Origin of the sequence: Glaciecola sp. 1036 (assembly GCF_050306235.1) — a bacterium.
GTDB lineage: Bacteria > Pseudomonadota > Gammaproteobacteria > Enterobacterales > Alteromonadaceae > Glaciecola.
Map to the genome: position 1 here is coordinate 1 of NZ_JBLWFH010000010.1, position 115,343 is coordinate 115,343.

The window sequence follows — 115,343 nt, forward strand, 5'->3', positions numbered from 1 at the left end:
GGTCAGCAGTCGCCCCATGAATTTGAAGAAATATACAAATTCGCTAGTTGAGTGTCTACAGATTTAGGGGAAGATCATGGAGCTAGATATTTTCATACCCTCTATAAAATTTGCAATCGAATATGATGGGGAAGCATGGCATAAAAAAAGTGTAATTAAACGAGAGCAACGTAAATATGAGATTTGCAAAAAAAATGGCATAAAACTGATTAGGCTGAGAGAAAAAATGCCAGAATTTCCTTCCAATATTGCCGATAAAATGTATGGTATGGACAAGCTATATGAGCCGAATAATCTTGAAAAAATGTTAGGTGAACTCCTTAGACATATAAACTTTTCTGGCACTTGGATGTTAGGCTGTCCAGTTGATATCAACATCAAAAGAGATAGACCTAAAATTTTAGAATACAAAACTAGTTTGAAGAAAAGGTCTTTTAAATATAAACATCCTAAGATTGCCGAAGAATGGCATTTCCCATTGAATGGAAAGCAACTACCCGAACATTTTCAACCGGGAACAGACTTTAAAGCATGGTGGAAATGTCCTCGTTGTTCAATCGTATATAAGGCGTCTATTTCAAAAAGAACTGGTGGTACAGGTTGCCCTAAATGTGGAATCGAAAAATCGACCCAAGCCAAAAGAAAGCCTGTAAATATGATAGATCCTAAGACTGGTAAAATTCTCAATACATTCATTTCCATCTCAGATGCTTCAAGAAAAATGAAAATAAATGACTCAAACATATGCATGGTGTGTAAGGGAATAAGACCGAAAGCTGGTGGGTATTCGTGGGTATATGCGCACGATTCTAAATTAAATGATTAATTCATTTTCCGAAACAATCCAATGTAGAAATCGTCCACGGTTGGGACGACGACATTATTCCCTATATAAACTCAGTAAGATACGCCGAACAAGCTAAGTGTTCGCTGCATTTGATTGATGGTGACCATAGGCTAAGCAGTTCGCTCGATTTGGTAAATAGTTTGTTTGAGCGCTATTTAAAACAGCTAATACACACATAATCAAAAACAGGCAAATCTCCCCAAATTTGATCTGTATAAATTTTGCGCGTAGTCTAAATTGCACTTATTCAAACAAATGTGATTAAGGCGCTTTAGATTGTTCATACTGCAATTCAAACGGATGCGAAAACTGCTGTTGGAAGAGGGGCGATTGGGGCGCTATTTTACCTATGCCTTGGGCGAGATTATCCTAGTGGTGATTGGTATTTTGATTGCTCTTCATGTGAATAATAAAAACCTTGAGTACAAGTTAAAACAAGAAGAAATTGCGATTCTTCAAAGCTTGTTAACCGATTTAAAGTCTGCCCAAAATCAGTCTCAGCGCGGCATCGACAATGAAGATTATGCCTTGTTTGTGCTCAATACCTTGTTAAAAGAAAAAACTGAGCGCGATGACTTGTTGCAGGAATACAATCTGGATGCGGTTTTGTATCAGGCGTTCTGGAACTTTGAAGTAGATGTGCCTGTTATCAATACCTACAGCTACATCAAAAGCACGGGCAAGCAAGATCATATTTCGAATATGGAAATTAGAAAGCGATTTAACGCCATTGATATGGGCATTAATAATTTATCCTTTTTAATTGAAGATAGAGCCGAAGTGCAGCAACGCAGAATTGACCCTGTGGTGATTGAACAGCTCAATTTCGTGCGGTTATTAAAAACCGATAATCCCTCCTTAGAAATGAACCTCGGCGACACCAACCAATTCGATCTTATTGTCGATAATCCTATCCACCGCAATATGGTGGCAGCCAAACTTGAGCTGACCCAAAGCGTGAAGAATTTTAGGGTTCAACTGGCTCGGGATATTGATATGTTGGTTGAGATGATAGAGCAAGAGCTGGGTGATGAGTCGTAATATGGTTAACTGATCCCCTCTCCAAAAAACCTCATATAAAACCCCATCGATTCAGCATAAGGGGAAGTACATGAAAGTACAGGCTTTTAAAGCGCAAGGTTTAGCTCAGTTATCTTATTTAGTTACAAGCGGAAATGAGGGGTTTATTGTTGACCCTCAACTTGATATTCAACCTTATTTAAAAGCCGCCCGAGCTGAAAATGTTAGGATTAAATTTGTGGTTGAAACCCATCGCAATGAAGATTTTGTGTCGGGTGCGGCTGCCCTTAAAAGCAAGTTGGATATTCCGGTGTATCATGGTCGTCACAGTGACGAATCCATTGATTACGCCGATGCAGTTAAACAAGGCGATGAGTTCGAAGTTGGAGAACTAAAAGTCACTGTATGGGAGACCCCAGGACACACCAAAGACAGTGTGTGTTATGTGGTTGCCGATACCGCTATTAGCGATGAGTCTGTAGTTATTTTCACCGGTGACACTTTATTTGTGAACGATGTAGGTCGAACTGACTTCTATCCTGACCAAGAAAAAGAAATTGCAGCCACCCTTTACGATAGTCTCCATGAATTGCTTAAACTGCCTGAAAGTACCATTGTGTATCCTGCCCACGGAGCTGGTAGCGTTTGCGGTGGTGGTATGGCAGACCGTGAATTCAGCACATTAGGTTATGAAAAGCGTCATAATCCAAAATTAAAAATCGGTGATAAAGACAAATTTGTCGAAGCCAAACTAGCTGAAACTCATTACTACGCGCCTTATTTTGAAAAGATGGAACATTACAATGCTAGAGGCAAAGCTGAAGCGATTGACGAGCGACATTTATCTCAACTCGACAACCAAGCGTGGGATGATGTTATCTCTGGCAAGTTTGCCTGCCAGCTGGTGGATTTGCGTGGACAACCAGCGTTTTGTCAGTCCCATATCCGCGGCAGTTTATTTTTGCATGGTGGGATGGTGTCTGCTTATGGTGGTTGGTTTCTAAATTACGATGACCCTATTGTATTTGTTGCCGATTCTGCCGAACAAGCACAATCGGCTGCAAAGCAGTTATGGCGTATGGGCTATGATAATCTTCATGGCTACGGCAGCAAAGTACCCGTTTTTACTGGAAATAGTAACGACAAAGTTCGCCGATTAAGCTTGTTAACGGTTGATCAATTCGCCGATGAAAATAGGTCAGACCAATCGCTAATGCTCGACGTTCGCAAACAAGATGAACGAGACCAATCAGCAATACCAGGCTCAAAACACATCTATTTAGGATTTGTGCCTGACAATATAGACGAGATTAAACAGGCGGAGCGCGTCACTTGTTTATGTGCATCTGGCGTAAGAGCAACTATAGCTGCCAGTTACCTGCTACAGCAAGGCGTCGAAAATGTAGAAGTTTTACAAGGCTCAATGCAAGCTTGGAAGGCAAGTAAGGGGTGATTTTCCTTAGAATTAATGGTGCTTTTTATCTTTTAACAAAACACAATCAAAGCGATTGGGTTTTTTCACATTTAAATATCTAATAAATTTAAAGTTTTAGATGAATTTTAAAACTATATGGGGGAGAATCCGAAACACCACTGGAAAACGCCCGCACTACACTCGGGTATACCTTACTCAATTAAGGTCTAAATTCGACCGATAAAAGTGGATCGGTTATGTGCTAGTGACGCAACACTTGAAGTAGATGTAATAAGGATTTTATTAGATGACCCTCCGCGAATTTTCGAACCTTCGGATCTCATATCCCCTTTTGCCTGCACAGCATGGATTACATTCAATATTCACTTTCTTCTAAGCTTGGCTAGCAGAAAGCTCTATGTATTCTCCGCAATAAGGAATTTTGAATGAAACCTAATAAGGGTAACGCTACGCCTCTAAATCTAACGGGCATCATCTTTTTAGCTTGTTTGGTCATACTGACTTTAGGCTTGGGCATTTTAGGATTTAGTTCAGTATACGTCGCCAATCCAGAAGTCGCTTATCCTGTTCTAACTCGCTGGTTTGATGTGATTTACAGCACCATTAAACTCTTTTCATTACTTTCTTCACCTGCTGATGATGAGTTAAAACATTGGGCGATTTCTGCTGCTCGATTAACCGCTGCTTGCTCTGTATTTTTCTCCATTGCGTTTGCGACTATTTACGCCGCTGGCAGTTGGTTTAAAGCCAACGTTGGCGTTAGGTTTTACAAGCGTCATTTTGTAATTTTTGGCTTGAATGAAGAAAGTAAATATTTAATCGATGACTTAATAAAGCAAAACAAAAAGGTTGTTGTGGTTGAAAGCGACCATGCCAATACCTTGTTACCTGAATACAAAAAGCAGCCTGTTACGATTTTGCTAGGGGATAGCAGTCAGCTCGCAATTCAGAAAAGAGCATCTATTCTAAATGCCCACTGCATGGTCGCGATGACAGGCTGTGATTTAGAAAATTTAGCCATTTTAAAAGCCTTGGTAGAAGCGCCATATAAACCTAAATTACATTGTCATATCGCTATTGAAAACGTGATGAGTTACAAGTTGTTTGAACCCAATGCGTTTTATGCCATTGAAAACATCAAAAAATTGTCTACCGGTTTGTTGGTCAATATTTTCAATAAAAATGAGCAAATAGCCATAAATTTAGTGGCAGCTATGAAGCTAGGGAGCAATGGCGATACAGCATCAGATACTGCCCAACCGGTAAGCATTCTTCTTGCTGGTTTTGGCGCTATTGGTGTAGCCATTTTACGAGAGTTATTGTTGATGGCGCATTTTTGCAATCATAAAAAAGCAAAAATTGTTATACTAAGCCCCGAGCCAAATGATTTTTTTGTCACCCATCACCAAGTGTTAGCAAATTGCAATGGAAACGGATTGGATTTATGGGACATTGAATTTGTAACCTCAGAACAAGAGTTACAAGCTCCATCTAGCTTTAATCATATTATTGCCTGTGACCAAAATGAAAACCTCGCCTTAAAATCCATTTTGCGTCTATACGATATGTGTACTATTTCACAGATGCGAGAAACCGATTCGTCCACTACTTTTCATTATTTAAGTATGCTTAAGCACGACATCAAGCATACTCAAATTCAGCCGTTTGGTTCGCTGGAATCAACGCTTAATGGCTCTGCATTGTTGAATAATAAAAACGAAACCTTGGCTGAAAAAAGCCATCATCTTTATGCCAGGGCAAAGCTAGGGTTGCGGGATTTATCTGATGAAGAAGTGAATCAACGTATAGAACTTCATGATGCTCAAAGTCAAGATTCTAGTGCTTGGTTGCACTGGGTCAATCAGCCATTGTTCAAGCGACGATCTAACTTTACTGAAAAGCGCCATATCCCTATCAAATTGTTAGCCTTGGGGGGCGAAACGCCAATTCAAACGCTAGCGGGTGCAAATTTTAACGCTAAACAAGACAGTATTGATTTACCCTATTTAGACGAATTTTCTGATCTAGACTTCAATGTTATTTATGCTTGGATGGATGAAATTAAAACCGAATTAGGTTTAGACAATAAAGAGATCACCCAGAGAATTCACGCTTTAGCGCGAGTAGAACACGACAGATGGAATGCCTTTCATGTGGTGAATAACTGGCGTTACGGTGCTTCCAAAAACGAAGTGCTGAAAACCCACGATTGCTTACTGAGTTGGCAACAACTTGAGCAAAAACGACCCGACACCATCAAGTATGATTATAAGGCCGTCTATCACATCCCAGAATCTTTAGCGCTATTAAACGATAAAGCCTAAGGTAAGCAATGCTAAAAGCAGAAGCGATCAATTGATCGCTTCTAAAGATTGTTTTACTTCTTAAAACGTCTAAATGCCAAACCTAACGCACCTAACAAAAAGATAGCCAATGTAGATGGGGCTGGAACAGAAACTGTTTTAATCAGGGTTAAATTGTTGCTTATTATGGCTTCACTTTCTTCTTCGGTGGCGCCGCTTACCGTTAACGAAGAGGTTAAGGTATGAGATGAGTCTAGAAAGCCACCGTTGAATGCCATAATTGAGCCCCTTCCGAATAAGTAAAATTCCATCCCGAAGGTAACATCAAATTCGAATGAAATTCTGCCGTCGTCTCCCCTTTCTTGACCACTATTAGGAGAAGATTGGCTATGGTAATAATCACCGCCTAATAATAAATTCTCATCGATGCTGATTGGGTAAACTTCACTTGGATCAGAACTTACATCTAAATCAGTGATGGCAGCAATTGCCGCTTCATACCACGCATACTGACTTACTTGAACATTATCATGAATAGTTTCGGAAATTAGGTAATCAAAATCTGCAGTAAATGTTAAGGTTTGATTTATTCCCCACCATTTATATTTTTGTGCTGCAAAAGTTCTACCTATAATAAGCTCATTTTCTTCAGCAACGGCTAGCATATGAATTTCAGGTAGCGCCAATTCAGTGTCATCTAGTAAAGACTCAACGTAAGCATTGCGTCTGATAGACGAGCGAGAATACTTACCGCCAATGGCTTTATCGTAGTCAGTATCATTTGAGCCGCTCATAATTGCCGCATATTCACATGCCATAACTAGCCCAACGGCATTTGTGTCATAACCAAAATGCTCTTCAATTTGTTGTCTGTTTTCATTTAAATAATCCAGATCGACCTCGGGACAATTCGATTTGGTTATGGTTGTCGCAGAATGATATGAAATCAGACCCGCTTGGGCGTTGTTACTAAGGGTGAATGCCAAAAGTACTGACAATGAGAACAGCTTAAATCTCATAGAATGTTTCCTTATTTGTTGTTTTCCATATTGTTGCGGATGAGTTTTTTATATTAACTTATTGTTATATCTGATTATTTTGCATAATTCGCTAAGCAAAAACCATGCTCAAAAGAAATGTTAATTAAATCAATTGGTTAAAACCTGCGCTTAAAAATGTGTAAAAAAATCAGTCACATAGACATAAGTATAAAAAAGGGGAGCGATTGATGTTCTGTCCTTAAACTGAGATAAAAGGTATATCCCCAGCCTGGGCTTTTAAATATTCTGTTTTCATAAGTATGTTCTCTCGTAGTGCATGAAAATAAGCGATATCCTCCTCGGTAATGTGTGGCTGGCATTTCATGTTGTCGATAAAATCGTTTCCATTAAGTTGGTGTATCACTTTTTCTGCTAAATTAACTAACAATCTGGATAACAGCTTTTTATCTATGTTGCAGGTTTCTGCAAAGTCGGCGAGTTGATAGGCATGAATGTTATCTGGCATGAATTCATCACCCATGGCCATTGCCAGTGTCTGTGTAAATTGAGGAAACATGGCGATATTGACTAAATCGTAAGAAGGGGTGAAGCGCGCGTTCGTCTTGTCAAAATACAAAGAGATATTTTTACCATGGCTGTCGTAGTTGCTAATCATTAAGTTAAATAGTTGCCAATGGATAAGCCAGTTTTTGCTTTCTACTGGTGACGACATAGCCTTACTAAATTCAAACAGTTTATTTAAGCTAGCGCCATCGCGAATATGCTGAACATCTCTTCCATCACCGAGGTTTCGCTCGTATTTATAATCTCTAGATAAATTTAGTGCTTGGCAAGCATCTATTACATGGCGTCTTAATACTTTATTATTCTCTTTGCTATACTTGCGATCGAATCGTTTAACAACGAGCGCAGGATGTGGCCCCAATCGTTTGTATGTCACCTCGGCAGTAGGTAGCCCAATAGCGCTGGAAAGCTGCATACAAAAAAATTCGTTTAATACTAGGTTGGGGCAGTTTTTCTTTTCAAATTTAAGGATATGGGTTGAACATAGAGGGCCGTCAGCAAACCCCATGTTTCCATTTTCGTCAATAAACACATTTAATTTGTCTTGCACACCGGCAACGCTGAGCCTAGGTTTGTCGTCCCATGTTAATAAACCAAACTCTTCTTTTTCGTCTAATCTTTTGATGAGTTCACTTTCCTTAACAATCCGCATGTTTGCGAGTGTGTACTCTTCTATGTTTTGTTCAGCAGGCATAAAAGTAAAAGCGCCAGCTAGGTCATTACCAATAGCGCGTACTTGTGAATACACATTTTTTTCGGAAACACCTAAGTTGTTAGCGAGTAATCTTCGCGCTTCTCCCTCAGGTAATGCATTATCGAGATAGTTGTATGCAACTTCTGGAGAATGTGGTTTTGCTAGAGGCAGATGAGGTGAAATAGCAAAGCCGTTTTGTTGCCATTGCTGAGAATAGTTAAGCTTTAATAAATTCGTTGTTTTATCAAGTGTTAGTGCAGCAACAAAACTATTGCCATAAGTTACATTTAGCTGGTATGCGTCGCCTTTTCTAATAGTATCCATGCCTAAATCCATCCCTCTTCATTAGAAGAGTCTGGTTGTTTTGGTGTTAATTCTTTCGATGTGAGTTTTATTCCTAGCCCGTGCAATACAGAAAACATCGCTGACAAAGTACAATTTGCATTGCCGTTTTCCAGTCTAGATAAGGTGTTGATACCAATCCCACAAAGCGCTGCACAATCAGCCAATTTCATGCCAAGCTGGGTACGTTTCGCTTTGATAAGCTGTCCTAGTATCTGTGCATTATCAATAGATACTGAGTCAGGCAGTTCAGACGCTATTACTTTTTTCGCCATTATATTCGGACCGATAGTTAATTATTCACTATGATTGGTGATTATAGGTGATATCTGACTAAATACAAATAAAATCACCAGTAATGGTTAATTTATGTTTGAACAATCTGACTTTTATGATAAATCACTATTACTGGTGATTTATTGTATAAGTAGCACAGTTGAAGGATTTATTTATACCCTCAAGGGTTTAAATGAATAAAAATACCTTAAAGGGTATAAATAGTTTAAGGCACTGATATGAAACTAATAAATTCTAGAGAGTTGGCTGATTACATAGGGCTACAAGGAAAAAAGCAGAATCGCACTCAGACCGATGTGACAAAGCATGTGGGGTTGAAGCAAAAGTACCAAATCACTTCCCTGAATATGTAGTCACAAGCATATTTGAAGGCTTGAGAAAACAGGCGACTAAAAAATTGGAGTAATGTCTAACTGCATAATGCCGCGCTTTTGTTGCATAGTTTTAACTGCGCCAAAAAACTAATTAAGAATCTATAACGCTAAGTTAAGATTTAAATTTTGCAGTTTTTTAAACGATAAATAATTGTTATATTGTTCAAGATAACAATGACTTATGTAAATAAAAGGGATTTTATGAAGTTTCTGATCGTACTCCTAGGTACTTTAATCTTTGTCGAGAATAGTTACGCTTCTAGCTTAAAAAGCTTTTATTATTGGGCTGATGATGCAGTATGCCCAACCTCATCAAGTGAGTGCAGTGCTAATAGAGCAGAAAAAATAGTAAAACTGCTATCAGCTAGTCAAGGTTATTATTCTCAAACAGTATTAGACACTATTTTTCATACTAAAACTTGTGAAGTAGAAATAATTGAATACCACGAGCGATATAAAGATAGATATAAAGAAAGTATCGGAACAAGAGGATTCATTAAATGTGCTAGTGAGTTCCATGCTACCTATAACAAAATAGGAAAATATAAGTACAAAATATTTTCTGAGGATTTCGTCAATAATTACGACTCAGAATTACAGGAGATTTTCGATAAAGCTAAAAGAGAAAGAGATATTGATACATTAGAACGTTTAGTTAGCGAATTCTCACACCATAGGGTTGCAAACCTCGCGAAGAATTCGATCATTAATTTTGATTCTGAAGAGAAAAAGCAGCGCCAAAGTGTGATGAATGAGTATAAAAACGCGAAAACCATTCAACAAAAAGCAGAAGTGTTAGCAAAAACGAATAATGGAAAAGCAGTAGCAGAAGGCTGGATTAAATACAGCGACGTTATTAACCAAGAAATGGCCAATAAATTCGTTACTGATATTTTTAAATCGGTAGAAGACGAAGATAATATTGCGGGATACAGCTGGTTCATTGCAAATAATCCAGATTCAAAGCTAGCTAAAAAAGCCCTAACCAATATGCACGAGTTAGCATTTGAACTCGCTGAAGACATAGACACCATCAACGCATATAACGATTTCATTATCGCTTACCCTACTGCTAAACAAGTGCGTGAAGCTAATGATCGTGCTTATGAATTAGAAAAAAGTGAATACGTTGGCATGTTGAGCTATTTCAGTGAAGAAAAAGATGCTCGCCGTTTGTTAGTACAATCCAAAATGCTAGAACAATCAGCAGAAGACTTATCAAGCGATGAGCAAATTGGCTACATGATAGTGGTTAACCGCATGAATGATTTGCTCAAGCAAGAGTTTGTTAGCACAGATGCAGCACTGCGCCATTTAGAGAGTAACGAATTCAAAAGCTTTGTTAGAACCTTTAAGCGTTCGATGGAAAACCTCGATCGTCAAGTTAGTCGAATTGCCGACAATACCGCTGATTTGTCGTCCATCATGAAGCAACAAAGTTCGATGATGAATAATCACTTTGATAAGGCGGCCCAAGACCGAGAAATGGCATCAGAACTCACAAAGCAACACAGACACTGGGAGCGATTTATTGGTGAGGTGGGGCTGTAAATTGCCAAATTATTAAAAATTTGCTTATACTGACCTAATCTAGGGAGACGTAGTTACTGTTTTTCGGATAGTAGCACGCACAAAACAAGGCAGTAAGTTAGTGTCGAAGATATTTATCAGCCATTCAAGTGCGAATAACTTTGAAGCTCTAGCGGTACAAGAATGGTTGTTAAAACAAGGTTGGGACGAATTGTTCCTTGACCTTGATCCGAAGCGAGGTATCGCAGCAGGAGAGCGTTGGGAGCGCTCGCTACATGAAGCAGCTAATCGTTGTGACGCCGTATTATTTTGTGTTACCCAGCAGTGGTTAGATTCAGATTGGTGTCGTAAAGAATATCGTTTAGCGCGACGCCTCAATAAACAATTGTTCGGTTTGCTAATAGAAGATCTCGACATCGCAAGCTTACCCGAAGAACTTACCAGCACTTGGCAACTTGTTGAATTAGCCACAGGTACTGATCATGAAATCCATCGTGTAGTTCATCCTTATACGAGTGAAGAGCGCCATGTTCACTTTTCCAAACAAGGGCTTATTAGACTGCACTCTGGTTTAGTTAAAGCCGGTTTAGATCCTAAATTCTTTGAGTGGCCACCTGCCACAGACCCATTTCGTCCTCCCTATCGAGGGCTCTTACCAATGGAGTCATGTGATGCGGGCATATTCTTTGGTCGCGAAGCACCCACAATCGAATTGCTCGCTCGACTCCGCGGTTTAAAAGAGCTACCACCGCCGCGATTTATGGTAATTCTAGGTGCGTCAGGCGCGGGTAAATCGTCGTTTTTGCGCGCAGGCATAATGCCACGTTTATCGCGAGACGAACGGCACTTTGTACCACTACCTATAATTCGTCCTGAAAGCGCTGCGATTACTGGTGAATCTGGGTTGGCAAATACCTTGCTAAAGTGCTTTACCGAGAGTCAGATTTCAACAAATCGTGCCGCTCTGCGCGATTTGGTATTGAAAGCAGGAGAATCTGAGAGTCATTTCGCTCTACTTATGAGCTTGTTGCAAGATTACTACAGCGAGAAAACCAAAGCGGTTGCTCTGTTTGATAGTGCACAAAAGCCTGCAATGATCTTGAGTATCGATCAAGCTGAAGAGCTCTTTATGGGTGAAGGTGAAGTAGAGGCCGAGCAATTATTAGTGTTATTAAAACGGTTGGCGGAACAAAATGAACTGCCCATTATCGTGTTATTCACTATCCGTTCGGATAGCTACGAAACCCTGCAAGCTTACAAGACCTTTACCGATGTTTCACAGCAAACCTTCAGCTTAGCGCCGATGCCAAAAGGTGCTTATCAAGAAGTAATTGAAGGGCCCGCCAAGCGGATGAATGAGTCAGGCAATCCTCTTGATATCGAGCCAGCGCTTACCGAAGCTTTACTACAAGATTTGGATCAAGGCAGCGGCAAAGATGCCTTGCCATTGCTTGCATTTACGTTAGAACGTTTGCACAAAGACTATGGTGCTGATGGGGATCTTACACTTGCAGAGTATCATGATTTAGGTGGAATCAATGGGGCGATTACTGCTGCTACCGAGGAAGTATTTCAGCGTGCGCTCTACGATCAGCGTTTACCTTCCGAGCGACAGGCGCTAGAAGCGCTGATGCGGCGAGCATTAGTGCCTTGGTTGGCTGGCATAGATCCCGAAACTCAGGCACCACGACGACGCATTGCTCGCATGTCGGAAATTCCTACCGAAGCACATCCGTTAGTTGAGCTATTGGTTGAACAACGCTTGCTATCGACGGATATTAACTCCGACAAAGAAATTACGGTTGAACCCGCCCATGAAGCCTTGTTACGTCAATGGGGATTACTCAAAGGTTGGTTAGAAGATGACTTCGCCGCGCTGATGGTCCTAGAATCACTACAGCGAGCTACCCGTGATTGGCTAGCTAATAATCAGGCTGATGATTGGCTAAATCACACCGCAGGTCGCCTTGAAGATGCCGAAGCACTGCGTGCACGTGCAGATATGGCGAATTTCTTTTCAAATAGTGATGATACCTATTTGCATGAATGTCGAAAGCGTGAGGATGCCATCAAAAACAAGGCGTTAAACGAAGCCAAACAACTGGCCGAAGCCAGAGAAAAAGAAGCTGTGGCGCAAAAACGTGCTGCCGCGCTTACCCGCAAAGGTCTAATTGTTGCCTCGATTCTGCTGGTCATTGCTATTTTTGCCGGATGGAAAGCGTTTGAGCAAAAAGATGAAGCTGAGCTTGCCCGAGAGGAAGCACAACATGCTCTTGCTGTATCACTCGCTGCGCAAGCAGATACATTTGCTGAGCGAGATGAAAAAGATAAGGCACTGCTCTACTACAAAGAATCTCTGCAACGTAATGCCACTGCCCAAGTTGAAACCAAAACCTGGCAGCTACTCAATCAAATGCCACTTGCTGTGGCCCAGGCATCAACAGGATTAGATCCCACATGGGCAATGCTATCTCTACCCGAACGAGGTATTGCCTTGGTTGGCACTAATCTAGGCGGATTGTATGTGGTTACTAAAACCGAAGAAGGCCTAACCTTTAGGCATTACAAAACCAGTGAATATGCGATTTCTGCATTAGCTGCGTCTGCTGACGGTCAGTGGGTGTACGCTGGTGATACTCGCGGTGACATTTGGCAGATCGATTTAGCACAAAACAATCAACTTCGCGCTACACGTATTCTCGCTGACTCTAACGATGACCAAATTCGCTCACTTGCAGTGCATGAGAGTGGACAATTGCTCGCACTAGGTTTCTATAACGGTAAGGTCACACTGTATTCGACCATAGATAATAGCAAATCAACGGTTTACACCGACCCCGTCGAAAGTGATATTTATGCATTACAGTTTGTGTCTGATACCCAAGAGCACCTTTTCATTGGTAACAGCGGTAACTATTTAGTTGAACTTAGTGGTGAAAATTACGCTGAAACCACTGTTCACGATGTGGGTATCAATGCTGGTCGTCAGTTCACAATCGATGACAATACTCTGTACTTTCTATCACAGAATGAATTGGCTGTTTGGAACACTGGCTCGCAGCAAGTAGAACAGACATTTACCATTGATGACCCCATGCATACGACCGCCATGGTGGCATTTGACGACGCTTTTTTCATCGGTGGTTATAGTGGCGAATTGGTAAAGGTTGATAAAGATAATTTAAAGATTTTGAAGCAAGCCCAATTAAAACCCAGTTGGTTACAGGCCCTGATGATAGTTGATGATGTTTTACTGGTTATTAATGACAAAGGACAAATTTTTGAAGTTGATCCGAACTCATTAGCCATGATTAGCACCACGCCTGGCCGAACTGAAAAAGATGCCATATTGGCGTCAAGCGAAGAGGCATTGTTTGTCGCCTCTAGCGAAATGCTGTACAGATACAATGTGGATTCATTACAGCCAGAAATATCAATGGATGCGCATAAGGAAATAATTATTGCCGTAGCTGTTAGTCCTTCCGGTGATTTGGTTGCAACTACCGCGCATGATGAAACCGTTAAAATTTGGCGCTCTAAAGACTTAACCCTAATAGCAGAATTTGACACATTTGAAGGGGCTCCCACGAGCGCATTTTTTGCCACGGACGATCTACTACTTGTCGGCGACGAACAGGGTAATATAGTAGCTATCGATACAGTAAATGACGAAGTGCTATATCAAATTAGCTCTCTTCAAAGCAGTGTAAATGCAATATCAATGGTGACAGATCCTCAACATGCATTTGCTATAAGTGCAGCGGGTACTGTAGTGATTTCAGTGAGTAATAATGGCAGTATTGCGTTTTCAGATTTAGCTACCGGCGCAATAGTGCGCAGGCTACAGCTGTCTGGCGCCAAGTATTCAATCAACGACTCTGCATTTGACCCAAAAAATGGGTTCATGGCGGTCGCATTAGATAACGGTAAGGTGTGTATTTGGCAGCACAGCTATACCGAAGAATATGTAGGTCAAAGTGCGACTTTCCGCGACGAAAATTTAAACTGCCTACAACTGCATTCGGCGAGTATTGAATCTGTGGTCTTCGCCGGAGACCGTTGGTTAGCAGGGGCGGCAAATGGTGAATTAATTGAGTTTAATGAAGATTCACAACAACGAACCTTTCCTATCCACAAAGACGAAATTACTCAGTTAAATTGGATAGCTAAATCTAAAACGCTTGTCACTGTATCGGATGATACGAGACTAAAAACATGGCGCTTACCTGCACAAAACCAAACCCCCATACCAGAGTCAATTGAAACGGTTAACGGAAATTTGTACGACACTCTGCTATTGGAAAATGAAATGCTGATTGCCGGTGGCTTTCAGCTCAAGCGTGTTTACAGTATGCCTATAGGCGGTTGGTATTCTGGTTCATTGTACAATTATTACGAAGCCAGTGCGGTTGGTGGCAATCAGTTTTATGCGCTGGCTGCAAATGACAATTATATAGCAATGGGCGGTGAAAATGGTTTCTTAGCGCTACAAGATAGAGATACCGGAAGAGATACGCTTATGCCGATAACGCGTTCTTATATTCAGCATTTAGCGTTCTCACAGACGTCAACTAAATTATTTGCCGCTTATGATGATGGTCGAGTGGAAATTTTCGATACCGACAACCCCCTGAATACCCCAATTCATTTTTATCAACATGCCAGTGCGGTTACGAGTTTAATTGCATTACCTAACAGTCAACAAGTGCTCACATCCGACGTTGACGGTAATATTTATATTTGGGATGAACTAACCGGCAAAGTGGCTCAGCAATACAAGCGCCAGTTTGGGGTGGGAGGTGTTGCAATTAGTTCTGACGGTTCTCTTATCGCCATTGGCGAAAGCGATGGCTCAGTAGCACTATACTCAGGTGGATTAGACGAGCAAAAGTTGGTTTGGCGAACCAAGTCAATCGATGCTATTTACGGAATTTTATTTTCCCAAGCGGATGACACTTTAGTGGTGTACAGTCGCAACCAGCTTAATTTTATCAATGTTAATAACGGCAACAGTTATTACCAGTCAGAGGCCAATACAAGCAAGTTTTACAACAATGGTAAAATGCACGGTTCACAACTGGTTATGACCGGTAATAAAGGGTTATACGAAATGTATAACTTAGTGAGCAGTAAACCTATTGAGGGAATCGACTTAATTCCAGCAATTACCGAAACCATTGATATGGAACTTAGCTCAAGCCAGCAGATTCGTGAGTTATCACATCGTATTGAATTGGTACCAGCAGGAGACAGAAATGACTAGGACATTGTTTTTGAAATGGTCGATTCTGAGCATCTTGCTAATGATTTCAGCACAAGTATGGGCGGATAATTCATGCGAATTTGCCTTTGATGGCGTTTGTGATGAACCAGGACTCTGTACGCAGGGAACGGACACAGCCGATTGCTCTGTCAACAGTGATATTTATCAATTGGCGCAACGCTTACAATATGAAGTTGATCTAAGTTCACTTAACGATCCTTATGAAGTGTTTAGTGACTTAAATAACAGTGAGTACAGCTTGCTTATTTGTGGTAACTACATTCCAAGCTTAGTGGAAGGTGTTTCCCCAGTCTCGCAAACCACAATGTTTCAGCGTTGCCAAGCAATGGGCGGATGTGAATGCGATATTCAGCAAAATAGCTATCAAGCTCTGGCAATGAAACGCAATGCGGACGCAAGCATTGAAACTTTAACTTGGTTTGAATACGGTGCGGTTTATGATATTTCACAAGCTACGAATATCGCTGTTATTGGACATTTGCGTAGTCATGATGGCTCTGCGGGGAATTGGCTCAATGCTCAAGCGTTGCGCGAAGGCATAAAGCTTTTACTAATGCATCAATACAAAATGGGTATTGTGCACGATGAACTTATCAGCCGTCCTGCCAGCCCATTTAGCCGTCAACAAACTACGCCACATGTGTGGGTAGAGAATTATTTGGTCGATGCCAAAAGCAATCAAGCTAAGCGCATTACCGGTCAACCGATTCAACTGGTCATTGACTTGGCTTTGCACGATAACAATCAACTGGTTATTACTACACACTCGGCGTACCTGACTCAGCCGGCAACGCTTACGTTATCACTTGACGAAATATCCGTTAGCCAGTGGCAACAAGTGCGAAACTATATTGCCACTACCGCCGGTCAAGCAGGTTTGATGAAACATAATCTATCTTCAAACACCGTAAATTCAGCAATTGAAGAATGGCAGCCTTCAGGTTTATTGTCGGTATACAACCGAATCGATGCGTTAAGCCAAGGGATTGGCCAATTCTCCCCTGCACATTTACAGGAAGCTGGCCGTGCTTGGACCTGGTTAAGTATTTTAACGAGCCGCGTGTCCCCCATTTTGGCGCAGCAACATGCAGCCACTGCAATCGCCAATGTATTGTTAGCAGCAGATGCGAAAACGTTAAACACTGATCAAGCGGCACTGATTAGCGTTGCAAAAGCATCAGCCTATAGCGACTTATTCACACTTAACCTATTACCAAACACAACTAGTTATCCTGAAATCAATATACTCCGCACATTTTCAACTATTGATTACCAAGCGCCAGATCAGAGTGAAAAAGTAGAAAATTATGCGCTATTTTTACATGCCCTGCAGTTAATGGAATTTACTCCTCATCGCGATCAAGCTATTCAGTCAATGTACAATACTCGTTTTGCAGCAGATGGCTTGCTTCTCGATAGTGTTTTGACCATTTCATCGTATAAAAAGACCAGTATTACCATGCAGCTCAATCGTGGTAATTCAGGTTCGGTTACTGCCGCTGCATTTTTGTTATTACTCGACAATGCGCAATTAGATGGGGATTTGTCTGATATCCGCCAGTATATAGACGCTGGTAGTGGATATAGTTACGCCGCGCAAATGATGAATTTGATGCAGCAACAAGCTTACGATGTCCCCATTTTATCAGCCGATAATAGGCAACAATACAGGCAATATCTGATTTTAAAGGAAATCATTCACCGTTTAATTTCAGCATCTAACGAAAAGCTGTCAATGTGGCGTGCCTGGGGAATGCGTGAAGAATTGGTACGCCGCTTAAATGAAGGTTTAACATCATTACTAGAAGCGCCATCTTTAATGCCAGAATATGCACATGCGCTTATTATGTTTAACCGATATGCATCGCGCATGACAGGTTGGCATTCGTCGTACGAGGACAAGATACAACGAGTAGCCATTGATTGGTCAGCTGCCTATCCTGGTGTGCGAATGTTGAATTATATAGATGATCCCTTTGACGAAATAGCCGCAAAATGGGCGGTAAGTAAATTAGAGGCAAATAGGGTAACTGCTCACATTGAGCGTTCAGAATTACTGTTTGGTTCGCCGCTTAAGACACCTGAATATTCTATCCCAGAGGATTATTTATTAAATTTCACATTGACACCTAAGTGGTGGCAGCCTGAATTTACCACAACTCCTATTCCGCAACGTTATACACAAAACTGGAATACGGGTCATGAACTTGCCAAAGAAGTAGCCAAGCGTGATCCACAGCGCGCAATTGTGCTTTATGAAGAGGTGCTTAATGCACATCAGTATCGACTTGAAATGCCTAGCATTGAGCTGGAAGAGCTATACGTAAAAACTGGTCAGCGTGACAAAGCGATTGAGGTTGTGAAGAAATTTATTGCCTCAAATCCACAAGGATTTTTAGATGTATCATCTGCACAGCAACGCCTTGCCGAACACTACATACATAGCGGTCGCGTAGACGAGGCGTTTGATATTTCGTACAAAGCGAGCAATGCCGGCTCAGCTCGTGCATATCAAACCTTAATTTTTAGCGCTGTTTTGGCAAGAGAGTTTGATGTCGCGCAAAGGACCATAGTTAAAATGCAAAGCCATTATAGTAGTGCTAGTCCTTATCTCAATCAGTTCCGTACTTTAGGGCAAGCACTAACAGAAAACGATAATTATGAAGACCAATGGCAACAGTTTATCAACTTTATTAATCAACAAGATCCTAGTGATGTAAGCGTGTCGGTTTGGTTACTCCCGTTTTTAGTTGAATATGGTATTGCCCCACGCTTCTTTCACCAAGACAGTAAGGTTGTGCGCGAGTTATTGGCGCGCACAATCATTAAAGACTGGCTACCTTTAGGGCAAATAGTTCCTCCCCAATATGAATGGTTGGAAGATTTGAAAAATATTCAAGCTCTCAAGCAAGACAATGAGGACCCGGTTGCCAGTACATCACAATTACTCGCTATTGATTACAGCAAGATTCCGGCTACAAGCGATGTAAAAGCAGCCTGGGAAGAGGCATTCAAACAACAATTCAGTGATGCATTGTTGCAGATAACGTCGGCACAGGATGATGCTGGTCTTCAGAACCTTTTAACTGAACTCAAATCTCATGAACACTGGCGCGCATGGTCGGACGAACAGCGCCCATTGACTTTAATTGCGTGGATGGTTGAAAAACAAGCGACTACTGAACAGGTGAATCGATTTATTGCACAATACTCAGCAATGAATAAAAACTGTTACAGTTGCCAAGTGCTACAAGCAATTCAAGCACTGCCGTCTTGGACAAACAAACTCTTAGTAACCGACATTTTTAAAACCGCAGGTCAAGGAATTTACCACGCTGTACAAGCAGGAGAAGAGGCTACAGCCGAAAACATCCTCTCGGTGTTATACCGTTATGCCGACTTAGATATTTCCTGTGGCTCAAGGACAGCTGTTTCAGCATCGATTATCGCTACTGGCTCAATCGCCAATGCAAAAAAATGGATCGACAGCCAAGAACTATCTGCTCGTTGTAAAGGCGACGCCGAGTTCGCTAAGTTCAGGCACTATGAACCCTTGGCTAAATATATTCGAGAGTATTCCAGTAAGAGCGGTGCTCAATAGATAGGCGGATCTTGTTAGCTGATGCACTATTCAAATTTCGGGTTACAACTTTATAAAAACCTAAGGAATTTTAAACGGTAGTAAAGTTCCGATTGATTGAAGTTTTTAGTTGCCAATCGGTAGTTTGTTACCTTTTATTTGCTCGATTTTATATTTAACCGGTAGATTTCTACCGAAAATCTGTTACTATCACTTCGAAAACGGAAATGAACTACTGGAGTGGTGATGCAAACAGTGACATTGCAATTATTTAATCAAGGTAAATGGTGGGACGCTGCCACATTGAGTTTTTCTGATGAAAAACTGAGTGCTAGTTGTTCACTGTGTTATGAACCTGATTACATTGCAGAAGTAGCTACCTATGATATTAAAGATTGCTGGGCATGCTCAGTTAATGCACCTATCAGTATTGTTCCAAAAGACTACAGCAATTGGCCTGCTTTATTAGATGATATTCTGCCAGTGGGAAAATCTCGCGAATGGTGGCTGAAGTACCTTAATGTCAGTCGAACTAACGAATTTCAGCAAAACTACGCGCTGCTGACGAATGCTTGTATGTCACCAGTGGGTAACTTACGAATAAAAGAATCAGTACCAATTCAGAGCAATATCGATCCTCATCGTTTTCCTATTAAAGACGTTGTTTCATTGCAATATGGCTTTTTAGAGTATGCTAATGAACAAGGTGCTGCGGTTGGAGGTGCAACAGGAGCAGTAGGTGTTGCGCCAAAGCTTTTGTTGATGCTTGAAGATAACCATGTTTTCATTGATGGTGACTTTGCGGGCAAACCATTGACAGCAACTCCATATTTAACAAAGTTCGCACGAAATAGGCGCACTGCTAGAGACAACAATATCTTAAAAGGCGAAGGCATTTTTTATCAGGCGCTGACAGAGGTTCTTGAGGGCACAAACGTTAAAACAATTGACGTAGATAAACTGAAAATATTAGAAGATGAACAAAGCGCTCAAGTCAGTTTATGGTTGCCGCGCTTTGATATTGGATTTGAGAATAACCTAGCCACAAGACTTGGTTTGGAGAGCATCTATTCAATTATTGATGCGGAGCCTGGTAGCTATCAAGATCATTTTTATGTCATGGAAACGGTTTGGCGAAGAATAGACTCAGCAACTCAAATGAGCAAAGGTGAATTTGCAAAACAATATGTTGTTAGAGATTTTTTAAATATTGTCTTTGGTAATTCAGATAACCACGGTCGCAATATTTCATTTGTAAAATTGGAAGGTGATATCTGTTTTGCGCCCATTTATGACTTTGCACCTATGAAAGCGGATGAAGAAGGCATAACCCGTTTATTTAAATGGGGACGAAGTTGTGAAGCTGGAGGAGTGATTAACTTTTCAAAAGTCGCCGAGCAACTTACTGACTTTTGTGAGCCAAAAGAATTGCTCTTATTTTTAAACCAACTGGCAGAAAAATTAATCGACTTGCCGGACATACTTGAAAGATTCAATTGCCCAGATGAGATATTAAATTTTCCCTCAATTGGTTTTGGCAATATAAAAAATAAATTAAAAGAGATGGGAGTTTATGATGGCTAGCTTGTCAGGTGAACAGCGAAAAGAAATTCTTGCGAAGCTAGAAACCGATCTTGCCAATAACATAATTACCATGGGTGAACTAGTTAAACAGGTTCGTACGCAATTGTATGGCATGACACAAACCCAATACGCTAAGTTTATACGAGTATCTGACAAAACTCTCAGGGATATTGAGAAAGGTAAAACAGATCCTCGAGTCTCCGTATTAAATAAGATTTTAGCACCAGGAGGCTTTCAATTATCTGCTCGCAGGGTTAAATGAATTAACCCTACTCAATATTCTGGATCTGCTTGTTGAACTGGGGACGCGCTACTAAAAAAAACTAATATTGTTACTATCTTTTGTCATTAACGTCATCAATCGCGGGTGCACAAATAGTTTTTCCTTTCCTGAATCGATTTCTTGTAGCACACCAATATCCGCTAGCTGCTTTAAATAGCTTGAAGCGGTTTGGCGTTTAGCGATATTACGCTCAACTAGATTACTAATACGGCAATAGGGTTGTTCAAATATAAGCTGAACAAGTTCATAACTATATATTTTAGGTAGCTTGGTTTTTACGTAATCGGTTGTACTTTCCATTAGCGCTCTAATCGCTGAGATTTTTTTACAAGTCCAAATTGCGGTTTGCTCGACACCTTTAAGCATAAACACTAGCCATTCTTCCCACTTCTGCTCTTTGGTTACTTGGTTTAATAAGCGATAATAGTCTTGTTTGTTATTAACGATGAAGCGACTTAAGTACAAGATAGGTAGCGTTAAAAGACCGCACTCAATAAGATACAGAACGTTTAAAATACGACCTGTTCGACCATTTCCGTCATAAAATGGGTGGATGGCTTCAAATTGATAATGGCTAATTGCCATCTTTATCAACGGGTCTAAATCATCGATATTATGAAGAAATTGTTCCCAGTTATTTAACAAGTCGCGGATAACTTTTTCTCCAGTGGGTGGAGTATAGATAATTTCCCCAGTCTTTTGGTTGCCTATAAATGTTCCCGGTACCTTCCGAATGTCCATTTCAGTGTGCTTTAACGTGCTGCATATCTCTATTGCCGTTGCTGTACAAAGCGGTTTTCTCTCAAGCTGTATATAGCCTTGATGTAACGCCGTCCTGTAACGCAGAGCTTCTTTTGTTGCATGATCGGCGCCTTTATCTTCTAGCGCATACTGAAATAGCTTATCGGTAGTGGTGACAATATTTTCGATTTCAGAACTATCTTTAGCTTCCAGTAATGGAAGTAGATTAATTAGCATACTTTGGTTAGGTATGAGCTCCCCAGCCTTTTTTAACTCTGCTAAAGCGGCGCGTGCAGATATACAAGCTTTCAATACAGCTTTGGTCTCTATGATATCTAGGTTTGGTGGCAGTATGGGTAATTTGTTGTATGGCTGCTCAGCTTGCCAGGTCATGTTTAAATTTCCAGTTTAAATCGACATTAATGAACTATTGGGTCAGTTTATGTCGATTAGATCGACATATCAATTTTATATGTCGATATTTTTCGATTTTATCGACATAAGATTTTTGTATGTCGATTGAATAGATATACCGATTTGGAAGGAAAAACCAAGAAAGCCCTGTTTTTAAGAGAAAATAATAGAGTTTTAAAGACATTCTTGAACGAATAAAAAATTATTCAATATTCTGAATTTGCTCACGCATCTGCTCAATCAAGACCTTCAACTCAACCGCCGATTGAGTGATGTCTGCATTGATTGATTTAGAGCCTAGGGTGTTGGCTTCGCGGTTGAACTCTTGCATCATAAAGTCTAGTCGTCGGCCTATGGCGCCGCCTTTCTTTAAGATCTTTTGAGTTTCGTTAACGTGGGATTGCAGTCTGTCGAGCTCTTCGGCAACATCTGATTTTTGCGCCAGTAGCACCATTTCCTGTTCTACACGGCCATCTTCAAGCTCAATTTTGGCTTCTTTGAATTTGTTGATTAAACGCTCTTTTTGCCAAGCGAGTACTTCTGGCATTTGCGCTTTAACTTTATCCACTTCTACCAAAATGCCATCCATGCGCTGTTGGATAAGGTTTGCCATATTTTGCCCTTCGCTGGCGCGGGCTTTGATGAAGTCTTCAAGGGCTCGATCAAAACTGCCTAGCATGGCGGTTTGAATCTCATCCATATCGGTTTCTTCAGCTGAAGTAACACCAGGCCAGCGTAGAATATCCACAGGATTAACTGCACCATCTGCACCGTTGGCTTTTACCCAGCGGGCGGCTTCAATAATTTGCGTAGCTAGGGCTTCATTTACAGTAACACCACTAGCGCTAGCTTCGTTAAACGAGAAACGTAAAGTACATTCCACTTTACCGCGCTGAAGTTTTTGGCGAAAACGTTCACGCAAAGTAGGTTCAAGACCACGAAACTGTTCAGGCAGGCGAAACAGGGTTTCCAAATAGCGCTGATTTACTGACCTGATTTCCCAAACAACAGTCCCCCACTCTTTGGTTAACTCATTGCGGGCAAACCCAGTCATGCTACAAATCATATTCAGTCCTATTGGCGTTAATCGTTGATCTACAAGTAAACTTCAAGTGTTCTTGAAGGGCTCTTGAACATAAAAGCCTAGTGTAACCTAAGTTTATTGGTTTTGCTCATTTTAAACTAGCGCCCGATTCGCTATAATTTGCCAAAATCTCGCCCTCATTATTTTACCAAGGAGCTTATTAGATGCGTCCAAGTAGCCGCACAGCGAGCCAAATTCGTCCCGTCACTATTTCACGAAACTACACCATTCATGCCGAAGGATCTGTATTGATTGAGTTTGGCAATACTAAAGTGTTGTGCAACGCCACAGTCACCGAAGGTGTACCGCGTTTTATGAAAGGACAAGGCAAGGGCTGGGTAACTGCTGAATACAGCATGTTGCCACGTTCAACCCACACCCGTTCAGATCGTGAAGCAGCCCGAGGTAAACAAGGAGGCAGAACCTTAGAAATACAGCGTTTGATTGCGCGCTCGTTACGCGCCGCTGTTGATCTTAAGTTATTAGGTGAAAACACCATCACTATTGATTGCGATGTTATTCAAGCAGATGGTGGTACACGCACCGCATCGATCACAGGCGCATGTGTAGCGTTAGTTGATGCATTGACATATATGCGAAATAAGGGAATTATAAAAACGAACCCGCTAAAGCATATGGTAGCCGCAATTTCGGTGGGCGTTTATCGCGGAACTCCTATAGCGGATTTAGAATATTTAGAAGATTCTGAGGCTGAAACCGACATGAATGTAATCATGACGGAAACCGGTAAGCTAATAGAAGTACAAGGTACCGCGGAAGAAGAGCCATTTTCGTTTGATGAACTCAACGAGATGTTAGGGCTGGCGAAAAATGCCATTAGCGAATTAACCCAAATACAGCGTACAGCGTTAAGTTAATCAACAGAGATCTTCATGCTTAATTACAAAAGAGAATTTATTGAATTTGCTATCAAGCGAAAAGTACTTAGATTTGGTGAGTTTACCTTAAAATCTGGACGTAAAAGTCCGTATTTTTTCAATGCAGGATTATTTAATAGCGGCGGTGATCTAGCCAAATTAGGGCGTTTTTACGCCTCAACCATTCAAGCTGAAGGTATTGAATTCGATTTATTATTTGGTCCTGCCTATAAAGGCATTCCTATTGCTTGTGCAACCTCAATTGCGTTGTCTAACACCTTTGGTGAAGACGTGCCTTACTGCTTTAATCGTAAAGAAGCAAAAAGCCATGGTGAAGGTGGCAATCTTGTTGGCAGTGCACTGGAAGGCGATGTATTGCTGGTGGATGATGTTATTACTGCAGGTACTGCGATCCGTGAATCCATGGATATCATATCTCAACATGATGCAAAGCTAGCCGGTGTTCTTATTGCGTTGGATCGCCAAGAAAAAGGCTTCGGTGATTTGTCTGCGGTGCAAGAAGTAGAACGCGATTTTACCACCAAGGTGTATTCCATTATTACGCTAAACGACTTAGTGGAGTACTTGGAAACCTATCAAGATGCATCAGAAGCCATTGCGTCGATTAAAAAATATCGAGAAGAATACGGTATTTAATGTCCGCAACACATGATTTTGATACTGCTGATTTTCAATTAAATGCACTAGGCCTTAGATGCCCTGAGCCTGTAATGATGGTGCGTTTGCAAGTGCGAAAAATGCAAGACGGAGAAACCCTTTGTATCTTAGCGGATGATCCCGCTACATCCAGAGATATTCCGAGTTTTTGTCGCTTCATGGAACATCAGTTGTTGGCCTATCAAACCGATGAAATGCCGTATCAATTTCTAATTAAAAAAGGTATGTGAATAACGGCACTCATTCACATGTGAACAGTGCCGTTTTGCTTTTAGCGTTTATTCTTCTGGCTTTTTAAACTTTAAAGTAAAACGGTCAGTATTACCTGTTACTGATCGAGCGCCTACTTCGTATTCCAACTCATCATCTTCGCGGTAATGCAGGGTTGAAAAGTCGACCAATTCAAACCCCGCATCTTGAATTTCTTTGATGGCTTTTACTGGATCAAAGCGTCTGCCATTACTGGGTGTCAAAGGCTCCATGTGGCGTGCAGTGTGATCCACAACGCCATAAATTCCACCAGGCTTTAACGCCTCAAAGGCGGCTTTGTTCATGGCTGCACGGCCTGCTTCATTAAAATTATGGTAGTTTCTAAAGGTCAAGACCATATCTGCATCTTCTACGCCGATATCACCCATTTCGATAGTATAAAAACGGTCGCCCTCTTTGCGGTATACTTTGGCATCTTTGGCTACCACATTCATGCGCTCAAAACCGGCAAGGGTGGATAAATTATTTTCGATACCGCCAGTGCCGAGAGCGCCATAATAATTCCCTTTTTCGGCTAATACTGGTACCAACAATTTAGTGTACCAGCCACCGCCCGGGATAAATTCGACGACCGTCATATCATCCTCTAACCCAAAAAATGCAAGGGTTTCCACTGGTTTACGGTTTGCATCACGGTCAATTTCTGCCTGACTTCTTACGTCAGATGCCATGGCTAATTTTAGTTTTTCTTCCACGTTCGCCAAAGTTTGCCCTGACAGCAAAAGGACTGCCGATATAACGCCAAGACTTATTATTTTTTGCATAATTTTCTCCGTCATCATGTTTGTTGTGTAGCTTGAATTGGGTTAATTACCGTTTGATGATAACCATATTTTAACCGCAACTATAACCACAATTGTAGCAGTAGCAACAGCAATCGCCTGCCATTTGTACTTGCGCACAATTTTTTCTGTTTTATTGCCAAATATTTTGACTAACAGAGCTAAGCCAAAATAACGAATACTTCTACTAATCGTTACGGCCACTAAATACAAAGTTAGGGAATATCCAGTAACGCCTGCAGCTAACATGGCAATTTGCAGTGGGACAGGCGTCACCCCGGTGCTAAATACAAACCAAAAACCGTTTCGGTCCATGGAGTCTTCAAAGCGCGAAAATTGCTCTTCATTGGTAATGTAGGTCATGACCAAGTCGCGCAAAGCATCAAACAGGAAGTAACCTATGGCATAGCCAAGTATAGCGCCTAAAATGCACCCTATAGTAGTGACCGCGGCAATTTGCCAAATCTTTTCCCTTTTTGCCTGCATCAGGGGAATTAGAATGGTTTCCAGTGGAATGGGGACAACGGTAGATTCTAAAAATGAAGCAATGCCAATGCTGGTTAGCATATGCTTGGATTCTATCATCCGTTTAACGCGTTTTTTAATGGACAAGTGAAGTGTTTCCTAAAAGGAAAATGGGCCAGAATTTTTCCAGCCCATTTTAAACAGTATATTCAGGGTTTAAAGTTGCTTGTAAACCACGCCGTCTTTCATGACAAAAGCTACATCTTCCATCAACTTAATATTGTCGATAGGATTGCCTTTAACCGCAACCATGTCTGCTAATTTACCTGCTTGCACAGTGCCTAATTGGTCATCTATTCTAAGTAATTTAGAGGTATTCACAGTCGCTGATAGAATTGCATCCATTTCAGACATGCCAGCTTCTACCATGAGCGCAAATTCTTTGGCATTTTCACCATGCGGTGAAACCCCAGAATCTGTACCGAAAGCGATGAGTACACCATCTTCATGGGCTTTGGCGAAGGTATTTTGAATTAACGGTCCAATAGCGGCGGCTTTCGGACGAACAATGGCGGGGAAATAACCGTCAATTTTGGCTTTCTCAGCAACAAAGTTACCCGCCAAAATTGTCGGTACATAATAGACATCGTGTTTGCGCATTAAACGAATAATTTCGTTGTCCATGTAAGTACCATGCTCAATACTATCCACCCCTGCGAGAATAGCGCGGCGCATCCCTTCTTTCCCATGGGCATGCACGGCTACCGTCATACCATAGTCTTTTGCGGTTTGTACAATGGCATCTACTTCGTCTTGCATAAACTGCGGATTCTGGCCATTTTTAGCAACCGATAATACACCACCAGTGGCGGTGATTTTAATAAGATCAGCGCCATCTTTATAGCGTTGTCTTACCGCCTCTCTGGCTTCTGCCACGCCATTTATTACGCCATCTGCTGGCGTTGGACTGCCCATTAGTGCTTTTTTCATACCATTGGTAGGATCAGCATGTCCGCCTGTGGTGGCAAGTGATTTAGCTGCTGAATAAATACGCGGCCCAATCGCTTTTCCTTGAGAAATGGCATTGCGTAATGCCACGGTTTCATTAAACATATCACCTAGGTTACGTACTGTAGTAAAGCCGGCCATTAAGGTCTTTTCAGCATAATAAGAGGCTGCAATTGCATAGTCTGCTTCATTATTTGTGAAGCGTTTCATGTAGGAAGACGGTCCTTCATTTTGCCCGGACAAATGCACATGCATGTCCATCAAACCCGGCATTAAGGTATAACCTTCAAGATTGATAAAGTTATCGTAGGTTGTTCCCTCTTTTCTTCCATCTTCAATGCTAATGATTTTGTTACCGTCGACGATAACAGTTTTATCACGTTCAATTTTTGAATCAGTGCCAGTGATTAAGTTGCTTGTGTAGATGTAGGTTTCTGCGTTTGCCGTGGTAGGCAAAGCAAGAACAATTGCCAAGGAGGTGGCGACCGATACTAAGGTTTTTTTTATTTTCATTATATTAGAGCCTCGGAGAAGAATAAGGACACATTAAGTCAAAAAAGCGAGTAAATCAAAACTTTGTAAGCAGTCAATTTTACTCACTGGCAATAACTTGGATCTTAATATGCGCCGCAATCAGCAAATCACTGATAAAGAAGTCACTTTCGATGAATCCGAACAACTTGTTTCCACCACGGATACCCGCGGAGTCATCACCTATGCCAATGCCATATTTTGCAAAGTAGCAGGTTATACCGAAGAAGAATTGGTGGGTAAAAATCACAATCTTGTTCGCCATCCTGATATGCCAAAAGCAGCTTTCAAAGACATGTGGGAGCATCTTAAGCAAGGTCATGCATGGCAGGGAATAGTAAAAAATCGCTGTAAAGATGGTGGCTATTATTGGGTCGATGCCTTTGTTACGCCTATTTACGATGGTAGTGAATTAGTTGGCTATCAGTCGGTGAGGGTAAAACCTGATGCCAAACATGTTGCTCGGGCCAAGCGCATTTATGCCGATGTAAACAAAGGAAAATTACCCAGTGACCAAGAATTTTCGTTTAAATCAAAAAGTGTGCTTTATTTAGGTATTACTTTGGCAGTGGCGGCTTATACTGCATTTGCCACTGACTGGTTTGCTGGCTTTTCGATCATGGTCATGAGTATTTTAGGTTTTCTTATTTTTAAATCTGAGTTGCTAGAAACACCAAAATTTACCAAAGGCCTTACCGATGAATACGACAGTGTGAGCCGATTTGTGCTAGGCGGTCGCGGTACCCCCGGGATTATCAAATTCAATTTAGGCATGCTTAAGGCCATGCAGCGCACCATTATTGGTCGGACTCAAGATACTTCTAAAGGCATTGAAGCCATTGCAATTAATACCTTGGACATTGCCATGAAAACCTCAAAAGGGATTCAGCAGCAACAACAAGAAATTGATCAAATTACCAATGCCATTCGAGATATGAGTACTGGCAGCAAAAAAGTAATGCAAAGCACAGATGAAACCAATGTGTCAGTGCAAGAAACGAATTCTCAATGTGCAGACACGCGAAAACTAATTCTCCAAGGCCGTGATGCGGTAAATGAATTGTCGAAAATGGTTGAAAACGCAGCCTTAACAGCTGACTCCTTGATGCAAGCCTCTGATCAAGTTACTCAAACCATAGGTGAAATAGAATCCATTGCTGATCAAACCAATTTGTTAGCTTTAAATGCGGCCATCGAAGCTGCCCGCGCAGGTGAAAGTGGTCGAGGATTTTCGGTGGTAGCTGATGAAGTTCGTGCCTTATCCACTCGCACTCAAGAGTCGGCCGCTAAAACCATTGGTAGCACTAATGCCATGCGCCAAACCCTGCAAGAATGGGTCACTAAAATGCATGAATCTAGAGATACGGCTAACGACAGTGCCCAACAAGCCCAAACTTCAGCTGATTCTATTGAAGCTATTTATTCGATGATAGATAACATTTCAGAATTACTGGAAGGCATAGTAGCTGCCAGCCATCAGCAAGAACAAAACTGCACTGCGGTGGATGTTAACATTCATACCATCAGTGAAGTGTCAGCACAAAATGCAGCGCTAGCAGAACAAATGCAAAACAATGCCGACTTACTGGAAAGAAATATGCGTTCCTTGGTAGGGTTAAGTAATACCTTCTTGGCCAACGATCGTAAATAGCCACAGGACTAGCAAGCAATATTGCTTGGCTAGTCATAGCAATGTAGTGGGTTAAGGCCGGTTGCGTCCAAAGGCATCATGGCTAGATACCCACTCATCAGCAACCACAGCCGCACCTAATGACAACTCACCGCACAACACGGTTGCAGCCACTATTTCAGCAAACTTTTTGACTCTGCCTTGGCCATAACACCCTAAAACTTCTAGACATTCTTTTTGTGTCGCTAACCCGGTTCCTCCACCGTAGGTTGCGACCACTAAAGATGGAATTGTGACGGAAAAATAATAATCGCCATTAGGCGTAATTTCACTGTAAGTGTAGCCGGCGGACGACTCGGCTACATTGGCCACATCTTGCCCACAGGCGATAAAAAGTGCAGTGATGCCGTTGGCAAAATGAGCGCCATTACTGACACTTCCCGAAACTATAGAGCCCATATTCGACAGCTGTCGCTGACGGAATAATTCAGAAGGTGAACAGTGCATAATTGATTGCATTAATTCAGCAGGAATTACCGCCTCGGCAACCACTCGCTTTCCTCGGGTATGCAGCGCATTCACAAAAGAGTGTTTTTTATCAGTATCTAAATTGGCCGCCAATGCAAAATGTTCTAATCCGGGCGGCTTTTGATCTAAAATCCAATGACAGGCGTGTCGAGTAGCCTTGCTCACCATGTTTTGCCCGGCAGCATCACCACAGGTAAAGTTAAACCTTAGCCAACGCATTTTCGATACAGCATATTGTTCAATGTCTCTTAATTGTCCTACTGAAGTGGTTTCTTGTGCTTTTGTTTTTATGGCATCAAAGTTGTCTTTCACCCATTGCCCAAATTTAAGGGCAGCTCTAGCGTCTGAAAAAACAAAAATGGGCGCTCTTTGCATAGCATCATCAATTACCGTGGTTTTTATGCCGCCAGCTTCATTAGCCAGTCTCATACCACGGTTGTAACTAGCGACAAGGGTACCTTCGGTGGTTGCCATGGGAACATAAAATTCACCTTGCGCTTCTATGCCATCAATAAGTATTGGGCCGGCAAGGCCAACGGGAACTTGCGCTACCCCAGTAAAGTGTTCAATGTTGCCGGGTAAGGTTTCAGGATCTAAGGAGAAGTGCCCAAGATTCTCTAAGGATTGACCTGTTTGCTGCTGAACGAAATCTCGTCTAGCCGCTGCCATTGCACTACTATAATCATTGGTTTTATCTCTTGGAATTTTAGGCATACGGATATCTTGTTGTTATAAATATGTTAACAAGAGTATTGCTATTATTGGATATTCAAGCAAATTGAGACTTTGTATGCGTTTGGATAAATTTTTTTGATAGTCGGACCACATAACCAGCGGTCATCAAGGGTAGTTTAAAATTCACCTATGCTAAAACGGTAGCCGTTACTAGTTAGAAATAACTCGGTTTTGTTTCCATTACTGACGTGCTCCGCTTGATCAACCCATCGGTACAGCACGTTTTGGTGTACTCTTGCCCAAAGATTACGGCGTACATTCACATAGGGTACTTGTGCATCCTCAAAAGTGCGTAGCTCAACTGGGTGTTGCTCAGAGATCAATACTTTGTCACCTACCTGAGTGGAGATTTGAATGCCAGTATCGCTGGTGTCGGCATCAATAGCGACAAAGGGCACGTCTTCTACCTGAATGCCTATTTTTTCAACCGGTGTTACTAGGAAATAGCGGTCTTCTTCCTTTTTCAACACACTGGAAAACAAGGCAACTAATTTGGCTCGGGTAAAAGGGGTACCTTGATGCCACCATTGACCATTGCGTTTGATCACCAGTGGCATCTCACCGCAATATTCAGGATCCCATTTATCTACCGGCGGATATTGTTTATCACCACTGGCTTGGGATAACTGGGACTGAAGTTGCTGAATATCCATTACTCCAGTTCGCTTTTAATTTCTCTGAGAATGTCTTTTAATCTGCGCATATTATCTGGCCCCATGCGCAACATCTGCTTTTGCGGCAACGATAAGGCTTCTAGGCGTTCATCTTTGAATTTGTACATCACACTGTCAGAATAAACCTCAATTGGCACTGGCACTTGGGGCGTGTCTAACAAGGTATCGATAGCCGCTATCAGCGTATCATTGAAGTTTTCATTGGGACGCGAAATCTCTGCAAAGCGAGCTTCTATTTCAGAGCGATAAGTGTCTAGTAATCCAACCAAATCCTCTACGTCAGCCGCTTCAAGCATATCAACATAGGGTGTATATCTTTGGTAACTTGAAGGCTCGATCCAAGTCCTATCTGCTTGTTGGTATACTCTAAAACTTTGCTTAGGCGGTTCGACCAAACTGTCTTTGGGGGATGCTTGATTGTTCGCAAGATTATTGACGTTAATTACGAATTTCTGCAGCAGACTTTCGTCCACGATTAAGCGGCTGAATTGTTCCGACGTAATAATTTTGGCCAAGGCACTTTTAATCGCATCATCATTTACGTCAAGAGGTTCTGGCTCAGGATCTTCAATTACCGGCGCCAAATTTTCTACCTGATCTTCAGTTTCACCCGCACCAATCACCACTTCTTGAGTATCTGGCAAGGCTTCAAACAATGAATCATCGTCTTCTTGCTCAGGTAATTGTGCTTCCTCTACTGTTTCCTGCGTAGGTACAGGGATTTCTTGAGGAGCAGTTAACACTTCTGGCTCATCACTTGTTGGCCAGAACACTACTGCTACCAATATGATAAACAGCACAACAGACGCTATTATGTAGGGTTTCATCTGTTGTAGTTGCGTTGGTTGTTCTGACATTGGTTACTCCTTATAACCGGGGAATATTTGATAAGTTGTACTTTGATAAATTATACATAGTGTTGACTAAATAAATTTCAATTAATTCACTTTGGTAAACTAATAAAAAATTTATTACGTACAAAATGCGTCTTAGGTGCAGTTTAAAAATGCGAAGAGTAATCTCATGACAAAGTTCTTGCTACAGCGAATACGCAATAAACCACTAACCATCGATAAGTTAGAAGTGCATTCTTTTGAAATGAATATTTATTTGGTCAAACTTTGCATCGATCAAGATGAAGGCTTTGTATACGGCGACCAAGACAAACCCGAACGCTTTTTTTCATGCCAGCAAATTCGAGACGTGTTTGCCGAATGCACAGTTAAAACGGCCGTCATGAAGCACGACTCGCCCTATGATGAGATGATTGGGAATCCTGATAAACCGGCACAGCGCATGGAATTGCCTTTTAGTATGGCGCAACCCTATTAATACATTAGAGAGCGCGGCATTTTCCCAGCAAAAATTCAAATTCCGCTTGTTCCACAGGCATGATGGACAAGCGATGGCCTTTTTTTACCAAACCTAATTCGGTTATTTCCGGCATTTGTTTAATCTCTTTCAACGGCAGTACTTGGTTGAAGGTTTCCAAGTGTTCTACTTCTACCATTATCCAACGAGGGTTTTCTTTGCTGGCTTTGGGATCGTAATAATGGCTCTCTGGGTCAAATTGTGTTGGGTCGACTAAACCAGTGTTGCTGACTTTGGCTAAGCCAGCAATACCCACTAACTTGCAGCTGCTGTGATAGATAAAGACTTGGTCGCCTTTTTTTATGTCATCGCGCATAAAGTTACGTGCTTGGTAATTACGCACGCCATTCCAAGTTTCACGTTTGTCTTTGCGCGACGCTAAATCCTGTATGCTAAATTCATCCGGCTCAGTTTTAAATAACCAGTATCCCATATCAGGCCTCATTTGCTTTTTTGGTTTCTAACAACTTATTTAAACGTGCTTGTTTAATGCCTAACTGTTTATTTAGCTTTTCTTTTTCTTCGGCATCTGCGGCTTCTTTAACTCTTAATTCCAAGGCTTTAATTTGTTCTCTAAGCTCGGTTTCTTTAAATTCATGTTGTTCCGCTGCTTCAGCTTTATCAAACACTATGCTTTCAGGTGTAGCCGTTTCTTCTTCGGTGACTTTTTTCCGTGGCGGTTTGGCAATCACAGGAGGATTATCCCCTATGGGTCTTTGATTCATAAAGCCAGGAGAAACGATTTCGATATCTGCACCGTGAAGGGTATCTAAAATATTCGCATGTAGCTTTGAGCGCGCCGAAATTAAACTTTTAATTTCACTCAACAGACCTGAAACACGATAAGAAATAGAAAAGTCGCCTAATTCTATAATTTGTACAAATGGCTCGCTTAACCCAGCCTCTGTTGCCGCGATAACCAATAATTCTTCTATTTTCTTGTGATGGATATCATACCCCAAAGACAAGTTCGCGCTTATGATGGTACCTGAGCTTCGCACCACTTGAATTGGCTCAGATAATAGGTAGCTGTTGGTAAATGCAATAAGTTCGCGCTGTTCGGTTTGTAACTCGGTGTCGAAAATACCTTTTTCGGTAACTCGACCGAAAAAACTACCCACCCGAATAAAATCGCCGGTACGAAAGGGTTTAGTAATGCGCAGCACTAATCCAGCCATTACATTGCTTACCAAGGTGGTAGAGGAAAATGCGATAACACCAGAAAGCAGAATACCTAACAAGCCTAACACCTGATTGCGGGTGTCTTTTTCGATGGGCAAGGAAATCACCACTGCCACTAAAGCTATGACATATAAAAGAGACAATATGATTTGTCTTGGAAAACGGGCAGACATACTGAGGTGTTTGTCCCCAAGTAACACTTTATGGCTGATTGCCAGCAGGGCAATGGCCATTAAAATCGTTAATATAAAGGGAATCAGCGAAATGCCTAAGGCAATCATTTGTGAAAAAACAGTATCCATATGTACTCTGTGTTTTGCTGGCAATTTACATTCACCAGCTTGTTGACGATGGCAAGCCTAATCTTTTTCGCGCAAATAAGGCGCCAATGCTTTGCGCATTTCTAATTTAGCTCCCAAGCGATTAGCTAGCAAAATCATACCACTAATTTTTCTATTCACCAGCGCGGTATCAAAATTTGGAGAGGCAATGGCCTTTTTATTTCGAATTAATCCTTGGGTGTGGGCGTACAGGCGAGAAACTAATGCAGAAGCTTTAAAATTATAAGTTTCAGTTTGTAAGCATTCACTTGCCATTAATGTAGCACTTAATACCATTTCAATGACATCATTTGGCATGTTTGGATGCAGCAATCCAAGATCAAAAAATGCCTGCTTCATCATTTGCTGATCTTGCTGTTGCATGGCTTGGGCCATTTTTTTGTAGTAGGTTTGAGTATCAAATGCAATGTCGCAGCAAGCACCAAAATCTAGCAACACAATTTTTTGTGTATCAGCTTGATAGAAATAGTTAGCGAAATTAGGGTCACTCTGCATAAACCCAAACGCAAACAACTCTTTCAGTGTTAGCGTCATTAGACAATGGCAGACATGGTCTATGGTCTGTTGATCAAAATTTTCTACTTTGTCCAAAGGCTCGCCTTGAATATAGGTCATGGCGAGAATGTATTCACCGCTTAATGCAGTATTGACGTCTGGCACAATAAAATTATCGTCATCTTTGACCAATTGGGCGAAGCGCTGTAGAAATTGATATTCCTGACGATAATCTGCTTCTCGTTTGAGCTGGATTTTGGCTTGTTCGAGGATTTTGTCCAAATTAACTTCAGGCGGAAGCGCGCCACTTAACTTTATTAATCGACCAACATTATTGATATCGCTGTCTATGCTTTGGGCGACGCCTGGATATTGCACTTTGATCGCAAGATCATCTCCGCTTTTTAAACGAGCTCTATGCACTTGACCTATAGAAGCAGCGGCTACTGGCTCAAAGGAGAAATACTCGAACTTGTCCATCCAATTCGGCCCCCAGTTTTTGTTCAGCACATTCAGTAACTGACTTTTAGGCATGGCATCTGCGCCTTGCCGTAATTGGGCCAAAATGGGCTCCCATTCTGCGGGTAAAAATTCACCTGCATCCATCGACAACATTTGCCCAATTTTCATAGCGGCACCGCGCATTTGAGCGAGTTTGCTAGAGATGGATAACGCGTTGTTGGTAGTAAAAACAGTGGATTTTAAACTGGGTTTTTGTGCTTTTAATAGCTGGCCAGCACCTGTGGAGATGGCACTCCCGGCTAGTTTAGCAGCCAAACCTGTTAGCTTGCCAAGGCGGCTAATGCGACCAGAGGGAACTTTGCTTGATTTACTCATAGCAGATCATTTATCAGGTTTGCTTGTTGCGCTGATGTTTATGCTGTGAGAGCGACAATAACAGGGGAAAAAATATGCACTAGCATGCCAATAACGCTGCCACTGAGAAAACCAATCGCACCTTTTTTGTCCATGTAGCGAAATAAGGTCAAGCCAAATAAGCCGTACCATAACATTAGGCTGTAAACAGAAGTGATGCCAGCCCCTAATTGTTGGGGTAAAAATAGCAAGGTTGTAATTACCACAGCCATAGAGCCGGAAAGTACGACCCACATTATGTTCTTTTTATTGTGGAATTGATTTAGGCTATTTTCTTCTGACATCTAATTTATCCAATGCGTTAGTGATGAGCAAAGTCTATTTTTAACACTTCTGTGTTGTCAGTGAAAGTTAAGCTGTTAATGCTTTGGTCTAGTTTGACATTCACCAAGTTAGTTTGCGCAAACCAAATATCCCGTAAAGCATTATGAACTACTTGTAATCCTTCAAGTTTTTCTGGTTTAGGTGTTTCTTGATAAACCCAAAAATGCTTGCCTTCCACTTCGTAGCCCACTAAGGAAATATCAAGCGGCTCGTCATTGGGATAATAAATACCAAAACGCTGAGCAACATAATCAGCAAACTGCTTTTGTGTGGTGGCATCTTTGATGATATCTGCGCTACCGCCAAAGATTTCCTTCACTGCATGTTCTGCATCATGCAATTCAAACCTGTGCATTATCTCAAGCATATTGGTACGCGGATTAAGCTCAATTCTGGTTAATGCAGCTTTGACTTGATGCGCTTGCAAGTTGCTATTGATTAGCAATAGTAAAGCGACCGCAAGCAGTGGTCGCCAAATAGATTTAATTATCATCGTTATCTTTATCATCAGTTTTTAGTTCAGTTTTTATATCGTGCATGATATCTCTGCGAACTTTAGCTTTGCTAGCACTGCTCTTATAAGATTCAATGCGAGATTCAATGATGCGTCTTGGGTAGTAGTTATTTTCTACATTTACATCAGCTGTTTCCCAACGAGGATCAACGGCAACACTTTTCAGTACTTTGTCTTTCTCAGTTACGATAAGCTTTTGCACTTTATCTGGAGTTCTACGCCAGATTTCCGCAGGAATACGAACCATATCTGTTGAACCATCTTCGAACGTAAGCTCTAAAATGATAGGCATGACTAAGCCACCCAAATTAGAAAATGACATTACATAGTAATTCTTGTCTTCTTTTACTGCACGTTCTAGGGCTGTTCTTTCCCAAGGATCAAGATCCTTAAGGTACTTCTGATAGGCATTTCTTTCTTTATTAGTGACAGTGTAAATGTCATTGTCATCATAGAAATCTTTCACGTCTGGGTTTCTCTCAACCCAAAGTTTCTTGCCTTCAGCTTTATTACGCTCATCAGTAAGAGAAAGCGGTTTATCTGCTTCCATTTGACGCTGGCGATCAAAGTCGATATCAGGATCTTCGGTATCTAAACGTAGTTTGTATACTTCATCAAGAGAGATATCTACGTGATCAGTGGTGTAGAACCATCCGCGCCAGAACCAATCCAAATCAATACCAGAGGCTTCTTCCATGGTACGGAAAAAGTCAGCAGGTGTTGGGCGCTTATATTTCCAACGAAGCGCGTACTCTTTAAACGCAAAATCAAACAATTCACGCCCCATTATGGTTTCACGTAAAATGTTCAAGGCTGCCGCAGGCTTGGTGTAAGCATTTGGCCCAAGACGTAACACAGAATCAGACTGGGTCATAATAGGTACTTGGACATTTGATGCCATGTAATCAGTAATGTCACGAGGTTCTACACCCCATGGAATACTCGGATCCCATTCGCGGCCAGCAACACCGTCTAAGAAGCTATTTAGACCTTCGTCCATCCAAGTCCATTGACGCTCATCAGAGTTAACCACCATAGGGAAATAAATGTGGCCAATTTCGTGAATCACCACGCCAATCAAGAAGCGCTTTTCAGCCAGAGAATAAGTGCGAGAACCATCGTCTCTTAATTCTGTTCTTGGACCATTAAAAGTGATCATTGGATATTCCATACCACCCACTGGACCATTCACCGACTGCGCCACAGGATAAGGATAATCAAAGCTAAATCTGGAATACACTTCCATAGTGTGGATTACGGATTCAGTGGAATATTTTTTCCACAGATCGCCACCTTCTTTGGGATAGAATGACATCGCCATTACTAATGGCATATCGTCACCACCTTGATTATAACCTTTAGCATCCCACATAAATTTACGTGAACTTGCCCAAGCAAAATCTCTTACATTGTCTGCTTTAAAGGTCCAGGTTTTGGTTTTAGATGTGCCTTCTTTCTCGTTTTCTAGGGCTTCGTCAGCAGTCACGATAAACACCGGACGTTTAGCATCTTCCGCTTTCTTTAAACGATCTCTTTGGGTCTTGGTTAGCACATCTTTAGGGTTCATCAGGGCGCCAGTAGAAGACACTATGTGATCAGCGGGTACGGTAATATTGACTTCGTAATCGCCGAATTCTAAGGTAAATTCACCACGTCCAATAAACTCTTTATTGGTCCAGGCTTCATAATCTGTGTAAGCGGCTAAACGTGGAAACCATTGAGCAAGTAAGAAAATATCATTGCCACCTTCTCGCTCATCATCTGGGAAATGCTCATAACCAGCACGGGCAGATACAGCATCTTCTTCAACGATGTTGAATGCGAAATCTATTTCAAACGTAATACTTTTAGAAGGCTTCAGCGGTTGCGGTAAATCCACACGCATTAAGGTGCCCACTATGGTGTGCTTAAGTGTTTGACCTTTGCTGGTTTCCACTCTTGAAATGTCGTAACCCAACTCAGTATCTTCAACAAAGTGTTGACGACGCAGTGCCGCCAAACTAATTTTTGCTGGCGTATCGCCATCTGCTGATTGAGTGCCTGGGCCTCGATTTCCTATGCCACCAAAGGTAGTGGTTAATGCTGACATAGAATCGTCTTTAAACTTGTTTTGATCTAATTGGATCCATAAGTACTTAAGCGTATCAGGAGAGTTATTGGTGTAAGTGATGACTTCAGATGCGGTTAGACGGCGTTTTTCTTCGTCTAATTTAACATCGATTTTGTAATCAACTTTTTGCTGCCAATACATATGGCCAGGTTCACCGGCGGCATTGCGGTAGACATTAGGTGTGGGTAATACTTCATCAAGTTGTCGAAATTTATCTTCAAATTGACCTTTTGTTTGTTTGATTGCTGCGTCTGTCGCGAAAGCTAGGGTTGCAACCAAGCTTAATAAAGTAAGCTTGTAAATCTTTAACAACATATTTTTTCCCTATCGTAGTGCTTTATCAGCTCTTGTGGCCGATTAAAATATTCAATTGAAATTTGATGGTTGTAAGATCAATTTCATATTGAGTGTTTAAAATTATTCAAAACTGAATTTGAATAAACCACGTATAGTACATCAAAATTTGTTCAACAGAACAGATACTGAAATCTTTTGAAACACTTTTTTGGCGTAGCTGTATTAAAAAACAGCAGTAATGTTAAGATTATGTGAAAAAGGTTTTGGTTATGTAACGAAAGCTAAAAATATATCTTTAATTTTAAGAGAAAACGCTTGCTCGACTTGAGAAAGCATTATATATCCTTATTCTAATTTACATCATTCAACAACAAGATCGGAGATGGCGAATTTTACTTGGCAAACAGCCGTTATAAAAATTGGAAGCGCACTTATATCACCTGACGGAAAAGGGTGCAGTACGCAATTTATGCAACATATTGCTCGCTTTATTAGTGAAAGTCGAAAGCAGAATAAAGATGTGATTCTGGTTTCTTCAGGCAGTGTTGCAGCTGCCCGTGGCGTTGTGAAAACTGGTGTCGCAGTTACACGCAGTCAAAAAGCTGCTATGGCAGCCGTCGGACAAACAAAAATGATGGGCGTATGGTCCAGTTTGTTTGACTTTCCCTGCGCGCAGCTATTACTCACCGTTGATGATTTAAACGACCGCCGGCGTTACGTAAATATCAAAAATACCATTCAAGAATTGCTTGATAACGGTGTGCTGCCCATAGTCAACGAAAACGATACAGTAGCGGTTGAAACTTCTAAAGTAGGTGATAACGATAATCTTGCCGCACACACAGCCATTGCAATGCAGGCAGATTGCTTAATAATTTGTACCGACGTTGACGGACTTTATACTGGTAATCCGCGCACCAATCCCACTGCGAAACGCATTGATACCGTTGAGAAGATTGATAACGGTATTATGAGTTTAGCGGGTGGCGCAGGCTCTTCTGTGGGTACTGGTGGAATGGTAACCAAAATCCAAGCCGCAAAAAGATGTACGCATTCGGGCATTCAGACCTTGTTGGTGTCAGGCACAGATCCAACGACCTTTGACAGTTTACTCGATGGCAACTGTCCAGGTACCTTATTTTTACCTGAGGACCAAGGGCTTACCGCAAAACATGACTGGATTGCCCATACCTCGCATCCAAAAGGTGAAATCATCATTGACCATGGTGCTTATGTGGCAGTTACCGAAAAAGGTGCATCTTTATTGCCCGCAGGCATAACCAAAGTCAACGGAACCTTTGCGCAAGATGATGCAGTTTTGGTGATTTATGAAGGCAATGTTATCGGCAAAGGAATTAGCTTATTTTCGTCAGCGGAAATTCAGCAAATTGCCGGCGTAAAAAGTCATCTAATTTCAAGAATACTGGGTTACGACGCATCAGAAGTGGTTATCCACCGAGATAATTTTGTTTTGATTACTCAAGATAAATTAACCCATTAAGCAACTACGAATTTAAATAACACAATAGGAGAAGGTGAAAAGCCAAACTATTATGAGCTTTGATATCAAGCTGGCTGCGGCTCAAGCAAAAGCAGCAAAAAACGCAATAGCAAATCTGGACCAAGCGCAACGCTTGGCACTACTATTATCGGTCGCGAAGGGGCTTAGAGATAATGTGCCTTCAATTCTGCAAGCAAACAAAATTGATTTGCAGAATGCCCAAGAGAACGGTCTTAGTGAGCCCATGATTGACAGATTAGCGCTAGATGAATCTGGCGTTGAGGCAATTGCGACCGCGGTAGAAGAAATTGCACATCAACCTGAAGTACTCGGCAGTATTGCAAATATTCGACCATTGCCCTCAGGCATTCAAGTGGGAAAAATGCGAATTCCCCTTGGCGTAGTAGCTATGATATACGAATCTCGACCTAACGTAACAATAGATGCGGCTGCCTTATGTTTAAAAGCAGGTAATGCAGTTATTTTACGCGGTGGTAAAGAAGCCCAAGCATCGAACCAAGCGCTGGCGAAAATTTTACATCAAGCGCTTAAAGAGCAAGGATTACCGGAAGCGGTTGCTACAGTAATTCCGGTACCTGACCGCTCCGTAATGAGTGAAATGCTTGAACTAAGTGATAGTATCGACCTCATTATTCCAAGAGGTGGTGAAGGTTTGATTCGATATGTTAGTGAGAACAGTAAGATCCCTGTTATTCAACACTTTAAAGGCGTGTGTCACCTGTTTATTGACGAATTCGCGGATTTGGAAAAAGCGTTACCGATTTTGGAAAACGGTAAAACCCAGCGCACTGGTGTTTGTAATGCGTTAGAAACCCTAGTGGTGCATAAAAACATTGCGGAACAGGCTATGCCCAAAGTGGCGAAATTATTCAAAGATAAGAATGTAAAAGTACACGCTTGTGAAGCATCTATTGGCTACTTTGATGATGCAATTGCCGCCACCGAAGATGATTGGCATGAAGAATATTTAGCCTTAGAAATCGCGGTGAAAATCGTCGATGACTTTGAGACTGCCCTTGAGCATATTCAAACCTATGGCAGTGGTCATACCGAAGTGATAGTGACTGAAAACTTGGGTAATTCTCAACGCTTTATGCGAGAGATTAATTCATCAGTAATTATGCTAAATGCTTCGTCTCGATTCTCTGATGGTGGTCAATTAGGATTGGGTGCAGAGATAGGTATTTCAACCTCTAAACTCCATGCTTATGGACCTATGGGGGCTGAGCAGTTAACCACTGAGAAGTTCGTGGTCTATGGTGATGGTCACATTCGCCAGTAAACTCTTTTGAAATAAAATAGCCTTGATGATCGAAAAAGTAATTGCCATCAAAGTACATTTTCAGTAACTTGTTTATACCATCAAAAAGCCTGGTTTCCAGGCTTTTTTTATATCTTGCACAAAGGTAAAGCAGTGCCCGAAATTCAAAAACTTATAGACAATAATATCCGTTGGGCAGAGGCGGTTGACGCCAATGATCCCACATTTTTTGATAAGCTATCTAAACAACAAAGTCCCATTTACTTGTGGATTGGTTGTTCTGATTCCCGCGTGCCAGCTAATCAGATAGTTGATCTATTGCCAGGGGATATTTTCGTTCACCGTAACGTGGCTAACTTAGTTATCCACACAGATTTTAATTGTTTGTCAGTATTACAATACGCAGTGGATGTGTTGAAAGTAAAACATGTCATCGTGTGCGGGCATTATGGCTGTGGTGGAGTTGAGGCTGCGCTGTCAGATGACAACCTAGGGTTGATTGATAACTGGCTAATGCACATTCGAGATGTCGCTAAACGTCATGAAGACGAACTTAAAGATCTCAACAAACACGATAAACTAACGCGTTTGTGTGAGTTAAACGTTTTGCAACAAGCCGAAAATGTGCGTAAAACCACAATTTTTCGAGAAGCCATTGCACGAGGCCAATCTGTTCGTATTCACAGCTGGGTTTATAGCTTGAAAAATGGAAAGATTACGGTTTTAGACAACCAAAATTAGTGAGTTTTCGGTTTAGGTAAACTAAAGGTGAATTTCACTTCCTAACTTACTCACTATGACTAAAAAACCTTCGTTGTAAGCGCGGTATGTGATACATTCCGCGCTTATTTTTGTTTCTGATCAGTACCTGAATTTATATGCAACCACAAGATTCACAAGACGCTCCTTTGCTCATTAAGCGACTGCCATTACCAGAGTTCATAACCCTATTGGCGTTATTGACCTCCCTTGTCGCATTGAGTATAGATGCCATGTTACCGGCATTGGATGTGATCGGTGATGAGCTAAACAGTGCTAGTCCACAAGAAAACTTTTTAATTGTTTCGCTGTTTTTTGGCGGTATGGCCGTTGGTCAGTTATTCTTTGGACCATTTTGTGATGCCCGTGGCCGCAGGCTTACTATTCTTGTTGGTTTAATTATCTTTTTGTTAGGTACACTAATTTGTTACTTATCGACTAGCATGGAAACCTTACTGCTAGGTCGTTTAGTACAAGCTTTTGGTGTTTCAGGACCTCGTATTGCTAGTATGGCACTTATTCGTGACCTCTATGTAGGCGATGCCATGGCCAGAGTGATGTCTTTTATCACTGTAATCTTTATATTGGTACCTATGGTTGCCCCTTTAATTGGCCAATTTGTGATTCAATTATATGGCTGGCGCCATATATTTACCGTTTTTGCTATTGTGACTTTGATTTCCGGTGCATGGTTTTTTACCCGACAAGCGGAAACGCTACCACGACAATATCGGGTAAAATTTAATTGGTTTAGTTTCATGCGTTCATTGTTGTTTTTAGTTAAACATCCTGTAGTAATGGGAGCATCAATAGGAATGGGCAGCATTTTTGGTGCTTTCTTGGCCTATTTGAGCGGCTCACAAACCATATTTCAAAGCATTTACGACACGGGTGAATATTTTCCATTATTGTTTGCTACATTGGCCTTTTCTATAGGAGCAGCGTCCTTTTTTAATGGGGTGATGGTACTTAAGATTGGGATGATTAAATTAGTATCAAACGCGGTTGTTTTGACCTTAATTTTTGCCATAGTATTAACTGCAATTTCGCTTTTTTATAACGGTAAACCACCCTTGTGGTTGTTTGTCACCACCATGTTCATTGGATTTTTCTTTATTGGCATTTTGTTTGGAAATCTAAACTCTTTAGCCATGGAACCTGTTGGTCATATTGCAGGTGTTGGCGCTGCTTTTATTGGCTCATTTACTAGTTTAATGGCGGTGCCCATAGGTATTTTTATTGGGCAATTTTTAGATACTTCTGTTACCCCAATCGCCATTGGTTTCACCGTGTTTGGATTTGTGACTTTGATTGCAGTTCGAATTGCGGTTAAGCAAAAATAAATTGCGCGCATAAAAAAGCCCGGCCAAATTGACCGGGCAAAAGGAGCTTAGTTAAAGCACCTAACGACAGAACTGTCTAACGTTTAAGATACAATTGCCTTCATGTCGGTCATGTATCCACGTAATACTTTTCCTATTGTCTCAACCCCGTGTGTTCTGATTTCTTCATTCACTTTTACCAAGGTCATGTTATCAACACCGTTAGATTGATTGCTTAAACCACCGCCCATGTGTTCGGTTGTTAAGCTAGGTAAAATTTGCTCGCGTAAAATTGGTACAGCGGCATTGGCGAATAAGTAGTTACCGTATTCAGCTGTATCAGAAATTACCACGTTCATCTCGTACAAACGCTTACGCGCAATAGTGTTCGAGATTAATGGCGTTTCGTGAAGCGACTCGTAATAAGCTGATTCAGGTAAAATGCCTGCTTCAACCATTACATCAAAGGCCAATTCAACACCTGCTTTGATACAAGCAACTAAGAAAATGCCTTTATCAAAGAAATCTTGGTCGCTGATTTTGCCAGAATAAACAGGTGCGTTTTCAAAACCGCTTTGCCCTGTTTCTTCACGCCATTTTAATAAGTTAGCGTCACCATTGGTCCAGTCTTTCATCATAGTCGTGGAGAATTCACCACTTAATATGTCATCCTGATGTTTTTCGAACAATGGTCTGAATGCTGTTTTGAGTTTGTCCGCAAGTTCGTGTGCTTCGATTTTTGCTGGATTCGATAAACGATCCATCATGTGGGTTACACCACCAATCTTAAGCGCTTCGGTAATTGCTTCTAAACCATATTGGATAAGTGCTGCCGCATACGCTGCGTCAATACCGTCTTCTACCATCTTTTCGTAAGATACAATAGCCGCAGCTTGTTGCATGCCACATAAGATAGTTTGTTCGCCCATAAGGTCAGATTTAACTTCTGCTACAAAAGAACTTTCTAGAACGCCAGCTCTATCACCACCGGTTGCACTAGCAAGTGCTTTAGCGATGGCTAGACCTTTGCCTTCAGGATCGTTTTCAGCATGTACCGCGATCAAAGTTGGTACACCAAATCCTCTTTTGTATTCTTCTCTTACTTCAGTCCCTGGGCATTTAGGTGCACACATTACCACAGTAATATCACTGCGAATTTGTTGACCTTCTTCAACGATATTAAAGCCGTGAGAATAACCAAGTACTGCGCCTTTTTTCATTAACGGCATTACCGCTTCAACGACACTTGCGTGTTGTTTATCAGGCGTTAAGTTATAAACCAAATCCGCATTCGGGATAAGATCTTGATAAGTACCTACTGTAAAACCATTGTCAGTTGCACGAACGAAAGAATCACGTTTCTCATCGATAGCAGCTTGACGTAATGCATAGCTTACGTTTAAACCGGAGTCACGCATATTCAAGCCTTGGTTAAGACCTTGTGCTCCACAACCAACAATCACTATTGATTTGCCTTTTAAGACTTCACAACCATCAGCAAACTCTTCACGTGCCATGAAACGACACTTGCCAAGTTGTTCAAGCTGTTGTCTAAAAGCTAGACTGTTAAAATAATTTGCCATCGTTTTTCCACATTTGCGACCACAGCCATGTTCAGCACGATCTGGGTCTTAATATTTGCGTCCCTTTTAGGACAGTGCGCAGATACTAGCCAAAGTTAAGTGTTGTTTAAAGTGAATTAAATGCAATATAATATTTCGAAATCTGAAATACTGAATTAACTTATGGATATCAAATCACTGCGTTTATTCCAACATCTTGCTAACAGTTTGCATTTTTCTAAAACTGCAGAGGCACTCTTTGTTTCACCGCCGACTCTGTCACGCGTGATTTCCAGACTAGAAGATGAAACCAAAGCAACCTTATTTATTCGGAATAACAGGAGTGTGTCTTTGACCAGTGCAGGCAAGTTATTGTTACAATTTGCCGATCGTGTGTTGCCAGAATATTCAGACTTACTACAACAACTAGACAGTCAAAATACCCGATTGTCTGGAGAACTCTCTTTATATTGTTCAGTTACAGCTAGTCAAACCTATTTACCGGCGATGCTAGATCGGCTCAGAGATCAATATCCTCTTGTGGACATTAAATTAGAGACAGGAGATCACGCGTTGGCAGTTGACCATGTACTGAATCGCCAAGCGGATTTGTCTATTGCGATACATACACCGGATTTTCCAGCCCATGTGCATTTTCAGCAAATTGATCGCGTGCCTCTAACGCTGATCGTGCCACGTAATCTGTTGATAGATAGTGTGCAAGATATCGAATGGCACAAAACCAAAGTCATTATGCCTTCTCGAGGCCCTTCAAAGCGTATAGTGAATCACTGGTTTGCTGAACATAATATTCGTCCAGATGTGTACGCCAAGGTATCAGGGAACGAGGCGATAGTGAGCATGGTGTCTTTAGGATTAGGCGTAGGTTTTGTGCCTAACTTGGTACTACAAAATTCAGTGGTGCAAGATAAGGTAAAGCGGATCAATGTATCCACTATTGAATCTTATCGTTTAGGCATATGCTATTTAAAAGAAAGAGCCAGTGAGCCATTGTTACAATCCATGAGTCAGCTATTTGTAAGTTGATCTAACATTCGGTCAAAACTTCGGTAGGAAATAGCTTCTGCTAGGTGGGCCTGTTCAATATTAGGTTTATTTGCAATATCCGCTATAGTGCGAGCGACTTTTAATATGCGGTGATAAGAGCGCATTGAGAGGCGAAGTTTATCCATGGCTAATTGAATAAACTGTGTGCATTGTGAATCTAGCTGACAATGTATTTCCACTTCTTTAGGCCCTAACTGAGCATTCAATTTTGATTGTCGTTGCATCTGCATTTCAACTGCATGGTTAATAACGATTTTGGCTTTTTCAGTGGTAATGGAAGGCAATTCCTGCTTGTTAATCACGCTTTTTAAAATATCGATCCTAGGCACATGCACTTGTAAATCAATGCGGTCTAACAAGGGTCCTGACAGTCGATTTAAATACCTTAAGGTTTGATCAGCGTTGCAACGTCCGTCATTTATATCACCTGTAGGACTTGGATTCATAGCCGCTACTAACTGAAAATCAGCTGGGTAACTGACTTTGTGCTTTGCTCGAGACAGATGAATTTGCCCGGTTTCAAGTGGTTCTCTCAAAACATCTAATACATGTCTGCCAAACTCTGGTAATTCATCTAAAAAGAGTACGCCTTTATGGGCGAGGGTAATTTCCCCTGGTACAGGATAACTGCCACCACCTACGATAGCAGTTGCTGAACTAGAATGATGCGGCTGACGGAATGGGCGTCTTCGCCAATTGCTTACACTGACCTCATTACCCACCACAGAATTGATACTGGCAACAGTTAACGCATCCTTGTCATCTAAATCCGGTAACAGCCCAATAAGCCGACTGGCAAGCATACTTTTACCTGTTCCCGGTGGACCATATAACAAAAGATTATGGCCTCCAGCGGCGGCTAATATTAGCGCGCGTTTGGCGACTTGTTGTTCTTTTACATCTGCTATATCGGGTAATAAAGGCCTTTGTTGTAATAGCTCGGGCACTTCCGCCAAGGGTAATTTTTGTTTAGCAGATAAATGCAAATACACTGACCATAAACTATCTGCACACAAGACTGAGGCTTCTTTTACTAAAGCCGCTTGCTCAGCGTTTTCAACCGGTAAGATCAAACTGCGATGGATTTTCATGGCGGCTACCGCCATAGGAAGTGCACCTTGAATGCTGCGCAGTTCACCACTGAGCGCTAGCTCACCAACAAATTCAAATTCGTCTAGATTATTTACCGGAATTTGCTCACTGGCGGTTAAAATGCCAACTGCAATTGCTAGATCAAATCGCCCACCGCCTTTGGGTAAATCAGCTGGCGCTAGATTTACCGTGATACGTTTACTTGGAAATTCAAAACCAGAATTGATGATAGCGCTGCGCACACGATCCCGACTCTCTTTAACAGTGGTTTCTGGTAAACCGACCAACTGAAAACTGGGTATCCCATTTGATAAATGCACTTCTACTGTGACCTGAGGTGCTTGAATGCCAACATTTGCTCTTGTGTATATGGTGGATAATGCCATTCGTCTTTTTGACCGTCCCTAGCCAATAAAAAATCCATATTTCCAATTTTTATTGATTTGCTCAACTGGCTCTTAGTGCAGGTGTTGCTAGACTTGGATTATTTCACTTTATGGAATATTAAGTTTTAAACATTGCAGTTTCAAAATCATTGAGCTTTCTATATCATGCAGCCATGATGCTCTTGGCTGTCACATTCAAGTATAAGCGTGGAGTATTGGTTACAAATTTCGTCAGATAATGCTGACATTTTGGGAAGTTTGTTGCTTTAGATTAAATAAGATCACATCTGTGATGCTCTGTATCTTTTATTCAGACCAATTTCTGTGATAATAGCGCCACTAAAATTCACTATACTTAGTGACGATTTTTAAACTAATCCAAACATCCAGACAGAATTTAAGGAATAACGATGGCTAAACAACCGGCTGAACTCATTTGGTTTAATGGTGAAATTATTCCTTGGCAAGATGCCAAGGTTCATGTGATGACACATGCAATACATTATGGGTCTTCGGTCTTTGAAGGTATTCGTGCATACAATACGCCAGATAAAGGTACTTGTGTATTTCGTTTAGAAGAACACAACCGCCGTTTGTTTGATTCGGCCAAAATCTATCGTATGACCATTCCTTATACTTTTGAGGAAGTTAATCAAGCCACCATTGATATTATCGCGCAAAACAAACTTAAGTCCGCTTATATTCGCCCAATTGCCTACTATGGAGATATTGGCATGGGATTACAGGTGCCTTTTGGTCAAGAAACTGAATTGACCATTGCCGCTTTTGAATGGGGCGCTTATTTGGGTGAAGAAGCACTAAAAAATGGTGTGGATGCAGGCATTTCTTCTTGGAATCGTTTAGCGGCAAATACTATGCCTACGGGTGCTAAAGCTGGAGGTAACTACTTATCTTCTCAACTTATTTCCATGGAAGCACGTCGCCATGGTTATGGTGAAGGTATTGCACTAGATGTTAACGGTTTTGTGAGTGAAGGCGCGGGTGAAAATATCTTTATTATCCGTGATGGTATTGTGTCTACAACGCCAAAAACCGCCGCTATTTTGCCAGGGATCACGCGTGATACTGTGATTACTTTGCTAAAAGAAATGGGTTATCAAATCCGTGAAGAAAATATTCCTCGTGAAGCTATGTATCTAGCGGACGAAATCTTCATGTGTGGCACAGCGGCTGAAGTTACACCGGTGCGCAGTGTTGACGGCATCAAAGTAGGTTGTGGTAGCCGTGGACCTATCACAGAAAAAGTACAAGACATGTTCTTTGGACTATTTAATGGTTCAACAGAAGATAAATGGGGTTGGTTAACACCCGTTTATAAATAAGATTAGGAGTTAGCAATGCCAAAATTACGTTCAGCAACAACCACTCATGGCCGCAATATGGCCGGCGCCAGAGCATTATGGCGCGCAACAGGAATGAAAGACGGTGATTTTGGCAAGCCCATTATTGCAATTGCAAACTCATTTACTCAATTCGTTCCAGGACATGTGCATTTAAAAGATCTTGGGCAATTGGTGGCATCCAGTATTGAAAAAGCGGGTGCAGTTGCAAAAGAATTCAATACTATAGCGGTGGACGATGGTATCGCTATGGGCCATGCAGGCATGTTGTACAGTTTGCCGTCAAGAGAAGTTATTGCTGACGCAGTAGAATACATGGTCAATGCCCATTGCGCTGACGCTTTGGTGTGTATTTCAAATTGCGACAAAATTACCCCAGGAATGTTAATGGCGGCGATGCGCTTGAACATCCCAGTGGTGTTTGTCTCTGGTGGACCAATGGAAGCCGGTAAAACTAAGCTTTCTGATCAAATCATCAAACTAGATTTGGTGGATGCCATGGTTGCTGCTGCTGATACTTCTGTAAGCAATGAAGATACAGACCAAATTGAACGTTCTGCTTGCCCAACCTGTGGTTCTTGTTCAGGTATGTTCACCGCAAATTCCATGAACTGTTTAACTGAAGCTTTGGGGTTATCATTACCGGGCAACGGATCTACGCTAGCCACACACAAAGATCGCGAAAGTTTGTTCCTTAAAGCTGGCGAAGTCATCGTTGATCTTTGTAAACGTTGGTATGGCGATGATGATGCTTCTGCCTTGCCGCGTAACATTGCAAACTTTAATGCGTTTGAAAATGCTATGAGTTTGGACATCGCCATGGGCGGTTCAACCAATACTATCTTGCATTTATTGGCAGCTGCAGTTGAAGGTGAAGTTGATTTTAGTATGCAGGACATTGATAGATTGTCCCGCAAAGTACCGCATTTATGTAAAGTTGCACCCGCAACGCCCCAGTATCATATGGAAGATGTGCATAGAGCTGGTGGTGTAATGGGTATTTTGAATGAATTAAACAAAGCTGGTTTATTACACGGCGGTGCTGCGCATATTTTAGGAAAATCCCTCGAAGAGGTTATCGCACAGTGGGATGTCACCAATACCGATAATCAACATGCGAGAGATTTTTATCGCGCAGGCCCTGCGGGCATCCGCACTACCCAAGCGTTCAGCCAAGATTGTCGTTACCCTACGGTGGATGACGATAGAGAAAAAGGCTGCATTCGAGAACAGCAACATGCTTACAGCCAAGATGGCGGATTAGCCGTGCTTTACGGTAATTTGGCAGAAAACGGTTGTATTGTAAAAACTGCTGGCGTAGATGAATCTATTCTCAAATTCAGTGGACCGGCGCGCGTGTATGAAAGTCAGGATGCAGCGGTTGAAGGCATCTTAAATGACCAAGTACAGGCTGGAGAAGTGGTCGTTATTCGCTATGAAGGACCAAAAGGTGGTCCGGGTATGCAAGAAATGCTGTATCCCACGTCGTATTTAAAATCAAAGGGATTAGGTAAGGCTTGTGCGTTAATTACGGATGGAAGATTTTCTGGTGGAACTAGTGGACTTTCCATTGGTCATTGTTCACCTGAAGCTGCTAGCGGCGGTGGCATCGCATTTGTTGAAGATGGCGATACTATTCAAATTGATATTCCAAACCGAAAAATTCATTTGGATATTTCCGAACAAGAATTTGCCAAGCGCCAGCAAGAGATGCAACAAAGTGCTAATCCGTTTAAGCCTAAAAATCGTCAGCGAGAAGTGTCTACTGCATTGAAAGTATTTGCCATGATGGCAACCAGTGCGGATAAAGGTGCTGTACGCGATCCATCAAAGATACAATATTAATGATACAGAACCAGTTAGAATATCTCGTTAAAATATTACAGGCGCCTATTTATGAGGCGGCTGTGATGTCTGATTTGGTTAACATGTCGAGGTTTTCCAATCAAATCGGTAATCAGGTTTTCTTAAAAAGAGAAGATCAACAACCGGTTAAGTCGTTTAAATTACGTGGTGCTTATAACTGTATTGCACAGTTGACCGATGAACAAAAGGCGAAGGGAGTGGTAACCGCATCTGCCGGCAATCACGCTCAAGGTGTCGCATATTCTGCCAATGCCATGAAAATCAATGCAGTGATTGTGATGCCAGAAACCACACCTGATATTAAGGTGGAAGCTGTGCGTCAATTCGGTGGTGAATATGTCACCGTAATTCAACACGGCACCAGTTTTGATCAAGCCAGTGATGAAGCAAGATCTCAGTGCGCGAAATTCGGCTACACTATGATCCCACCTTTTGATCATCCTGACGTTATTGCCGGACAGGGCACCATAGGTAAAGAAATATTAGAGCAACAAGGTGATCTTGATTACTTGTTTGTTGCCGTTGGTGGTGGTGGACTTGCCGCCGGCATCGCGGTTTATGTAAAACAAATTAACCCGAATATTCGCATCATTGCGGTAGAGTCAGATGAATCAGCTTGTTTACAAGCGGCGATGCAAGCTGGCGAACCTGTGACCTTGCCTAGCGTCGGCATATTTGCTGATGGTGTTGCGGTCAAGACCATAGGAACAGAACCTTTTAGACTGTGCCAGCAATATGTGGATGAAGTAGTTACGGTTACCAATGATGAAATTTGCGCGGCTATCAAAGATATTTTCGATGATACCCGTGTGATTGCTGAACCAGCCGGTGCACTTTCGGTCGCCGCCATGCGCAAGTATTGTGAGCAACATCAGCTCAAAGATAAGAAAATCGCCGGTATCTTATGTGGCGCTAATATCAACTTCCATACTCTTAGATACGTGTCAGAACGTTGTGAGTTGGGCGAGCAAAAAGAAGCTGTATTCGCGGTGAAAATCCCCGAAATAAAGGGTGCTTTCAAAGACTTTTGTTCTCGTCTTGGCGGCATTGTGATTACCGAATTTAATTATCGTTATTCAAGTACCGAAGAAGCGCATATCTTTGTGGGAGTTAAGCTCAAAGAGGGTCGTGCCGAGTTAAGCCGGTTAATGGACAATTTAAATGAAGCTGGCTATACCTGTTTCGATTTATCCAATAATGAGCTGGCTAAACTACATGTACGACACATGGTTGGCGGTCGTCCAGTGACCAAAGTAAAAGAAAGTATCTATTCTTTCTCATTCCCAGAATACCCTGGTGCGTTAATGCGATTTTTAACCACCTTGGGCGAACAATGGAATATCACTCTATTCCATTATCGCAATCATGGGGCAGCACAAGGTTTGGTGTTGGCTGGCTTTGAGGTTACAGACGAACAACGGCCGTTGTTTGAACAACATCTTAGTGCATTAGATTATGCAGCCCAAGAACATACAGACGACCCAGCGTATAAATTCTTTTTGGCTAAATAACGTAACCAAAAATTACCAAAAGCGCGCTATTTAGCGCGCTTTTTTTATGACTACATTTGCTCTAGATGCTGCACAATTTCTGGCCATACCAAGGGCATTATAACTTGTTTTAGACTGATTGAGTTATCTGAAAATGCCAAGGTGCCGTCTGCTTGGCTATCGAGTAAATTGTTATCTTTTAAAGCATTCACAAAGGTACTGAGCACATTCTTGTCATAAAATTCTGGGGATTTTAAACCATATAGCGATGACAGGCGTTCAGCCACAGTTACAGCTTGGCGTTCTAATTGAGCGCGACCTATGGATTTTTCGTTTTCCAACACACTTAAAACAACAGCATACCGCTGCCAAGTTTCTTGCATAGTGCGGCTTAGTAGCCATGCAGGATTGAACAAATGACTGGAAGTGTCTGGAGGTGATAAATACTTACCCGCCTGCACCAATAATCCGCGTTCTTTAAAGTATTGAATTAATGATTCGGCGTATTCAATCGCTTCCTCTTGAGTTTGATGCATAAAAAACTCACGCTTCAACAGAGGGAAAAGTTGTTCAACAGTATGCAGAATCTGTTTGCGTTCAATCCTTTTATGCACAAAAGCCACTGCCATAATCAAACTGGCGATACTGAACATGTGAATTATGTTGTTTCGATAAAATGTTAGCAACACCGCCGCGCCTTCTTTTGGTGATACCATGGTGCCGTATTTGTCCTGAGTTTGTTGAAATCTATTTAAGGCAAGCGTGCGATTGACTAGAGCATCAGCGGTTTCGTCGGGTAGTGTTGCATCCTTACTATATGGCACGGCTTCAAACATCTTTAAAAATTCCGCAATCGCGTCTTTAAGTTCCCGTTTACTGGCCACATGAGTTTTTGAGCTCAATAAGCATAAGGCCACTATGGCGGTGCCGTTTATGGCTGAAGCTTTATTGATGCGGGTCATCACCTGATTAGCCAAGCTGTTCACTGCAGGCGTTAACCACTGAGGTTTTTTATCCTTTTGCTGAGACTGAGCGCGCCAATCCGGCACAGCTCCGTCTAAAAATTGGCTCAATTGAATAGGAGCACCAAAGTTTACAAACCCATGGCCATAGTTTTTTAATTTGCGGATGGCAGAAAACACCTGAGCAGGAGATTCTTTCTTTTTCGACTTACCCGTCAGCTCTTTCATGTAGCTTTTCACTTCCATGACATGCTCATAACCAATATACACTGGTACAATTGACACCGGGCGGTTAATTCCTTTGGTCATGGCTTGAATCGTCATTGCTAACATGCCTGTTTTTGGCGGAAGCAAACGTCCCGTTCTGCTTCTTCCGCCTTCAGGAAAATATTTAACTGAATACCCTTTATTGAAAAGTAATTCTAAATATTCTCTAAAAACTGCGGTGTAAACTTTATTCCCACCAAAGCTTCGACGTAAGAAAAAGGCGCCGCTTTTACGGAAAATTGGACCTGCTGGCCAAAAGTTTAAGTTTATACCCGCAGCAATGTGGGGCGTTACTAAGCCTTCATGATAAATGACATAGGTTAGTAACAAGTAATCCATATGACTTCTGTGGCAGGGTACATAAATAATTTCATGCCCATTTTTGGCCAATTCACGCACGCGTTCTGCGTGTCCTACATCTATACCGTCGTAAATTTTGTTCCAAATACGGGTAAGAATTCTGTCACCAATGCGAATTAAGCCTTCGCGATAATCTGCAGCAATTTCATCTATATAAGCACGAGCATCTTTTCGGGCTTTTTCAGTAGAAATACCTTTTTGGCTGACTTCTTCTGCCATGGCAGCCTTAACAGACTCTGAGCCCAAAATTGAATTATACAGGGTTTGTCTTTCTAATAAGGTGGGCCCGCTTAAGGTTTGACGTTTACGTTGAAAATGTGTGCGTGCAACGCGCACAAGTTTTTGTGCAATCTGTTTATCACTACCATGTAAGTCAGCGAGTTGTCGTGTCGATACCGCCTGAGAATAACTGACAAAATTATCCCGGCCGAAAAATATCACTATCATGGCTTTGCGCAGCCAGTTAGGCGAGGCTTTGCTAGCGAATAGCTGGGCAAATCCAGATTTTTCCTTTCCTGCAGAGCGTCCCCATGTAATAAACACAGGCACAACTTGAAAATCTAAATCTTTTTGTTCCCGATGAAGATGAAATAATTCAGTTAAGATATCTTCAATTGCAGTGGGTTTTACTTTACGGGTTAAAATACTTTGAGGGCGTTCAAGAAAAAAACGCCTTTTGGTTTGATAACCGCCAATATCTACTACGTCTTGAGGATCAGGTAACCCCAATTGTTTTACTGACTTAGATAAAGCGATCTGATCAGTAAACGACTCTGTTTGCAGTAAATATAGAATAGGTTTGGATTTGTCGATGCCCAGTTCTTTTTCGACATCTGCCGGTACACTTTTTACTGACACTAGCCAGCTGATTGGCTTTTCCAACAGCCATCGAAGCGCAGCTCGAATAGGGTTCATGTTTGCTCCATCACAAATTTCTAAAACGATCCTACCATGTAGTTATTTACTTACCCTAATACTAGATGGCTTAGTAGTAGACCGTTGTTTATTCTTAGTCGTTCATTATAAACCAAATTTTTTACAAGCTAAGCTTTTGATTATCAACAGTTGCGTTTTAATTCACATTGGTTATACTGCTCACATAACTGTATAGAAAAACAGGCTGTTTATGCGTCCACTAACTCAACGACAACAGGAAGTACTCGATCTTATCAAGAGCACTATGCTCGATACTGGTATGCCACCAACGCGCGCAGAAATTGCAAGGCAATTGGGGTTCAAGTCGGCAAATGCTGCTGAGGAGCACTTAAAAGCCTTGGCTAAAAAGGGGGTAATTGACATTTTACCCGGAACTTCCCGTGGGATTAAACTGAATTGCGCATTAGATGATGAAGTTGAAGAAGGCTTGCCTTTGATTGGTAAAGTAGCGGCCGGTGAGCCCATTCTAGCGCAAGAGCATGTGGAATCTCACTATAAAGTTGATCCCGCTATGTTCCATCCCAATGCTGATTACTTGTTGCGCGTACAGGGAGAAAGTATGAAAAACATCGGCATTATGGATGGTGACTTATTGGCTGTGCATAAAACTAAGGATGTACGCAATGGGCAGGTGGTAGTTGCCCGAGTGGACGAAGATGTTACTGTGAAACGCTTAATCCAGAAAGGCTCTCAAGTCATATTGGAAGCGGAAAACGATGACTTTGCTCCGATCAAGGTTGATCTAGCTTCACAATTTTTCACTATTGAAGGACTTGCAGTTGGTGTAATTCGCGATTCCAATAACTTCTAAAAATTTTAAACAAAAATTAACAAAAAAGCGGCTTTAATGCCGCTTTTTTGTTCAAATCGGTCAAATAATAAACTGTAAATATAAAAAAACGCCAAATCTCACTACTTTTTTTAAAAAATCTCTTTACGCCAAGCTTTTATTGGTTAATCATTGTACACTTATTCACAATCTGATAACAAAAAACAAACGTGAATGTCGATTTCAGGAAATTAGCATTGTTTTATGGATATCTCGGGGGAGAAAAGTGTGAAGTCACTCAAAGCCGTAATGGGATTATTAACGCTATGTGTACCTTTCTTCAGTTTTGCCCAAAGCGCAGCTGAACGATCTGACTTAAACTTAAGGCGCGGTGTCACTGATATCAGTGATCAGGTGTATGGGTTACACATGTTGATGTTTTGGATATGTGTTGTCATTGCTGTCATTGTGTTTGGTGTGATGTTTATAGCTATGCTTAAACATCGCAAGTCGAAAGGGCATGCACCAGCCAATTTTCACGAAAATGTAAAAGTAGAAATTGCTTGGACGGTTGTGCCTTTTATCATTTTGATTGTGATGGCAGTACCTGCTGCTAGCACTTTGATGGACATGGAAGATGTCAGTAAGCCTGACCTCAGTATTGAAGTAACTGGCTCTCAATGGAAATGGCATTATAAATACATGGACCGAGAGGTCGAATTTTTCTCTTTATTAGCATCTCAAAGAGAGCAAATTGAAAATAAATTTCCTAAAGGTGAAAACTACTTATTAGAAGTTGATCGTCCTTTAGTCATTCCAACCGGACAAAAAGTCCGCTTCTTAATCACTTCCGATGATGTTATTCACAGCTGGTGGGTTCCTGATTTTGCAGTTAAGAAAGATGCTAATCCTGGGTTTATTAATGAAGCCTGGACCAGAGTCAATGAACCAGGGGTGTATCGAGGACAGTGTGCAGAATTGTGCGGCAAAGACCACGGGTTTATGCCAATTGTCGTGATTGCAAAAGAACCCGCTGAATTCGACCGTTGGATTGATGAACAAGAACGCATTGCTCAAGAAAAACGCGCCGAAGAAGAACGCCTACTTGCAATGAATATGAGTAAAGAAGAGTTAATGGCCTCAGGTGAGCAGATTTATAACTCGGTGTGCGCAGCTTGCCATCAACCCTCAGGTGAAGGTTTGCCCGGGGCTTTCCCTGCACTTAAAGGTTCTGCATTTATATTAAATGACCGTCAAGGCCATATCGACGTTGTGGTTAATGGTCGTGCTGGTACTGCCATGCAAGCCTTTTCTAAGCAATTGAGTATGTCTGAAATTGCGGCGGTTGTGACTTATACGCGAAATGCTTGGGGGAACAACACAGATGATCTTGTGCAAGCAAAAGACGTTAACGATTTAATTCAAGGTAAATAAGGGGCAAGAGCATGGCTACAGTAACAAATACTCCAGCGGACACGCACACTGCCGATCATGGACATGATGATCACCATCATGGAGCACCCAAAGGTATTTTACGATGGGTGTTGACTACTAACCATAAGGATATAGGCACCCTTTATTTGTGGTTTGCTTTTATTATGTTTTTGGTTGGTGGTGCAATGGCAATGGTCATTCGTGCCGAACTATTCCAGCCTGGTCTACAAATCGTTGACCCGAACTTTTTTAACCAAATGACCACAGTCCACGGTTTGATCATGGTATTTGGCGCAGTAATGCCAGCCTTTACCGGTTTGGCAAACTGGCTAGTACCTATGATGATAGGTGCGCCAGATATGGCGCTACCGCGGATGAACAACTGGTCATTTTGGATATTGCCTTTTGCTTTCTTAATACTACTTTCCAGTTTATTTTTAGAAGGCGGCGGTCCAAATTTTGGCTGGACCTTCTATGCTCCATTATCAACCACTTATAGTGGTGATAGCACTGCCCTGTTTGTGTTCTCGGTACACATTATGGGCATAAGTTCTATCATGGGCGCAATCAACGTAATTGTTACTATTTTGAATATGCGCGCACCAGGCATGACATTAATGAAAATGCCTATGTTCGTATGGACCTGGTTAATCACGGCATTTTTGCTTATCGCTGTAATGCCAGTGCTAGCTGCTGCAGTGACTATGGTGTTAACAGATAAATTCTTTGGTACTAGTTTCTTTGATGCAGCTGGTGGCGGTGACCCGGTTATGTTCCAGCATATTTTCTGGTTCTTTGGGCATCCAGAGGTTTACATAATGATATTGCCAGCGTTTGGTATTATTTCTCAAATCGTACCAACCTTTTCGCGTAAAAAGCTCTTTGGCTACGCGTCAATGGTATATGCAACGGCTTCTATTGCGTTGCTTTCGTTTATCGTGTGGGCGCACCACATGTTTACGACCGGTATGCCAGTCGGCGCTGAAATGTTCTTTATGTTTGCGACCATGCTGATATCTGTTCCCACCGGTGTAAAAGTATTTAACTGGGTCGCCACCATGTGGCGAGGGTCCCTCACCTTTGAAATTCCCATGATGTTTGCGATTGCCTTTATTGTACTATTTACCATTGGTGGATTATCTGGCTTGATGCTTGCCATAACACCTGTGGATTTCCAATATCATGATACATATTTTGTGGTCGCACATTTCCACTATGTATTAGTAACAGGTGCAGTATTCTCAATAATGGCAGCCGTCTATTATTGGTTACCCAAGTGGACGGGCAAGATGTTTGACGTCACTTTGGCGAAATGGCATTTCTGGTGTTCGTTAATTTCAGTTAATGTGCTTTTCTTCCCTATGCATTTCGTTGGCTTGGCGGGTATGCCAAGACGTATTCCTGATTATGCGTTGCAATTTGCTGATTTCAATAAATGGATAAGCATCGGTGGTTTTGCATTTGGTCTTTCACAACTGATCTTCTTAGTTCTGATAGTCAAAGCATGTCGCAAACAAGGTGAGCCAGTTACGGATCAAGTATGGGAAGGCGCCGAAGGTCTCGAGTGGGAAATTCCATCGCCTGCACCTTATCATACATTTGATACACCGCCGGTAGTGAAATAGGCGTTAACGCTCATGGCAGTAGAAGAAACTAACTCTGACAATCAAAAGGACGCTGGTGATATGCCTACCAATACCCAGCGTCCTAATCATGCTAAAACCGTTGGCAAATTGGTATTTGTTGTGGTTGCTATGTTCGGGTTTGGTTTCGCTTTAGTACCACTCTACGAAGTGTTTTGTGAACTCACGGGTATCAATGGAAAAACATCTGATACCGCAGCAGTTTATGAACCTATAGAAATAGATAAAACTCGCACTATTACAGTGGATTTTATTACCCGCACCAACACTGGCATGCCTTGGGAATTTAAGGCTGTGACTAAACGTGTTGAAATTAATCCTGGGGAGCTAAGTGAAGTCGCATTTTATGTGCGAAATCCAGCTTCTAGAGACATTATTGCCCAAGCGATTCCGTCTGTATCACCGGGACAAGCGGCACTCTATGTGAATAAAACCGAATGTTTTTGCTTTCGTCATCAGCCTTTAAAGTCAGGTGAAGAAGCTGTTATGCCAATGGTTTTTTACATTGATCCTCAACTACCTGAAGACATCAATTATTTTACACTTCAATACACACTTTACGACATTACGGAAAGAGTAGATGAACCAGTGGATGTCGCAATGAACTCAATTCAAGGGAGATAGCTATGGAACATACTGAAAAATATGAAAAATATTACGTTCCAGCACAAAGTGTTTGGCCTATTGTTGGCGCTCTTGCGTTATTTCTTATCGCAGTAGGTGCTGGTAATTATGTAGTAGAAGTTACGCGAGGTGAGTCAGGTTTTGGTGGATATGTACTAGCCACTGGGCTCTTTATTTTGTTTGTGATGGTATTTGGTTGGTTTAAAGATCAAATTCATGAATCAATGAGTGGTATGTACAGCGCGCAATTAGGACGCTCATATCGTCAGGGTATGGCGTGGTTTATCTTTTCAGAAGTCATGTTCTTTGCAGGCTTCTTTGGCGCATTGTTTTACGCTCGAGTAATTGCAATTCCATGGTTGGGTGGCGCATCTAACAACGCTATGACCAATGAGGTCTTATGGCCAAGCTTTGAAGCTATGTGGCCTTTAGTTAGCACGCCTGGCGGTATTCAAACCACTGCTATGGGTTGGTATGGATTACCACTGGCTAACACTATCATTCTGCTAGTGTCCTCAGTAACTCTGCATTTTGCTCATGTTGGCGTAGAGCAAAATAAAAGAGGACAAATTAAAGCATGGCTAGGCATTACTATTTTACTTGGCTTAGTGTTTTTAGTCTTACAGGGCTATGAATACTACCACGCTTATACTGACCTAGGGTTGACCTTGCAGTCAGGCATATACGGAAACACCTTTTTCTTGTTAACGGGTTTCCATGGAATGCACGTTACTTTAGGAACTATTATCTTAATCGTGTTGTTCTTAAGAGTATTTAAAGGGCACTTTACACCTGACAATCATTTTGCGTTTCAGGCGGGAAGTTGGTATTGGCATTTTGTTGATGTTGTTTGGTTAATGCTGTTTTTCTTTGTCTACATTCTTTAGATAAGGGTAAAACAGAACTAACTAATAGGGACGCGGATTTGGAGTAATAATGCCGGTGGCTATTGCAAGTAAAATCAAACAAAGAATGATTACTGAAGCAATAAGTCTGCGTCCTATAAACTTGCTCATCGGCTCTTTACTTTCTCCTTTCATCATAATCATCATTGCTTTAAACAGATTATATATTACGAAAAGTAACAGGCCACCGATTGCTATTTTTATCACTAACATTTCAACACTCCTTAGGTAACGGCAATGACAGATTCAAACAAAAAGCCGTTTCCAATAGTCGTCACCATAGTCGCAATTGCCGCAATTGTCATTATGTTCTTTTTAGGTTTTTGGCAATTAGATCGTAAACAACAAAAAGAACAAAGATTGTCGCAAATTGAACAACGTTCTAAACAAGACAACCTGAGCCTTGTAGAAGTCAGTGCAGCGCCTAGCGAGTTTCAAGACTATCAAGTGTTGCTCACAGGCCGTGCTTTAGAAGCCACCTTTCTTATTGATAATAAAATTTATCAAAGCAAGGTTGGTTATCAATTAGCCCAAGCAATAGAGACAACTACAGGCATTGTGATAGTCAATTTGGGTTGGATTCAAGGTAACAATACAAGAGATAGTCTTCCCGATTTTGTGCCTCTTACTGGAAAGGTCGAAATGACAGGAATCGTTAGTATTCCAAGTGATAATCTCTTTGTCTCAGAGACGCAAACTCAACAAGCTGAATATCCAGTGTTGTTGCAGCAATTAGATCTAACTGAGGTGTCTAACCAAATAGGCCAAGCAGTGTTACCTTTTGTTGTTTTGGCTTCGCCATCACAAGAAAGTCTCTTCGTTAGAGACTGGCAACCTGTGGTGATGTCTCCTGAAAAGCATTTAGGTTACGCAGTGCAATGGTTTGGATTAGCCATCGCTGGATTAACCGTTTTTTTACTCAGCATGGGTAAATACTATAAACAGCCAATAATAGAGGATCCCTAATGGCAACTAAAAAGCAAAAAACCAGTATAGTGTTACTCGTTTTGGTGTTTGCACTTCCTGTCGTCCTTGCCAAATTTGCATTGGAATTGGATTGGTTTAACAAGGGAGCCACCAATAAAGGCACCTTGCTAAGTCCCACCTTAGAGGCAGAAAGCCTGTTATTGGATGCCCAACGCAAATGGCATTTAATGTATGTGTTGCCAGAGAATTGTGAGCTTTCTTGTCAAAATGCGATCTACGCTATTTCACAAGTAAAAACTGCAGTAGGTAGAGAAAGTGATAGAGTTAATGTATTGGTTATTACCACTGAACAAAGCGATGACCAAGCAGTTGCATCCTTAGCAACCGAAAACACCATTGAAGTGTTAAGAAAAGATGCTGAAAATGTAAATAATGTGTTTAAAGATGTGGGCGTTGATGCTATTTTTATCTCTGATACTTTGCACAACGTTGTGCTCTCTTATCCTGTGACACAGGATAAAGATCAAGCCATTATGGATAGTCGGGACATTCTTGCCGATTTGCGAAAGCTGTTAAAACTATCACGCATTGGTTAGTTGAAGGGAATAAGAATGAAAAAACTAACGCTGGTAAGCATTTTTCTCGCTTTGTTGGTTATTGTATTGGGTGCTTATACTCGACTAACCGATGCCGGCTTAGGCTGCCCTGATTGGCCGGGATGCTACGGCCACCTCATTGTACCGCAAGCAGAACATCACATAGAAGCAGCCAATGAGGCCTATCCGGATCGACCAGTAGAAGCACATAAAGCATGGAATGAAATGATCCATCGCTATTTTGCGGCTACCTTGGGCTTTTTCATTCTAATTATATTTATTACCAGTTTTTTCAAAAAATTCCGCAATGCGAATACGCCATTTTTTCTTCCTTTGATCCTATTCTTGATGGTCTGTTTCCAAGGCGCCTTAGGAATGTGGACAGTGACATTAAATCTCTTGCCGATAGTTGTTATGGGACATTTACTCGGTGGTTTTACTGTCCTCACATTACTATTTCTACTCTATTTGCGCCTTACGCCTTACCGCATTCCTGGCGGGGATCCACAGATAAGAAAATTTGCCAAATACAGCAGTATCGGCATCTTTTTACTTGTGGTGCAAATAGGATTAGGTGGATGGACCTCCGCTAATTATGCGTCACTTGCTTGTACCGAATTACCCATATGTGAAGGCGAATGGGCGTCACAACTTGATGTGATGGGGGCGTTTTCTATCCCTGCTGCTGATAACTATGAATTTGGTGTTCATCCTTATGAGGAACGCATGACAATGCATGTATTTCATAGGTTTGGTGCCTTGGTGCTTATTGTGTATTTAAGTTGGCTTGGGGTCGGAATTTTACGCAAAGCAAATTCAGGTTTAATGAAACAACTAAGTTGGTTAATGCTATTTATTTTAAGTGTGCAAGTAGGATTGGGTGTGAGTAATGTAGTTTATTCACTGCCTTTAATTGTCGCTACTTTACACAATGCAGTAGCCGCATGTCTTTTATTGGTGCTGGTGATGATGACCTACACCATATATCGAAAATATTAAGAAGGATTCAGTGGATGGCCAAGCAAGCAATATTAAAAAAGCCGATCACGCAAACTGCTAATTGGCGCGACTATTATGAATTAACCAAACCGCGCGTTGTGATGTTGCTATTACTTACAGCTCTGGTTGGTATGTGTTTGGCAACGCCGGGATGGATACCTTTGCAAACATTATTTGCAGGCATCTTGGGTATAGGCATGTTGTCTTCATCGGCAGCGGTAATCAATCACGTGGTAGATCATAAAATAGACAGTGTTATGGCACGTACCTTTAATCGTCCCGTGGCTAAAGGAAAGGTCTCCCCGCAAAAAGCGTTAATCTTTGCTTTTTTACTCGCAGTAGCAGGTTTTGCGTTATTAGCTTTCTACGTCAATATGATAACGGCTTGGTTAACACTAGCAAGTTTAGTGGGTTATGCAGTGATTTACACCATGTATCTTAAGCGTGCAACACCACAAAATATCGTAATCGGTGGCCTAGCTGGGGCCGCTCCTCCTTTATTAGGTTGGACTGCGGTTACTGGTGAGATTCATGCATACGGATTACTATTGGTGCTGATTATATTCACATGGACGCCACCACATTTTTGGGCATTGGCTATTCATCGTGAAAAAGATTATGCAAAAGCTAACATTCCCATGTTACCCAATACCCATGGCATTGAATTTACCAAAACTTGTGCCCTGCTTTACACCTTCTTATTGTGTTTGGTCTGTTTGTTACCCTATTTAGTGGGTATGAGTGGTTTAATCTATTTGGTTGGATCTTCGGTGTTGAATGCTTGGTTCTTGTATTTAACTTGGAAACTTAAGTTCAACCCAAGATCTACAACGGCTATGCAGACATTTAAATTCTCAATTATTCATTTAATGGTGTTATTTATCGTTCTGCTGGTAGATCACTATGTTAGTATTTAATCTATAAATAGATAAAGAGTGGGTTAACGGTTGTCTTTATGCAGAACAAATGGGTTGTTTTATTAGCGGTTTTTGCTATTAGTTTAGGGGTGATTCTAGCTATATATATTGCACCACCTTCGACAAACGATGGTCAATCTTTACACCAACAGACTCAATATATTAGCTGGTACCCTGAGCCTCGGAAATTGTCAGATTTTGAGGTCACCCAACACACTGGCGAAGCAATGACAAACCAAGATCTTCAAAATAAGTGGACCTTGGCATTTGTTGGCTACACGTTTTGCCCAGATATTTGTCCCACTACGTTGGCCGAATTAAACAGCGTTTATCCACAATTGACCGAAAAAGTGCAGGATGTGCCGTTGCAAGTATGGTTTTTATCTGTGGATCCTAAAAGAGACACTGTGGAACGTCTTAATGAATATGTAAATTACTTCAATACGGATTTTATAGCGACTACAGCAACCCACGATGTTTTATTTCCTTTAGTGCGAAGTATGGGAATGATGTATTCATTATCTGAAAGTACGGAGAACCCAAACTATTTGGTAGATCACAGTGCTTCAGTGGTATTGATTAACCCTCAAGGTTATATCGTCGGACGATTTAAACCTAAACACATTCCAGGCGAACTGGCGGTAAGTGATATGCAACAAGTACTTGCCGACATGTCTGTTATTTTGGGGCATGGCTGAACTTAGGCAAGGGAGCCCAGAATTCGCCGAAGCTCTGGGACCTCTCATTTACTCGGCCGCACCAGAGTTGTTAAATTTTATTTTTAAATCTGAGCGTGAAGCGCTAAATTTCTTTGCTCTGGCTTTGCCTGAGTCTGATGGACAATTCAGTGCTTATCGTCATCAAATTGCAGTACATGATGATAAATGTATAGGTTGTATTAGTTTTTGGTATGAAGAACTACCCCAGTCTTTTCATTTGGCCACTATCGATAGTTTACAGAATCACCTTAGTTTAGAAGCTCTACAGCATTTATTATCGGTCAATCCCTACTTAGTTGCTTTATTTCCCCCACCTATTGATTCAGAGTTATGCATAGGACATTTAGCTGTTTTATCTGAACAAAGAGGACGAGGCATTGGTAAGAGCTTACTTAATTTTGCAAAGCAACAAGCGATGGCTTTGCAAAAACAACGCTTGGTATTAGATGTGAATGCAGCCAATACTCAAGCATTAGCGTTTTATCAAGAATTTGGTTTTACTTGTGTTAAGCAAACCGAGTTTACTCACACTGGAGATAAATTTGTGCGTATGCACTTTGACCTCACTAGCTAATCGGGGTAGTTTCCGTTTTTGTTTGGCGTGAAGTAGGGAACGCTATACCAGAAGAAACGCCCATTAAGATGTTCACTGGGCGCAGTGCAATTAATGCGGATGCGCCCAGGTGAGAATTGATGATTTAGCGCTACCTTTATTTGCTCGTTTTCGGTTTGGGTTGCTAAAAGGTTACCTTGGAAATAACAGGTAGCTTGATTAAGGCGGATGTCTCGACTGTGTTTAAGGTTAATTTCAATACTGTTAAGCTTATCAGACAGCGCTTGTTCAGTGGCAAACGGGGAATACGTATCCACTGACATGGGTAAACTTTCAAGCTTAACTTTTAAGGTGTTCAAATTGGCATATATGCCAGCTGCGGGAAAGCGTGGAATGGCACCCATATCTGTATCAACGCCTACAGCACCAGAATGTTGAGCAAAGCCAAGAAAACCTTGTTGCAAAAGGGCTTGTTTCAATTTGTGATTAAATTCACCAAAGGGGTAGGCCAACCACTTTTTTGAGTATCCGAGTTTTTCATTGAGAAGATTCTCTGCTTCTATAATGTTGTTCATTACTCGTGAGAGCCACTGGTTTTCCGTTTCGTTTTGCTGTTTGTTAAGAAGGTGAATGTGTCCGATAGTATGATTAGCATAAGTCGCTAATGAGGACATCTCTTCTAATTGTTGCCAACTTAATTGACTACTAGTGGTTCCAATGGTGTCTGGATTTACAAAAATAGTGAAAGGAAAGTTGTATTTTTTTAATAACGGAAAACCATTTTCGTAGATGTTTGCATAACCATCATCAAAGGTAATGGCAACGGCATTATCAGGTAATTTGGTTTTCTCCTTAATCGCCTTAACACCCTGTTCCAAACTGATAACATTATGATTAGCGGCCAAATGAGCCAAGTGTTTCTCTAATTGGGACGCAGAGATACTTGTGACTGGTGGCGTGTTTTCACTTACATGATGATACTGCAAGATGGTAAAAGTTGGAGATTGCTCAACGGAACTGGCGACGTCTTGATTAGCCTTGGCTAGAGTAAACGTAAAAAGTAACCCGAAAAGAGCAAAGGCTTGGTATAATTTCATCTGGACGTCAATCTCCCTGTTTAGGATTGTATTATTAATCTGTTTGAACGACAAAAACGCTTACTTGGATTAGCCTTTCCGTTAATTTTCGCCAATATTACTACTCCTCTTTTGGGCTTGGTGGATACTGCCATCTTAGGGCGTATGGACGGTATACATTATCTTGCCGGCGCCTCTGTGGCTAGTTTAATTATCACCCAAGTGTATTGGATTTGCGGCTTCTTAAAAATGTCATTAACTGGTTTGAGTGCGCAAGCACCACCGGACAATGCACAGCAAAAGGTCAATGTATTAGTTCAAGGATTAGTTGCTAGTACTTTGATTGCCTCTTTCATTTTACTCGTGCAAAGCTGGATTTTAACTGGCGGACTCTGGTTTGTGGGCAATAGTAATGATACCGCTTTGGTCACCGAATCTTATTTTTCAACCCGCATTTGGGGTGCACCTGCGGCTTTGGCCAACATGGTGTTTGTTGGTTGGTTAATTGGGCAGCAAATGACAACTTCAGTGTTAGTCGTGCAGGTGTTATTAAATCTGGTAAACATTGCGGCTAGTCTAGTCTTGGTATATGGACTGGGTATGGGAGTAACTGGCGTTGCTCTTGGAACTTTGTTCGCTGAATATGCAGGGGCTGTGGCTAGTTTTTATTTAGTGGCGAAGTCATTAAAAGGTAAGGATTATCAAACAAAATTGCCATTAGTGAGTGAGTTACAGGTGTTAGCTAAGCTAAACTCCGACATTTTTATTCGAAATATTGCGCTACAAGTCACTTTGGCATTTGTGACCTTGATTGGAGTGTCATTTGGATCTCAAGCAGCTGCTATCAATGCGGTAATTTTACAATTTTTCGCGCTTATCGCCCTAGGCTTAGATGGTATCGCGAATGCCGTCGAATCAATGGTTGGAAGGGCTAAAGGCAAACATCAATTTGATGGTTTAATTGCTGATGTTAAAGCGGGTTTGTTTTGGTCGAGCTTGGTTGCTATTGGTTACGCAGTTACTTTTCTGGTGTTTGGTAATGATATCGTACGTTTGTTAACTGACATTCCTGCTATACATCATGCCTATGAAGATTACTTTTGGATTGTGGTGGCACTGCCACTTATCGCCCATTGGTGTTTTTTATTCGACGGTATCTATGTGGGACTAACAGCCAGTGCAGCAATGCGAAACTCGATGCTAATAAGTTCTTTGCTCGGCTTTTTTCCCATTTATTGGTTATTTGCTGACAGTTTTGAAAATATGGCGTTGTGGTTCGCCATGCTCAGTTTCTTGGCTTGGCGCGGAATTTTGTTGGCTGAACATTTCGTTCGTCATGTGCGGCGCTATCCAAACACTCAACTATTTGGATAGCTTTTATATGCTAGTTTCAGTGGCTTTTAATAATATGAATGTTCGCCAGCTTGGTGTTCAGTAGCATCTTTTACAGCGGTAATCTCACCTTTAAATTGCTCTAGCATTTGTTTTTCAATGCCATCTTTAAGCGTAACGTCAACCATAGAACAACCATTGCAGCCGCCACCAAACTGTAATACAGCTTCGCCACTTTGCGTAATCTCGACAAGCATTACCTGCCCGCCATGACTAGCCAAACCTGGATTAATATCCGTTTCTATCATGTAATTCACTCGCTCCACCAAAGATGCATCATCAGCAAGTTTCTTGGCTTTTGCGTTAGGGGCTTTTAATGTTAACTGAGAACCCATTTGATCGGTTACAAAGTCAATTTCCGCTTCGTCTAGATAGGGCGCGCTTTCAGCATCAACCACAGCATCGAAGCCATTAAATGGAATTTTGATGTCGGTATCTTCCACTGCGTCAGGAGGACAGTAAGAAACACCGCATTCTGCTTTTGAAGTACCTGGATTTACGACAAACACCCGTATATTGGTACCTTCTTGTTGTTGCGCCAACAGTTTAACAAAATGTTGTTCTGCCGGTTCAGAAATCGTAATCATATAACACCTCTATTTAACTTATGGGCATAGTATAACAGTAATTACCCGACTAAAACACTCAAGTATTAGGAAGTTTTTTTCTAATTGATACAAATTTGGGTATTATTGGTATTTACAACAATAATAACAGAAAGAAGAGAGCCCATGATTCATCGAAACCTTCAGATTTTATTGAGTATTGTCTTACTCGCTTTAAGCATGCCTGGACTGTCCAAGCAAGTTACTTCAGATAAAGATTATTTACCTGATGTCAGTTATGACCCCAAGATACCCACTCCGGAATCTGTACTCGGATACCCAGTAGGTACTTGGCATGTTAGGCATGACCAACTTGTGCGTTACATGCATGTGCTGGCAGAATCGTCAGACAGAGTAAGTATCGAAGTCACCGGCTATACTCATGAACAGCGCCCACTTTTACTGCTTACTATTACGGGTACTGAGAATAGAAAAAACTTAGAACAAATTAGACAGTCGCACATACAACAGATTAAGACTGGCGAAGCGGCTTCTTCAACTGCGCCCCTTATTATTAATATGGGGTACAGCGTGCATGGCAATGAGCCATCTGGCGCGAATGCGTCTCTTTTAGTGGCTTATTATCTAGCCGCAGCGCAAGACGAAAGAGTCAACAGACTGCTAGAAGAAACTGTGATTTTATTAGACCCATCACTAAACCCAGATGGTCTGTCTAGGTTTGCACAATGGGCAAACATGCACAAAGGCTATAATTTAGTTTCAGACCCTGATCACCGAGAACATAAAGAGCATTGGCCTTCAGGACGAACCAATCATTATTGGTTTGACTTGAATCGAGATTGGTTATTACTTACGCATCCAGAATCAAGAGCGAGAATCGCCCAATTCCATAAATGGCGCCCGCACTTGTTGACCGATTTCCATGAAATGGGCACCAATAATACTTATTTCTTTCAACCTGGAGTGCCAAGTCGCAAAAATCCTTGGACACCAGATACTAATGTTACACTCACTAATGAGTTAGCTAAATTTCATGCCAAAGCACTGGATACAGCGGGACAAATGTACTATTCCCAAGAAGGCTTTGATGATTTTTACTTAGGTAAAGGCTCAACTTATCCAGATGCCCATGGAAGTGTTGGAATTTTATTTGAGCAGGCCAGTAGCCGTGGTCATGTGCAAGACTCAATTAACGGCGAAGTGGCGTTCCCACAAACCATTCAAAATCAATTTACCACTTCAATGTCATCTTTCGATGGTGCTCTGGCAAACAAACAGGCCATGCTTGCCTATCAACGTCAGTTCTATAGAGATACTAAAAAGCTAATTGATGATGAAGATGTGTTCGGATACGTGTTACCGCAACCTAAAGACAAAACGCGTTTTGCTCGCATGCTGAGTATTTTAGATGCTCATCAAGTTAAATATGAGTACCTGACTGAAGACGTGAAAGTGGATAATAAGAGTTACCGTGCAGGCAGTATTTTTATTCCAGTGGATCAAGCACAATATCGATTAGTAAAGTCAATTTTCAGTGAACGTAAGAGCTTTGTTGATAACACTTTCTATGACGTTAGTAACTGGAATCTAGGGTTTGCATTTAATATTGATTATTCGGCTGTAGAATCTTCTTCACGTCGTAAGTTAAAGCTTGGCTCAACTTACGAGTCTGCAACGGCGCCCGCGTTATCCGCAGTTGACCAAAGCACTGTTGCATTAGCTTACGAATGGTTTGATTATAATGCGCCTAAACTGACTCAAGCACTACTTGAAGCCGGCATAAAATTACGCGTATCGGGTAAAGCATTTTCAGCAAAAACTTTACAAGGTGACTATGCATTTGCGCAAGGAACTGTGATAGCGTCAGCCGCACAAAATGACCTTCAACAGGTTGTAGATGTGATCAATCAACAGGAATTTCTGACCTCTTCTAAGTACCTAAAACAAATTACTTCTGGCTTGAGTTTGCAAGGGGTTGACTTGGGTAGTCCATCGATTTCACCTTTATCTGAGCCTTCGGTACTCTTAGTCGGTGGAAAAGGCACTTCTCAATATGAAGTTGGTGAGATTTGGCATTATTTGGATACCAGAATTGGTTTACCCGTTACCTTGGTCGATTTAGATCGACTAGATGAGGTTGAACTAGACAGCTATTCGCACATAATTTTCGCTTCGGGTTACTACAATAGTGTGTCAACAATGCTTGTTGATAAATTATCCGCTTGGGTTAAGAAGGGCGGGACCTTGATCGGGCAGCGAACGGCTGTGCGTTGGTTCGATAAAAACGATTGGATCGCTAACGAAGTCTTATCTCAAGATTCTTTAGATAGTGCGTTTGACACTAAAGGAATGTCGTTTGGAGATAAAGGTGCCTTGAGAGCTAAAAAGTTAGTCGCTGGTGCTGCTTTTGAAACTGAAATTGATTTGAGTCACCCATTATTTTTCGGTTATGAGGATAGCCGTTTACCTATGTTTAAAACGACGAATTTAGTGCTATTAAAAACGGATAACCCGTTTGAAGATATTGCCCATTATACTGATGCTTCCTTGTTGGGTGGCTACGCTGCAGCTGAAACGCAAGGGCTTATTAATGGAACAGTAGCGGTCAGTGTTAGCCCTACAGGACGAGGCAAAGTCATTGCCTTTGTGGATAATATTCATTTCAGAGGTTATTGGGATGGCACTAATAAGCTAATGGCCAATGCTATCTTTATGTCACCCTTGATGAACTAATCTTTTCCAATTTCTGCTACCGCCATGCACCAGATAGAGACCTTAATATCTGGTGTTTTGGCTTTGATTGTTTCTACTGCTGACGATAGCGTAGCACCCGTGGTAACAACGTCGTCGATAAGGCATACATGTTTGTATGGTAACGGCTTAACTAGTTTAAACGCGTCAAAAAGGTTATCGAGTCTGGCTTCTTTGCCTAGGCTAGATTGTTGGCGAGTATGTTTATGCCGTTTCAAGGCATGCATGACGGGAATCTTGGCTATTTTACCTATGTCTTCAGCCAGTAGTGCTGCTTGATTGAATCCACGTTTGAATAAGCGTATTTCGGATAAAGGTATGGGTATAAGCTTTTCCGGTAATTTTTCAGTTTGCATGATGCGGCGTAATACATAGGCTTCGAAAAGTAGCGTGAGTGCAGCACTAGCAATGGGTTGCTTGGAGAACTTAAGCTTTTTAATTAACCCGGCAAGTATATCTGAGTAAGTCCCTATGGATCTAAGGGATTCATAGTTGATATTGTACAAATGTTTTGCGATGACTGGATATTCTAAAAGGTCGGTTCCTGGCACCGGGAATCTTTCAAATTCGGCATCTGATAGGCAATAATCGCATATTAATTTTTCATTAGCACAATGGCATAGGTAACAATGCTGATGATTAAGTTTCTTTTCTATTTGGCGGCAAAGCTTGTAGAATTTATCCAACATGGTGCTTAGTACATAGTTAGTTTTTTATCCATCTTATTATGAGTTCAAAAGAGAATCTGCTGATCGAAGGATCAGAATTAAACCTAATATTTATTCATGGTTGGGGAATGAATTCTGGTGTCTGGCGATCGTTTCAACCTTTCCTGGACAGTCTAGACATTCCTAAAGGTATAACTGCCAACTGTCATTTTTTAGATTTACCCGGCTATGGGAATTCTAAACATGTGTCCTTGGATCACTACAATCTGGCTGCATTGAGTGAGCACGTGGAAAGTTTGCTACCCACAAATACTCTGTTGATCGGCTGGTCCTTAGGGGGCTTAGTAGCCACTGCAATTGCGCTATCTGCTAGCCAAAAAGTAGTTGGTTTAATAAACCTGTGTTCATCACCAAAGTTTATGCAAGAAGGAAATTGGCCAGGAATAAAACCAGACGTCATTGCGGCATTTGAGTCCCAGTTGGTAGGTGAATATGCTCAATTAATGAAACGTTTCGTTGGCATTCAATTTATGGGTGTTGAATCTCAACGGACTAACAGTAAAGAAGTGTTAAATAACATTTTGGATTATCCAGCGCCTGACAAAGAGGTATTGGCGGCTGGACTAGAGATCCTCAAAAATACCGATTTTCGTGAGCGATTGGGCAAGTTGGATATTCCGCAACTAAATATCTTTGGTCGTCTCGATAGTCTTGTACCAATAAAAGTTGTCGATGAAATTCAGCAACTAAGTGCATTGTCTTGCCATCAGGTAATTGCAAAAGCATCACACGCACCGTTTATTTCCCATCCTCAAGAGGTCTTAAAGGCTATCAATGGTTTTATCACTGAAAGCTTGTAAACGTTATTCAATAAAAAATGCCTAGACTGTCCAGTCATTTTTTAAACGAACTTGTTGTTCACAAAAAACTGCCTGGACTGTCCAGCAAAAGCTAAAGGTTAATTTTCATCAGCCGATAATATGAGTTGGTAGACTGTATTTGAGGTGCTCCAATGGTAGATAGTATTTCGTCAAATGGCTTGCAATCAGCCTTGTATAGCGGTGTTCAAGGTTATAACCGCGGTCAACAAATGGTCAACGACGCCAGTGCTAACCTCGCCCAATCAAATAGACAAAACATAGATTTAAATTCATCCGTGATACAAATGACAGTAGGTCAACTGCAAGCAGAGGCGTCAGTAGAGGTCATTCAACGCACTCAGGGAATGATAGGCACCATAATAGACACCTACGCTTAACTTAATATTTTTATGCTTATTACTTCTTCTTTTTATCAACCAGCGATTCCTTTGACATACTCAGAGGCGTCAACTGCGGATGATAGAAAAGAGCATCAAAATAAAGATAACTCCCAAGATACGGTTAACATAAAAGGTGAAAAGTCTTCCGAATCTGATACCTATAAAAAACCAACTTCAACCACCAATGCATCAGAGCAATTAACTGACGAAGAACAAAAGCAAGTAACGGATCTTAAGCGCAGAGATACTGAAGTACGGGCTCATGAACAAGCTCATGCAAGTGTTGGAGGGCAATATGCGGGAGCGCCTTCCTACGAATTTCAAACCGGCCCCGATGGGAAGAAATACGCGGTAGGTGGTGAGGTTTCAATCGATGTTAGTGAGGCTAAGGATGCTCAAGCAACTATTCAAAAAATGCAGATTGTTCGACGAGCAGCAATGGCGCCAGCTGAACCTTCTTCACAAGATTTTAAAGTAGCAGCAGAAGCGACTCAAAAAGAACAAGCTGCTAGAGCTGAGCTTAATAAAGGCTCAGAAGATACAGAATCAACGGCTATAAAAGAAAATCAAAATAAATTAGCGCAGTACGCAGAAGTGGAATCAGTAATCACTGATCCCACAATTAACATAAGCGCTTAATTTACTTTTTTGCTTTAGCAAAAGCTTCTGCAAAGGCATTCCCCATGGCCGCATTAGCATTCACAGGCTTGGCTTTTTGAGGGGGAGACTTTTTGCCTTTTTGGCTTTTTGCCGGAGCAGATTTAGGAGCAGAGACTTCATCGTCTAAACGCATGGTTAAAGAAATACGCTTACGTTGTACATCAACTTCAGTCACTTTGACTTTAACCACGTCCCCAGTTTTTACCACTTCTCTTGGGTCTTTGATAAATTTATTAGTCATCGCGGAAATGTGTACCAAACCGTCTTGATGCACCCCAATATCAACAAAAGCGCCAAAATTCGCTACGTTACTGACCACTCCTTCTAGCGTCATGCCAACTTTAAGGTCCTGAATTTCAGATACCCCTTCTTTAAACACGGCGGTTTTAAATTCTGGACGGGGATCGCGGCCGGGCTTTTCTAATTCTTTAACGATATCCCGTAAAGTCGGTAGTCCAAATTCATCGGAAACGAGATCTTTTAACTCGATTTTGCCAAGAATTTCAGAATTTCCAATCATCTGTGCAATGTCTACCTTTGCACTGGTCGCAATTTTATCAACGACTTCGTAAGCTTCTGGGTGAACGGCACTGGCATCAAGAGGATTTGTACCATTCATTACCCGTAAAAAACCAGCCGCCTGTTCAAATGCTTTTGGACCTAGGCGCTCTACTTTTTTCAACGCTGAACGACTATCAAAGGCACCGTTCTGATCGCGGTACATGACGATATTGTATGCCAATGTTTTATTGAGCCCCGATACATGAGTTAATAACGCAGGAGAGGCGGTATTTAAATCTACACCCACGGCATTTACGCAATCTTCGATGACATTGTCTAACGATTGTGCTAACTGGCTTTGATTAACATCATGCTGATACTGGCCAACCCCAATAGCTTTGGGTTCGATTTTAACCAATTCTGCCAGAGGATCTTGTAACCTGCGAGCTATAGATACCGCACCTCGTAAAGACACGTCAAGATCAGGAAGTTCGTTCGAAGCTAGCTCAGAAGCTGAATACACAGATGCGCCTGCTTCGCTAATCATGATTTTTTGTACTTTTAATTCAGGTGCAGCCTTCATCATATCTGCAACTAATTTATCGGTTTCTCGGGATCCTGTTCCATTGCCAATACTGATCAAATCAACCTTGTGTTGTTTGCATAAAGTAGCAAGAGTTCGCATGGATTTTTCCCATTGATTCTGCGGCGCATGAGGAAAAATGGTCGCGGTACCTACTACCTTACCTGTTGCATCCACTATGGCTACTTTTACACCAGTACGTAGACCTGGATCTAATCCCATAGTCACTTGCGGACCAGCGGGCGCAGCCATTAACAGATCTTTTAAGTTCTTGGCAAACACGTTAATCGCTTCAGTTTCTGAGCGTTCACGCAATTGCGAAAATAGTTCTGTTTCTAAATGTAGTGCTAGTTTAATTTTCCATGTCCACTGGATAACAGTTGTTAACCAACGATCTCTTGGTGTTGCGGCTAATCTTAGTCCAAGTGCTTGTTTAATTAATTCTTCACATACCTGGCTTTTGTTTTCACTCGTTTCAGGTGATGGATCTAGAGATAAATTCAATATGCCTTCATTTCTGCCTCTAAATACCGCCAACGCTCTATGGCTTGGGATACTGGCGTACTTTTCTGAATAATCAAAATAGTCTGAATACTTCTCACCTTTGGTCTCCATGCCTTCAATGACTTGGCTTGTGACATGAGCACTTTGAGATAAATGTTGTCTGACTTTTTGTAATACATCAGCATTTTCAGCAAAGCGTTCCATAAGTATGAATTTAGCGCCATCCAAGGCTGCTTTGGTATCCTCTATACCTGCCTCTGAATTAAGGAAGGCTTGAGCTGCAGTTTCTGGGTCTACTTGAGCATCATCGAGTAATTCGTCAGCTAATGGCAGCAGTCCCGCTTCAATAGCAATTTGGCCTTTGGTTCTACGTCTAGGTTTATAAGGTAAATATAAGTCTTCTAAGCTAGTCTTATTTTCTGCATCGACGATTTTCTGTTGCAGAGAATCGGTTAACTTCCCTTGTTCATCAATGGATTTGAGGATGACCTTTTTGCGGTCTTCTAATTCTCTCAGATATGTAAGGCGTTGTTCTAAATGTCGTAATTGGGTGTCGGTAAGCCCCTGAGTCGCTTCTTTTCGATAGCGCGCAATAAAGGGTACGGTAGAGCCACTATCTAGAAGTTCAATGGCTGCATTGATTTGTTGTTCATTGGCATTTAGTTCGTTTGCAATGATAGTTTGAATCATTAAATTTTGGTCTCTTTAGAATTAAAAGGAGTGCTACATGGTGTATTTTAAGGGGGCAGAGTATAGCCCCTTATGGCAGTTTTCAATACATTTTTGGTCTAAAAATTAGATTCTTTCACTACTTATCATAGTCAATTTTAGTGACATACCAATAAAAGGTACCCGCTTCGGTTTTTACAATCACTTCATCCCCGACTTCTTTCTTTAATAATGCACGGGCCATGGGAGAGTCTATAGAAATTACATCTTTTCGCTTAAATATTTCATCATAACCGACTATCTGAAAACTGCGTTTTTCTGATGCGTCATTTTCAATCTCAACGTGGGCACCAAAAAATACCTTTCCGTTTTGAGAGGGATGATATTGAACGACTTTTATCCGCTCTAAGGTTTTAGTTAAATAACGAACCCGTCTGTCTATTTCTCTTAGACGTCTTTTGTTGTACTGATAATCAGCATTTTCACTTCGATCACCTAAACTAGCAGCCCAGGTTACTTTTTTCGTAATTTCTGGTCTTTCTTCTTTCCATAGGTAATCGAGTTCCGTTTTTAACTTATGATAGCCAGAAGGTGTAATTAAAGGGGTTGGCATGTTTAACGTTTACCGTCTTTTTGAATAAATAAATGAACCATTTACAGGGGGTTAAGTCTATAAAAAAGCAAGCAACTAAACTAGCAGTATTGTTTATTTTAATTTGGAGGCTCTAATGGCGTTTTCAAAAACAAATAGCATGCAAGTTAGGCAAGCATCATGGCTATCAATGTTGGTCAGCCTTGTATTAATAAACACCTTTATTTTGGGCACACTAGGCTTGGCATTGTGCTTTTTGTCGGTGTTAACTGATACTCAGGATGCATGGCTGGGTAATGCGTTTGTCCTTAGTATCGGTAGTATTCTTTTCGGTTATATGTTGTTAGCAATTCGAAGAAAGAGACGCCGAAAGTATCAACAGGTTACTGTTAAGTAACCTGTTGCTGATCATTTTACTGTTCTAAAACTTCTAACAATTCCACTTCAAAAATTAGCGTAGAGTTAGGTGTGATTTTACCTTGGGCTCTGGATCTGTAGGCTAATTCAGCTGGGATATAAAACTTAAATTTGGCGCCTTCTTGCATCAGCTGAAGGCCTTCTGTCCAGCCGGAAATTACCTGATTTAAACGGAATGTGGCAGGTGCATTTCGCGAATAAGATGAATCGAACTCAGTACCATCTAGTAAAGTTCCTCTATAGTGGACTTTGACTCTATCTTGCGCAGATGGGCTCTTGCCTTCACCCTCGGTTAATACCTCATACTGCAGACCGGATTCAGTTACTTTTACACCTTCTTTGGTCGCATTTTCAGCGAGGAAAGTTTTACCTTCAACAATATTTTTTTCCGCAGCGATTTTATTTGCTTCCATTTGTGCGCTTTGTAAAAGGGCATCTGCTTCTTGGGAAAGGCGCTGTAATTCTTGTTGAGAGAAGCGCGGTTTACTGGCGAGCATTTCGGTAAATCCAGCAAGTAATGCATCTCGGTCAACGCCAAGATTTACTTTCTCTTGTTCAATTAATTTGTTATTAGCGTAATAGCCCAAACTCGCACCCAAAGCATAACTATACTTTTGTGCATCAGTAGTGTATTCGTTGGTTTGGGATGTCGCTTCCGTTTCTTGAGCTGGCGCTGTTTCAGATGTTGCTGGTGCTTCAGTCGTGGATTTTTCTTCTTCTTTTGCACCGCCACAAGCTGTAACGATTAATGCAGAAGCTAATATTGTGGCTATATAAGCCTGTTTCATAGGATTCTCCGATTTATAATGGATCAACTTAAGGTTGTATTGATATATTCCGATACATGGTAAACACCTAGCCCTTAAAGTTAAACCTATTTGATGAAAAGCGTAATAAAAAGTTCGATTTTACTGTTGGCTACCCTAATAGTGGGGTGCAGTATTCCAGAATCAACACCCACTAATAGGATTATGTTGTCCGAAAGTGGTGTATATGATGCCCATATCAATGAAGAAGGGTCTTTGGCAATAGTTACGGCAGTGGATGGTGCGATTAATGTTTGGGATTTACAGACAAATCAAATACGTTACACCTGGCAGCACCAAGGGGAAGGTACGAACCTAGTCGATGCAGTTAGGTTTTCTCCAGATAGTTCAGTCGCTGTAACCTCAGATAGTGAAGCCTTTGCCTTGTGGAATATGGAAAATGGTGAGCCTATAGGATTTTGGCGAATCGACGAAGATACTACGGTCAGAGATATCGCGGTTGCCAATAATGGTGATGCAATTCTTGTTGGCCGAGCCAATGGTCATGTATTATTTTTTGAACCTTACTCGGGGCGAAGATTAGAATTTTTAGGACATGAAGAGAAAGTAAATACGGTCGATCTCTCTGCCAATGGCCGCTACGCAATAACGGGCGGCAATGACTATAGAGCCTATCTTTGGGACACCCAAACCGGACAAATCATTCACGTTTTTGCGCACCCTCACCGAGTCAGTATGGTGCTAATGGATCAACAAGCTAGGTTTGTTTTTACCGCCGATAGCCAAGACAATGCACAAATTTGGGACGCCCAAACCGGCAAAGCCATTAGCCAGCTAAGATTCATTGAGCGACAGATTATATTCACAAGCGCAAGGTTCTCTAAAGATGGTAAGTGGTTACTTACAGGGTCTCCATCAAAAAGAATGCGGCTGTGGGATGTGGCCAGTGGAGAAGAAATTAAGCAGTGGAGAGTAAAAGCAAATTCAGGCCCAGCACCTCAATCAGCAGTAGTTTACGCAGTTGGTTTCAGGCAAAATACACCCATGTCTATCGCTAGTAGCGGTTATCTAGCCTATTGGGAGTAAACAGTGGCAAACACAATTCAAGACGCGGAAGAGCGCATCGATTATTTAGAAATTAAGGTCGCTTATCAAGAAGACACCATAGAGCAATTAAATCAGACAATTATCAAGCAACAACTATTGCTTAATGAACTAACAGAAAGAATGCAATTTTTAGGTGAAAAGTTAGCATCTATTCAAGTCAGCAATTTGGCTTCAGGGGATCAGGTTGAAATTCCGCCTCATTACTAAAAGGTAGAAAGGCTTTAATAGCACTATTCAGGTTTAAATAGTCCAATAACATTGGCACTACCCTTACTTGCCTGAGTCGCCTGGTCGTCAGTTTGCGTTTGGGTGTGGCCACAATTGACACATTCTACTTTTTCAACGTTATTTTCCATAAACAACATAAGCGTATCCATTGACTTGCATTTTGGACAGGTGGCGCCGGCAATAAATCGTTTCTTTTTGCGTGTCATAGAGTTTAAACAGGTTTCTCTTATTGGATAAGGATATCATTATACACTTTGTTAAAAGCAAATGATCACTTAACGTGTTTTTGCTATCCTTGCGCCACTTTTGAAAAGCAAAAAAAAATTATGATTAAACTGCAAAATGTCAGTTTGCAACTGGGAACGAAATTTTTACTGGATCAAGCCAGCTTAGAAGTTTATCCACAACATAAAGTGGCGATCATTGGTCCCAACGGATGTGGTAAAACCTCCTTGTTTGGACTATTAACTGGAAAGCTACAGGCGGATGCTGGTGAATGGCAAATGCCGAAAGACTGGCGAATTGTTTCCGTTGAACAGCAAATTCTCGATACCCAAAGAACAGCAATTGATTATGTCATTGATGGTGATCGTCATTTGCGCTCTTTAGAAGCAAGGTTAGCAGAAGCAGAAAAGGAAGAAGATGGCAACAAGTTAGGCTTGCTTCATGATGCACTAGAACAAGCTGGGGCATATGATGTTAAACCTAGGGCTGCCACTATCCTTAATGGATTAGGTTTTACTCAAGACAAGCATACTGAACTCGTCAGTAGTTTTTCAGGCGGTTGGCAAATGCGTTTGAATCTTGCTAGAGCATTATTATGTCCTTCAGACTTGCTTTTGTTGGACGAACCGACAAACCACCTTGATTTGGATGCAGTGCTTTGGTTAGAAAACTGGTTACAGGATTATGCAGGAACCTTGTTGCTGATATCCCATGATCAGGCCTTTATTGACAGCATCGCCAAACAAATCGTGAGTTTTGAACAACAAAAACTTATCAGTTATAGCGGCGGTTATTCAGACTACGAGAAGCAAAAGGCTATGCGATTATCCTTAGCCGCTTCTGAGTTTGAAAAGCAACAGAAAAAGCGAGCCCATTTAGAAAGCTTTATAAATCGATTTAAAGCTAAGGCTAGTAAAGCTAAACAGGCTCAGTCGCGGGTTAAGCAACTCGAAAAAATGCAAGAGTTGATGCCTGTTCGACAATCCAACCCCTTCAACTTTGAATTTTTTGAACCTGAAAAATTACCCAATCCATTGGTGGTAATGGATGACATAAAAGTGGGCTATGGGGAGCTTGTGATTCTGGCTGATGTGAAGCTTAATTTGGTGCCTGGCAGTCGTATCGGGTTGTTGGGACGCAATGGTGCGGGTAAGTCTACCTTTATAAAATTGCTGGCGGAAGAATTAGCTCCCTTATCTGGAAAGTACTTACCTTCGGCGGGATTAAAGATTGGCTACTTTGCACAGCATCAAGTGGACAGCCTAGACATGCAGGCTTCTCCGCTATTGCATCTGCAACGGTTAGATAAAGGGGCAACGGAACAAACTCTTCGCAATTATTTGGGCGGATTCGGTTTTCATGGGGACAACGCATTAGATCCTGTTGCTCCTATGTCTGGCGGCGAAAAAGCCCGCTTGGTTTTAGCCATTTTGGTGTATCAAAAACCTAATTTGCTGTTACTGGATGAACCGACTAACCACTTAGATATTGAGGTCCGTCAAGCACTCAACTTCGCCTTGCAGACTTATCAGGGGGCAATAGTTTTGGTATCTCATGACCGTAGTTTGTTGGAGTCGGTGTGTGACGATTTCTATTTAGTGGATAGTGCTCAGGTTGCGCCTTTCAGTGGCAATTTGGATGATTATAAAAAGTGGATGTTGCAGGGCGCTAAAAAACTGTCTGGACAGTCTAGTCAATCTAATGTGGATAACAATAATGCTGGACAGTCTAGCCAATTGCCTGTGGATAACGCTAATTCAAGTGAAACGGCAGCTGATCGTAAACTACAGAAGCGGCTCGAAGCTGAATTTAGACAGGCTATAAAACCTTTAAAAATCAAGTTGTCAGCGAGTGAGCAGAAAATGGCAGATTTGAACAAAGGTTTATCAGACTGTGAAACAAAAATGTCTAACCCCGAAATTTATAACGATGAGAATAAAGCTGAACTTAAGCAATTGTTGCAAACCCAAGGGGATTTAAAATCTGAACTTGAAGAAGTTGAAATGGAATGGATGGAAGTCGTCGAGCAAATTGAAGCAAAAGAGCAAGCATTCAATCAATCTTTGAATAAGCAAATAGGTAACAGCTAAAAGTGGACTTGATTTGTTCTCAACATTTCTGGCAATACTCTATCAATAGGTACTCGTTAGAGACGGTCAAAAATGCCTTAATAAACCTTCAAGATGAATTTGGAATAAACGTAAATCTAGTTCTTTTTATTATGTACTTAAGTCATCAAGGGGTTTTTATTACTGAACGGCTCGTATTGGAATTGCGCCAAGCAATAGAGGAACTGGACAGTCTAGTCACAATCCAAAGGCATAAAAGAAGAGCGTTAAAAAACCTAGATAAACTGAAATATCAGCAAGCTTTGGCAGAAGAACTGGACATGGAAAAAGCTATCCAAGCAACCTTGGTAAACAGTTTTAATGATCTCATTGATAATAAAAACAAGGCATTACAAGATCCACTGGACAGTCTAGCTTGTTTATCTACGGGTGATTTAGCAAAAATGCCTAGACTGTCCAGCTTACTCCCTAGACTGTCCAGCTTACTCAAACTGCTGGCGGAGAACACCACTGCCCATGACCTTTAATACGCAATTTGGAAAGCTTAGCCAGGCAGGGTTTGAGGTGCCTAACTGGGCTAGAAATTCTCATATACAAACAATTTGGCCAAAATATTTTGTTAAACAACCACAAGTAAAGACGGTAAATGAAAGAATCAACACCCCAGACGGTGATTTTCTCGACTTAGCTTGGTACCTTCCAACAAAGCCAAAAGCACTAGTAGTTGCATTTCACGGCCTAGAGGGGTCGATAAATTCTCATTACATCAAGTTCGTCTTTGAAAACCTCTATCAACAGGGATTTGGTTGTGTATTAATGCATTTTCGAGGATGCTCTGGAGAAATAAATCTAACGTCCAGAGCCTATCATTCTGGTGAAACTACTGATCCCTTGCATGTCATTAATCTGCTTGAAAAAAAGTATCCAGACCTACCTTTATTTGCTGTTGGCTTTTCTCTCGGTGGCAATATGCTGTTAAAGCTTATTGCAAATCAGAAGACGCATCTAAAAGCAGCAGTGGCAGTATCAGCGCCAATAAACTTACAAGCCAGTGCAGATGCAATAAACCAAGGGTTTGCCAAGGTCTATCAAAAACACTTATTAAAAACCATGAAGCAAAATATGCTCAAAAAATTTGCCAACATGGATATGAGCTCGGAACTGTCAATAACGCCAAATGAGATAAAACAACTATCCAGCTTTTGGCAATTTGATCAGCATATCACTTCAAAATTACATGGTTACAAGAATGCAATTGATTATTATGAAAAGGCCAGCGCATTGCCAGATTTGCATAAGATCAAAGCACCTAGTTTAATCATACATGCTAAAGACGATCCCTTTATGAATGATAAGGTCATTCCCACGAGTCAGCAGCTATCATCTTCTGTGGCCTATGAGTTGAGTCAACATGGCGGCCATGTCGGATTTATGCGTGGTACTATTACCAGTCCCAAAATGTGGTTACCACAGAGAATCAGTGCATTTTTTCAGGAGCAACTATGATAATTCCTTATCAGGAAATACAGCAAGATACTTTGATAAACCTTATCGAGAGTTTTGTATTGCGTGAGGGGACTGACTACGGTGAGGATGAAAAATCGCTAGAAGAAAAAGTGCAGGATATTTTAACCCAACTGCAACGCAAAGAAGTGGTGATTCAATATTCAGAAGAGTATGAATCTATCAATATAGTGCCAAAAGACCATCTTAAACACAGTGAATAACGCCCTTACAGGTTAGGCCTAAAGGGCGCATGTATCAATTATTCAAATACCACGTAAAACGTTAAAGGCACAGTTTCTGAGATAGCTTTTAAGCCAGCCACTTCACGTAAAGCTTCAATCCCCTTATCCAACCCAAATTCACTAGCTTTAATCACTGTTGGTTTTACAGTAGCTGCTGCAACTTTGCCGTCTTCCAATCCGGTAATTACCACGTCAAAGCTATATGCTTGGGTTTGACCACTAATGGTAAGGTCACCAGAGACGGTAGCTAGCGTGCTTTCACCTGATTCAAGAGCGAGCAACGATTTATCCAAATCGGCGCTAAACGTTGCTTTGGCAAAATCGGCGACATTAAACAGCATTTTTTGCATGCGTTCGTTTCGAATGGGGATCATGGTTTCAACAGAGGCTAAATCGATGTTTAACGTTAATTTACCTTGCTCATCTATTACGCCATCAAACTGTTTAAATGAATGCGTTTCAGTAATATTGGTATTTTTAGTTGAGAGAAAGTTTACTGAGCTCACAGATGGATTTAATGTGAGTTGAGCAAAAGCATTACTGCTGATAAAAGCAAGACTTAGTAATATAGCTTTTGCAGTGAAATTAGATAGCAAGCGCATAGTTAACCTTAGATTTTGATTATTAGTATTCTATTATACTGCGCCAATTGACCCGTTGATCACCTAGCACCACAAAATCTGGGTTTGTCACAATATCTCTTTGATTGTAAGTCAATTCATCAAAGGTTGCGGCGCGGATTTCTCCGCCAGCTTCATTTATGATGCACTGGGAAGCACCTGTATCCCATTCTCCGGTAACGCCTAGGCGCATAAATACATCGGCTTTGCCTTCGGCGATAAAACAGGCTTTCAACGAACAACTACCAGTGGGCAATGTTTGGAATTCGCGCTTGCTAGTAAGCTTGTTCAGTACTTTTTCTCTAGACTGTCTACGACTTATTGCGATCACGATAACGTCTTCAGTTGGTACTGAAAATTCACGCACTTTAATGGGTTTAGTTTCAATTGGGCATCGCTTATACGCGCCTTCATTATCGCTTGCAAAATAAAGAGACTGTCCACAAGGCCAGTAAATCACCCCGACCACAGGACGGTTATTTTCGATAAGCGCAATATTTACGGTGAAATCGCCAGAGCGAGCGATAAACTCTTGGGTCCCGTCGATAGGATCAATCAACCAATAGCGTTGCCATTGTGACCGTTCAGCAAGCGGTGGAATCGACGTTTCCTCTGACATTATAGGGATTTCAGGGGTCAGTCTTTGTAGCGCCTCAACGATAATCTCGTTGGCTTTATAATCCGCTGTAGTAACAGGAGATTCATCTTCTTTTTCGTATGCTTCAAAATCACCTTTATCGTATATATCTAAGATTTCCTGACCCGCTTTAACAGCAATTTCTTTAGCTATTTCTAACAACTCAGCCTGTGATTTTGACATCATTGATTTTTTCTCCATCTGTCTAACATCAATAACGCTGCGACGCTTCGCGCTTCTGAAAAATCTGGTAGTGCAAGCAAGGCGTCTATCTCATCTATTGGCCAAGGCACTACTTCAAGAGGTTCGGGTTCATCACCTTCTAATTGGGAAGGATATAAATCCTGAGCAATTATAATATGCATACCCGCATTAAAAAATGTAGGTGCCATAAGTACCTGTTTCAACGCCGTAAATTCCTTAGCCGCATAACCAACTTCTTCTTGTAACTCTCGATTTGCAGCTTGGTCAGGAGACTCTCCTGGATCTATCAAACCTTTGGGGAATCCTAGTTGATAAGAATGGGTACCCGCGGCATATTCACGGATTAACAACATAGTGTTGGCATCTAATAAGGGAATGATCATCACAGCACCCCGGCCACCGCCGGCCATGCGTTCAAAAATGCGCGTAGCGCCATTACTGAATTCTAAATCGACTTCTTCAATGCGAAAAAAGCGGCTTTTCGCTACTTCTCGGGTTTGATGAATTATTGGGACAGCTTTTTGTTTATCTTCTTTGCTCATGGTGTTAACACAAGATACACTAATGCTCATTCATATTGTTGCTACAGTACCATAAGGAAAACAGATTGGCACTCTTCCCCTGGCATAACATAGAAACAGTTTTGTTAGATATGGACGGTACTTTATTGGACCTCAATTTCGATAATAAGTTTTGGTTAGAACATTTACCACAAAAACTTGCTGAACAAACTAACAAACCCTTACAAGACTGCATGGATGAAATGATGCAGGCATATTCGGAAGTTAAAGGGCAATTGCAATGGTATTGCCTGGATTATTGGGAACAGCGTTTGCAGTTGGATATTATGGATGCCAAACAAGATCTGAAACATCTGATCCGATTTAGAGACGATGCCATTCCATTTTTAGATGCTCTTCATCAGTCCGGTAGAGAGGTTGCGTTAGTCACCAATGCCCACCCTGGTACTTTGCGATTGAAAGTAGAGCAAACTGCCTTGGATCAACATATAGATACGCTTATCTCGACCCATGAATTTGGTGTTAGCAAGGAATCTCAGTTACTTTGGCAACGACTGCAAGAAAGATTAGAATTTGACCCTGCTCACACATTATTTGTCGATGATAGCCAAGTCATTTTGGATGCTGCTAAAGAGTTTGGTATAGCCTACACCTTAGGTATAACCAACCCCGATAGCCAGTTACCGGAAAATGAAATCCATGGGCATCAACACACCAATAATTATCACGATCTTTTGGATGCGATTATCCAAGATAATTTTTCAGCAGGTTCTACAGGGAAAAATAAGTGAGTAGTTTAAAAATCAATGTGGGCTCTAACAACCCAGTTAAAATCAATGCCGCTAGGGTAGCTTTTGAGCAGGTTTTTCCGAATCAGGAAATTGTTACCTTAGGTGTAAGTGTTGATTCTGGTGTAGCCGACCAACCTATGGATTATGAAGCAACCCGTTTGGGTGCGCAAAATCGTGTTGAAGCCCTAATAAAAAATAGCGAAGCGGACTATTACATCGCTTACGAAGGTGGTGTGGATGTATTTGAAGATGGACCTAAAACCTTTGCTGTGATTTGTATTTCAAATGGTGATAAGACCTATTTGGGACAAACATCTACATTACCTATTCCTACTTCAGTTTATGAGCAATTGTTGTCGGGTATTGAGTTAGGAACGGCTATAGATGCACTGTTTGATACTCAGAACATCAAGCAAAAAGGTGGAGCCATCGGACAATTCACCCAAGGGATAGAAACCCGTCAGTCTATTTACCAAAGCGCGACTGTTTTGGCGCTGGCGCCTTTCGTTCATAGCACACTTTTTGATTGAGCCGACTTACCAGGTTTTTTCAAAAATCTTGTATTCACCGCGCTGGGTTTCGCGTCCGAAATAAGGCGCCGCTTGTTTAATTTCAGGCGGTAAACTGGGATCTATAGTAAATGTGCCGGTAGGTGTAATTGCACCGGACGCCGATATGCTAATTTGTGCATTAAGCTTAATTTCGTTGTCGCCAGCTATGGTTAAAAGGTAGTTATTTTGTTGGCAGGATAATTGGGCTTCAAAATCTCCCAATTCAATCAATTTGTTATTCGCGGTAACAGAAGCGTTAGGCCAACTTCCGGTTCCCGAGAGTGAAATACAGCCATCTTCTTGGGTAAATTCGGTTAAATTAATACGAATTCGACCGTCAGCAGTGATGACAACTGGAAGTTGACGTTGCGCAAGTATCTGTTTGATTGGTAAATACGCTTGAAAGTCTTCTGCATGCAGATATTTAGGGTTTAGCAAGCTAGTTTGTATTAAGCCTTTAATATAAATTTGGTCAGTATTACGCACATTGCCGGCATTTACATTGACTTGCGCATCTAACCATAGCAATGGCAAAGCAGACAGCGTCCATTCAACTTTCTCAATACTTATCCCATTGACAATAACTCGTTCTGCAACGCCGTTAAATAAGGTGCCTGTGGGCGTCACAATTGCTAAATTTGGATTGTCCTTGGCTGCAAGTTGAATCAAAGAAGCTGGGGCATAAGCCACTAGAAATACCACGTAAACAATGATTGAAAACAAGATCCACTGCCATGTTTTCATTACAGTTTCCCTAATTGCAGGCGTCTGACTTGCACTATGCCTTGTTCATCAGTTTCAGAAATATCCGATTGCACTATCACAACGCCTCTTTGCTCAAGGTTATTTAGCCATTGCATTAGGTCATTAAAAGGGACGGCATCTATCCAAACCTGTAATTCCTCTCCTTGAGGTTGCATACGAGAAACAGAAATCCCAGCATTACGAGTAGTTTGGTTAATAACTTGAGTTAAAGAACCAGAGAAACTTTGCGACTGATTGCCTTGGCGCAATAATATCGCTCGGTTGGCTTGTTCCTCAAGCCAAGTGTTTAATTCACGATCACTATTAAGGCCGGCCCTATTGGTGTCAATTGCGTTATTTAATGGTGCCCATATCACAAGATAAAACAATGCAACTAGGGTCATTATACCTGCCCCGATGACCAAATAACGTTCTCGTTCGCTGAGGTTTTTAAACCACTGCTTTAATCCGTCCATATGTTTAACCTTTTACTACTATTACGCCGACGACTTGATCACCGCGATTATTGATAGCGCCTTGTTCTACCGTAAGACCTAATGCGGATACTTCTCGTCTAAATCGTTCTAATGCTTCAAAATTATCAGCCACAGACTGCATCCGCAATTCTGTTCTTGAGCCGTTAAAACTTAAGGTTTGAGGGGTTACTCCAGAGCTTTTAAAGGCGTCTGACATTTGGGATAACATTGCTAGGAAACTTGCACCGCCACCTGTTGTCTCTAAACGTTGCATTTCTCGCGCTATCGTGCGTTTTAAGGTGTCTTTGCGAACACGTTGAATACTTGGAAATGCTTCTGATACGGTCTGAGTAATGCGTTGATTAATATCTGCCCGTTGTTGTTTAATTGAATTGAGCTCAACCGTCTTCATTACTAAGTTAACGGTTAAGGCTATCATGGCCAGCACTGCTGCCGCTTTCCATTTACTCCAAACAGGGTTCGTTTTGGCTTTTACCGAATATTCCCCTTGGAACAAGTTGATACTATTTGCGGAAATATTTTGTCGCAATAACTCTAGGGGCAGATGGTCATAGTTGTATTCAATAGATTCGGGTAAATCTTGGGCATCAAGTTCGCTATAGGCTACTAAGCTTTTTTGATCTTTTTGCGCTGCTTCCAATAAGGCAGGTAATAACCAAGATACTTCGCCTTGCACGCCATGATGGGCGTCTGTACGGACAATAAGGTCGTTATTGATTTTTACTACAGATATTTGATTATCTTGCGGGTTGGGCAACAAGAGGCAATCAGGTATCAATCGTTGGCAGAAAATTCCTGCGTCATCCAATAGCGTCCGCCAGAATGCTAATTTTCCTTTATCGACTACAGCAACGGGCAGCTGTGTTTCCTGCATATTACCTTTGGCTACAAACTGGGTATCCACATCAAAACACAGTTTGTCTTCTAACATGTACTGTACGGCAGATAACAACTTGCGATTTTGCTTTTTTGGTAAGCTAATATCTGTGACTAGAAGATCCGCACTTGGTGCTAACGCGATGACGGTGGCGTTGTGGCTGTGCTCTTGCAAGTTACTTAATTTGCTAGCGTCACTTAATTCACCAGAGGCTATGACTTCATTTTCATTGGTATCAAACCCAAGCCATTGTATAGGATCTTCAAATTGGCTACCTAGCCTGATCACAAGCTGCTGCATCCTTACATTCCTCCAAACTCTCGACTGACAATACTGATACTATTGCCTGAAGGTTCTATTTTAAACACTGTGACCATCTTAAATTGTGACCCTGATGTCATTTTAGTCAAAGTGGATAGCTTAAAGTATTTCGTGGTGACATCAAACCAATTAATGCGTATTGGAGACAATCCCAGCGCACTTATTTCTGGTTCCGCAAAGAAATCATTGATATCGTCATATCCACCGGGCGGTCGGGAGTCAATTAAAGAACTGGCATCGTCAACAGAAAGCCCGGTTAGCGCGGATAGGATAATGGCATTCTCTTGAGTGACAGTGTTGACGTTGAGCTTATACTCTTGTTCTGGAATAGCGCACAGGTAAGGTAATATATTCGCCAGCCAACCTTGTCTTACGCCATCTTCGACACCGTTAATTAAACGCAGCTCTGAAATATTGGCAATTAAGCTGTTAGCCGCCAAATAGGGTTGGGGGAGAGATTCATAATCTAGATCTTCGGCGCCGTAGTCAGATGGCCTGTCATCATCATCTAACCAATCCACAACGGAATCTCTTACGGTGTCGACTACCAACGAATCTTCAATGAAATGTTTAAGCAAGGTTTCAAATGCGACTAATTCTTCGGGTTTTGTAGACTGTCCAGTTGGATTAGGGTTTGATGATTGATAAACACCGTTGATATTGAAACAGCTTTGCAAGTCAGTAATGCTTGCTTGGATTACGCCGCCTTCAACAGGGAATTCGAAGTTTTCAGCCCAAGGTTGTTCAAGATTTATATTGCCAGTGTTTAACGTTAACATTTCTCGCAATGACTTTTTAGCAAAATGTTCCGCACCCAAGCTATACCAATAGGCTTGGTTGTTATCTTTTATATTGAGCGTGCGTGCGATATTCAGTTGAAGTCGAGCGGTCATTTGGGTGGCAAGTATGGAAATTAGTGCGACTATTAACAGCACTATAATGAGAGCTACACCAGATTGATGGGTTTTTGATTTATTTGCTGGACAGTCCAGGCATTTTTGGTGGATAAGCTGTTTCATCTTATGGCCACCTGAAATATCCGCTCAATGGTGCCGAATCTATCTGTCTCTATTTCGACTTTAACCGCAATAGGTAATTCGGTATTTTCGATGTTTTCTTGCCAATCTAATTCATCATCTGAAAACTGAAATGCCGCTTCAAATTGTAAATTGGTAACTCCCTCGAAAAGGACTCTTATTTTAGGCTCAGTACCTATAACTGCATCCACATAGTTAGTGTGCAGGCGCTGGAGTTGATTGTCTTGCAAACGGTAGGTGACATTTTGTAAAGAAGATCGAGGTAACATCAATTGAGGGTTGTGCCAGCCATTGCGAACAAAGGCAATACCATCTTCATCGCTGTCAAATTCAAAGTTTCCACCGTTAATTACCAATTGATTCTGTTGACCTTGTATTCTGGGTACCCTTGAAACCATTTGCAGCATGTCTCGTTCCATAACAAGCATGGCTCTTTGCAGATCTTGAAGATCTTTCAGTGCTTGTTCAGAGGTTTCGTTGCTATCACTGACAGTACTTAAAACAGCGCCTGTGGCAATGGCAATGATGGCAAAAATAGCAACTGCTATTAACAATTCAATTAATGTAAACCCAAGCGATTTGGGTTGACTGGACAGTCTAGGCGGTTTCCTGTGGATAAAATTTACATGATGTCTGGACTGTCCAGCAACGGGAAAATTTGACATCGTTATTGCGTCTCGCGGGCGATAAAACTAGACACAGAGGTAATGGGCTGTTTACGCTGTTCATCTTCAAAGACAGTGACCGTTACCTGATTCAACTCATCATCTTGGGTTTTACTGACAGTTTGTAGCCAATACCATTTGCGATTTGCCATTTCACTTTCACCGCGCAAATTGTTTTTGGCAGGCCATTGCCTTCGATTGAGTATGCTGGTGTTGGTAAGTTGATTGTTTGCCACCCAGGTTGCCACCGTTATATTTCTAAGCGCATTCACAGAGCGTAAATGCTCGCCTGCAGCTTTCACAATAGCGCCGCCGGCTAAGGCAAAAATCGCCACCGCCATTAATACTTCTAATAAGGTAAAACCTGATTGTTCGGTGAAAGTACGCCTCATAAGGGTTCAGGTCCTATCAATTCAACAGGAATTGTATCCTTGCCTTGAAGTGCAAAATAAAAAGGCTCGGTTTCTCTGGATTCGTCTTGATGAATCAGTCTTAACTCAAAGGGGGTAATATCACCACTGGACAATATAAAAATTTGCGGAGGAGGGGGCGGAAGATCTTCTTCATCACCTATGCTCACACCTTCATCGCGAATACTTAAATCTTCATCAAATATTTCACGATCAAAAAGCACGTCTTCATCTTGCCAGGGTAGACCATCGAGAGACAATTCAACCTTAATATCTTCTGGAAATTCACGTTTCACAAAAAACTTTTGATTCACAACTGGGACCCATTGTTCGTCTTCATCTAACGACAGAAATTCGTAGGTATTGTTTTCTAAATCCAGATAGAGTCCCATTTGCAGTTGATTTAACACCGCAAAATCACTTGCCATGTCAATGAGGACTTGCAATCGGCGGGACTCTTCGTTGACTTCTTCTTTGGGGTCTACACCGAATGCGTTATAGGTTACCACAGAGACAACGATGCCAATGATGAAGACCACAACCATGATTTCAAGTAGCGTAAATCCTACTTGCCGTTTTAATGAAATCATGGCTGAAACAACTTATTGTAGATAGTCGTTGATGTTCCAAGTGCCGATATCATCGTCAGTACCATCAACTTGATCAGGGCCCATGGAATAAATATCAATCTTATCAACTTGACCTGGATTTAATAATATATAGTCATTGCCCCAAGGATCTTTGGGCAATCGCTTTATTATGCCGCCATCCGGATAATTACGAGGAATGGGGTCAATTGTAGGTGCTGTAACCAAGGCTTCCAAACCTTGCTCAGTGGTAGGAATGCTATTTGTGCGTAATTGGTACATTTCAAGAGAACTTTCCAACTGTTGGATATCCACAGCGGCTTTTTTCAACTGAGCTTCTTCTCTATTACCTAATACTTGGGGTGCAACCACGGCTGCCATGATAGCGATGATAAATAACACCACCATAATCTCAATAAGGGTGAAACCTTTTTGATTTCCACGATTTAATTTTTGCAAATTCATATAGTTATCCAACAAGATTGTTTAATGCCAGTATTGGCAACAAGATCGCCATTACTATAAATAATACTATAGCGGCCATACTGATGATAAGTATCGGCTCAAATATTTTTAACGAAACGTTAACCGTAGCCTCAAACTGACGTTCCTGATTATCAGCGGCACGTTTTAACATTTGTTGTAATTCCCCAGACTTTTCCCCTGAGGCTATCATATGCAACATCATAGGAGGAAAAGCTTTGGTTTGTCCCAAAGCGGCTCTTAGGCTCGAACCTTCTTTTACTTTGACCGCAGCTTCACTTACTTGTGCACGTAAATATTGATTGGCCAATACGTCTGCGGAAATTTTCATTGCTTCAAGCAGAGGTACTGCGCTTGCAGACAAAATACTCAATGTCTGAGCGAATCTGGCGGTATTAGTACCCCGTGAAAGACGACCAATCAAGGGCATATTTAACAATCGTTTATGCCAAGCCAGCTTCATTCTTGGGATTGTTAACACGCGCTGAAAGGCAATGATCGCAATGACTATGAAGATGCCCGCAAAAATACCGTATTCTCGCAGCCAATCGGAAACTGCAATCAAAATTCTGGTCATCAACGGAAGTTCTTGCCCCATAGTGTCAAATTGCCCAACAATTTGCGGCACTACCCAAGTCAGTAAAAGTACAACTACGGATATTGCCACCAACATCATGATGACCGGATATACCAGCGCTTGAGTTACCTGACTTGCTGTTTGATGGCGCTTTTCGGTGTAATCTGCAAGTCGGCTCAGCACTGTATCTAAATGTCCTGATTTCTCACCAGCAGCAACCATGGCGCGATACAGCGTATCAAATACATGGGGAAAATCTGCCATCGAATGGGCAAGTGTATGGCCTTCTACGACTTTACTGCGTACCGCCATCATCATGTTCTTTTGACTCGGCTTTTCGCATTGATCCGCAACGGCCAGAAGTGCTTCTTCAATAGGCAGAGCGGCTTCTATTAGCGTGGCTAACTGTCGTGTAATAAGCGCTAAATCGTTAGAGGATAATTTGCGTTTGAAAAGTGTAAAAGAACTCTTGGTATTCTCTTTTTCAACAACGGTTTCCACTTCTATGGGAATTAGAGCTTGTTCTCTCAGTTGTTGACGCACCTGCCTTGCAGTGTCGGCCTCAAGCACACCACTAACATTCTTACCTCTAGAATTTAATGCTTTGTAAGCAAACGCGGCCATTATTCTTCCCTAGTGACCCGCAATACTTCTTCTAATGAAGTAACACCTAAAATCACCTTGTCGCAGCCGTCTTGTCGAATTGAAGGTGTAAATGCGCGAACATATTTTTCAATAGCCTGCTCCCCCCGACTATCATGCATCATCTCTCTGACTTTCTCGTCAATGATCAATAATTCATGAATGCCAGTTCTGCCTCTATATCCAGTGTGGTTACATTCCACACAACCAGCAGGTCGATAGATAGTGCCACCAGCTTGCGCATGACCTAATATTTCAACTTCACGTTCAGTAGGTTGATGAGGTGTTTTGCAGTTATCGCAAAGGGTTCTTACTAGGCGTTGGGACAATACAGCTAACAGGCTTGAAGATAATAAAAAGGGCTCAATACCCATGTCTTGTAAACGCGTAATCGCGCCGGCAGCGGTATTGGTATGCAATGTCGATAATACCAAGTGACCAGTTAAACTGGCCTGTACAGAAATTTGCGCAGTTTCAACATCCCGAATTTCACCTACCATTACTACATCAGGGTCCTGACGTAATATAGCTCGCAGTCCTCTCGCAAAGGTCATATCAACTTTTGGATTTACTTGGGTCTGGCCAATCCCAGCAATGTCAAACTCAATGGGATCCTCGACTGTGAGTATATTGCGGTCTTTTGAGTTTATTTCACTTAAGCCCGCATATAAAGTGGTACTTTTACCAGACCCCGTAGGCCCAGTAACCAAGATAATGCCATGGGGTTTACGAATTAAACCATCAAAGTGCGCCCTGTTGGCTTCGGTCATACCAAGATCTTGTAGATTTAAGCGAGCATTGTTCTTATCTAATAAACGTAGCACCACTCGCTCACCATGAGATGAGGGCATAGTGGACACCCTAACATCTACTGCTCGTCCGCCTATGCGAAGACTAATACGGCCATCTTGGGGAACACGCTTCTCTGCGATGTCTAACTTTGCCATAACCTTAATACGAGACACCAGCATGGACGACATTTTGCGATTGGGGCGTAAAATTTCCCGTAGAACGCCATCCACCCTGAATCTCACAATAAGTTGGTTTTCAAAGGTTTCGATATGGATATCCGAGGCGCCTTCTTTAATCGCTTCTCCTAGCATTGCGTTGATTAATTTAATGATAGGCGCGTCGTCTTCGTTATCCAGCAAATCTTCTGTATCAGGTAGGTCTTCTGCTAAGGCAAATAAATCTGACTCATTGCCAAGATCTTCCATTAGCTGCTTGGCTTCGGAAGAGTCTCGTTGATAAATTTTGGTGATAAGGCGCTCAAAGTCATCTACGCTGATATTTTGCATGGCAAATTCTTCGCCTAAAAAGCGTCTTACTTCAGCGATAGCTGCAAGTGGCGTTTCAGCGGTTTTATACAGCGTAACAGGATCAGTCGCTATATCGGCAACAAGCTTATTGTTCTTAGCAAATCCAAAGGGTACCAAGCGCTTACCTAGCCCATCGGTCCCGGCTAACTCGTCCCCCTCGCCTTGATATTCCATTTCGGCAGTTTCTACCATTTCTGCCAGTGCATCGTGCTGCTCAGACATTTAATTGTCCTCTTTGTCTTGCTCTAGCAGGTACTCTTCGAATGTCGGCGGTAGGCTAAGCTTATCGTCCCATTGTGGCAAGCTTGGGGTAGTTTCAAATGGCATCAATGAAACGCCCTCTGACTGACGTTTAAGCTGCTGGGCTCGAATGTAATTATATTTGCGATGGCTAATGTCATTCATAGTCGCTGAATCACGCACAATCGTTGGACGTAAAAATACCATCAGGTTGCGTTTGCGTTTGTTTGTTGTAGTCGATTTGAACAAATGACCAAGTACCGGAATATCTCCTAAAAGAGGTACCTTTGAAACACTTTCTTGCACGTCTTCGTCGATAAGACCACCTAGAACAATAGTGCCGCCGTCGTCAACAATAACTGTCGTTTTAATCTCTCGTTTATTAATTGAGATATCCACTGAAGTAGCTCCACTGACACTTGAAACTTCTTGCTCTATGGTTAGTTGTACTGCATCACCTTCGTTGATTTGAGGCGTGACTTTGAGCTTTATACCTACTTCTTGTCTATCTACGGTTTGGAACGGATTTGAATTGTTTGAACCCGTTGTAGTCCCTGTGATAATAGGGACTTCTTGACCAACAATAAAAAAGGCTTCTTCATTGTCCATTGTGGTTAAATGTGGCGTGGCTAATACATTAGAATTTGTATCATTACTCACCGCTTGTACCACAGCTCCCCAACCATTTTCTACAATACCTGCGATCATGCCATTGGCACCACCAAGTAATTGAGCTAAAGGCGTCAAATTACCTTCAATTGTCTCTTCAGTTTCAACCGGTACTCCATTTGCCGAAGTGGTAGAACGAGTCACAGTTCTATCTTCAGCTTGACGCAATGCGACGCCTAGCGCACCAACAGGCACTAAGCCATTATTAAACTGCGTACCGCCACCTTCTTCAGAGATAAATTGCACGCCAAGCTGCACGCCATCACCTTGAAATACCTCGACTATGATAGCTTCAACTTGTACTTGAGCACGACGAATATCGAGTTGACGAATAACTTCTTCTAACGACCGCATCATGTCAGGTTCTGCAGTGATTACCAGGGCGTTACTGTCTTCAAATGAGTTAATACTTACTTCGCGGTTGCTAGAGGTGCGACGTTGCTGCTGATTGCCTTGACCTTCAGCTTGAATAGAGGCGCTGACACCCTGTAATACATTCACGAGGTCTTCAGCTTTTGCGTAATTGAGGTAGATAACACGAGTGTTGCCACTGGTTTCTAATTCTTGGTCCATGCGCTGAATCAGATTTATTAGGCGTTGGCGAGCTTTAATATCGCCGCTTACAATCACACTGTTGGTTCTATCATCGGCGACCAATCTGGGCGTGGCTTTTCCACCTGGCGCTTGTTTATTCGCGTTTTGATTGATGCTATCAACTATGCGCACCATTTCTGAGGCTGAAGCATATTTTAATTTTACCACCTCAACTTCTTCATCACCGGCTTGGTCAACGCGTGCAATAATTTCTGCTAGCATGTTCACTGCAGCTGCTCGTCCCGTTAACATCATTACGTTTGAAGGCTCATGGGCAACTACGTTACCGCCGCCCGTTTGGTCATTTAACTGGCGTAAAATAGGGGCAAGCTCACGAACAGGAACGTTGTAAACCGGTATAACGCGCGTTATCATTTCATCGCCGTTAAATGAGTTATCTTCCACAACAGGAATATTCGATGATTTGGCATCCTTTGAGCGGACCACTTTTAAGATACCGTTTGGCATTTCAACTACTGCATAATCATAGACCTGAAGAACACTCAGGAAAAACTCGTAATAGACTTCTTCTGACATTGTGTCGTAACTGCGGATATTAATTTTTCCGCGAACGTTAGGATCAACAATGATGGTTTTTCGTAAATTTTGCCCAACGACATTAATAAATTCGGTGATTTCGGTATTTTTGAAATTTGGTTGATACTCAGCGCCAGTTGCCTTTAACGACAAGCTTAACGAGAATAACAAAAAGAACGTGATGACACTGCGTGTTCTCATAACTGTCCTACTGGTTTGCCCATTTGTGTGATGTGCATTTAAAAACTTACTAATCATTCCGTTGGTATCTCTATTGTCAGCGAAATTTCATCTCCATTTCGCAATAATTGTAAATCTAGCCATTCTTCGCTTTGTAGCAGCCTTACAGCTTCAATAGCTTCTTCAGGATTTGACAAATCTAGGCCATTTAGTTCGGTAATAATATCGCCATTTTCTAGCCCTACAGCTTCAAAAAACTCTGGTTTATTGCCGGGCGCTACTTTATAGCCAACCAAACCCTCATTATTTTGCTCAGGGGATAGTCGAATGAATTCAGAAAAGGATGCAGGGGAGGCTCTTACTTGATCACGAATATCTCTGACATCATCTTGGTCTAATTGTGGGTTTTGATTTCGTGATTGTTGAGTTTGTTGGCGGTTTTGTTCAATTCGAGCGTTTGCTTCGTCATAATCTATCCCTTCTAGCATGAGGGTTTCTCGAACTTGGCGGTTCTTTATGATGACTCTGTCTTTATATATTTCTTCGAGGGTGACGTTTGTACCTTCTATGGTATCGCCAATGGCATAGGTCGCTTGATTGTTTCTGTAAGCTATTACGGCTGCACCTTTGCCTTGTTCTGAGCTTGCGACTACGCCAGATAACAATAAATTTAGTTGGGTTTCTGGAGCTTCGGTAATTTCTTCAACCTTTTGCTGTGGCGGCGCTTGTTCAACGTCCCCAAAAAGATTTAAATCTAGTAGTGCATTGAGGTTGGTTTTTGTTTGATCCGTCCCGATATTCTGACCACTATTAACTGAGGGTTGAAAATTGGCTGATTGAACTTCTGGTTGCGGAATGAGTGACCAAGTAAGTTTGGCGAGTACGGATAGCAGATAAATACTCAATAAAATAACCACCAAGAGGACAAGTTTAGTATCATGTCTTCTGTAGATTTGTTGGATGGGTTCAACTATCTGGGTATTGATGGTGCTACTCACTGAATTTTGGCTAATTTCCTAAGACTGCTTATCATATCGACTCCGAGCGGTATGAACAATAGCAAGAACACAATTGTGATGAAAGTTTAACAAATATTGGAGATTTTGATTTGGCTGGACAGTCCAGGAAACAAAAATCACCCGCTGAGGATAATAAGCAAGTTCGGCTTGATAAATGGCTCTGGGCGGCCCGTTTTTGTAAAACACGCTCGATAGCAAGAGATTGGGTTCAGGCGGGCAAAGTCCACTATAATGGACAAAGAGCAAAAGCCAGTAAGGTTGTGGAAGTGGGCGCCCAAATTAAAATTCCAGCCGGTTTTGATCAAAAAGTGATAGTTGTAGATAAAATTGCAGATAAGCGACTCAGCGCTGAATTCGCGGTCCAATTATACACTGAAACTCAAGAGAGTATTGAGCGTCGAGAAACGAATAAACAGGCTCGGCAACTTAGTGCTTTTCATAGTCCTCGCCCTGACCAGAGGCCGGATAAAAAACAACGAAGACAAATTATAAAGATTAAGCATCAGGATTCATAATGACAGATAAATTAACGCGATTTTTGTTTGATAATCACTCTGTACGAGGTGAAATCGTGCAATTGGAAGATTCATTCCAACAAATATTAGCAGCAAGCCAATACCCAGAAATTATCGGTAATCTACTGGGTGAATTAATGGCGGCTTGCAGCTTGTTGACTGCGACACTGAAGTTTGAAGGAGAAATAACCCTGCAATTACAAGGTGAGGGTTATGTTAAGTATGCAGTAATTCATGGAACTCATAATCAGGCGCTTAAAGGTGTCGCGCGGTGGGATAAAGAACTTACAGATCCACCTAGTGAATTTTCAAAGATGTTTGAAAAGGGCTTTTTGGCAATAACCATAACGCCGAAAGAGGGAGAACGATATCAGGGGATTGTTGCCCTAGATAAGGACAATCTTGGTGCTTGCTTGGAAAGCTATTTTGAGCAATCCGAACAGTTGCCCACAAAAGTTGTTCTTTTTGCTGATGCTGGACAGTCCAGGAAAGCTGGTGGAATTCTTTTGCAAATCATTCCTACCTCCAGTGAAACCAGCAGCGCGGAGGAAAATCCCTCATTTCAACATCTAAGTGTGTTAGCCAATACGTTAACTTCAGATGAGCTTTTGCATTTATCAGATTTAGACATTTTGCATCGTTTATACCATGAAGAAGAAGTTCGGTTAGTCGGGGAGAAAGAAGTTTCTTTTCGATGTGACTGTTCCAAGGCTAGAAGTGCTGTAGCGCTGCGAAATATAGACAAAGTCGAACTTCTCAATATTGTAGAGGAGGATGGGGCCGTTCGAATGAATTGCCAATTCTGTCATACAGAGTATTTGTTCGATAGTTTTGATATCGAAAGTATTCACAACGACAGTTATGATTTTTCGGACACCGCAAAAGATTCTAAACATTAGTTGTTTGTATGTTTAATCGATTGCTGGACAGTCTAGTCAGTTTGATATGAAAAGATATGTGCTCTTATCTGCTTAGACTGTCCAGATATTTACCTTGCTTGGACAGTCCAGACATTATCAGTCATTTTCATGTGGAAAAAATGTAATTAACTAGTGCTTAGAAAGCTGTCGGTTAGACATAAAGACTGGCAACGTAAACCCTGCCTCTAAGCCACCATCTGAATGATTTGAAAAGGCAATTTGACCGCCATGTCCTTCGACTATCCGTTTTATTATTGCTAGACCTAAGCCTGAACCTTGAGAACCCCTTGCTTTGTCACCTTGTTCAAACGGATTAAACAGTTTTTCCATTTCACTATCGGCAATTCCATTTCCAAAATCTTTTACTGCAACATACAAGGTCCGTGTCTTTTCTGAAAACCTGCTCTTAATGACTATATCTGGACTTCCATATCGAAAAGCATTCTCGATAAGATTTTCAATTACGCGCTTAATGCTGATGAGTCTCACTTTTACTTTAGGGGAATCTCGAAGATCAAGGGTAATATTATGATTTTCATCGAATCTTCTTAGTTCTGCTAGCTCTTCGATAATATGGTTGATTGAGACTAACGTAAGTTTCTCTTCCCTGTCTTGGCGGGCAAAATCGATAAACTGGTCAATTATCGCATTCATATCTTCGATATCGTGCTCTATCCCTTCCTTTATCCAATTGTGTTCGTCCGGTAACATTTCACTGGAAAGCCGAATACGCGTCAAAGGTGTGCGTAAATCGTGGGATATGCCCGCAGTCATTAGGTTCCTATCGGCTTCTAATTGTCGGATGTTAGCCGACATTTTATTAAACGCTTGAGTAACAGCAACCATCTCAGAACTGCCTTCTAAAGGAAGCGGTTCAGGAAACTTGCCATGGCCAACGTTGATTGCTGCTTTTTGTAACGCTTGTAAAGGACGATTTAATCTGCGAACAAATAACCATCCGCCGAATACACTTAACGCGCCAATCACAATGAAATACATACTGAGTGGGGATACGTCCGTTTCTGCTATCCCTTCCAATGGTATAGATAACCATGTGTCTTTAGATTCATATGGTTTAATCCACACCATGTAATCTTTACCTGGCTTAATTCGCACTTCTATGTTTTTGTTAAGCTTTTCAGAAATCTCTTGGGACATGTAGTCGTAGTAGGTGGCATTACTGATACCAGCGTGCATGGCACTTAAATTGTCATGAAAATCAATACCACTAACTTGTTTTAACTTGTATTTTTCTTCGTTTGATAAGGTGTCGACCCCACTTACCAACAAAGATGAAAGTTGATTGGCTACTAGACTATTAATTTGTGAATAACTTGGATTAATAAAATAATGTGTCACCGAAAGATATGAAACTAACTGATTTATAAGCAACAAACCGCCTATTAACATGGCGGTTTGAGCAAAAGTACTTTTCGGTGAGAAACGCATGATGGGTTAACTTGCCATTTCTCCGTCGGGGACGAATACATAGCCTAACCCCCAAACAGTTTGAATATACCGAGGATTAGCAGGATCTTCTTCCAACATGCGACGCAAACGGGAGACTTGAACATCAATGCTTCTTTCTAACGCACTATAATCACGACCTCTGGCTAAATTCATTAATTTATCCCGAGAAAGGGGCTCTCTTGGATGAGTCACCAAAGATTTTAGTACTGCAAATTCACCACTAGTTAATGACATGTTTTTTTCTCCGTCATTCATTTCTCTAGTAGCAAGATTTAAACTGTATGTCCCAAACCTAACGATTTGCTCCGCCTGACTTGGAGCGCCTGGCGCTTCAGACGTTTTTCGTCTGAGAACGGCTTTCACTCTTGCTAGTAACTCCCTTGGATTAAAGGGTTTGGGTAAATAATCATCTGCACCCATTTCTAAGCCAATGATTCTGTCAACCTCATCGCCTTTAGCCGTGAGCATTATGATGGGAATTTCGTTTTCTTGTTGGCGAAGTCGTCTACAAATAGAAAGTCCATCTTCATCAGGAAGCATTAAATCCAGAACCAAAAGATGAAAGTTTTCTCTTTCTAACAGTCTGTCCATTTGTTCACTGTTAGCCGCACTTCGTACTTGATAACTTTGCTCTTGTAAATAACGTTCAAGTAGAGAGCGTAATCTCATGTCATCATCAACAACTAAGATTTTGGTCGTTTCTTGTCTCATCTATACAATATCCAACTTTTCCATGCTGTTACTATATGGCAAAAAGTATGCTTAAGCCAAGCAAGTGATTGTATCATTTTGTTTCTAATATCAATTATCTGCAACCCAATCCACTTGAAATCCCGCCCTGCGCTTCTTCTCCATGAGCTCTTCTATCAATGGTGTTAAAATCAACTCCATGGCGAGCCCCATTTTTCCGCCTGGCACTACTAGTGTATTGACTCTAGACATAAACGCCCCATCAATCATTTGTAGCAAATAAGGGAAATTCACATTTCTCATTTCACGACGAAACCTAACGACGACAAAGCTTTCATCTTGTGATGGAATTTCCCGTGCACTAAACGGGTTCGAAGTATCCACTGTTGGTACGCGTTGGAAATTTATGTGAGTGCGAGAAAATTGTGGAGTTATATATTGAAAATAGTCGTCCAAGCTTCTAACAATACTGCTCATTACGGCATCTCTTGAATGACCTCTGTCCGTCGTATCTCTAACAATTTTTTGAATCCATTCAAGATTTACAATAGGGACCATGCCTACAAGCAAGTCAACATGCGCTGCTACATCATTGGTTTCGGTTTTAACCCCACCGTGTAAGCCTTCATAGAACAATAAATCAGTGTTTTCTGGTAACGCCTGCCATGGCGTAAATGTTCCTGGCATTTGATTAAAAGGAACGGCTTCATCAAAAGTATGTAAATATTGTCGAAATTGACCTTGTCCTGACTGGCTATATTGCTGAAATAATTGTTCTAGCAACTCAAAATCGTTAGCTTTAGGACCAAAGTAACTGATATGCCTTCCTTGCTCTCTTGCTTTACGGATTTCAACTTCCATCTCAGGGCGAGTGAATCGATGAAAGCTATCACCGCCGACGGTTGCCGCGACAATTTTTAAGTTTCTAAAAATATGACGAATAGCATTTGTGGTCGTTGTTGTGCCGGCGCCTGAGGACCCGGTTATAGCAATAATTGGATGTTTTACTGACATGGCATAAGTAGCTTTTTTTCTACTTTTATACGGCTTGAGTAAACAGAGGTCAAGGTTTTTGTCTGGCGAGCAAACCGCCTTTTGTCGATTATTAAGCGCTTAGAGTAAGTAGGAATAAGCCTCTTGTCAGTTGTTTGGACAGTCTAGAAAAACTAAATGGAGATCTATTTTAGTTACTACAGTAGATACTTTTTGGACTGTCCAAGTTTTCTTATTTGTTTCTTTAAATGATAAAAAACCGTTCAAGGGTACAGTTACTCAAATTTTTTACTCTTGTTAATCTGAACCCATTATGACGATTGCAAGAAAATACCTAATATCACTAGAGGATACTCGCTACTACCATGTTATCTCTCGAGTAGCGAGGCAGTCCTTTTTACTTGGAAAAGACTATCTTTCTGGAAAGTCTTTTGAGCACAGACGTGCCTGGGTGGAAAACAGAATGTCAACCTTGGCAGATGTTTTTGCAATTGATGTTCTATCCTACAGTATTATGCACAATCACACCCATCAAGTGCTACACGTAAATGTAGAAAAAGCCCTTGCGCTAAGCGATGTCGAAGTACTTAAAAGATGGTCTTTTATTGGTAAGCTAGATAAGCTTTGCAAACAATATTTAAATCCTGAAGCACGGATTAAATTAGATGAATTTCAAATTGCTCATGTTCTTGACTGTGTTGACAAGTTCAGAAGTCAAATGACCAGTATTAGTTGTTATATGCGATATCTAAACGAGCATATTGCCAAAAAAGCGAATAAAGAAGATGGCTGCAAAGGGCATTTTTGGGACGGGAGATTCAAGTCTCAAGCTATTTTAGACATTGAGACCTTATTTCACTGTATGGCCTATGTAGATTTGAATCCTGTCAGGGCTGGATTCGAAACGAGTTTCCATGAAGCAAAATTCACCGGGGTTTTTCATCGTTTATACAAACAGCCGCAGCAAAAAACACTGCTTCCACTCTTTACTGCCAATCTTGAATGCCTAGAGAAAATAATCTCCAAGGTTACGCTAACTGAATATATTGCAATTTTGCTTGAGAAATCAGCGAAGATTAAAAGTGAGAAAGGAGTACCGAGTTCAGACCCCAGTTTAAACTTTGAAAAAATCTATGGAAACGTGGCTGGAAGAGAGGAGAAGGTAGATAAATTTTTGGCTAAAATGAAAAGTAGGAGGGCTAAAAAAAGCCCTCCCCATTAAATTATTAATAGCCTAACTATTGTCAGACTTTTCTCTTGCGATGGCTCGGTAACCTATGTCAGTTCTACAAAACATGTTGTGCCAAGAAATTTTCTTTATTTCCGCGTAAGCGCGCGCTTGAGCTTCAGTTACTGTATCTCCCAAGCTTGTGACACATAAAACTCGACCACCATTGGTTAATAAACCTTCTTCTCGCATGATTGTTGCAGCGTGGAAGACCTTAGTATTGGTTTCGTCAACATCTTCAAGACCAGAAATCAATTTACCTGTAGGATAATCCCAAGGATATCCACCTGCTGCGAGCACAACACCCACAGCTGCTCTTGGATCAAATTCAATTTCGCATTCATCTAATTTGCCTTGGCAAGCCTTCAGACATAACTCCGCAAGATCTGATTTTAATCGCATCATAATAGGCTGAGTTTCAGGATCACCACATCGACAATTAAATTCTATGACTTTAGGATCTCCATTCTGATCAATCATTAGACCCGCATATAGAAACCCTTTATACGGGGTTCCTTCGGAAATCATTCCTTCCATCGTAGGTAGGATAACTTGCTGCATAATCTTGTCATGTATTTCCGGAGTGACCACAGGGGCAGGAGAATAAGCGCCCATTCCACCCGTGTTAGGTCCTTTGTCTTGATTGTAAGCACGCTTATGATCTTGACTTGTTGCTAGAGGCAATACATTTTGGCCATCACACATAACAATGAAACTAGCTTCTTCGCCTTCCAAAAATTCTTCAACAACGACCCTGCTACCTGCATCACCGAATTTATTTTCGGACAACATATCTTGAATAGCATCGATTGCTTCTTTTTCAGTCATAGCAACGATTACGCCCTTTCCTGCAGCCAATCCATCCGCTTTTATAACGATGGGAGCCCCTTTTATTTTCACATAATTGATGGCTTTTTCTTCGTCGTCAAAGGTCTGGTATTCAGCTGTTGGAATTTTATATTTTGCAAGAAAATCCTTACAAAATGACTTTGAGGATTCTAGTTGAGCAGCTGCCTGAGTTGGTCCAAAAATTAAAGCATCATTTTCTTCGAAGTAATCGACGATTCCGCGGGCAAGGGGATCTTCTGGTCCAACAACGGTTAGTTCTATGCCTAGCTCTTTTACTTGTTTGAGAAGAGTTTCTTTGTCATATTCAAAAAGTCTAATGCGAGTTACTTTTGGTTCTTGTTCAATCCCCGAATTTGCGAATGCTACATAAACTTGCTCTACATTAGGTGATTTGGCAAGACTGTAGGCTAATGCATGTTCCCGCCCACCACGGCCGATGACCAAAACTTTCATCTGTGATTCTCCATATTAATGTTTGAAGTGGCGCATGCCGGTAAATACCATAGCGATGCCGTGTTCGTCTGCAGCTGCAATAACTTCGTTGTCCCGCATTGAGCCACCTGGTTGGATTATTGCTTTAATGCCAGCTTCAGCTGCTGCGTCTATACCGTCTCTAAACGGGAAAAATGCGTCAGAAGCCATGACACATCCTTCAACGGTCAATTTTTCATCCTGTGCTTTGATACCAGCAATTTTTGCTGAATAAACTCGGCTCATTTGACCCGCACCAATTCCGATTGTCATTTGACCCTTGGCATAAACTATTGCATTTGATTTGACATATTTCGCCACTTTCCAAGTGAACAATAAGTCAGAAAGTTGCTCTTTTGTCGGTGCTACCTTTGTTACCACCTCAAGATCAGATTCTTCTATCATGCCAAAATCACGTTCTTGAACCAAAAGCCCGCCATTTACACGCTTCATGTCAAATCCATCAGTTAACTGACCTTGCCAGTTTCCGCATGTTAATAAACGAACGTTGGGCTTTTGTTTACAACTTTCAATGGCTTCTGGTGTAGCTTCAGGAGCAATAATTACTTCGACAAATTGACGCTGGATAATTGCTTCCAAGGTGTCTTTATCAAGGGTTTGATTGAATGCAATTATACCGCCGAATGCTGACGTAGGGTCTGTTTTAAATGCGTTATTGTAAGCTTCTAAGATAGAGCTTCCTACGGCAACACCGCAGGGGTTAGCGTGTTTTACGATAACACATGCAGGGGACTCAAACTCTTTTACACATTCTAGAGCAGCATCAGTGTCGGCAATATTGTTAAACGACAACTCTTTGCCTTGATGTTGAATAGAGGATGAGACAGATGCTTCTTGAATGTCGTGTTCAACATAAAATGCGGCGTCTTGATGACTATTTTCACCATAACGTAAATCTTGTTTTTTCTGGAACTGTAAATTGAATGTTCTTGGAAATTGTGAGGCTGTATCTTCATTGCTGGACTGTCCAGCTTCGTTTGAATCCACCATGGTGCCAAAATAATTAGCAATCATGCCATCATAGTTTGCAGTATGCTCGAAAGCTTTTATAGCTAAATCAAATCTTTTCTCGTAGGACAATGCCGCTTCATTTTCCGACATTTCTTTTATTACTGATTCGTAGTCGGACGGATTTACGATAATGGTGACATCATTGTGATTTTTGGCCGCAGCTCTAACCATAGTTGGTCCACCAATATCGATGTTTTCGATAGCATCTTCCAACGTACAGTCATCATTTTTTATTGTGTTAGCAAACGGGTATAGGTTTACCACGACTAAATCAATGGGCAATATTTCATGACGCTCCATGATATTACTGTCAATATCGCGTCTGCCTAATATTCCACCATGAATCTTAGGATGTAACGTTTTTACTCTACCATCCATTATTTCCGGATGACCAGTATGCTCACTAACATCTTTTACTTTAATCCCTTCTTTCCGTAATAATGAAGCTGTGCCACCTGTTGACAATATTTCGATGCCTAGACTGTCCAGGAAGGTTGCAAACTCAACAATGCCAGATTTGTCTGATACGCTTAGAAGCGCTCGTTTAATAACTTTTAATTGTTCCATCTTGGTTGATGTTTCCCAAAATTAGTGTTGAAAAGAAAGAGATGAATAATATTAGAGTAGTGTAAATAAAACGAAAAAGAGCGCAAATTTGCGCCCTTTATCAGAATTAACCTAAACCGTACATTTTTAGTTTCTTACGCAGAGTACCTCTGTTGATACCCATTAGATTAGCTGCTCGAGTTTGATTTCCTCTAGTGTAAGTCATCACTTCCTCAAGTAAAGGCGCTTCGATTTCAGCCATTACTAATTCATAAAGGTTATCAATGTCTTGGTTATTAAGTTCTTTTAAATACTTATTAACCGCTTGCTTTACAGAAGAGCGTAAAGGTTTTTGAGCCTGAGATTGGCTAGGTGTTGAAACTATTGTCGTAAAAGGTGAAGTTAAATTTTGATCGAACATAAAATGCTGCTCTCTTTTGATTTCATAAGACTAAGCTACAGAAGTCAAGTCAGGCTTGCTTTGTAACAATGAAAAATAATGCGTTAATGCGCTTATTTGTTCCGAGGCTTTTTCAATAGCGTTAAAAATACGCTTGAATTCCGTGCCATTTTTTTGTTGGTTTACATACCAACCAACATGTTTGCGTGCAATTCTGACTCCTGTCATATCACCGTAAAGTTCGTGCACACCATTTATGTGTTGAATTAGTACTGACTCTTGTTCTTCTAAACTTGGTTTTTTCAATTTTTGTCCAGTTTCCAAAAAATAATTGACCTGTTTAAATATCCAAGGATTTCCCTGTGCTGCTCGCCCTATCATCAAAGCATCAGCACTTGTATAGTCCAACACATGTTTTGCTTGCGTTTCATCAGATATATCGCCGTTCGCTACAACCGGAATGTCTATAGCGTTTTTTATCTCAGCGATGGTGTCGTATTCAGCGTTCCCCTTAAACATACATGAGCGAGTTCTCCCATGCACTGCCAATGCCTGAATACCACAATCTTGCGCTATTTTAGCGATATCAACACCGTTTCTGTTGTCGATGTCCCATCCTGTTCGGATTTTCAACGTGACGGGTACTTCAACGGCGTCAACAACCGATTTTAGTATTTTTGCTACTAATAAAGGCTCTTTCAATAGCGCTGAACCAGCAAGTTTTTTGTTAACTTTTTTGGCTGGACAGCCCATATTAATGTCAATTATTTGGGCTCCATTACTGACATTAAATATAGCCGCTTCAGCCATAAGTTCGGGTTCATTCCCAGCAATTTGAACACTTCGAAGACCGGTTTCTCCGGTGTGATTCATTCTTGCTAGAGATTTTGCTGTCTTCCAAACTTTCGGATTACTCGAAAGCATTTCCGATACAGCTAACCCCGCACCCATCTTCCTGCAAAGCTCTCTAAATGGGCGGTCAGTTATTCCAGCCATTGGCGCTAAAATCAAATTGTTCGCTAATTTGTAGGGACCAATCTGCACTAAACAAGCTCCAAAGGTAAAATATAAACAGACAACCAAATCGGCGGCGTATACTACGTGTTTTTGAAGGATTTGAAAAGTTTATTTTTTAAACAATTTAAAGAAAAAACGCTTGACTAATTTCCTTTCTTTTGACCAACCAACCTTACCCAATCTCCATCAATTAAGTCGTCTGCGAATGAAAATTGATGTGCGTAATGTTTCTTTACAGATTCAGCTTGTTCTTCCAGAATGCCAGACATAATTAGCCATCCTCTCGGTTTACAGTGGCTACTAATCACATCGCTTAACTCGCCTAACGGGCCTGCTAGTATATTGGCAACTACTACATCTGCTTGAATTTTTGGTTGATGTTCAGCTAGATAGAGAGTCAAGTTTGAATCAACGCCATTTTTTTCAGCGTTAGCTTTGCTGGCAATTAATGCTTGGGGGTCAATGTCTATTCCGATCGCTTCTGAAGCGCCTAATTTAAGAGCTGCAATTGCAAGAACTCCACTTCCACATCCAAAATCAATGACCGAATTATTATCTAGTATATGACCGTCTAGCCATTTTAGACACATAGATGTAGTAGGATGAGTGCCGGTGCCAAATGCTAACCCAGGATCTAGTAGAACATTAACCGCAGATTCATCAGGTGCCGTTCTCCAACTTGGGCATATCCAAAGACGGTTGCCAAATTGCATTGGATGAAAATCATCCATCCAAGCTCTAGTCCAATCTTTATCCTCAAGCTGGTCAACGGTATACAAAAACTCATTTTGGAATAGTTTTGCTTTACTTAACCTTTGTATCACTGGTTCGAGATTAAACTTTGCCTCATACAATCCTATGACTTGTGTATCTGGCCAAAGCATAACTTCACCAGGTTTAGGTTCATACATGGGGGTATCTTTTGCATCAACAAAAGTGACAGCTTGGGCTGCATTGGCAGTAAGCATATCGCCAACTGCTTCTGCATATTCGGCTTTAACGTGGATTTTAAGTTGTTGCCAAGGCATTAAAAACTCTCATTATGTTTTAGTACAAAGCAATTCTCTCACGTACTTACTTGGATTGGCTAGTAGTGAAAGATGAATATCTAGTTTACCGCGCCTTTTGGTATATCGAAGCATGGATTCGATTTTGACTGGACAGTCCAGGCAAAAAGATGTGGATATGAAATAATGCTGGACAGTCCAGGCAAAAAATTGTGGGTAAAACTGGCGCTAACATCAAATTCACTTGATGTTAGCGCCAGCAGGATGTGGTCAAATTAATCTTCCGCGTCTAATTTCTTTTCTAGATAGTGGATGTTAGTACCACCATTAAAGAAGTTTTCGTCCGCCATGATTTTTTGTTGTAAGGGGATATTGGTTTTAATTCCGTCAATCACCAACTCATTTAACGCGTGTCGCATGCGGGCTATAGCTTCATCACGACTCTCACCAAAGGTAATCAACTTTCCAATCATCGAATCATAATAAGGAGGTACTCGATAACCCGTGTAAATATGAGATTCCCAACGTACACCTAAACCACCAGGAGAATGAAACATCTTTATCTCACCAGGACTTGGAATGAAGGTCTTAGGATCTTCAGCATTAATGCGGCATTCAATGGCATGGCCATTAACTTTAACCTGAGATTGGTCAACAGAAAGTGGTTGTCCTGCAGCAATACGTAACTGTTCTTTAATCAAGTCAACACCTGTTACCATTTCGGTCACCGGATGTTCTACCTGAATACGCGTATTCATTTCGATGAAATAAAACTCACCGTTTTCATACAAAAACTCGAAAGTACCCGCGCCTCTGTACCCAATTTCAATACAAGCACGTCGACAACGTTCACCTATTTTCTCACGCATACTTTGAGTAATGCCGGGTGCTGGTGCTTCTTCAACAACTTTTTGATGTTTGCGTTGCATGGAGCAATCACGCTCGCCTAAATGAATCGCATTTCCTTGGCCATCTGACAACACTTGTATTTCAACGTGTCTTGGATTTTCAAGAAATTTTTCCATATAAACGATGTCGTTATTAAACGCGGCACCGGCCTCACTTTTGGTGGTAGAAATGGCAGAAGCTAACTCACTTTCACTTCTCACTACGCGCATTCCGCGTCCACCACCGCCACCGGCAGCTTTAACGATGATTGGGTAACCTATGCGTTTTGCAATCACGCGGTTTTTTTCCATATCATCGCCCAAAGGACCATCTGAACCGGGAACACAAGGGACGCCAGCTTTACGCATCGCTGCGATGGCAGACACTTTATCTCCCATTAAATTGATAGTTTCAGCTCTAGGACCGATGAACACGAAACCGCTCTTTTCAACGGCCTCTGCAAAATCGGCATTTTCAGATAAGAAACCATAACCAGGGTGAATGGCGATAGAATTTGTGACTTCAGCCGCTGCAATTATGCGCGGAATATTAAGATAACTCTCGCTTGCAGGTGCATTGCCAATACAAATAGACTCATCTGCTAGTAGTACGTGCTTCAAATTTCTATCGGCTGTGGAGTGTGCCGCAACGGTTTTAATCCCGAGCTCTTTACATGCGCGTAATATACGCAAGGCGATTTCGCCTCGATTTGCAATTAAGACTTTATCAAGCATATGAATACGCCTTATTCGATGATAAAGAGTGGCTGATCAAACTCAACAGGTTCTTGATTATCAACCAAAATTTCCTTAATAACCCCGTCTGCATCTGATTCAATTTGATTCATCATTTTCATCGCTTCAACGATGCATAAGGTATCGCCTTTCTTAACCTTTTGACCCACTTCTACAAAAGCTTGTGCTTCAGGAGAAGATGCGCGATAGAAGGTACCTACCATTGGCGATTTTAAGACATGTCCAGAAACCACTGGCGCTGCTTCAACTGGCGCAGCTGCAGGTTGGGCTGCAGGAGCTGCTGGTGCCGCTGGCACTGGCTGCTGCGGCATATGTTGAACATATTGTACAGGTTGATGAGAAACACCGCGGTTGATGCGTACTGATTCTTCACCTTCGGTAATTTCTAATTCTGAAATGCCTGATTCTTCAACTAACTCAATCAGTTTCTTAATTTTTCTGATATCCATAAACTGTCCTTTAAATGCTGTGATCTATAATTTTTATTTTTGTAAGTGATGCATCATTGCATCTATCGCGAGTTCATATCCTTTTGTACCGCAGCCTACAATAACGCCTGCAGCAATGTCCGATAGATAGGAATGATGACGAAAAGATTCTCTTGCGAACACATTCGAAAGATGAATTTCAATAAAAGGGATACCGGTCCCTAGAAAAGCATCTCTAATGGCTACGCTAGTATGTGTAAAGGCCGCTGGATTGATGACAACCCCATCGACTTTTCCCATACTTTGTTGGATTTGGTCCACAATCAAATGTTCGGCATTTGATTGAAAATGGTTTAATTCGGCACCTTTATCTTTAGCATAAGAGGTCAGTGCCGATACAAGGTCATTCAAAGACGCCTTACCATAAATTTCAGGTTCACGTTTACCTAATAAATTTAGGTTGGGTCCGTTAATAAGCAATAAATTCATCAATACTTAGCTAAGTTTGCATATAAAATGCGTGGAAAAACCTCGAAGTGGCAAAAGTGCCAATTTAATTGAGTGTTTTTCCGTTGATTTTGTCATGGTGTAGAAAATAACACAGATCTATGCAAGTTTTCAGCAATTTACTGGTCTAATCACCGAAGATTGGTTATTTTCTTTTCAATGACATAAATTAGAAGCATCTTCCTTGAATTGCTCGCTGTAATTAATAATAGCAAAAAAATGACTTTTTTCTTCTTGAACGGTCTCTATAGACGAGTTCCTGCGCCTTTTTTCTCTACAGCTTTTGAAAGGTATTGACTCATTTGATCAAGCGTCACTATGGTATCAGTTGCGCCGACTTCAATAGCAACTCTAGGCATACCAAAGACTACACAAGATTTTTCGTCTTGCGCCATGGTGCTAGCACCCGCATTTTTAAGGGCTAATAAACCTTCAGCGCCATCTTTGCCCATACCCGTTAAAATAGTCGCCACTACATTGTTGCCAACGGTATCGGCCAATGAGTTAAACATGACATCGACAGAAGGCTTGTGGCCACTGACTAAAGGACCATTTTCGAGTAAGATTCGATAATCCGCACCGCTACGCTTTACTTTTAAATGTCTATCGCCAGGTGCAATATAGGCATTCCCCGGTAGCAAACGTTCGCCGTCTTCTGCTTCCTTTACTCGTATTGCACAGCAACTATCGAGGCGTTTGGCAAAAGATTTTGTGAAATTGGGTGGCATATGTTGGGTTATCACAGTTGCAGGAAAGGCAGGTGAAAGTCCCTGAAGTACTTCTCGTATTGCCTCTGTGCCGCCGGTGGATGCACCTATTCCTACAATTAGTTCAGTTCCTTTGTAGGCTAGGGGAATTGCAGCTGTTTTACTAACGCTGCTAGAGCGGCGACGGGGTGTTGCCTTGGCCGCCATTCTGATTTTACTGACAATTTCCGCTTGATAGGCATCAATTCCTTTGGCTACATCGATCTTGGGTTTGGCAATAAAATCAATTGCACCTAGTTCCATAGAACGAATTGTAGCGTCAGCGCCTTTCTCTGTTAGCGTCGATATCATTAAAACCGGGGTGGGTTTGGCTTTCATTAGCCTATCAAGAAATGTCAATCCATCGACGCGCGGCATTTCAATGTCGAGAGTAATTACGTCTGGTTGCAAACGAATTACCATTTCCTTTGCTACATAGGCATCAGGAGCTGAACCCACTAATGTCATTCCAGGGGCTTGATTGATGATTTCTCCGAGTAATCGGCGAATCAACGCCGAGTCATCAATAACAAGTACTTTAATGGTCACAAATTACCTCAATCAAACAAGTCAACATCACCTGATGCTGGCTGACGATTAACCTTAACTCTGTATTCGCTTTCACGGTCGAGAATTGTGGAGTTATGCATAGATTTAAGTTTGCGAATTTTAACTTCGCCCGTTAGCGGGAAGAAATACACTTTTCTTGGAAATTCGCCCAGCAAATCCTTAGCTGTTATGGGAATGTTTTCGGTTTTTAAATATTCAAGAATAAAGGCTGAATTTTGTTCGCCAACGGTATTAATTCTTAGCTGCTTTAAGACATTCCCGCCACCAAATACTTTGGCTTCCAATCGATGTTTAGGTGCGCCTAACTTGATCATATGGTTTATCAAGACTTCCATTGCATAAACACCATATCGTGCAGAATCAGAATCGAAATTTACCGTATCTTTATTCGCAGGTAATAAAAAATGGTTCATGCCTGCAATACGAGTAATAGGGTCACGTAGGCACACGGAAACACAAGAACCTAAGACAGTAACAATTAGGGTATTCTCCTTGGTGGCGTAATACTCGCCAGGAAGAATTTTGACCGCATTCATGTTGAAGTTTTTATCAAAATAGCGATTTGGAGCTAGATGCTCTGAAAATACACCTGACATTTATTGCACCCTAGGTGAATACACAGTTTTTCCCATAGGCTTCAATAGAGCGCTAACGTGAGAAAAATTTTCAGAATGTCCAGCAAAATATAAACCGTTAGGTTTCATATGCTGAAGAATCTTCCCTAAAATCTGAAGTTGCGTTTGTTTATCAAAGTAGATCATTACATTACGACAAAAAACAATGTCGAAATCTGATGGCACATCATATTTGTCATCCATCAAATTGATCCGTTTAAAAGTAATTAATTTGCGCAGTTCTGGTACTACTCGAGCAAATCCTTGATTTGCACCTTTGCCTTTGTGAAAGAACTGTTTTTTTTGCGAAATGGGCAAACCATCGAGTTCTTTCAACGGGTAGACACCCCTACCTGCTTTACTTAATACGTTGCTGTCGATATCAGAAGCGATAATTTCAACAGGTGCATCGAATCTGTTAAACGCTTCCACTACCGTCATGGCAATTGAATAAGGCTCTTCACCAGTTGAAGATGCTGCACACCAAATTTTCATCGGACGGCGATTTGCCTGTATGTGCTGTTTCAAGGTTTCAAAGTGATGCATTTCGCGAAAGAAAGAAGTTAAGTTTGTAGTAAGTGCATTTACAAACTCTTCGTGTTCACTCTGAGTTTTATCTAAATAGCTAAGGTATTGCTCAAAATTGGTAAATTTCAAGGCTCGGATACGTCTAGAGAGTCGGCTATACACCATACTGTCTTTGCTATCAGCCAGATTTATCCCAGTTAAACGTTTGAGTCTCACCCGAACGGCTTCAAAATCGCTCGGATGATACCCAAATTCTTTCTTCTCAACTTTCGCTGTTGTCATAAATTAGAAGCTTTCCCATTCATCATCGTCAGCTAATGCTGGTATGGCATTAAGGGATGCTTTTGGTGCTGCCGGAAGCTCTTTCTTTTTACTACTAGTTGTGGTTGTTACGGAAGGCAGTTCTTCAAACTGTTGAGACAACATATCTGGCTCAGATTCCTTCACTTTAGTGATAACATCACTGTTATTTAGTTTAAACGCGCCTACCCGTTGATTTAAGTCAGATGCCTGAGAGCGCATGCTTTCTGCCGCGGCTGCTGCCTCTTCTACAAGTGCTGCGTTTTGCTGCGTCATTTCATCCATTTGACTAACGGCTTTACTGACTTCATCGATACCTGTAGCTTGCTCAGCTGACGCGGCGGCGATTTCGCTCATAATGTCGTTAACGCGCTGGATTGAAACGACGATTTCTTTCATAGTTTCACCAGACTTTCTAACCAACTCGTTTCCGCTTTCAACTTTGGTAACAGAGTCAGAAATAAGGTCTTTAATGTCTTTTGCAGCGTTTGCAGAGCGCTGAGCCAAGGTTCTCACCTCAGATGCAACCACCGCGAATCCGCGACCTTGTTCACCTGCTCTGGCTGCTTCAACCGCTGCGTTAAGCGCAAGGATGTTAGTTTGGAAAGCGATGCCATCAATTACCCCAATGATATCTGAGATTTTCTGCGCAGATTCATTAATGGAACCCATGGTTACCACCACTTCTTGAATCAATTCACCACCGTTACTGGCCACAGTCGTTGCTTGAGATGCTAAGCCATTTGCCTGGTTCGCATTTTCCGCATTCAATCTTACGGTGCTGGTAAGCTCTTCCATGCTTGAAGCGGTTTCTTCAAGACTGGAGGCTTGTTGTTCTGTTCTGGTCGACAAATCAGCATTGCCAGAGGCGATCTCTGAAGATGCATTATTAATGGTGTCACTGGCTTCACGAATTTTGCTGATAACACTGACTAAGTTGTCTGATGTGGTGTTACAGTAATTTTTAAGCTTATCAAATGTCCCTTTATAGTGACTG

Annotated in this window: 109 protein-coding genes (1 of these 109 running past the window's edge); 51 read left to right on the forward strand and 58 right to left on the reverse strand. The window is 41.5% G+C overall.

The features are described 5' to 3' along the window. The first annotated feature begins 76 nt into the window (after positions 1 to 76). The 4 genes from ACNKW3_RS14280 (at position 77) to ACNKW3_RS14295 (ending at position 5,626) form a co-directional block, all read left to right on the forward strand. Positions 77 to 826, forward strand: a complete 750-nt coding sequence (locus tag ACNKW3_RS14280; protein WP_427399987.1) for a zinc-ribbon domain-containing protein — start codon at positions 77 to 79, stop codon at positions 824 to 826. A gap of 321 nt (positions 827 to 1,147) precedes the next feature. After that, positions 1,148 to 1,888 carry a hypothetical protein gene (locus ACNKW3_RS14285; RefSeq protein ID WP_427399988.1) on the forward strand — a complete coding sequence of 247 codons (741 nt, stop codon included), beginning with the start codon at positions 1,148 to 1,150 and terminating at the stop codon, positions 1,886 to 1,888. A 70-nt stretch (positions 1,889 to 1,958) separates the two neighbouring features. Further along, positions 1,959 to 3,320 carry an MBL fold metallo-hydrolase gene (locus ACNKW3_RS14290; RefSeq protein ID WP_427399989.1) on the forward strand — a complete coding sequence of 454 codons (1,362 nt, stop codon included), beginning with the start codon at positions 1,959 to 1,961 and terminating at the stop codon, positions 3,318 to 3,320. A 407-nt stretch (positions 3,321 to 3,727) separates the two neighbouring features. Continuing rightward, complete coding sequence (locus ACNKW3_RS14295; protein ID WP_427399990.1) at positions 3,728 to 5,626, forward strand: NAD-binding protein; 1,899 nt, start codon at positions 3,728 to 3,730, stop codon at positions 5,624 to 5,626. Between the two features lie 53 nt (positions 5,627 to 5,679). Here ACNKW3_RS14295 and ACNKW3_RS14300 read toward each other — a convergent pair whose 3' ends face one another. The 3 genes from ACNKW3_RS14300 to ACNKW3_RS14310 form a co-directional block, all read right to left on the reverse strand. Continuing rightward, the gene (locus ACNKW3_RS14300) at positions 5,680 to 6,624 is read right to left on the reverse strand and encodes a PEP-CTERM sorting domain-containing protein (protein WP_427399991.1); all 945 of its coding nucleotides are present in this window, start codon (positions 6,622 to 6,624) and stop codon (positions 5,680 to 5,682) included. A gap of 220 nt (positions 6,625 to 6,844) precedes the next feature. Further along, positions 6,845 to 8,188: a HipA domain-containing protein gene (locus ACNKW3_RS14305; protein WP_427399992.1), complete on the reverse strand. Its 1,344-nt coding sequence runs from the start codon at positions 8,186 to 8,188 to the stop codon at positions 6,845 to 6,847. 2 nt (positions 8,189 to 8,190) lie between these two features. Next, a complete protein-coding gene (locus ACNKW3_RS14310; protein ID WP_427399993.1) occupies positions 8,191 to 8,481 on the reverse strand; it encodes a helix-turn-helix domain-containing protein in 291 nt (96 codons plus the stop codon). A gap of 240 nt (positions 8,482 to 8,721) precedes the next feature. Here ACNKW3_RS14310 and ACNKW3_RS14315 point away from each other — a divergent pair, with 240 nt between their 5' ends. The 6 genes from ACNKW3_RS14315 (at position 8,722) to ACNKW3_RS14340 (ending at position 21,117) form a co-directional block, all read left to right on the forward strand. Next, entirely contained in the window at positions 8,722 to 8,856 is a 135-nt protein-coding gene (locus ACNKW3_RS14315) for a hypothetical protein (protein WP_427399994.1), read from the forward strand. A 222-nt stretch (positions 8,857 to 9,078) separates the two neighbouring features. Further along, entirely contained in the window at positions 9,079 to 10,428 is a 1,350-nt protein-coding gene (locus ACNKW3_RS14320; RefSeq protein ID WP_427399995.1) for a hypothetical protein, read from the forward strand. 100 nt (positions 10,429 to 10,528) lie between these two features. Continuing rightward, positions 10,529 to 15,670, forward strand: coding sequence for a TIR domain-containing protein (locus ACNKW3_RS14325; protein ID WP_427399996.1), 5,142 nt, complete (start codon positions 10,529 to 10,531; stop codon positions 15,668 to 15,670). Continuing rightward, the gene (locus tag ACNKW3_RS14330) at positions 15,663 to 19,292 is read left to right on the forward strand and encodes a tetratricopeptide repeat protein (protein ID WP_427399997.1); all 3,630 of its coding nucleotides are present in this window, start codon (positions 15,663 to 15,665) and stop codon (positions 19,290 to 19,292) included. Before ACNKW3_RS14325 ends, ACNKW3_RS14330 begins: the two co-directional genes overlap by 8 nt. Before the next feature lie 225 nt (positions 19,293 to 19,517). Then, positions 19,518 to 20,855, forward strand: a complete 1,338-nt coding sequence (locus ACNKW3_RS14335) for a HipA domain-containing protein (protein WP_427399998.1) — start codon at positions 19,518 to 19,520, stop codon at positions 20,853 to 20,855. After that, a complete protein-coding gene (locus ACNKW3_RS14340; protein ID WP_427399999.1) occupies positions 20,845 to 21,117 on the forward strand; it encodes a helix-turn-helix transcriptional regulator in 273 nt (90 codons plus the stop codon). The genes ACNKW3_RS14335 and ACNKW3_RS14340 overlap by 11 nt, the downstream gene beginning before the upstream one ends. A 51-nt stretch (positions 21,118 to 21,168) precedes the next feature. Here ACNKW3_RS14340 and fic read toward each other — a convergent pair whose 3' ends face one another. Together fic and ACNKW3_RS14350 are read right to left on the reverse strand one after the other, a co-directional pair. After that, positions 21,169 to 22,272, reverse strand: coding sequence for a protein adenylyltransferase Fic (fic, locus tag ACNKW3_RS14345; RefSeq protein ID WP_427400000.1), 1,104 nt, complete (start codon positions 22,270 to 22,272; stop codon positions 21,169 to 21,171). Positions 22,273 to 22,495: 223 nt separating this feature from the next. After that, positions 22,496 to 23,359 carry a YicC/YloC family endoribonuclease gene (locus ACNKW3_RS14350; protein ID WP_427400001.1) on the reverse strand — a complete coding sequence of 288 codons (864 nt, stop codon included), beginning with the start codon at positions 23,357 to 23,359 and terminating at the stop codon, positions 22,496 to 22,498. 182 nt (positions 23,360 to 23,541) lie between these two features. On the opposite strand from ACNKW3_RS14350, the gene rph reads away from it, so the two are divergent. Genes rph through tusA form a run of 3 tightly spaced genes read left to right on the forward strand, consistent with a single transcriptional unit; the run spans position 23,542 to position 25,163 of the window. Further along, complete coding sequence (rph, locus tag ACNKW3_RS14355) at positions 23,542 to 24,255, forward strand: ribonuclease PH (RefSeq protein ID WP_427400002.1); 714 nt, start codon at positions 23,542 to 23,544, stop codon at positions 24,253 to 24,255. A 15-nt stretch (positions 24,256 to 24,270) separates the two neighbouring features. Next, positions 24,271 to 24,912 carry an orotate phosphoribosyltransferase gene (gene pyrE / locus ACNKW3_RS14360; protein WP_427400003.1) on the forward strand — a complete coding sequence of 214 codons (642 nt, stop codon included), beginning with the start codon at positions 24,271 to 24,273 and terminating at the stop codon, positions 24,910 to 24,912. Further along, positions 24,912 to 25,163: a sulfurtransferase TusA gene (gene tusA, locus ACNKW3_RS14365; RefSeq protein ID WP_427400004.1), complete on the forward strand. Its 252-nt coding sequence runs from the start codon at positions 24,912 to 24,914 to the stop codon at positions 25,161 to 25,163. The genes pyrE and tusA overlap by 1 nt, the downstream gene beginning before the upstream one ends. A 48-nt stretch (positions 25,164 to 25,211) precedes the next feature. Here the strand turns inward: tusA and ACNKW3_RS14370 are convergent, their stop codons facing one another. From ACNKW3_RS14370 to ACNKW3_RS14380, 3 genes are all read right to left on the reverse strand, one after another. Continuing rightward, a complete protein-coding gene (locus ACNKW3_RS14370; protein WP_427400005.1) occupies positions 25,212 to 25,967 on the reverse strand; it encodes a class I SAM-dependent methyltransferase in 756 nt (251 codons plus the stop codon). 42 nt (positions 25,968 to 26,009) lie between these two features. Next, positions 26,010 to 26,597, reverse strand: coding sequence for a YqaA family protein (locus ACNKW3_RS14375; RefSeq protein ID WP_427400006.1), 588 nt, complete (start codon positions 26,595 to 26,597; stop codon positions 26,010 to 26,012). 69 nt (positions 26,598 to 26,666) lie between these two features. Then, positions 26,667 to 27,971 (reverse strand): amidohydrolase family protein, encoded by a 1,305-nt coding sequence (locus tag ACNKW3_RS14380; RefSeq protein ID WP_427400007.1) that lies wholly within the window; start codon positions 27,969 to 27,971, stop codon positions 26,667 to 26,669. 109 nt (positions 27,972 to 28,080) lie between these two features. Between ACNKW3_RS14380 and ACNKW3_RS14385 the strand changes: the two genes are divergently transcribed. Continuing rightward, positions 28,081 to 29,640 carry a methyl-accepting chemotaxis protein gene (locus ACNKW3_RS14385; RefSeq protein WP_427400008.1) on the forward strand — a complete coding sequence of 520 codons (1,560 nt, stop codon included), beginning with the start codon at positions 28,081 to 28,083 and terminating at the stop codon, positions 29,638 to 29,640. Positions 29,641 to 29,691: 51 nt separating this feature from the next. Here ACNKW3_RS14385 and ACNKW3_RS14390 read toward each other — a convergent pair whose 3' ends face one another. The 3 genes from ACNKW3_RS14390 to ACNKW3_RS14400 form a co-directional block, all read right to left on the reverse strand. Then, positions 29,692 to 30,861: a hydroxymethylglutaryl-CoA reductase gene (locus ACNKW3_RS14390; protein ID WP_427400009.1), complete on the reverse strand. Its 1,170-nt coding sequence runs from the start codon at positions 30,859 to 30,861 to the stop codon at positions 29,692 to 29,694. Between the two features lie 137 nt (positions 30,862 to 30,998). Next, on the reverse strand, positions 30,999 to 31,535 hold the full coding sequence (locus ACNKW3_RS14395; protein WP_427400010.1) for a DUF1285 domain-containing protein: 537 nt from the start codon (positions 31,533 to 31,535) through the stop codon (positions 30,999 to 31,001). Then, a complete protein-coding gene (locus tag ACNKW3_RS14400) occupies positions 31,535 to 32,413 on the reverse strand; it encodes a DUF3014 domain-containing protein (RefSeq protein WP_427400011.1) in 879 nt (292 codons plus the stop codon). The genes ACNKW3_RS14395 and ACNKW3_RS14400 overlap by 1 nt, the downstream gene beginning before the upstream one ends. A gap of 166 nt (positions 32,414 to 32,579) precedes the next feature. Between ACNKW3_RS14400 and ACNKW3_RS14405 the strand changes: the two genes are divergently transcribed. Next, positions 32,580 to 32,888 (forward strand): DUF6482 family protein, encoded by a 309-nt coding sequence (locus tag ACNKW3_RS14405; RefSeq protein ID WP_427400012.1) that lies wholly within the window; start codon positions 32,580 to 32,582, stop codon positions 32,886 to 32,888. A gap of 4 nt (positions 32,889 to 32,892) precedes the next feature. On the opposite strand, the gene ACNKW3_RS14410 is transcribed toward ACNKW3_RS14405, so the two are convergent. Genes ACNKW3_RS14410 through ACNKW3_RS14435 form a run of 6 tightly spaced genes read right to left on the reverse strand, consistent with a single transcriptional unit; the run spans position 32,893 to position 39,084 of the window. Beyond that, the gene (locus ACNKW3_RS14410; protein ID WP_427400013.1) at positions 32,893 to 33,360 is read right to left on the reverse strand and encodes an EVE domain-containing protein; all 468 of its coding nucleotides are present in this window, start codon (positions 33,358 to 33,360) and stop codon (positions 32,893 to 32,895) included. Position 33,361: 1 nt separating this feature from the next. Continuing rightward, positions 33,362 to 34,411: a mechanosensitive ion channel domain-containing protein gene (locus ACNKW3_RS14415; RefSeq protein ID WP_427400014.1), complete on the reverse strand. Its 1,050-nt coding sequence runs from the start codon at positions 34,409 to 34,411 to the stop codon at positions 33,362 to 33,364. A gap of 57 nt (positions 34,412 to 34,468) precedes the next feature. Further along, complete coding sequence (locus ACNKW3_RS14420; protein ID WP_427400015.1) at positions 34,469 to 35,782, reverse strand: ABC1 kinase family protein; 1,314 nt, start codon at positions 35,780 to 35,782, stop codon at positions 34,469 to 34,471. 38 nt (positions 35,783 to 35,820) lie between these two features. Beyond that, positions 35,821 to 36,105 carry a hypothetical protein gene (locus tag ACNKW3_RS14425; RefSeq protein WP_427400016.1) on the reverse strand — a complete coding sequence of 95 codons (285 nt, stop codon included), beginning with the start codon at positions 36,103 to 36,105 and terminating at the stop codon, positions 35,821 to 35,823. Between the two features lie 17 nt (positions 36,106 to 36,122). Beyond that, the gene (locus ACNKW3_RS14430) at positions 36,123 to 36,638 is read right to left on the reverse strand and encodes a DUF6702 family protein (protein WP_427400017.1); all 516 of its coding nucleotides are present in this window, start codon (positions 36,636 to 36,638) and stop codon (positions 36,123 to 36,125) included. Further along, the gene (locus ACNKW3_RS14435; RefSeq protein WP_427400018.1) at positions 36,628 to 39,084 is read right to left on the reverse strand and encodes a M1 family metallopeptidase; all 2,457 of its coding nucleotides are present in this window, start codon (positions 39,082 to 39,084) and stop codon (positions 36,628 to 36,630) included. The genes ACNKW3_RS14430 and ACNKW3_RS14435 overlap by 11 nt, the downstream gene beginning before the upstream one ends. Positions 39,085 to 39,448: 364 nt before the next feature. On the opposite strand from ACNKW3_RS14435, the gene proB reads away from it, so the two are divergent. The 4 genes from proB to ACNKW3_RS14455 all read left to right on the forward strand — a co-directional run bounded on the left by proB (position 39,449) and on the right by ACNKW3_RS14455 (position 43,951). Further along, complete coding sequence (proB, locus tag ACNKW3_RS14440; RefSeq protein WP_427400019.1) at positions 39,449 to 40,567, forward strand: glutamate 5-kinase; 1,119 nt, start codon at positions 39,449 to 39,451, stop codon at positions 40,565 to 40,567. A gap of 52 nt (positions 40,568 to 40,619) precedes the next feature. Then, entirely contained in the window at positions 40,620 to 41,870 is a 1,251-nt protein-coding gene (locus tag ACNKW3_RS14445; protein ID WP_427400114.1) for a glutamate-5-semialdehyde dehydrogenase, read from the forward strand. A 132-nt stretch (positions 41,871 to 42,002) separates the two neighbouring features. Then, entirely contained in the window at positions 42,003 to 42,590 is a 588-nt protein-coding gene (gene can, locus ACNKW3_RS14450; protein WP_427400020.1) for a carbonate dehydratase, read from the forward strand. Between the two features lie 137 nt (positions 42,591 to 42,727). Continuing rightward, a complete protein-coding gene (locus ACNKW3_RS14455) occupies positions 42,728 to 43,951 on the forward strand; it encodes a multidrug effflux MFS transporter (RefSeq protein WP_427400021.1) in 1,224 nt (407 codons plus the stop codon). Between the two features lie 83 nt (positions 43,952 to 44,034). On the opposite strand, the gene ilvC is transcribed toward ACNKW3_RS14455, so the two are convergent. Next, on the reverse strand, positions 44,035 to 45,513 hold the full coding sequence (ilvC, locus tag ACNKW3_RS14460; RefSeq protein ID WP_427400022.1) for a ketol-acid reductoisomerase: 1,479 nt from the start codon (positions 45,511 to 45,513) through the stop codon (positions 44,035 to 44,037). Positions 45,514 to 45,675: 162 nt separating this feature from the next. On the opposite strand from ilvC, the gene ilvY reads away from it, so the two are divergent. After that, positions 45,676 to 46,539: an HTH-type transcriptional activator IlvY gene (gene ilvY, locus ACNKW3_RS14465; protein WP_427400023.1), complete on the forward strand. Its 864-nt coding sequence runs from the start codon at positions 45,676 to 45,678 to the stop codon at positions 46,537 to 46,539. Here the strand turns inward: ilvY and ACNKW3_RS14470 are convergent. Then, entirely contained in the window at positions 46,521 to 48,038 is a 1,518-nt protein-coding gene (locus ACNKW3_RS14470) for a YifB family Mg chelatase-like AAA ATPase (protein WP_427400024.1), read from the reverse strand. The genes ilvY and ACNKW3_RS14470 overlap by 19 nt on opposite strands. Before the next feature lie 410 nt (positions 48,039 to 48,448). Between ACNKW3_RS14470 and ACNKW3_RS14475 the strand changes: the two genes are divergently transcribed. From ACNKW3_RS14475 to ilvA, 3 genes are read left to right on the forward strand one after another with little or no spacing between them, the layout of a single operon-like run. After that, on the forward strand, positions 48,449 to 49,381 hold the full coding sequence (locus ACNKW3_RS14475; RefSeq protein WP_427400025.1) for a branched-chain amino acid transaminase: 933 nt from the start codon (positions 48,449 to 48,451) through the stop codon (positions 49,379 to 49,381). 15 nt (positions 49,382 to 49,396) lie between these two features. After that, complete coding sequence (gene ilvD, locus ACNKW3_RS14480) at positions 49,397 to 51,244, forward strand: dihydroxy-acid dehydratase (RefSeq protein WP_427400026.1); 1,848 nt, start codon at positions 49,397 to 49,399, stop codon at positions 51,242 to 51,244. After that, a complete protein-coding gene (gene ilvA, locus ACNKW3_RS14485) occupies positions 51,244 to 52,776 on the forward strand; it encodes a threonine ammonia-lyase, biosynthetic (protein WP_427400027.1) in 1,533 nt (510 codons plus the stop codon). The genes ilvD and ilvA overlap by 1 nt, the downstream gene beginning before the upstream one ends. Positions 52,777 to 52,826: 50 nt before the next feature. Here the strand turns inward: ilvA and plsB are convergent, their stop codons facing one another. Next, the gene (plsB, locus tag ACNKW3_RS14490; protein ID WP_427400028.1) at positions 52,827 to 55,259 is read right to left on the reverse strand and encodes a glycerol-3-phosphate 1-O-acyltransferase PlsB; all 2,433 of its coding nucleotides are present in this window, start codon (positions 55,257 to 55,259) and stop codon (positions 52,827 to 52,829) included. 211 nt (positions 55,260 to 55,470) lie between these two features. Between plsB and lexA the strand changes: the two genes are divergently transcribed. From lexA to ACNKW3_RS14515, 5 genes are all read left to right on the forward strand, one after another. Then, complete coding sequence (gene lexA / locus ACNKW3_RS14495; RefSeq protein WP_427400029.1) at positions 55,471 to 56,091, forward strand: transcriptional repressor LexA; 621 nt, start codon at positions 55,471 to 55,473, stop codon at positions 56,089 to 56,091. A 267-nt stretch (positions 56,092 to 56,358) separates the two neighbouring features. Then, positions 56,359 to 57,483: a cytochrome c oxidase subunit II gene (coxB, locus tag ACNKW3_RS14500; protein ID WP_427400115.1), complete on the forward strand. Its 1,125-nt coding sequence runs from the start codon at positions 56,359 to 56,361 to the stop codon at positions 57,481 to 57,483. Between the two features lie 11 nt (positions 57,484 to 57,494). After that, a complete protein-coding gene (gene ctaD / locus ACNKW3_RS14505; RefSeq protein WP_427400030.1) occupies positions 57,495 to 59,108 on the forward strand; it encodes a cytochrome c oxidase subunit I in 1,614 nt (537 codons plus the stop codon). A gap of 60 nt (positions 59,109 to 59,168) precedes the next feature. Beyond that, the gene (locus tag ACNKW3_RS14510) at positions 59,169 to 59,750 is read left to right on the forward strand and encodes a cytochrome c oxidase assembly protein (RefSeq protein ID WP_427400116.1); all 582 of its coding nucleotides are present in this window, start codon (positions 59,169 to 59,171) and stop codon (positions 59,748 to 59,750) included. 2 nt (positions 59,751 to 59,752) lie between these two features. Continuing rightward, positions 59,753 to 60,637 carry a cytochrome c oxidase subunit 3 gene (locus ACNKW3_RS14515; protein WP_427400031.1) on the forward strand — a complete coding sequence of 295 codons (885 nt, stop codon included), beginning with the start codon at positions 59,753 to 59,755 and terminating at the stop codon, positions 60,635 to 60,637. A 21-nt stretch (positions 60,638 to 60,658) separates the two neighbouring features. On the opposite strand, the gene ACNKW3_RS14520 is transcribed toward ACNKW3_RS14515, so the two are convergent. Continuing rightward, a complete protein-coding gene (locus ACNKW3_RS14520) occupies positions 60,659 to 60,868 on the reverse strand; it encodes a DUF2909 domain-containing protein (RefSeq protein WP_427400032.1) in 210 nt (69 codons plus the stop codon). A gap of 24 nt (positions 60,869 to 60,892) precedes the next feature. On the opposite strand from ACNKW3_RS14520, the gene ACNKW3_RS14525 reads away from it, so the two are divergent. The 6 genes from ACNKW3_RS14525 to ACNKW3_RS14550 are packed head-to-tail and all read left to right on the forward strand — an operon-like array spanning position 60,893 to position 65,387. After that, positions 60,893 to 61,621: an SURF1 family protein gene (locus ACNKW3_RS14525; protein ID WP_427400033.1), complete on the forward strand. Its 729-nt coding sequence runs from the start codon at positions 60,893 to 60,895 to the stop codon at positions 61,619 to 61,621. Further along, entirely contained in the window at positions 61,621 to 62,178 is a 558-nt protein-coding gene (locus tag ACNKW3_RS14530; RefSeq protein WP_427400034.1) for a hypothetical protein, read from the forward strand. The genes ACNKW3_RS14525 and ACNKW3_RS14530 overlap by 1 nt, the downstream gene beginning before the upstream one ends. Before the next feature lie 15 nt (positions 62,179 to 62,193). Then, positions 62,194 to 63,177: a COX15/CtaA family protein gene (locus tag ACNKW3_RS14535; protein ID WP_427400035.1), complete on the forward strand. Its 984-nt coding sequence runs from the start codon at positions 62,194 to 62,196 to the stop codon at positions 63,175 to 63,177. A 14-nt stretch (positions 63,178 to 63,191) separates the two neighbouring features. Beyond that, positions 63,192 to 64,094: a heme o synthase gene (gene cyoE / locus ACNKW3_RS14540; RefSeq protein ID WP_427400036.1), complete on the forward strand. Its 903-nt coding sequence runs from the start codon at positions 63,192 to 63,194 to the stop codon at positions 64,092 to 64,094. A 38-nt stretch (positions 64,095 to 64,132) separates the two neighbouring features. After that, positions 64,133 to 64,792, forward strand: a complete 660-nt coding sequence (locus ACNKW3_RS14545; RefSeq protein ID WP_427400037.1) for an SCO family protein — start codon at positions 64,133 to 64,135, stop codon at positions 64,790 to 64,792. Then, positions 64,785 to 65,387 carry a GNAT family N-acetyltransferase gene (locus ACNKW3_RS14550; RefSeq protein ID WP_427400038.1) on the forward strand — a complete coding sequence of 201 codons (603 nt, stop codon included), beginning with the start codon at positions 64,785 to 64,787 and terminating at the stop codon, positions 65,385 to 65,387. The genes ACNKW3_RS14545 and ACNKW3_RS14550 overlap by 8 nt, the downstream gene beginning before the upstream one ends. On the opposite strand, the gene ACNKW3_RS14555 is transcribed toward ACNKW3_RS14550, so the two are convergent. Further along, positions 65,384 to 66,463, reverse strand: a complete 1,080-nt coding sequence (locus ACNKW3_RS14555; protein WP_427400039.1) for a polysaccharide deacetylase family protein — start codon at positions 66,461 to 66,463, stop codon at positions 65,384 to 65,386. The genes ACNKW3_RS14550 and ACNKW3_RS14555 overlap by 4 nt on opposite strands. Before the next feature lie 39 nt (positions 66,464 to 66,502). Here ACNKW3_RS14555 and ACNKW3_RS14560 point away from each other — a divergent pair, with 39 nt between their 5' ends. Next, a complete protein-coding gene (locus tag ACNKW3_RS14560) occupies positions 66,503 to 67,816 on the forward strand; it encodes an MATE family efflux transporter (protein WP_427400117.1) in 1,314 nt (437 codons plus the stop codon). Between the two features lie 26 nt (positions 67,817 to 67,842). On the opposite strand, the gene nfuA is transcribed toward ACNKW3_RS14560, so the two are convergent. Next, positions 67,843 to 68,421 carry a Fe-S biogenesis protein NfuA gene (gene nfuA / locus ACNKW3_RS14565; RefSeq protein ID WP_427400040.1) on the reverse strand — a complete coding sequence of 193 codons (579 nt, stop codon included), beginning with the start codon at positions 68,419 to 68,421 and terminating at the stop codon, positions 67,843 to 67,845. A gap of 144 nt (positions 68,422 to 68,565) precedes the next feature. Between nfuA and ACNKW3_RS14570 the strand changes: the two genes are divergently transcribed. Beyond that, a complete protein-coding gene (locus ACNKW3_RS14570) occupies positions 68,566 to 71,133 on the forward strand; it encodes a M14 family metallopeptidase (RefSeq protein ID WP_427400041.1) in 2,568 nt (855 codons plus the stop codon). On the opposite strand, the gene ACNKW3_RS14575 is transcribed toward ACNKW3_RS14570, so the two are convergent. Next, entirely contained in the window at positions 71,130 to 71,702 is a 573-nt protein-coding gene (locus tag ACNKW3_RS14575; RefSeq protein ID WP_427400042.1) for a ComF family protein, read from the reverse strand. The genes ACNKW3_RS14570 and ACNKW3_RS14575 overlap by 4 nt on opposite strands. Positions 71,703 to 71,878: 176 nt before the next feature. Between ACNKW3_RS14575 and bioH the strand changes: the two genes are divergently transcribed. The 3 genes from bioH to ACNKW3_RS14590 all read left to right on the forward strand — a co-directional run bounded on the left by bioH (position 71,879) and on the right by ACNKW3_RS14590 (position 73,719). Next, positions 71,879 to 72,679 carry a pimeloyl-ACP methyl ester esterase BioH gene (gene bioH / locus ACNKW3_RS14580; protein WP_427400043.1) on the forward strand — a complete coding sequence of 267 codons (801 nt, stop codon included), beginning with the start codon at positions 71,879 to 71,881 and terminating at the stop codon, positions 72,677 to 72,679. A 152-nt stretch (positions 72,680 to 72,831) separates the two neighbouring features. Further along, positions 72,832 to 73,077, forward strand: a complete 246-nt coding sequence (locus tag ACNKW3_RS14585; protein WP_427400044.1) for a hypothetical protein — start codon at positions 72,832 to 72,834, stop codon at positions 73,075 to 73,077. Positions 73,078 to 73,128: 51 nt separating this feature from the next. Continuing rightward, positions 73,129 to 73,719, forward strand: coding sequence for a putative metalloprotease CJM1_0395 family protein (locus tag ACNKW3_RS14590; RefSeq protein WP_427400045.1), 591 nt, complete (start codon positions 73,129 to 73,131; stop codon positions 73,717 to 73,719). A gap of 1 nt (position 73,720) precedes the next feature. On the opposite strand, the gene ACNKW3_RS14595 is transcribed toward ACNKW3_RS14590, so the two are convergent. Together ACNKW3_RS14595 and greB are read right to left on the reverse strand one after the other, a co-directional pair. Further along, positions 73,721 to 76,018 carry a Tex family protein gene (locus ACNKW3_RS14595; protein WP_427400046.1) on the reverse strand — a complete coding sequence of 766 codons (2,298 nt, stop codon included), beginning with the start codon at positions 76,016 to 76,018 and terminating at the stop codon, positions 73,721 to 73,723. A gap of 118 nt (positions 76,019 to 76,136) precedes the next feature. Then, the gene (greB, locus tag ACNKW3_RS14600) at positions 76,137 to 76,610 is read right to left on the reverse strand and encodes a transcription elongation factor GreB (RefSeq protein WP_427400047.1); all 474 of its coding nucleotides are present in this window, start codon (positions 76,608 to 76,610) and stop codon (positions 76,137 to 76,139) included. Between the two features lie 115 nt (positions 76,611 to 76,725). Between greB and ACNKW3_RS14605 the strand changes: the two genes are divergently transcribed. Further along, positions 76,726 to 76,986 (forward strand): hypothetical protein, encoded by a 261-nt coding sequence (locus ACNKW3_RS14605; protein WP_427400048.1) that lies wholly within the window; start codon positions 76,726 to 76,728, stop codon positions 76,984 to 76,986. A 16-nt stretch (positions 76,987 to 77,002) separates the two neighbouring features. On the opposite strand, the gene fkpA is transcribed toward ACNKW3_RS14605, so the two are convergent. Beyond that, positions 77,003 to 77,794, reverse strand: a complete 792-nt coding sequence (fkpA, locus tag ACNKW3_RS14610; protein WP_427400049.1) for an FKBP-type peptidyl-prolyl cis-trans isomerase — start codon at positions 77,792 to 77,794, stop codon at positions 77,003 to 77,005. 93 nt (positions 77,795 to 77,887) lie between these two features. Between fkpA and ACNKW3_RS14615 the strand changes: the two genes are divergently transcribed. Together ACNKW3_RS14615 and ACNKW3_RS14620 are read left to right on the forward strand one after the other, a co-directional pair. Next, positions 77,888 to 78,859 (forward strand): WD40 repeat domain-containing protein, encoded by a 972-nt coding sequence (locus ACNKW3_RS14615; RefSeq protein ID WP_427400050.1) that lies wholly within the window; start codon positions 77,888 to 77,890, stop codon positions 78,857 to 78,859. A 3-nt stretch (positions 78,860 to 78,862) separates the two neighbouring features. Continuing rightward, on the forward strand, positions 78,863 to 79,087 hold the full coding sequence (locus ACNKW3_RS14620; RefSeq protein WP_427400051.1) for a SlyX family protein: 225 nt from the start codon (positions 78,863 to 78,865) through the stop codon (positions 79,085 to 79,087). A 23-nt stretch (positions 79,088 to 79,110) separates the two neighbouring features. On the opposite strand, the gene ACNKW3_RS14625 is transcribed toward ACNKW3_RS14620, so the two are convergent. Next, positions 79,111 to 79,314 carry a YheV family putative zinc ribbon protein gene (locus tag ACNKW3_RS14625; RefSeq protein ID WP_427400052.1) on the reverse strand — a complete coding sequence of 68 codons (204 nt, stop codon included), beginning with the start codon at positions 79,312 to 79,314 and terminating at the stop codon, positions 79,111 to 79,113. 120 nt (positions 79,315 to 79,434) lie between these two features. Between ACNKW3_RS14625 and ACNKW3_RS14630 the strand changes: the two genes are divergently transcribed. Genes ACNKW3_RS14630 through ACNKW3_RS14645 form a run of 4 tightly spaced genes read left to right on the forward strand, consistent with a single transcriptional unit; the run spans position 79,435 to position 83,129 of the window. Continuing rightward, positions 79,435 to 81,423 carry an ATP-binding cassette domain-containing protein gene (locus tag ACNKW3_RS14630; protein ID WP_427400053.1) on the forward strand — a complete coding sequence of 663 codons (1,989 nt, stop codon included), beginning with the start codon at positions 79,435 to 79,437 and terminating at the stop codon, positions 81,421 to 81,423. A gap of 2 nt (positions 81,424 to 81,425) precedes the next feature. Continuing rightward, the gene (locus ACNKW3_RS14635) at positions 81,426 to 81,929 is read left to right on the forward strand and encodes a TIGR02444 family protein (protein ID WP_427400054.1); all 504 of its coding nucleotides are present in this window, start codon (positions 81,426 to 81,428) and stop codon (positions 81,927 to 81,929) included. Next, complete coding sequence (locus tag ACNKW3_RS14640; protein ID WP_427400055.1) at positions 81,919 to 82,908, forward strand: hydrolase; 990 nt, start codon at positions 81,919 to 81,921, stop codon at positions 82,906 to 82,908. The genes ACNKW3_RS14635 and ACNKW3_RS14640 overlap by 11 nt, the downstream gene beginning before the upstream one ends. Beyond that, the gene (locus ACNKW3_RS14645) at positions 82,905 to 83,129 is read left to right on the forward strand and encodes a YheU family protein (RefSeq protein ID WP_427400056.1); all 225 of its coding nucleotides are present in this window, start codon (positions 82,905 to 82,907) and stop codon (positions 83,127 to 83,129) included. The genes ACNKW3_RS14640 and ACNKW3_RS14645 overlap by 4 nt, the downstream gene beginning before the upstream one ends. Before the next feature lie 38 nt (positions 83,130 to 83,167). Here the strand turns inward: ACNKW3_RS14645 and ACNKW3_RS14650 are convergent, their stop codons facing one another. Genes ACNKW3_RS14650 through nudE form a run of 3 tightly spaced genes read right to left on the reverse strand, consistent with a single transcriptional unit; the run spans position 83,168 to position 85,153 of the window. Next, positions 83,168 to 83,752, reverse strand: coding sequence for a YceI family protein (locus ACNKW3_RS14650; protein WP_427400057.1), 585 nt, complete (start codon positions 83,750 to 83,752; stop codon positions 83,168 to 83,170). Between the two features lie 22 nt (positions 83,753 to 83,774). Continuing rightward, on the reverse strand, positions 83,775 to 84,593 hold the full coding sequence (cysQ, locus tag ACNKW3_RS14655; RefSeq protein ID WP_427400058.1) for a 3'(2'),5'-bisphosphate nucleotidase CysQ: 819 nt from the start codon (positions 84,591 to 84,593) through the stop codon (positions 83,775 to 83,777). Then, positions 84,590 to 85,153, reverse strand: coding sequence for an ADP compounds hydrolase NudE (nudE, locus tag ACNKW3_RS14660; protein ID WP_427400118.1), 564 nt, complete (start codon positions 85,151 to 85,153; stop codon positions 84,590 to 84,592). Before nudE ends, cysQ begins: the two co-directional genes overlap by 4 nt. 65 nt (positions 85,154 to 85,218) lie before the next feature. Here nudE and yrfG point away from each other — a divergent pair, with 65 nt between their 5' ends. Together yrfG and yjjX are read left to right on the forward strand one after the other, a co-directional pair. Continuing rightward, positions 85,219 to 85,923, forward strand: a complete 705-nt coding sequence (gene yrfG, locus ACNKW3_RS14665; RefSeq protein WP_427400059.1) for a GMP/IMP nucleotidase — start codon at positions 85,219 to 85,221, stop codon at positions 85,921 to 85,923. Further along, positions 85,920 to 86,453: an inosine/xanthosine triphosphatase gene (yjjX, locus tag ACNKW3_RS14670; RefSeq protein WP_427400060.1), complete on the forward strand. Its 534-nt coding sequence runs from the start codon at positions 85,920 to 85,922 to the stop codon at positions 86,451 to 86,453. The genes yrfG and yjjX overlap by 4 nt, the downstream gene beginning before the upstream one ends. A gap of 6 nt (positions 86,454 to 86,459) precedes the next feature. Here yjjX and ACNKW3_RS14675 read toward each other — a convergent pair whose 3' ends face one another. From ACNKW3_RS14675 to gspC, 12 genes are read right to left on the reverse strand one after another with little or no spacing between them, the layout of a single operon-like run. Beyond that, positions 86,460 to 87,218 (reverse strand): type II secretion system protein N, encoded by a 759-nt coding sequence (locus tag ACNKW3_RS14675; protein ID WP_427400061.1) that lies wholly within the window; start codon positions 87,216 to 87,218, stop codon positions 86,460 to 86,462. Beyond that, positions 87,218 to 87,694, reverse strand: coding sequence for a type II secretion system protein GspM (gene gspM / locus ACNKW3_RS14680; RefSeq protein WP_427400062.1), 477 nt, complete (start codon positions 87,692 to 87,694; stop codon positions 87,218 to 87,220). The genes ACNKW3_RS14675 and gspM overlap by 1 nt, the downstream gene beginning before the upstream one ends. A gap of 4 nt (positions 87,695 to 87,698) precedes the next feature. Further along, the gene (gspL, locus tag ACNKW3_RS14685; protein ID WP_427400063.1) at positions 87,699 to 88,892 is read right to left on the reverse strand and encodes a type II secretion system protein GspL; all 1,194 of its coding nucleotides are present in this window, start codon (positions 88,890 to 88,892) and stop codon (positions 87,699 to 87,701) included. Positions 88,893 to 88,894: 2 nt separating this feature from the next. Beyond that, entirely contained in the window at positions 88,895 to 89,932 is a 1,038-nt protein-coding gene (gene gspK, locus ACNKW3_RS14690) for a type II secretion system minor pseudopilin GspK (protein ID WP_427400064.1), read from the reverse strand. Then, positions 89,929 to 90,615: a type II secretion system minor pseudopilin GspJ gene (gene gspJ, locus ACNKW3_RS14695; RefSeq protein WP_427400065.1), complete on the reverse strand. Its 687-nt coding sequence runs from the start codon at positions 90,613 to 90,615 to the stop codon at positions 89,929 to 89,931. Before gspJ ends, gspK begins: the two co-directional genes overlap by 4 nt. A gap of 2 nt (positions 90,616 to 90,617) precedes the next feature. Further along, positions 90,618 to 91,007 carry a type II secretion system minor pseudopilin GspI gene (gene gspI, locus ACNKW3_RS14700; RefSeq protein ID WP_427400066.1) on the reverse strand — a complete coding sequence of 130 codons (390 nt, stop codon included), beginning with the start codon at positions 91,005 to 91,007 and terminating at the stop codon, positions 90,618 to 90,620. After that, complete coding sequence (gspH, locus tag ACNKW3_RS14705) at positions 91,004 to 91,615, reverse strand: type II secretion system minor pseudopilin GspH (RefSeq protein WP_427400067.1); 612 nt, start codon at positions 91,613 to 91,615, stop codon at positions 91,004 to 91,006. The genes gspI and gspH overlap by 4 nt, the downstream gene beginning before the upstream one ends. A 12-nt stretch (positions 91,616 to 91,627) precedes the next feature. Then, positions 91,628 to 92,077 carry a type II secretion system major pseudopilin GspG gene (gene gspG, locus ACNKW3_RS14710; RefSeq protein ID WP_427400068.1) on the reverse strand — a complete coding sequence of 150 codons (450 nt, stop codon included), beginning with the start codon at positions 92,075 to 92,077 and terminating at the stop codon, positions 91,628 to 91,630. Positions 92,078 to 92,081: 4 nt separating this feature from the next. After that, the gene (gene gspF / locus ACNKW3_RS14715) at positions 92,082 to 93,296 is read right to left on the reverse strand and encodes a type II secretion system inner membrane protein GspF (RefSeq protein ID WP_427400069.1); all 1,215 of its coding nucleotides are present in this window, start codon (positions 93,294 to 93,296) and stop codon (positions 92,082 to 92,084) included. After that, the gene (gspE, locus tag ACNKW3_RS14720) at positions 93,296 to 94,807 is read right to left on the reverse strand and encodes a type II secretion system ATPase GspE (RefSeq protein ID WP_427400119.1); all 1,512 of its coding nucleotides are present in this window, start codon (positions 94,805 to 94,807) and stop codon (positions 93,296 to 93,298) included. Before gspE ends, gspF begins: the two co-directional genes overlap by 1 nt. Positions 94,808 to 94,855: 48 nt before the next feature. Beyond that, a complete protein-coding gene (gene gspD / locus ACNKW3_RS14725; protein ID WP_427400070.1) occupies positions 94,856 to 96,874 on the reverse strand; it encodes a type II secretion system secretin GspD in 2,019 nt (672 codons plus the stop codon). Positions 96,875 to 96,927: 53 nt separating this feature from the next. Next, positions 96,928 to 97,851, reverse strand: a complete 924-nt coding sequence (gene gspC / locus ACNKW3_RS14730) for a type II secretion system protein GspC (protein ID WP_427400071.1) — start codon at positions 97,849 to 97,851, stop codon at positions 96,928 to 96,930. Between the two features lie 110 nt (positions 97,852 to 97,961). Between gspC and hslR the strand changes: the two genes are divergently transcribed. Continuing rightward, positions 97,962 to 98,387 carry a ribosome-associated heat shock protein Hsp15 gene (gene hslR / locus ACNKW3_RS14735; protein ID WP_427400072.1) on the forward strand — a complete coding sequence of 142 codons (426 nt, stop codon included), beginning with the start codon at positions 97,962 to 97,964 and terminating at the stop codon, positions 98,385 to 98,387. Further along, on the forward strand, positions 98,384 to 99,286 hold the full coding sequence (gene hslO, locus ACNKW3_RS14740) for an Hsp33 family molecular chaperone HslO (protein ID WP_427400120.1): 903 nt from the start codon (positions 98,384 to 98,386) through the stop codon (positions 99,284 to 99,286). The genes hslR and hslO overlap by 4 nt, the downstream gene beginning before the upstream one ends. Positions 99,287 to 99,436: 150 nt before the next feature. On the opposite strand, the gene envZ is transcribed toward hslO, so the two are convergent. The 3 genes from envZ to ACNKW3_RS14755 all read right to left on the reverse strand — a co-directional run bounded on the left by envZ (position 99,437) and on the right by ACNKW3_RS14755 (position 102,481). Then, positions 99,437 to 100,756 (reverse strand): two-component system sensor histidine kinase EnvZ, encoded by a 1,320-nt coding sequence (envZ, locus tag ACNKW3_RS14745; RefSeq protein ID WP_427400073.1) that lies wholly within the window; start codon positions 100,754 to 100,756, stop codon positions 99,437 to 99,439. A gap of 6 nt (positions 100,757 to 100,762) precedes the next feature. Next, positions 100,763 to 101,488 carry a two-component system response regulator OmpR gene (gene ompR / locus ACNKW3_RS14750; RefSeq protein WP_427400074.1) on the reverse strand — a complete coding sequence of 242 codons (726 nt, stop codon included), beginning with the start codon at positions 101,486 to 101,488 and terminating at the stop codon, positions 100,763 to 100,765. Between the two features lie 90 nt (positions 101,489 to 101,578). Then, positions 101,579 to 102,481, reverse strand: a complete 903-nt coding sequence (locus tag ACNKW3_RS14755; RefSeq protein ID WP_427400075.1) for a phosphoribulokinase — start codon at positions 102,479 to 102,481, stop codon at positions 101,579 to 101,581. Between the two features lie 442 nt (positions 102,482 to 102,923). On the opposite strand from ACNKW3_RS14755, the gene ACNKW3_RS14760 reads away from it, so the two are divergent. Continuing rightward, entirely contained in the window at positions 102,924 to 103,682 is a 759-nt protein-coding gene (locus ACNKW3_RS14760; RefSeq protein WP_427400076.1) for a transposase, read from the forward strand. A gap of 12 nt (positions 103,683 to 103,694) precedes the next feature. Here ACNKW3_RS14760 and purD read toward each other — a convergent pair whose 3' ends face one another. The 12 genes from purD to ACNKW3_RS14820 all read right to left on the reverse strand — a co-directional run. Further along, positions 103,695 to 104,990 (reverse strand): phosphoribosylamine--glycine ligase, encoded by a 1,296-nt coding sequence (purD, locus tag ACNKW3_RS14765; protein ID WP_427400077.1) that lies wholly within the window; start codon positions 104,988 to 104,990, stop codon positions 103,695 to 103,697. A gap of 15 nt (positions 104,991 to 105,005) precedes the next feature. After that, positions 105,006 to 106,607 carry a bifunctional phosphoribosylaminoimidazolecarboxamide formyltransferase/IMP cyclohydrolase gene (gene purH / locus ACNKW3_RS14770; RefSeq protein ID WP_427400078.1) on the reverse strand — a complete coding sequence of 534 codons (1,602 nt, stop codon included), beginning with the start codon at positions 106,605 to 106,607 and terminating at the stop codon, positions 105,006 to 105,008. A 106-nt stretch (positions 106,608 to 106,713) separates the two neighbouring features. Beyond that, the gene (gene fis / locus ACNKW3_RS14775) at positions 106,714 to 107,007 is read right to left on the reverse strand and encodes a DNA-binding transcriptional regulator Fis (RefSeq protein ID WP_427400079.1); all 294 of its coding nucleotides are present in this window, start codon (positions 107,005 to 107,007) and stop codon (positions 106,714 to 106,716) included. A 30-nt stretch (positions 107,008 to 107,037) separates the two neighbouring features. Continuing rightward, positions 107,038 to 108,030: a tRNA dihydrouridine synthase DusB gene (gene dusB, locus ACNKW3_RS14780; RefSeq protein ID WP_427400080.1), complete on the reverse strand. Its 993-nt coding sequence runs from the start codon at positions 108,028 to 108,030 to the stop codon at positions 107,038 to 107,040. A gap of 116 nt (positions 108,031 to 108,146) precedes the next feature. Beyond that, the gene (gene prmA, locus ACNKW3_RS14785; RefSeq protein ID WP_427400081.1) at positions 108,147 to 109,031 is read right to left on the reverse strand and encodes a 50S ribosomal protein L11 methyltransferase; all 885 of its coding nucleotides are present in this window, start codon (positions 109,029 to 109,031) and stop codon (positions 108,147 to 108,149) included. Positions 109,032 to 109,285: 254 nt separating this feature from the next. After that, positions 109,286 to 110,632: an acetyl-CoA carboxylase biotin carboxylase subunit gene (accC, locus tag ACNKW3_RS14790; RefSeq protein WP_427400082.1), complete on the reverse strand. Its 1,347-nt coding sequence runs from the start codon at positions 110,630 to 110,632 to the stop codon at positions 109,286 to 109,288. Positions 110,633 to 110,643: 11 nt separating this feature from the next. Beyond that, positions 110,644 to 111,102: an acetyl-CoA carboxylase biotin carboxyl carrier protein gene (gene accB / locus ACNKW3_RS14795; RefSeq protein ID WP_427400083.1), complete on the reverse strand. Its 459-nt coding sequence runs from the start codon at positions 111,100 to 111,102 to the stop codon at positions 110,644 to 110,646. 33 nt (positions 111,103 to 111,135) lie between these two features. Continuing rightward, a complete protein-coding gene (gene aroQ / locus ACNKW3_RS14800; RefSeq protein WP_427400084.1) occupies positions 111,136 to 111,570 on the reverse strand; it encodes a type II 3-dehydroquinate dehydratase in 435 nt (144 codons plus the stop codon). 263 nt (positions 111,571 to 111,833) lie between these two features. Next, positions 111,834 to 112,883 (reverse strand): protein-glutamate methylesterase/protein-glutamine glutaminase, encoded by a 1,050-nt coding sequence (locus tag ACNKW3_RS14805; RefSeq protein WP_427400085.1) that lies wholly within the window; start codon positions 112,881 to 112,883, stop codon positions 111,834 to 111,836. Positions 112,884 to 112,891: 8 nt separating this feature from the next. After that, positions 112,892 to 113,500, reverse strand: coding sequence for a chemoreceptor glutamine deamidase CheD (gene cheD, locus ACNKW3_RS14810; RefSeq protein ID WP_427400086.1), 609 nt, complete (start codon positions 113,498 to 113,500; stop codon positions 112,892 to 112,894). Then, positions 113,501 to 114,328: a CheR family methyltransferase gene (locus tag ACNKW3_RS14815; RefSeq protein ID WP_427400087.1), complete on the reverse strand. Its 828-nt coding sequence runs from the start codon at positions 114,326 to 114,328 to the stop codon at positions 113,501 to 113,503. 3 nt (positions 114,329 to 114,331) lie between these two features. Beyond that, positions 114,332 to 115,343: the 3' end of a methyl-accepting chemotaxis protein gene (locus tag ACNKW3_RS14820; RefSeq protein ID WP_427400088.1), read on the reverse strand. The gene runs 2,126 nt beyond the window's last position; 1,012 of the gene's 3,138 nt are visible here — the last part of the coding sequence; its start codon lies off the right edge, out of view — the gene reads right to left on this strand; its stop codon occupies positions 114,332 to 114,334.

Bases quoted from the DNA above. Each gene is read 5' to 3' on its own strand.
- ACNKW3_RS14280 (WP_427399987.1), top strand. From the start codon at position 77: ATGGAGCTAGATATTTTCATACCCTCTATAAAATTTGCAATCGAATAT.
- ACNKW3_RS14285 (WP_427399988.1), top strand. From the start codon at position 1,148: ATGCGAAAACTGCTGTTGGAAGAGGGGCGATTGGGGCGCTATTTTACC.
- ACNKW3_RS14290 (WP_427399989.1), top strand. From the start codon at position 1,959: ATGAAAGTACAGGCTTTTAAAGCGCAAGGTTTAGCTCAGTTATCTTAT.
- ACNKW3_RS14295 (WP_427399990.1), top strand. From the start codon at position 3,728: ATGAAACCTAATAAGGGTAACGCTACGCCTCTAAATCTAACGGGCATC.
- ACNKW3_RS14300 (WP_427399991.1), bottom strand. From the start codon at position 6,624: ATGAGATTTAAGCTGTTCTCATTGTCAGTACTTTTGGCATTCACCCTT.
- ACNKW3_RS14305 (WP_427399992.1), bottom strand. From the start codon at position 8,188: ATGGATACTATTAGAAAAGGCGACGCATACCAGCTAAATGTAACTTAT.
- ACNKW3_RS14310 (WP_427399993.1), bottom strand. From the start codon at position 8,481: ATGGCGAAAAAAGTAATAGCGTCTGAACTGCCTGACTCAGTATCTATT.
- ACNKW3_RS14315 (WP_427399994.1), top strand. From the start codon at position 8,722: ATGAAACTAATAAATTCTAGAGAGTTGGCTGATTACATAGGGCTACAA.
- ACNKW3_RS14320 (WP_427399995.1), top strand. From the start codon at position 9,079: ATGAAGTTTCTGATCGTACTCCTAGGTACTTTAATCTTTGTCGAGAAT.
- ACNKW3_RS14330 (WP_427399997.1), top strand. From the start codon at position 15,663: ATGACTAGGACATTGTTTTTGAAATGGTCGATTCTGAGCATCTTGCTA.
- ACNKW3_RS14335 (WP_427399998.1), top strand. From the start codon at position 19,518: ATGCAAACAGTGACATTGCAATTATTTAATCAAGGTAAATGGTGGGAC.
- ACNKW3_RS14340 (WP_427399999.1), top strand. From the start codon at position 20,845: ATGATGGCTAGCTTGTCAGGTGAACAGCGAAAAGAAATTCTTGCGAAG.
- fic (WP_427400000.1), bottom strand. From the start codon at position 22,272: ATGACCTGGCAAGCTGAGCAGCCATACAACAAATTACCCATACTGCCA.
- ACNKW3_RS14350 (WP_427400001.1), bottom strand. From the start codon at position 23,359: ATGATTTGTAGCATGACTGGGTTTGCCCGCAATGAGTTAACCAAAGAG.
- rph (WP_427400002.1), top strand. From the start codon at position 23,542: ATGCGTCCAAGTAGCCGCACAGCGAGCCAAATTCGTCCCGTCACTATT.
- pyrE (WP_427400003.1), top strand. From the start codon at position 24,271: ATGCTTAATTACAAAAGAGAATTTATTGAATTTGCTATCAAGCGAAAA.
- tusA (WP_427400004.1), top strand. From the start codon at position 24,912: ATGTCCGCAACACATGATTTTGATACTGCTGATTTTCAATTAAATGCA.
- ACNKW3_RS14370 (WP_427400005.1), bottom strand. From the start codon at position 25,967: ATGCAAAAAATAATAAGTCTTGGCGTTATATCGGCAGTCCTTTTGCTG.
- ACNKW3_RS14380 (WP_427400007.1), bottom strand. From the start codon at position 27,971: ATGAAAATAAAAAAAACCTTAGTATCGGTCGCCACCTCCTTGGCAATT.
- ACNKW3_RS14385 (WP_427400008.1), top strand. From the start codon at position 28,081: ATGCGCCGCAATCAGCAAATCACTGATAAAGAAGTCACTTTCGATGAA.
- ACNKW3_RS14390 (WP_427400009.1), bottom strand. From the start codon at position 30,861: ATGCCTAAAATTCCAAGAGATAAAACCAATGATTATAGTAGTGCAATG.
- ACNKW3_RS14395 (WP_427400010.1), bottom strand. From the start codon at position 31,535: ATGGATATTCAGCAACTTCAGTCCCAGTTATCCCAAGCCAGTGGTGAT.
- ACNKW3_RS14400 (WP_427400011.1), bottom strand. From the start codon at position 32,413: ATGTCAGAACAACCAACGCAACTACAACAGATGAAACCCTACATAATA.
- ACNKW3_RS14405 (WP_427400012.1), top strand. From the start codon at position 32,580: ATGACAAAGTTCTTGCTACAGCGAATACGCAATAAACCACTAACCATC.
- ACNKW3_RS14410 (WP_427400013.1), bottom strand. From the start codon at position 33,360: ATGGGATACTGGTTATTTAAAACTGAGCCGGATGAATTTAGCATACAG.
- ACNKW3_RS14415 (WP_427400014.1), bottom strand. From the start codon at position 34,411: ATGGATACTGTTTTTTCACAAATGATTGCCTTAGGCATTTCGCTGATT.
- ACNKW3_RS14420 (WP_427400015.1), bottom strand. From the start codon at position 35,782: ATGAGTAAATCAAGCAAAGTTCCCTCTGGTCGCATTAGCCGCCTTGGC.
- ACNKW3_RS14425 (WP_427400016.1), bottom strand. From the start codon at position 36,105: ATGTCAGAAGAAAATAGCCTAAATCAATTCCACAATAAAAAGAACATA.
- ACNKW3_RS14430 (WP_427400017.1), bottom strand. From the start codon at position 36,638: ATGATAATTAAATCTATTTGGCGACCACTGCTTGCGGTCGCTTTACTA.
- ACNKW3_RS14435 (WP_427400018.1), bottom strand. From the start codon at position 39,084: ATGTTGTTAAAGATTTACAAGCTTACTTTATTAAGCTTGGTTGCAACC.
- proB (WP_427400019.1), top strand. From the start codon at position 39,449: ATGGCGAATTTTACTTGGCAAACAGCCGTTATAAAAATTGGAAGCGCA.
- ACNKW3_RS14445 (WP_427400114.1), top strand. From the start codon at position 40,620: ATGAGCTTTGATATCAAGCTGGCTGCGGCTCAAGCAAAAGCAGCAAAA.
- ACNKW3_RS14455 (WP_427400021.1), top strand. From the start codon at position 42,728: ATGCAACCACAAGATTCACAAGACGCTCCTTTGCTCATTAAGCGACTG.
- ilvC (WP_427400022.1), bottom strand. From the start codon at position 45,513: ATGGCAAATTATTTTAACAGTCTAGCTTTTAGACAACAGCTTGAACAA.
- ilvY (WP_427400023.1), top strand. From the start codon at position 45,676: ATGGATATCAAATCACTGCGTTTATTCCAACATCTTGCTAACAGTTTG.
- ACNKW3_RS14470 (WP_427400024.1), bottom strand. From the start codon at position 48,038: ATGGCATTATCCACCATATACACAAGAGCAAATGTTGGCATTCAAGCA.
- ACNKW3_RS14475 (WP_427400025.1), top strand. From the start codon at position 48,449: ATGGCTAAACAACCGGCTGAACTCATTTGGTTTAATGGTGAAATTATT.
- ilvD (WP_427400026.1), top strand. From the start codon at position 49,397: ATGCCAAAATTACGTTCAGCAACAACCACTCATGGCCGCAATATGGCC.
- ilvA (WP_427400027.1), top strand. From the start codon at position 51,244: ATGATACAGAACCAGTTAGAATATCTCGTTAAAATATTACAGGCGCCT.
- plsB (WP_427400028.1), bottom strand. From the start codon at position 55,259: ATGAACCCTATTCGAGCTGCGCTTCGATGGCTGTTGGAAAAGCCAATC.
- lexA (WP_427400029.1), top strand. From the start codon at position 55,471: ATGCGTCCACTAACTCAACGACAACAGGAAGTACTCGATCTTATCAAG.
- coxB (WP_427400115.1), top strand. From the start codon at position 56,359: ATGGGATTATTAACGCTATGTGTACCTTTCTTCAGTTTTGCCCAAAGC.
- ctaD (WP_427400030.1), top strand. From the start codon at position 57,495: ATGGCTACAGTAACAAATACTCCAGCGGACACGCACACTGCCGATCAT.
- ACNKW3_RS14510 (WP_427400116.1), top strand. From the start codon at position 59,169: ATGCCTACCAATACCCAGCGTCCTAATCATGCTAAAACCGTTGGCAAA.
- ACNKW3_RS14515 (WP_427400031.1), top strand. From the start codon at position 59,753: ATGGAACATACTGAAAAATATGAAAAATATTACGTTCCAGCACAAAGT.
- ACNKW3_RS14520 (WP_427400032.1), bottom strand. From the start codon at position 60,868: ATGTTAGTGATAAAAATAGCAATCGGTGGCCTGTTACTTTTCGTAATA.
- ACNKW3_RS14525 (WP_427400033.1), top strand. From the start codon at position 60,893: ATGACAGATTCAAACAAAAAGCCGTTTCCAATAGTCGTCACCATAGTC.
- ACNKW3_RS14530 (WP_427400034.1), top strand. From the start codon at position 61,621: ATGGCAACTAAAAAGCAAAAAACCAGTATAGTGTTACTCGTTTTGGTG.
- ACNKW3_RS14535 (WP_427400035.1), top strand. From the start codon at position 62,194: ATGAAAAAACTAACGCTGGTAAGCATTTTTCTCGCTTTGTTGGTTATT.
- cyoE (WP_427400036.1), top strand. From the start codon at position 63,192: ATGGCCAAGCAAGCAATATTAAAAAAGCCGATCACGCAAACTGCTAAT.
- ACNKW3_RS14545 (WP_427400037.1), top strand. From the start codon at position 64,133: ATGCAGAACAAATGGGTTGTTTTATTAGCGGTTTTTGCTATTAGTTTA.
- ACNKW3_RS14550 (WP_427400038.1), top strand. From the start codon at position 64,785: ATGGCTGAACTTAGGCAAGGGAGCCCAGAATTCGCCGAAGCTCTGGGA.
- ACNKW3_RS14555 (WP_427400039.1), bottom strand. From the start codon at position 66,463: ATGAAATTATACCAAGCCTTTGCTCTTTTCGGGTTACTTTTTACGTTT.
- nfuA (WP_427400040.1), bottom strand. From the start codon at position 68,421: ATGATTACGATTTCTGAACCGGCAGAACAACATTTTGTTAAACTGTTG.
- ACNKW3_RS14570 (WP_427400041.1), top strand. From the start codon at position 68,566: ATGATTCATCGAAACCTTCAGATTTTATTGAGTATTGTCTTACTCGCT.
- bioH (WP_427400043.1), top strand. From the start codon at position 71,879: ATGAGTTCAAAAGAGAATCTGCTGATCGAAGGATCAGAATTAAACCTA.
- ACNKW3_RS14585 (WP_427400044.1), top strand. From the start codon at position 72,832: ATGGTAGATAGTATTTCGTCAAATGGCTTGCAATCAGCCTTGTATAGC.
- ACNKW3_RS14595 (WP_427400046.1), bottom strand. From the start codon at position 76,018: ATGATTCAAACTATCATTGCAAACGAACTAAATGCCAATGAACAACAA.
- greB (WP_427400047.1), bottom strand. From the start codon at position 76,610: ATGCCAACCCCTTTAATTACACCTTCTGGCTATCATAAGTTAAAAACG.
- ACNKW3_RS14605 (WP_427400048.1), top strand. From the start codon at position 76,726: ATGGCGTTTTCAAAAACAAATAGCATGCAAGTTAGGCAAGCATCATGG.
- fkpA (WP_427400049.1), bottom strand. From the start codon at position 77,794: ATGAAACAGGCTTATATAGCCACAATATTAGCTTCTGCATTAATCGTT.
- ACNKW3_RS14615 (WP_427400050.1), top strand. From the start codon at position 77,888: ATGAAAAGCGTAATAAAAAGTTCGATTTTACTGTTGGCTACCCTAATA.
- ACNKW3_RS14625 (WP_427400052.1), bottom strand. From the start codon at position 79,314: ATGACACGCAAAAAGAAACGATTTATTGCCGGCGCCACCTGTCCAAAA.
- ACNKW3_RS14630 (WP_427400053.1), top strand. From the start codon at position 79,435: ATGATTAAACTGCAAAATGTCAGTTTGCAACTGGGAACGAAATTTTTA.
- ACNKW3_RS14640 (WP_427400055.1), top strand. From the start codon at position 81,919: ATGACCTTTAATACGCAATTTGGAAAGCTTAGCCAGGCAGGGTTTGAG.
- ACNKW3_RS14645 (WP_427400056.1), top strand. From the start codon at position 82,905: ATGATAATTCCTTATCAGGAAATACAGCAAGATACTTTGATAAACCTT.
- ACNKW3_RS14650 (WP_427400057.1), bottom strand. From the start codon at position 83,752: ATGCGCTTGCTATCTAATTTCACTGCAAAAGCTATATTACTAAGTCTT.
- cysQ (WP_427400058.1), bottom strand. From the start codon at position 84,593: ATGATGTCAAAATCACAGGCTGAGTTGTTAGAAATAGCTAAAGAAATT.
- nudE (WP_427400118.1), bottom strand. From the start codon at position 85,153: ATGAGCAAAGAAGATAAACAAAAAGCTGTCCCAATAATTCATCAAACC.
- ACNKW3_RS14675 (WP_427400061.1), bottom strand. From the start codon at position 87,218: ATGAAAACATGGCAGTGGATCTTGTTTTCAATCATTGTTTACGTGGTA.
- gspM (WP_427400062.1), bottom strand. From the start codon at position 87,694: ATGGACGGATTAAAGCAGTGGTTTAAAAACCTCAGCGAACGAGAACGT.
- gspL (WP_427400063.1), bottom strand. From the start codon at position 88,892: ATGCAGCAGCTTGTGATCAGGCTAGGTAGCCAATTTGAAGATCCTATA.
- gspK (WP_427400064.1), bottom strand. From the start codon at position 89,932: ATGAAACAGCTTATCCACCAAAAATGCCTGGACTGTCCAGCAAATAAA.
- gspJ (WP_427400065.1), bottom strand. From the start codon at position 90,615: ATGTCAAATTTTCCCGTTGCTGGACAGTCCAGACATCATGTAAATTTT.
- gspI (WP_427400066.1), bottom strand. From the start codon at position 91,007: ATGAGGCGTACTTTCACCGAACAATCAGGTTTTACCTTATTAGAAGTA.
- gspH (WP_427400067.1), bottom strand. From the start codon at position 91,615: ATGATTTCATTAAAACGGCAAGTAGGATTTACGCTACTTGAAATCATG.
- gspG (WP_427400068.1), bottom strand. From the start codon at position 92,077: ATGAATTTGCAAAAATTAAATCGTGGAAATCAAAAAGGTTTCACCCTT.
- gspF (WP_427400069.1), bottom strand. From the start codon at position 93,296: ATGGCCGCGTTTGCTTACAAAGCATTAAATTCTAGAGGTAAGAATGTT.
- gspE (WP_427400119.1), bottom strand. From the start codon at position 94,807: ATGGAATATCAAGGCGAGGGGGACGAGTTAGCCGGGACCGATGGGCTA.
- gspD (WP_427400070.1), bottom strand. From the start codon at position 96,874: ATGAGAACACGCAGTGTCATCACGTTCTTTTTGTTATTCTCGTTAAGC.
- envZ (WP_427400073.1), bottom strand. From the start codon at position 100,756: ATGCGTTTCTCACCGAAAAGTACTTTTGCTCAAACCGCCATGTTAATA.
- ompR (WP_427400074.1), bottom strand. From the start codon at position 101,488: ATGAGACAAGAAACGACCAAAATCTTAGTTGTTGATGATGACATGAGA.
- ACNKW3_RS14755 (WP_427400075.1), bottom strand. From the start codon at position 102,481: ATGTCAGTAAAACATCCAATTATTGCTATAACCGGGTCCTCAGGCGCC.
- ACNKW3_RS14760 (WP_427400076.1), top strand. From the start codon at position 102,924: ATGTCAACCTTGGCAGATGTTTTTGCAATTGATGTTCTATCCTACAGT.
- purD (WP_427400077.1), bottom strand. From the start codon at position 104,990: ATGAAAGTTTTGGTCATCGGCCGTGGTGGGCGGGAACATGCATTAGCC.
- purH (WP_427400078.1), bottom strand. From the start codon at position 106,607: ATGGAACAATTAAAAGTTATTAAACGAGCGCTTCTAAGCGTATCAGAC.
- fis (WP_427400079.1), bottom strand. From the start codon at position 107,007: ATGTTCGATCAAAATTTAACTTCACCTTTTACGACAATAGTTTCAACA.
- prmA (WP_427400081.1), bottom strand. From the start codon at position 109,031: ATGCCTTGGCAACAACTTAAAATCCACGTTAAAGCCGAATATGCAGAA.
- accC (WP_427400082.1), bottom strand. From the start codon at position 110,632: ATGCTTGATAAAGTCTTAATTGCAAATCGAGGCGAAATCGCCTTGCGT.
- accB (WP_427400083.1), bottom strand. From the start codon at position 111,102: ATGGATATCAGAAAAATTAAGAAACTGATTGAGTTAGTTGAAGAATCA.
- aroQ (WP_427400084.1), bottom strand. From the start codon at position 111,570: ATGAATTTATTGCTTATTAACGGACCCAACCTAAATTTATTAGGTAAA.
- cheD (WP_427400086.1), bottom strand. From the start codon at position 113,500: ATGTCAGGTGTATTTTCAGAGCATCTAGCTCCAAATCGCTATTTTGAT.
- ACNKW3_RS14815 (WP_427400087.1), bottom strand. From the start codon at position 114,328: ATGACAACAGCGAAAGTTGAGAAGAAAGAATTTGGGTATCATCCGAGC.